The 115343-nt window shown below is 44.9% G+C and carries 97 protein-coding genes (2 of these 97 only partly in view); 65 read left to right on the top strand and 32 right to left on the bottom strand.

Going from position 1 to position 115343, the window contains the following annotated elements; translation table 11 throughout:
* Positions 1-1943 carry the 3' portion of an efflux RND transporter permease subunit gene (locus OAG1_RS19730; protein ID WP_016401944.1) on the top strand. It extends 1129 nt beyond the left edge of the window, so only the last 1943 of its 3072 coding nucleotides appear in the window; its start codon lies beyond the left edge, outside the window; the stop codon is at positions 1941-1943.
* A gap of 69 nt (positions 1944-2012) precedes the next feature.
* Here the strand turns inward: OAG1_RS19730 and OAG1_RS19725 are convergent, their stop codons facing one another.
* Both OAG1_RS19725 and tcdA read right to left on the bottom strand, forming a co-directional pair.
* On the bottom strand, positions 2013-3647 hold the full coding sequence (locus tag OAG1_RS19725) for a methyl-accepting chemotaxis protein (protein ID WP_338622441.1): 1635 nt from the start codon (positions 3645-3647) through the stop codon (positions 2013-2015).
* Between the two features lie 101 nt (positions 3648-3748).
* Positions 3749-4531: a tRNA cyclic N6-threonylcarbamoyladenosine(37) synthase TcdA gene (tcdA, locus tag OAG1_RS19720; RefSeq protein ID WP_338622440.1), complete on the bottom strand. Its 783-nt coding sequence runs from the start codon at positions 4529-4531 to the stop codon at positions 3749-3751.
* A gap of 417 nt (positions 4532-4948) precedes the next feature.
* Between tcdA and OAG1_RS19715 the strand changes: the two genes are divergently transcribed.
* Positions 4949-5476 carry a DUF4136 domain-containing protein gene (locus OAG1_RS19715; protein WP_016401941.1) on the top strand — a complete coding sequence of 176 codons (528 nt, stop codon included), beginning with the start codon at positions 4949-4951 and terminating at the stop codon, positions 5474-5476.
* A 43-nt stretch (positions 5477-5519) separates the two neighbouring features.
* On the opposite strand, the gene OAG1_RS19710 is transcribed toward OAG1_RS19715, so the two are convergent.
* A complete protein-coding gene (locus OAG1_RS19710; RefSeq protein ID WP_338626449.1) occupies positions 5520-6926 on the bottom strand; it encodes a sensor domain-containing diguanylate cyclase in 1407 nt (468 codons plus the stop codon).
* Between the two features lie 172 nt (positions 6927-7098).
* Between OAG1_RS19710 and OAG1_RS19705 the strand changes: the two genes are divergently transcribed.
* Complete coding sequence (locus OAG1_RS19705; RefSeq protein WP_338622439.1) at positions 7099-8133, top strand: acyltransferase family protein; 1035 nt, start codon at positions 7099-7101, stop codon at positions 8131-8133.
* 40 nt (positions 8134-8173) lie between these two features.
* Here OAG1_RS19705 and OAG1_RS19700 read toward each other — a convergent pair whose 3' ends face one another.
* On the bottom strand, positions 8174-9457 hold the full coding sequence (locus OAG1_RS19700; RefSeq protein WP_338622438.1) for a hypothetical protein: 1284 nt from the start codon (positions 9455-9457) through the stop codon (positions 8174-8176).
* A 205-nt stretch (positions 9458-9662) separates the two neighbouring features.
* Here OAG1_RS19700 and OAG1_RS19695 point away from each other — a divergent pair, with 205 nt between their 5' ends.
* Positions 9663-10760 (top strand): DNA alkylation repair protein, encoded by a 1098-nt coding sequence (locus OAG1_RS19695; protein ID WP_338626448.1) that lies wholly within the window; start codon positions 9663-9665, stop codon positions 10758-10760.
* 71 nt (positions 10761-10831) lie between these two features.
* On the opposite strand, the gene OAG1_RS19690 is transcribed toward OAG1_RS19695, so the two are convergent.
* Positions 10832-14209: a DUF5060 domain-containing protein gene (locus OAG1_RS19690; RefSeq protein ID WP_338622437.1), complete on the bottom strand. Its 3378-nt coding sequence runs from the start codon at positions 14207-14209 to the stop codon at positions 10832-10834.
* 292 nt (positions 14210-14501) lie between these two features.
* Positions 14502-15260 (bottom strand): transporter substrate-binding domain-containing protein, encoded by a 759-nt coding sequence (locus OAG1_RS19685; RefSeq protein ID WP_338622436.1) that lies wholly within the window; start codon positions 15258-15260, stop codon positions 14502-14504.
* Positions 15261-15614: 354 nt separating this feature from the next.
* Between OAG1_RS19685 and OAG1_RS19680 the strand changes: the two genes are divergently transcribed.
* Positions 15615-16577 carry a choice-of-anchor A family protein gene (locus tag OAG1_RS19680; RefSeq protein WP_338622435.1) on the top strand — a complete coding sequence of 321 codons (963 nt, stop codon included), beginning with the start codon at positions 15615-15617 and terminating at the stop codon, positions 16575-16577.
* A 272-nt stretch (positions 16578-16849) separates the two neighbouring features.
* Positions 16850-17317, top strand: a complete 468-nt coding sequence (locus tag OAG1_RS19675) for a carbohydrate-binding protein (RefSeq protein ID WP_016401933.1) — start codon at positions 16850-16852, stop codon at positions 17315-17317.
* 70 nt (positions 17318-17387) lie between these two features.
* Here the strand turns inward: OAG1_RS19675 and OAG1_RS19670 are convergent, their stop codons facing one another.
* Positions 17388-18422, bottom strand: a complete 1035-nt coding sequence (locus tag OAG1_RS19670) for a hypothetical protein (protein WP_338622434.1) — start codon at positions 18420-18422, stop codon at positions 17388-17390.
* A 294-nt stretch (positions 18423-18716) separates the two neighbouring features.
* On the opposite strand from OAG1_RS19670, the gene OAG1_RS19665 reads away from it, so the two are divergent.
* Entirely contained in the window at positions 18717-19271 is a 555-nt protein-coding gene (locus OAG1_RS19665; RefSeq protein ID WP_338622433.1) for a cytochrome P460 family protein, read from the top strand.
* A 5-nt stretch (positions 19272-19276) separates the two neighbouring features.
* Here the strand turns inward: OAG1_RS19665 and OAG1_RS19660 are convergent, their stop codons facing one another.
* Positions 19277-21187, bottom strand: a complete 1911-nt coding sequence (locus OAG1_RS19660) for a diguanylate cyclase (RefSeq protein ID WP_338622432.1) — start codon at positions 21185-21187, stop codon at positions 19277-19279.
* Positions 21188-21523: 336 nt separating this feature from the next.
* Here OAG1_RS19660 and OAG1_RS19655 point away from each other — a divergent pair, with 336 nt between their 5' ends.
* Entirely contained in the window at positions 21524-21937 is a 414-nt protein-coding gene (locus OAG1_RS19655) for a glycine zipper 2TM domain-containing protein (protein ID WP_338622431.1), read from the top strand.
* A gap of 233 nt (positions 21938-22170) precedes the next feature.
* Here the strand turns inward: OAG1_RS19655 and OAG1_RS19650 are convergent, their stop codons facing one another.
* Complete coding sequence (locus OAG1_RS19650) at positions 22171-23565, bottom strand: SLC13 family permease (protein WP_338622430.1); 1395 nt, start codon at positions 23563-23565, stop codon at positions 22171-22173.
* Between the two features lie 97 nt (positions 23566-23662).
* Here OAG1_RS19650 and OAG1_RS19645 point away from each other — a divergent pair, with 97 nt between their 5' ends.
* Positions 23663-24463 carry a helix-turn-helix transcriptional regulator gene (locus OAG1_RS19645; RefSeq protein WP_338622429.1) on the top strand — a complete coding sequence of 267 codons (801 nt, stop codon included), beginning with the start codon at positions 23663-23665 and terminating at the stop codon, positions 24461-24463.
* Positions 24464-24620: 157 nt separating this feature from the next.
* On the opposite strand, the gene OAG1_RS19640 is transcribed toward OAG1_RS19645, so the two are convergent.
* Complete coding sequence (locus OAG1_RS19640; RefSeq protein ID WP_338622428.1) at positions 24621-26147, bottom strand: P-loop NTPase fold protein; 1527 nt, start codon at positions 26145-26147, stop codon at positions 24621-24623.
* Between the two features lie 483 nt (positions 26148-26630).
* The gene (ilvC, locus tag OAG1_RS19635; RefSeq protein WP_016401927.1) at positions 26631-28112 is read right to left on the bottom strand and encodes a ketol-acid reductoisomerase; all 1482 of its coding nucleotides are present in this window, start codon (positions 28110-28112) and stop codon (positions 26631-26633) included.
* 214 nt (positions 28113-28326) lie between these two features.
* Between ilvC and ilvY the strand changes: the two genes are divergently transcribed.
* The 10 genes from ilvY (at position 28327) to OAG1_RS19585 (ending at position 35500) form a co-directional block, all read left to right on the top strand.
* Positions 28327-29208, top strand: coding sequence for an HTH-type transcriptional activator IlvY (gene ilvY, locus OAG1_RS19630; protein ID WP_220720040.1), 882 nt, complete (start codon positions 28327-28329; stop codon positions 29206-29208).
* Between the two features lie 10 nt (positions 29209-29218).
* Entirely contained in the window at positions 29219-29692 is a 474-nt protein-coding gene (gene ybaK, locus OAG1_RS19625; protein WP_016401925.1) for a Cys-tRNA(Pro) deacylase, read from the top strand.
* A gap of 28 nt (positions 29693-29720) precedes the next feature.
* Positions 29721-30458: a transporter substrate-binding domain-containing protein gene (locus OAG1_RS19620; protein ID WP_338622427.1), complete on the top strand. Its 738-nt coding sequence runs from the start codon at positions 29721-29723 to the stop codon at positions 30456-30458.
* Between the two features lie 68 nt (positions 30459-30526).
* The gene (locus tag OAG1_RS19615) at positions 30527-30781 is read left to right on the top strand and encodes an accessory factor UbiK family protein (RefSeq protein ID WP_016401923.1); all 255 of its coding nucleotides are present in this window, start codon (positions 30527-30529) and stop codon (positions 30779-30781) included.
* A gap of 458 nt (positions 30782-31239) precedes the next feature.
* A complete protein-coding gene (locus OAG1_RS19610) occupies positions 31240-31950 on the top strand; it encodes a hypothetical protein (protein ID WP_338622426.1) in 711 nt (236 codons plus the stop codon).
* A gap of 76 nt (positions 31951-32026) precedes the next feature.
* The gene (locus OAG1_RS19605) at positions 32027-32578 is read left to right on the top strand and encodes a carbohydrate binding domain-containing protein (RefSeq protein ID WP_152783183.1); all 552 of its coding nucleotides are present in this window, start codon (positions 32027-32029) and stop codon (positions 32576-32578) included.
* Positions 32579-32619: 41 nt separating this feature from the next.
* Entirely contained in the window at positions 32620-33129 is a 510-nt protein-coding gene (locus tag OAG1_RS19600; RefSeq protein WP_016401920.1) for a carbohydrate binding domain-containing protein, read from the top strand.
* Between the two features lie 429 nt (positions 33130-33558).
* Positions 33559-34311, top strand: coding sequence for a hypothetical protein (locus tag OAG1_RS19595; RefSeq protein ID WP_152783187.1), 753 nt, complete (start codon positions 33559-33561; stop codon positions 34309-34311).
* A gap of 108 nt (positions 34312-34419) precedes the next feature.
* Positions 34420-34959 carry a carbohydrate binding domain-containing protein gene (locus tag OAG1_RS19590; protein WP_338622425.1) on the top strand — a complete coding sequence of 180 codons (540 nt, stop codon included), beginning with the start codon at positions 34420-34422 and terminating at the stop codon, positions 34957-34959.
* Positions 34960-34990: 31 nt separating this feature from the next.
* Complete coding sequence (locus OAG1_RS19585) at positions 34991-35500, top strand: carbohydrate binding domain-containing protein (protein ID WP_338622424.1); 510 nt, start codon at positions 34991-34993, stop codon at positions 35498-35500.
* A 160-nt stretch (positions 35501-35660) separates the two neighbouring features.
* On the opposite strand, the gene OAG1_RS19580 is transcribed toward OAG1_RS19585, so the two are convergent.
* Positions 35661-37340, bottom strand: coding sequence for a PKD domain-containing protein (locus OAG1_RS19580; protein ID WP_338622423.1), 1680 nt, complete (start codon positions 37338-37340; stop codon positions 35661-35663).
* A gap of 469 nt (positions 37341-37809) precedes the next feature.
* Between OAG1_RS19580 and OAG1_RS19575 the strand changes: the two genes are divergently transcribed.
* The 6 genes from OAG1_RS19575 (at position 37810) to OAG1_RS19550 (ending at position 45762) form a co-directional block, all read left to right on the top strand.
* Positions 37810-39891 (top strand): glycoside hydrolase family 52 protein, encoded by a 2082-nt coding sequence (locus tag OAG1_RS19575; RefSeq protein WP_338622422.1) that lies wholly within the window; start codon positions 37810-37812, stop codon positions 39889-39891.
* Positions 39892-40002: 111 nt separating this feature from the next.
* On the top strand, positions 40003-41106 hold the full coding sequence (locus OAG1_RS19570; protein ID WP_338622421.1) for a helix-turn-helix domain-containing protein: 1104 nt from the start codon (positions 40003-40005) through the stop codon (positions 41104-41106).
* Positions 41107-41425: 319 nt separating this feature from the next.
* Complete coding sequence (ugpC, locus tag OAG1_RS19565; protein WP_016401913.1) at positions 41426-42529, top strand: sn-glycerol-3-phosphate ABC transporter ATP-binding protein UgpC; 1104 nt, start codon at positions 41426-41428, stop codon at positions 42527-42529.
* A gap of 86 nt (positions 42530-42615) precedes the next feature.
* On the top strand, positions 42616-43875 hold the full coding sequence (locus OAG1_RS19560; protein ID WP_016401912.1) for an extracellular solute-binding protein: 1260 nt from the start codon (positions 42616-42618) through the stop codon (positions 43873-43875).
* Between the two features lie 54 nt (positions 43876-43929).
* Complete coding sequence (locus OAG1_RS19555) at positions 43930-44922, top strand: sugar ABC transporter permease (protein ID WP_152783200.1); 993 nt, start codon at positions 43930-43932, stop codon at positions 44920-44922.
* A gap of 9 nt (positions 44923-44931) precedes the next feature.
* The gene (locus OAG1_RS19550; protein ID WP_016401909.1) at positions 44932-45762 is read left to right on the top strand and encodes a carbohydrate ABC transporter permease; all 831 of its coding nucleotides are present in this window, start codon (positions 44932-44934) and stop codon (positions 45760-45762) included.
* A gap of 64 nt (positions 45763-45826) precedes the next feature.
* Here OAG1_RS19550 and OAG1_RS19545 read toward each other — a convergent pair whose 3' ends face one another.
* The gene (locus OAG1_RS19545; RefSeq protein WP_040307223.1) at positions 45827-46066 is read right to left on the bottom strand and encodes a GlsB/YeaQ/YmgE family stress response membrane protein; all 240 of its coding nucleotides are present in this window, start codon (positions 46064-46066) and stop codon (positions 45827-45829) included.
* 194 nt (positions 46067-46260) lie between these two features.
* On the opposite strand from OAG1_RS19545, the gene OAG1_RS19540 reads away from it, so the two are divergent.
* Both OAG1_RS19540 and OAG1_RS19535 read left to right on the top strand, forming a co-directional pair.
* On the top strand, positions 46261-46872 hold the full coding sequence (locus OAG1_RS19540; protein ID WP_338622420.1) for a GNAT family protein: 612 nt from the start codon (positions 46261-46263) through the stop codon (positions 46870-46872).
* Positions 46873-46887: 15 nt separating this feature from the next.
* Positions 46888-47514, top strand: a complete 627-nt coding sequence (locus OAG1_RS19535; RefSeq protein WP_338622419.1) for a DUF1349 domain-containing protein — start codon at positions 46888-46890, stop codon at positions 47512-47514.
* 56 nt (positions 47515-47570) lie between these two features.
* Here OAG1_RS19535 and OAG1_RS19530 read toward each other — a convergent pair whose 3' ends face one another.
* Positions 47571-48584: a LacI family DNA-binding transcriptional regulator gene (locus OAG1_RS19530; RefSeq protein WP_338622418.1), complete on the bottom strand. Its 1014-nt coding sequence runs from the start codon at positions 48582-48584 to the stop codon at positions 47571-47573.
* 249 nt (positions 48585-48833) lie between these two features.
* Between OAG1_RS19530 and OAG1_RS19525 the strand changes: the two genes are divergently transcribed.
* The 4 genes from OAG1_RS19525 (at position 48834) to OAG1_RS19510 (ending at position 52515) form a co-directional block, all read left to right on the top strand.
* Positions 48834-50180, top strand: a complete 1347-nt coding sequence (locus tag OAG1_RS19525; protein WP_152783206.1) for a 3-deoxy-7-phosphoheptulonate synthase class II — start codon at positions 48834-48836, stop codon at positions 50178-50180.
* Positions 50181-50306: 126 nt separating this feature from the next.
* Positions 50307-51200, top strand: coding sequence for a DMT family transporter (locus tag OAG1_RS19520; RefSeq protein ID WP_338622417.1), 894 nt, complete (start codon positions 50307-50309; stop codon positions 51198-51200).
* Between the two features lie 194 nt (positions 51201-51394).
* Positions 51395-51925, top strand: coding sequence for a hypothetical protein (locus OAG1_RS19515; protein WP_338622416.1), 531 nt, complete (start codon positions 51395-51397; stop codon positions 51923-51925).
* A gap of 44 nt (positions 51926-51969) precedes the next feature.
* Entirely contained in the window at positions 51970-52515 is a 546-nt protein-coding gene (locus OAG1_RS19510) for a hypothetical protein (protein WP_338622415.1), read from the top strand.
* Here OAG1_RS19510 and OAG1_RS19505 read toward each other — a convergent pair.
* Positions 52512-53123: a LysE/ArgO family amino acid transporter gene (locus OAG1_RS19505; protein WP_152783214.1), complete on the bottom strand. Its 612-nt coding sequence runs from the start codon at positions 53121-53123 to the stop codon at positions 52512-52514. The genes OAG1_RS19510 and OAG1_RS19505 overlap by 4 nt on opposite strands.
* Before the next feature lie 91 nt (positions 53124-53214).
* Between OAG1_RS19505 and OAG1_RS19500 the strand changes: the two genes are divergently transcribed.
* The 7 genes from OAG1_RS19500 (at position 53215) to OAG1_RS19470 (ending at position 61541) form a co-directional block, all read left to right on the top strand.
* Positions 53215-54117 carry a LysR family transcriptional regulator ArgP gene (locus OAG1_RS19500; protein WP_338622414.1) on the top strand — a complete coding sequence of 301 codons (903 nt, stop codon included), beginning with the start codon at positions 53215-53217 and terminating at the stop codon, positions 54115-54117.
* A gap of 35 nt (positions 54118-54152) precedes the next feature.
* The gene (locus tag OAG1_RS19495) at positions 54153-55298 is read left to right on the top strand and encodes a glycerate kinase (RefSeq protein ID WP_152783218.1); all 1146 of its coding nucleotides are present in this window, start codon (positions 54153-54155) and stop codon (positions 55296-55298) included.
* A 51-nt stretch (positions 55299-55349) separates the two neighbouring features.
* Entirely contained in the window at positions 55350-57329 is a 1980-nt protein-coding gene (locus tag OAG1_RS19490) for a DNA topoisomerase III (RefSeq protein ID WP_338622413.1), read from the top strand.
* 12 nt (positions 57330-57341) lie between these two features.
* The gene (locus tag OAG1_RS19485; protein WP_338622412.1) at positions 57342-58133 is read left to right on the top strand and encodes a pentapeptide repeat-containing protein; all 792 of its coding nucleotides are present in this window, start codon (positions 57342-57344) and stop codon (positions 58131-58133) included.
* A gap of 526 nt (positions 58134-58659) precedes the next feature.
* Complete coding sequence (locus OAG1_RS19480) at positions 58660-59646, top strand: TRAP transporter substrate-binding protein (protein WP_221075067.1); 987 nt, start codon at positions 58660-58662, stop codon at positions 59644-59646.
* 72 nt (positions 59647-59718) lie between these two features.
* A complete protein-coding gene (locus OAG1_RS19475) occupies positions 59719-60246 on the top strand; it encodes a TRAP transporter small permease (RefSeq protein ID WP_338622411.1) in 528 nt (175 codons plus the stop codon).
* Positions 60247-60257: 11 nt separating this feature from the next.
* Positions 60258-61541, top strand: a complete 1284-nt coding sequence (locus OAG1_RS19470) for a TRAP transporter large permease (protein ID WP_338622410.1) — start codon at positions 60258-60260, stop codon at positions 61539-61541.
* A 68-nt stretch (positions 61542-61609) separates the two neighbouring features.
* Here the strand turns inward: OAG1_RS19470 and OAG1_RS19465 are convergent, their stop codons facing one another.
* Positions 61610-63175 carry an AbgT family transporter gene (locus tag OAG1_RS19465; protein WP_016402344.1) on the bottom strand — a complete coding sequence of 522 codons (1566 nt, stop codon included), beginning with the start codon at positions 63173-63175 and terminating at the stop codon, positions 61610-61612.
* A 363-nt stretch (positions 63176-63538) separates the two neighbouring features.
* Here OAG1_RS19465 and OAG1_RS19460 point away from each other — a divergent pair, with 363 nt between their 5' ends.
* Both OAG1_RS19460 and OAG1_RS19455 read left to right on the top strand, forming a co-directional pair.
* Positions 63539-63958, top strand: coding sequence for a 2TM domain-containing protein (locus OAG1_RS19460; protein WP_338622409.1), 420 nt, complete (start codon positions 63539-63541; stop codon positions 63956-63958).
* A 202-nt stretch (positions 63959-64160) separates the two neighbouring features.
* Positions 64161-65291 carry a GGDEF domain-containing protein gene (locus OAG1_RS19455; protein WP_152783228.1) on the top strand — a complete coding sequence of 377 codons (1131 nt, stop codon included), beginning with the start codon at positions 64161-64163 and terminating at the stop codon, positions 65289-65291.
* Positions 65292-65294: 3 nt separating this feature from the next.
* On the opposite strand, the gene OAG1_RS19450 is transcribed toward OAG1_RS19455, so the two are convergent.
* Positions 65295-66662, bottom strand: a complete 1368-nt coding sequence (locus tag OAG1_RS19450) for an alpha/beta hydrolase (protein ID WP_338622408.1) — start codon at positions 66660-66662, stop codon at positions 65295-65297.
* Positions 66663-66730: 68 nt separating this feature from the next.
* Positions 66731-67480: a helix-turn-helix transcriptional regulator gene (locus tag OAG1_RS19445; RefSeq protein ID WP_016402340.1), complete on the bottom strand. Its 750-nt coding sequence runs from the start codon at positions 67478-67480 to the stop codon at positions 66731-66733.
* A 113-nt stretch (positions 67481-67593) separates the two neighbouring features.
* Here OAG1_RS19445 and OAG1_RS19440 point away from each other — a divergent pair, with 113 nt between their 5' ends.
* From OAG1_RS19440 to OAG1_RS19420, 5 genes are all read left to right on the top strand, one after another.
* The gene (locus OAG1_RS19440) at positions 67594-67899 is read left to right on the top strand and encodes a hypothetical protein (protein ID WP_338622407.1); all 306 of its coding nucleotides are present in this window, start codon (positions 67594-67596) and stop codon (positions 67897-67899) included.
* Positions 67900-67934: 35 nt separating this feature from the next.
* Entirely contained in the window at positions 67935-68315 is a 381-nt protein-coding gene (locus tag OAG1_RS19435; protein ID WP_221075058.1) for a hypothetical protein, read from the top strand.
* Positions 68316-68344: 29 nt separating this feature from the next.
* Entirely contained in the window at positions 68345-69151 is an 807-nt protein-coding gene (locus OAG1_RS19430) for a DUF2145 domain-containing protein (protein ID WP_338622406.1), read from the top strand.
* A 126-nt stretch (positions 69152-69277) separates the two neighbouring features.
* Entirely contained in the window at positions 69278-69727 is a 450-nt protein-coding gene (gene yiaA, locus OAG1_RS19425; RefSeq protein ID WP_040307316.1) for an inner membrane protein YiaA, read from the top strand.
* Between the two features lie 148 nt (positions 69728-69875).
* Positions 69876-70403, top strand: coding sequence for a DinB family protein (locus tag OAG1_RS19420; RefSeq protein ID WP_338622405.1), 528 nt, complete (start codon positions 69876-69878; stop codon positions 70401-70403).
* A 61-nt stretch (positions 70404-70464) separates the two neighbouring features.
* On the opposite strand, the gene OAG1_RS19415 is transcribed toward OAG1_RS19420, so the two are convergent.
* Positions 70465-72684 (bottom strand): glycoside hydrolase family 3 N-terminal domain-containing protein, encoded by a 2220-nt coding sequence (locus OAG1_RS19415; protein ID WP_338622404.1) that lies wholly within the window; start codon positions 72682-72684, stop codon positions 70465-70467.
* 542 nt (positions 72685-73226) lie between these two features.
* On the opposite strand from OAG1_RS19415, the gene OAG1_RS19410 reads away from it, so the two are divergent.
* A complete protein-coding gene (locus OAG1_RS19410) occupies positions 73227-74588 on the top strand; it encodes a DUF4397 domain-containing protein (RefSeq protein WP_338622403.1) in 1362 nt (453 codons plus the stop codon).
* A 72-nt stretch (positions 74589-74660) separates the two neighbouring features.
* On the opposite strand, the gene OAG1_RS19405 is transcribed toward OAG1_RS19410, so the two are convergent.
* Positions 74661-74930 (bottom strand): hypothetical protein, encoded by a 270-nt coding sequence (locus OAG1_RS19405; protein WP_338622402.1) that lies wholly within the window; start codon positions 74928-74930, stop codon positions 74661-74663.
* Between the two features lie 57 nt (positions 74931-74987).
* Here OAG1_RS19405 and OAG1_RS19400 point away from each other — a divergent pair, with 57 nt between their 5' ends.
* The 5 genes from OAG1_RS19400 (at position 74988) to OAG1_RS19380 (ending at position 80142) form a co-directional block, all read left to right on the top strand.
* A complete protein-coding gene (locus tag OAG1_RS19400; RefSeq protein WP_338622401.1) occupies positions 74988-75530 on the top strand; it encodes a DUF1993 domain-containing protein in 543 nt (180 codons plus the stop codon).
* Between the two features lie 157 nt (positions 75531-75687).
* Positions 75688-76125, top strand: a complete 438-nt coding sequence (locus OAG1_RS19395) for a GNAT family N-acetyltransferase (protein WP_016402329.1) — start codon at positions 75688-75690, stop codon at positions 76123-76125.
* 373 nt (positions 76126-76498) lie between these two features.
* Positions 76499-76903: a GNAT family N-acetyltransferase gene (locus tag OAG1_RS19390; RefSeq protein ID WP_338622400.1), complete on the top strand. Its 405-nt coding sequence runs from the start codon at positions 76499-76501 to the stop codon at positions 76901-76903.
* 86 nt (positions 76904-76989) lie between these two features.
* Entirely contained in the window at positions 76990-77454 is a 465-nt protein-coding gene (locus OAG1_RS19385; protein ID WP_338622399.1) for a GNAT family N-acetyltransferase, read from the top strand.
* 438 nt (positions 77455-77892) lie between these two features.
* Positions 77893-80142: a multiheme c-type cytochrome gene (locus tag OAG1_RS19380; protein ID WP_338622398.1), complete on the top strand. Its 2250-nt coding sequence runs from the start codon at positions 77893-77895 to the stop codon at positions 80140-80142.
* Between the two features lie 50 nt (positions 80143-80192).
* Here the strand turns inward: OAG1_RS19380 and OAG1_RS19375 are convergent, their stop codons facing one another.
* A complete protein-coding gene (locus OAG1_RS19375; protein ID WP_338622397.1) occupies positions 80193-81890 on the bottom strand; it encodes a hypothetical protein in 1698 nt (565 codons plus the stop codon).
* Positions 81891-82260: 370 nt separating this feature from the next.
* On the opposite strand from OAG1_RS19375, the gene OAG1_RS19370 reads away from it, so the two are divergent.
* Complete coding sequence (locus tag OAG1_RS19370) at positions 82261-84675, top strand: TIM-barrel domain-containing protein (RefSeq protein WP_338622396.1); 2415 nt, start codon at positions 82261-82263, stop codon at positions 84673-84675.
* Between the two features lie 62 nt (positions 84676-84737).
* On the opposite strand, the gene OAG1_RS19365 is transcribed toward OAG1_RS19370, so the two are convergent.
* A complete protein-coding gene (locus tag OAG1_RS19365; RefSeq protein WP_338622395.1) occupies positions 84738-86366 on the bottom strand; it encodes an alpha-amylase family glycosyl hydrolase in 1629 nt (542 codons plus the stop codon).
* 267 nt (positions 86367-86633) lie between these two features.
* Here OAG1_RS19365 and rlmF point away from each other — a divergent pair, with 267 nt between their 5' ends.
* Together rlmF and OAG1_RS19355 are read left to right on the top strand one after the other, a co-directional pair.
* Complete coding sequence (gene rlmF / locus OAG1_RS19360) at positions 86634-87593, top strand: 23S rRNA (adenine(1618)-N(6))-methyltransferase RlmF (protein ID WP_338622394.1); 960 nt, start codon at positions 86634-86636, stop codon at positions 87591-87593.
* A gap of 80 nt (positions 87594-87673) precedes the next feature.
* Entirely contained in the window at positions 87674-88558 is an 885-nt protein-coding gene (locus OAG1_RS19355) for a PA4780 family RIO1-like protein kinase (RefSeq protein WP_016402320.1), read from the top strand.
* Positions 88559-88582: 24 nt separating this feature from the next.
* Here OAG1_RS19355 and OAG1_RS19350 read toward each other — a convergent pair whose 3' ends face one another.
* From OAG1_RS19350 to ilvG, 5 genes are all read right to left on the bottom strand, one after another.
* Positions 88583-89320 (bottom strand): hypothetical protein, encoded by a 738-nt coding sequence (locus OAG1_RS19350; RefSeq protein WP_016402319.1) that lies wholly within the window; start codon positions 89318-89320, stop codon positions 88583-88585.
* A 120-nt stretch (positions 89321-89440) separates the two neighbouring features.
* Positions 89441-90976 carry a threonine ammonia-lyase, biosynthetic gene (gene ilvA, locus OAG1_RS19345; RefSeq protein ID WP_338622393.1) on the bottom strand — a complete coding sequence of 512 codons (1536 nt, stop codon included), beginning with the start codon at positions 90974-90976 and terminating at the stop codon, positions 89441-89443.
* An 80-nt stretch (positions 90977-91056) separates the two neighbouring features.
* A complete protein-coding gene (gene ilvD, locus OAG1_RS19340; protein ID WP_338622392.1) occupies positions 91057-92904 on the bottom strand; it encodes a dihydroxy-acid dehydratase in 1848 nt (615 codons plus the stop codon).
* A 37-nt stretch (positions 92905-92941) separates the two neighbouring features.
* The gene (gene ilvM, locus OAG1_RS19335; protein WP_016402316.1) at positions 92942-93214 is read right to left on the bottom strand and encodes an acetolactate synthase 2 small subunit; all 273 of its coding nucleotides are present in this window, start codon (positions 93212-93214) and stop codon (positions 92942-92944) included.
* A complete protein-coding gene (gene ilvG / locus OAG1_RS19330) occupies positions 93214-94872 on the bottom strand; it encodes an acetolactate synthase 2 catalytic subunit (RefSeq protein ID WP_338622391.1) in 1659 nt (552 codons plus the stop codon). The genes ilvM and ilvG overlap by 1 nt, the downstream gene beginning before the upstream one ends.
* Before the next feature lie 507 nt (positions 94873-95379).
* Here ilvG and OAG1_RS19325 point away from each other — a divergent pair.
* A complete protein-coding gene (locus OAG1_RS19325; protein WP_338622390.1) occupies positions 95380-95826 on the top strand; it encodes a DUF192 domain-containing protein in 447 nt (148 codons plus the stop codon).
* Positions 95827-95894: 68 nt separating this feature from the next.
* Positions 95895-96455, top strand: a complete 561-nt coding sequence (locus OAG1_RS19320) for a sugar O-acetyltransferase (protein ID WP_152783266.1) — start codon at positions 95895-95897, stop codon at positions 96453-96455.
* 27 nt (positions 96456-96482) lie between these two features.
* On the opposite strand, the gene ald is transcribed toward OAG1_RS19320, so the two are convergent.
* The 3 genes from ald to OAG1_RS19305 all read right to left on the bottom strand — a co-directional run bounded on the left by ald (position 96483) and on the right by OAG1_RS19305 (position 100127).
* A complete protein-coding gene (gene ald / locus OAG1_RS19315) occupies positions 96483-97604 on the bottom strand; it encodes an alanine dehydrogenase (protein ID WP_338622389.1) in 1122 nt (373 codons plus the stop codon).
* Positions 97605-97644: 40 nt separating this feature from the next.
* Positions 97645-98406: an SDR family NAD(P)-dependent oxidoreductase gene (locus tag OAG1_RS19310; protein ID WP_338622388.1), complete on the bottom strand. Its 762-nt coding sequence runs from the start codon at positions 98404-98406 to the stop codon at positions 97645-97647.
* Positions 98407-98630: 224 nt separating this feature from the next.
* Positions 98631-100127: a PLP-dependent aminotransferase family protein gene (locus OAG1_RS19305; RefSeq protein WP_338622387.1), complete on the bottom strand. Its 1497-nt coding sequence runs from the start codon at positions 100125-100127 to the stop codon at positions 98631-98633.
* Between the two features lie 206 nt (positions 100128-100333).
* Here OAG1_RS19305 and tauA point away from each other — a divergent pair, with 206 nt between their 5' ends.
* From tauA to OAG1_RS19290, 3 genes are read left to right on the top strand one after another with little or no spacing between them, the layout of a single operon-like run.
* Positions 100334-101341, top strand: a complete 1008-nt coding sequence (gene tauA / locus OAG1_RS19300) for a taurine ABC transporter substrate-binding protein (protein ID WP_040307302.1) — start codon at positions 100334-100336, stop codon at positions 101339-101341.
* A gap of 32 nt (positions 101342-101373) precedes the next feature.
* Positions 101374-102213 carry a taurine ABC transporter ATP-binding protein gene (locus OAG1_RS19295; protein WP_016402307.1) on the top strand — a complete coding sequence of 280 codons (840 nt, stop codon included), beginning with the start codon at positions 101374-101376 and terminating at the stop codon, positions 102211-102213.
* A gap of 9 nt (positions 102214-102222) precedes the next feature.
* Complete coding sequence (locus OAG1_RS19290; RefSeq protein ID WP_338622386.1) at positions 102223-103170, top strand: ABC transporter permease subunit; 948 nt, start codon at positions 102223-102225, stop codon at positions 103168-103170.
* A gap of 78 nt (positions 103171-103248) precedes the next feature.
* On the opposite strand, the gene OAG1_RS19285 is transcribed toward OAG1_RS19290, so the two are convergent.
* Together OAG1_RS19285 and OAG1_RS19280 are read right to left on the bottom strand one after the other, a co-directional pair.
* Positions 103249-103752 (bottom strand): hypothetical protein, encoded by a 504-nt coding sequence (locus tag OAG1_RS19285; protein WP_016402305.1) that lies wholly within the window; start codon positions 103750-103752, stop codon positions 103249-103251.
* Positions 103753-103915: 163 nt separating this feature from the next.
* Complete coding sequence (locus OAG1_RS19280; protein WP_338622385.1) at positions 103916-104653, bottom strand: sulfite exporter TauE/SafE family protein; 738 nt, start codon at positions 104651-104653, stop codon at positions 103916-103918.
* A gap of 223 nt (positions 104654-104876) precedes the next feature.
* On the opposite strand from OAG1_RS19280, the gene OAG1_RS19275 reads away from it, so the two are divergent.
* The 6 genes from OAG1_RS19275 to recB all read left to right on the top strand — a co-directional run.
* Positions 104877-106247, top strand: coding sequence for an aminotransferase class III-fold pyridoxal phosphate-dependent enzyme (locus OAG1_RS19275; RefSeq protein ID WP_016402302.1), 1371 nt, complete (start codon positions 104877-104879; stop codon positions 106245-106247).
* 154 nt (positions 106248-106401) lie between these two features.
* Positions 106402-106815: a CBS domain-containing protein gene (locus OAG1_RS19270; protein ID WP_152783284.1), complete on the top strand. Its 414-nt coding sequence runs from the start codon at positions 106402-106404 to the stop codon at positions 106813-106815.
* Positions 106816-106896: 81 nt separating this feature from the next.
* The gene (locus tag OAG1_RS19265) at positions 106897-108411 is read left to right on the top strand and encodes a YifB family Mg chelatase-like AAA ATPase (protein WP_338622384.1); all 1515 of its coding nucleotides are present in this window, start codon (positions 106897-106899) and stop codon (positions 108409-108411) included.
* Between the two features lie 461 nt (positions 108412-108872).
* Positions 108873-109268 (top strand): hypothetical protein, encoded by a 396-nt coding sequence (locus OAG1_RS19260; protein WP_016402299.1) that lies wholly within the window; start codon positions 108873-108875, stop codon positions 109266-109268.
* 110 nt (positions 109269-109378) lie between these two features.
* A complete protein-coding gene (recC, locus tag OAG1_RS19255; protein WP_338622383.1) occupies positions 109379-112741 on the top strand; it encodes an exodeoxyribonuclease V subunit gamma in 3363 nt (1120 codons plus the stop codon).
* Positions 112734-115343: the 5' portion of an exodeoxyribonuclease V subunit beta gene (gene recB, locus OAG1_RS19250; protein ID WP_338622382.1), read on the top strand. It continues 1107 nt past the right edge of the window; the window shows 2610 of its 3717 coding nt (coding positions 1-2610); the start codon lies at positions 112734-112736; the stop codon falls past the right edge of the window. Before recC ends, recB begins: the two co-directional genes overlap by 8 nt.

Below are 115343 nucleotides of genomic sequence, written 5' to 3'. Positions count from 1 at the left end.
CCTTAGGTTTCTCGCTAAACCTATTAACCTTGTTGGCGATGGTGCTGGCAATTGGTTTGGTGGTGGACGATGCCATTGTAGTGGTGGAAAACGTTGACCGGCATATTCGCCAAGGGATGAAACCCTTTGATGCTGCCATTGTTGGTACCCGCGAAATTGCCTTGCCGGTAATTTCGATGACCATTACCTTAGCAGCAGTGTACTCGCCGATCGCCATGGTCGAAGGGTTAACCGGCGTATTGTTTGCCGAGTTTGCCCTTACCCTTGCGGGCGCGGTTGTGGTATCGGGTTTTGTTGCCTTAACCTTATCGCCAGTGATGTGTTCGGTACTGCTTAAACACAACCCTAATCCGGGCCGTTTTGAAGTAGGCGTTCATAAATTCTTAGATAGTTTAGATAGCGGCTACGACAAACTTGTTGGCGGGGTATTAAAGTACCGCCCTGTGGTGGTGATTTTCGCCATTATTGTGATGGGCTCTTTGTACCCGCTACTGAAGATTATTCCTACTGAACTTGCACCTGCCGAAGATAAAGGCGCTGCAATGATTATGGCGAATGGTCCGGCTGGGGCAAACATTGACTACATGGATCAATACACCACCGAAGTGGGTCGGCGCGGCATGGCCTTAGACGATATTGCCAGCGCATTTACCTTAGCGGGTATACCTAGTGCGACCCAGGGTTTAGGTTTCTTGAACACCACTTTGTGGGAAGATCGCACCATGAGCCAAGATGAGCTGGTTAAAGCTATTCAAGCCGAAACCGCCGACATCGCTGGTGTATCGGTCGCTTCATTCCCCTTGCCAGTTCTGCCCGGTGCAAGTGGTGGTTTCCCGGTGCAGTTTGTATTGCAAGGTACCGGTGATTACCGCACTTTGGTGAGCCTAGCGCAGGAGCTACAACAAGCTGCTATGCAAAGTGGTTACTTTGTATTTACCGACTTAGACACCAAGTTCCAAACGGCAACCTTAGACATTAAAGTTAACCGTGATAAAGCCGGTGCCTATGGGGTGAAAATGGCAGACATTGCCAGCACATTAGGCACTTTAATGGGCGATGGTTACATCAACCATATTAACTATGATGGTCGCTCTTACGAGGTGATTCCTCAGGTTAAGCGCGAAGACCGTTTAAGCCCTGAGGCAATTGGTCAGTTCTATGTGAAAACCGTTGATGGTAGCCCGGTACCCTTGGTTAACTTGATTGAATGGGATTTAACCGGCCAGCCAAGTTCGCTATTGCAAATGAACCAAACCAACTCGGTAACCTTAAACGGTGCTTTAATGCCAGGCCAAACTATGGGTGATGCGCTTAAGTTCTTAGAGCAAAAATCTGCTGAGATTTTACCTAAGGGTTATGGCTTTGAGTACAAAGGTGAATCTCGTCAGTTTGTGCAAGAAGGTTCGGCCTTGTATGCCACCTTTGGTTTAGCCTTGGCGATTATCTTCTTGGTATTGGCTGCGCAGTTTGAAAGCATACGCGACCCAATTGTGATTATGGTGTCGGTACCGCTAGCGATTTGTGGTGCCTTGCTGATGATGGGCTGGGGCTTAGCCTCACTCAATATTTATACCCAGATTGGTATGATTACCTTAGTCGGTTTGATTACCAAACACGGTATTTTGATGTGTGAAGTGGCTAAAGAGCGTCAAATCTTGAAAGGTGAAGATAAGATCACCGCGATTCGTCATGCTGCCCGAATTCGTTTGCGTGCAATTTTGATGACCACCATCTCTATGGTTGCGGGCTTGGTACCATTGCTACTCGCTGTTGGTCCAGGTGCAGCAGCACGCTTTGATATTGGTATGGTTATTTGTGCGGGTCTATCTATTGGTACAATATTTACATTGTTTGTATTACCAGTGATTTACTCTTACCTAGGTGCAAACCATAAACCTGTTCCTAGTGTTGATCACTTGGTAGGTGATACGGTAGCCGACTAAGCCAATACTGTAGCTAGTAAAAAGCCCAAGCAATTGCTTGGGCTTTTTTATAATCGCGATACAAATGGCTTAATAAACAAAGCGTTTAAGTTGCTGATTAAAGTCATCGGCTAATTGATTAAGCTGAGCACTAATTTGATTAGACTCATCCACTTGCTGAGAGTTTTGCGCGGCAACATCGGCAATGCGCTCGATCAGTGAAGCAATCTCGCCAGCAACAGTGGTTTGCTCTTTTGCGGCAGAGGCAATGTGTAAGTTCATTTCATTAATGCTGCCAATAGAGGTAACAATTTCTGATAGCAGGCTTTCTGCTGTTTCTACTTGTTCTACAACTTCGTCGGTTCGGCTTTGGCTTTGCTCCATGGCTGTTACTGCATTGTTAGCGCCACCTTGGATCTTCTCGAGAATGTTTTGAATTTCGCTAGTACTTTGTTGGGTTTTTTGCGCCAAAGTTCTTACTTCATCAGCTACCACAGCAAAGCCTCGGCCTTGTTCACCGGCACGCGCTGCCTCAATCGCGGCATTTAACGCCAGCAAGTTAGTTTGTTCGGCAATGCCTTTAATCACATCCAATACTGCGCCAACATTATTGGTATCGGCGGCTAAATCTTTAACCACTTCTCCAGCATGGCTAATATCAGCAACTTGAGTATTGATGCTGGTGATAACCTGCTTCATCGCTTCGGCGCCATTGTGTGCGGTTAAGTCGGTATTGTGGGTGGTATCGGCGGTATTGGCTGCATTTTGCGATACCTCGTTGGCCGAGTGCGACATCTCCTGAATGGCAGTGGCCACTAAATCAGAGCTTTCACGTTGTTGGTGAGTTCCTTTCGCGAGATCTTCTGACATGTTGTTTAACATGTTAGATGAGTTATGCAGTTGTTCACCCGATTGGCTTAAATCAGACACGGTGCTGAGTAAAAACTGCTGCAATTTGCGGGTGGCATTGGCCAGCTTGCCTAACTCATCGCCACGCTCTAGCTGCACGGTAATATTGAGTTTGCCATTGGCTAGCACATCTATGTCTTCTACTAGAGAGTTAATGGGCGTAATGCATTGGCGCTCCATAAATAAGAAGCTAACAAGAATCACTAGTAGGCCACTAATACCAATGATGATGAAGCTGATATTACTCACCTGGTGGGCGCGCACAGTGTTTAGTTCGACCTGCTCGGCGGTTATCGATTTAAGTTGGTCGCTAAGCTGCGCCATGGATTTAGAGGGGGCCCTATCAATGCCTTTTACCGCTTTATCACCAACTTTAAAATCAAAGCCTGCTGCTTCATATTCGGCTTTGCCTTTAGCGTAAGCGGTGCCGAGTTGTTTATGTGAAGCTAAAAATTCTTCTGCAAGTTTTGCCAGTTCTGGGTAGTTGGCTTGTCTTAGCTCTGTGACCAGTTTGCCAACCTGTTGCTGAACCTCTTTTTGCTTATCTTGGAAGCGATCCCAATACTTTTTATTTTGCTCTGGGTCGTGACCACGCAGAAGCACGTTTTTCCATTCTTGGATCTGAGTTTTAAAGGCGATGTGGGACAGCAGAGCCACTTCTTCAAGATGTACTTCATTGTGGGTGAGTTTATCAAAGCTGTTTGCGGTTTCTCTTAGGTGCAGCGCAGTGTATATGGCTACCGCCATAAGCAGCACTAACGAAGCAACAAGAACCGACAGTATTTTGAAGCGTAGGCTGGTTTTATCCCAAGACATTTTTGCTCTCCTTTGCTATTGAATTAAGCATAGAACAGCAAGCTCAAAAAACGAGGTAATCCTTTATTTTTTTAAGGCTTAGTGAATATTTATTAGACGCTTTAGTTACTTTTAACGGCGAGTTTTTTCAGCACTCGAGACACGGCTGCAAAGGCAAAACTCGCGGTGAGGTGAGTGACCGCACCAAAGCCACTGCTGCAATCCATACGCATAGTACCGCCCGCATCGGGTTTAGCCATACAGGTTTCACCATCACTGCTTGGGTAAATGAGTTGCTCGGTAGAATATACGCAATCTACCCCAAACTTACGTTTTGGGTTTTTGCTGAAGTTGTAGAATCTACGCAGCTCGTTGCGGACTTTAGCTGCTAGAGGATCTTGAATGGTTTTGGCCAAATCTGTAATTTGGATTTGCGTAGGATCTATTTGCCCGCCTGCACCACCTACCGTTATGAGTTTGATTTTGTTGCGTTTACAGTACGCAATTAAGGCTGATTTAGCTTTTACGCTATCAATGGCATCAATCACATAGTCAAAGTCTTTGGTGATGTATTCGCTAAGGTTATCTTTAGTGACAAAATCTTCAATTTCTAGGCATTGGCACTCTGGGTTGATCTGCAAAATACGCTGACGCATTACCTCGGTTTTTGACTGACCAACAGTGTTAGCAATAGCATGGATCTGACGATTGGTATTCGTGGTGCAGATGTCATCGAGATCTATCAGGGTGATTTTACCAATGCCACTTCTAGCTAAAGCTTCTGCTGCCCACGAGCCAACGCCACCAATGCCAATTACACATACGTGAGATTGTTGGAAGGTGTTGAGCGCCGAGCGACCATAAAGGCGCGCAATGCCGCCAAAGCGTTGTTCAAATTGAGACATGATAAACCACTATAAAAATAACGGTGGCGATTATAGCAAAGCCTTGGTACTTGGTTAAGCATTAGGGTCTGTTGATCTTTGCTGATGGTTTTTACAGCAATTAATTAGCCATTTAGGCAAGGCAGTGAGTGTGCAGTTAAGTGGGCTTAATAATCACTCGCTAACGCTGAATAAATGGCTAAGAAATGCTGCCCGAAGGGTTCGGATAAGCGAACTTTACTCTTTGTTAAGCACTTCTTGCTTAGCCCACTAGGCTTCTAAGTGCTCGCCGCGATTAAAGCCCGCTTATCTCGAACAAAATTTCAACACCAAAGATCAACAGCTCCTAGTCACAGCAATAATGGGTGGGGTAAATTGGCGTACTTGTGTTAGATTTAAGGTATTGAAATTTGTGCTTATAAGCACTTGGAGTGAACTATGTTTCGAATTTTTGCGATTGCGTGTTTGTCATTTATGGCCGCCGCATGCACGGTAAAACCAGCACTAGATTACAATGTTGATCAAGACTTCTCTCAATTCAAAGATTTTGCCTTTGTGCCAATGCCAGAAGATGCAGTGGCAACTATTGATGGTCAACGAATTGAACGTGAATTAACCGCCCAATTGCAGGCTAAAGGTATACCTGCGGTAGCGGTTGAAGAAGCCGATATGCTGGTCGACTACCGGGTCGATATAGCAACGGAGTTAGAATCCTACGGTGGTTCGTTCTCAGTGGGCGTAGGCCGCAAACACGGCGCAATTGGCGTAAGCTCGCCTGATCGCTATAAAGAACGTAAGTACGGTAAGTTAGTTGTAGAGTTTTTTGACCCCGCAACTAATGCCTTGGTGTGGCGCTCAATTTCACAAAGCCAGCTGCGTGAGACCATGGGGCCAGAAAGTCGCGCTGAGTTCATCAATAAACAAGTAGCATTGATGTTAGAAAACTACCCACCAAAAGCTAAATAATAGATTCAACTACCCGCTAAATAGCTTATTTAGCGGGTAAGCTTTATTCCGCCAATACACTTCTATTTCGGCCATTTTGCTTGGCGCGATACATCGCTTTATCGGCGCGATCGACCAATAGGCTGGCAAGGATCTCATGGGTTTTTATTTGGGCAATGCCACAGCTAATGCTCATGGTAAGTAAGTTGCCATCAATATCGAGTTCGCTTTGATTCACGCCTAAACGAATCTTTTCAGCTACTTCTAGTGCCGCTAACGCATCGCAGTTAGGCAGTAAAACAATAAATTCTTCACCGCCCCAACGGCATAATATGTCTGATTGGCGTATATATTGGCGGGTTATTTCGGCCACTTTTTTTAAGGCTTTATCACCGACTAAGTGGCCATACTTATCGTTTACTTGCTTAAAGTGGTCGATGTCGAAAATGATGATGGAACAGGGGCTATTGGCCCGGTGTTGAATATCTATAACTTGCTCTAAGCGACCTTCAAAGGTTTGACGATTATAGATACCGGTTAATTTGTCGGTGGATGCCAGCGTTTCTAAGCGGCGTTGATAGCGGCCTAGGGTAAAGTTAGCCACAATTAACATGCAAACCGTAACTAACAGGCTAATGCTTAAGTTTATCCAAAGCGTGTGTTTTAGATCTTGAATCGCTGGCACATCTTGCTGTTCAACAATTAGGTACCAGTTAAACTCTGGGATATAGCGAGCATTCAAATAGTGTTGTTGACCGTCTTCGCTAAAGCGATAGCTGTTTTTGGCCGCGCTAAGCAACGAAGCCGCTTGAGAGGCTAAACCTTTACGCAAACTAATATTGCGGGGGCCTTGGAAGTTAGCTCCACTTAAGGTGACATTGCCTAAGGCATCGATGAAATAAACGCTGCGTTGATAGCGTGTTTGGTAGACTTGAATAAGCTCTTTTACAAACTCGATGTTAAGCCCAACTCCGGTTACGCCAATCAACTTTTCTTCAAAATCGAATACCTTGTAGTTAACAAAGACCGTGGTTCTGCTTTGGTCTGCGGTGTCGTAATCGATGTTGATTTCGTACTCTTGGGAAGGCGGTAATTGGCTGACGCGATAAAACCAAGCATCATCTGGTTCATCACTGGATATGGTCTTGATGATGCCAGAGGGGTGATAATAACGGCCACTGTGGCTAGAGACAAAAAAGCTAGTAATGGTTTGGTAGCGCTGTTGAATGTTATCCAGATAACGAATGATTGGCTGGGCGTCTTTTTCGCCGGAAATCGCCCAATCACGAACAAAAGTATCTTGCGCCATCAAAGATGAAATAAAGATTGGTTGTAATAAGTCTCGTTGAATTTCCGAATAAACGGTATCGCTAGTTAAAGGCAGGTGATTAGATTCAATTTGGTCTCTTAGTGAGTTATGTGCAACTTGGTAGCTTAACCATGAGGTTAGCCAAAAGGCACACAACAGCATAAAAGATAAGCCGAAAACAAACTTTCGTTTGTCATTCCATGGGCTATAAATTGGCACCTGCACTCCTTGCAAACTGGCCTTTATTCAAGATCTTAGTGTAAAGTTAATGTAAGGCTTAGGCAACCAAACTGCTGCTGGTCTTCTCATTAATAATAAAAAGGTTAATATTGCTATGGCTAATAATCAAGTGGCTAAGCCGTCGCTGTTCTATATAGAGTGTTTACGCTTTATCGCTGCCATAGCAGTAGTGGGTATTCACGTACTTGGCCCTTATCGCGAATTGGTGCCCGAACTGGCTTGGCACGAGTGGCTTCCAGCCATTTCTCTTAATGCTATTAGCCGCTGGGCAGTGCCTATTTTTATCATGATTAGTGGCGCTTTGCTGATGTCGGATCAGCGGCCATTTAATGCAGCCCATTATTTACCAAGGCGACTTGCCAAGGTGCTTTTACCATTTTTAGCTTGGACGGTTATTTATGCCTTTGTTGGTGGTTATCAAGAAGGGGCTTGGTCTTGGGAGGCAACCGCGACTTTGTTGGAGCATTCGCCTAACGAGCATACTTGGTATCACCTATGGTTCTTTTACGACTTCATCCCTCTCTATTTCGTGATTCCCTTGCTTGCTCCCTTACTCTATAAGATGGAAAAACAACGTATTTTGCTGCTACTAGCGGCTTGGTTAGTGCTTACTTTAATGCACTGGCTTAAGGTAGAAACGCCACTTCGCCAAAACATTATTTTGTATAGCGGTTACCTAGTAATGGGATGGTATTTGTTTAATAACGACCAGCAAGCCCACTTGAAGTTTTGGTTGGCAACCGGTGGAGCGATGCTGGCATTTAATGTATTAGGCAGTGCCTTTTATATTTGGCAGCAGGGGGAATACAGTAGCGTATTTATGGGCTATAAAAGCTTGAACACTGCGGTAATCGCCATGAGCTTATTTGTATTGATAAAAGCTTATGCTGAGCGGATACCTCAAGGAGCACGTCCTTTCATTAAAACAATTTCTAAGTACAGCTTTGGGATTTATTTAGTCCATCCTTTGTTTTTAATTCCGGTGCGTAATCCCGACTATGGCATTTATCAGTGGTTTGGCCACTCTAGCATTGCGCTCGTTGTAATTAGCGCTGCTGCTTTGGGGCTCGCCTTTGTGTTGAGTTGGTTGCTGACTCGCTCGTCGCTAACCCGCTGGTTGGTGCCTTAATGTAAAAATAGAAGTCAGCCAGGGGCTGACTTCGCTCAGTTTACCGTTGTAATTCGAACCAGTCTTTTTGTTCTAATTTTTGTGTACTTTTCCGCATTAATGAACTTGGTGTCTGTGCTATCCATTGGTCTATTAGTTGGTGGTACTCACTTTCAAAATCTTGGTAAGTTAAGGCGCTTCCGTCAGGGCGTTTTGCATAAGCATTGAAAGCATTTCTAAAGTCCGGGTTAGGTTGATTTATTCTGTCGTATTGATATTCAGGATATTCAGCGTAATCAACAACATGATACACACCGTTATCTGCAATATGTTTGAGCACGTTAATGATAAATCCCGGAGACGTTGCTTCTAAGTAGGATACTGCAATGTTGTAGTGGCCGTAGGCCACCGCACCTAATGTGCTTTCCCACTTATCGTCTAAGGGGTCACGCTGGTTGTGGCTCGATGGGCTAGCAATATGGCCCATGGCATACTCAGCACTACCTTCTAAAAACCAACGATCTACTTGGCTTAAGTAAGTTAGGTATTGGTGTTGTAGAGTATGCATAAGTTCGTGTGTAACTATGTAAGCTGAGCTAGGTCTTGAGTCGTTGGTTCTCGCTGTATAGCCTACTAAGTTTCCTGTTGCCCATAAGTTACTGTTATTAAAGGCAGTGTTTAAGCAAACCAACGATTTTCCGGGTAAGGTTTGCCCAAAGCTGGTGGAGAGTTCACTGGGCAAATAGTGCGCTTGGACTAAAGCAATTAAGTTGTTGATTTGTTCTGGGTTTAAATGGCGAATTTGTTGATATAGATAATGACGTTTGGAAGTGCCGGTAGTTAAGTCTTGATAAAATGTAGGGAGCTCATCGCCTGTAACTTGCATGAACAGTGTTTCTCCACCCCCTTCATTTAAGCGTTCATACAAGTAATCTGTAGCAACTAAGTATGTTTCTAAACTAAATGGGTAACGCTGTTGAAAAGCAATTAAATCAACCCCCATTTGCCTTTTCAGCTCCTGCAATCCAAATTCAGTCCAAGTGGCAAAGCGTTCAAATAGCTCTTTACTTGTCCCGCTATTACCAAATACCAATACGTTTTCTGTTTCATAGTAAGCATCGTAGTTTCGACAAACACTGCTGTCATACATTGAAATTGAGTTGGTTGGGTAAATAAAGCCGCTGGTTTTTTTTGATTTTTGTTCGCCAAATATCTCAGGAAATTCTGGTATCGGTTCTTCTACTTGATCCGATTGGGAGCTAGCCGAGCCACCGCCGCCACAAGCTATCACCGACAGAGATAGCAGCGCTATTGTAAGCATTTGCTTAGAGGGTAATAATTCCATTTAAAGCCTTCTAGTTTGAGATGAGTTACTTTTTGTTCAATGTATTCTTTTCTATCTTATATAAATACTTGGCTACGCCTTAATTGTGATTTGTATCAATAGTGGTTTTGTTAATTAGTTTTAAATACTTACTGATTTATTGAAATCAACGAAGAATCGTTTATACCTGCTGAAGAATAATCTTGGGGAGAATAGAGTGGAACTAATGAAAAATGGTTTAGCCGAACCCGCAGTGCAACGTATTGCTCAAGGAATAGCGACAGTTTATCCGCAGTTTGACCGTGAACAATTTGTTGATTTAGCTCTTGATGGTTTGAAGGCCTTAGAGCTAAAGCAGCGGGTTATGCATTTGATTGCGGTATTACAACAAACTCTGCCAGAAGACTTCACCGAAACGGCTAAGATACTGGTTGCGCTTCCTGAGCATTGGGATCGTGGTGACCCAGACGACAGCTTACGTGGTTTTGCTATTTGGCCAGTAACCGATTTTGTGGCAGTGGCAGGAATAGAGCATCCTCAGCAGGCCTTTAAGGCTTTGGCTGCATTAAGCCCATTATTTAGTGCGGAATTTGCTATTCGCCCATTCATTGAAAAGTATCCTGAGCAAAGTTGGGAGCAGTTACTTGCTTGGACAACCAGTGATGATGAACACTTGCGACGCTTAGCGAGCGAAGGTTGTAGGCCGCGCCTCCCTTGGGGAGCACAACTGAAAGAGTTGATCGCGGATCCTGCACCAATTTTACCAATCCTCGAAGCGCTTAAAAATGATAGTAGTTTGTATGTTCGTCGTTCAGTGGCAAATAATCTAAATGACATCGCTAAAGACCATCCAGAGTTAGTTTTGGATCTTTGCCAAGTGTGGCAAAAAGGTGCAAATGCCGATCTACAGTGGTTAATAAAACATGCTACGCGTAGTTTGGTAAAACAAGGTCATCCTAAAAGCTTTCCATTACTGGGTTATACCGCTGATCCTCAGCTAAAACTTGAAGAATTTGCAGTATTAGATCAGCAAGTGACAATGGGTGACTCACTCACTTTTGCGTTAGCGCTGCGGGCTGAACAAATGCAGCAAAAGTTTGTGTTAGATTACGCTGTGCACTTTATGAAAGCTAACGGTAAAACCGCCAGCAAAGTCTTTAAATTAAAGAACCTTAGCTTAAACAAAGGAGAGATGTTTGCGATAGAAAAGAGCCATTCTTTCAAAGCTATCTCTACTCGCAAATACTACCCTGGTGAGCACTTTGTGGCTTTGCATGTGAACGGACAAGAAATTGACCGTTTAGCTTTTACATTAAAAGAGTAAATACTTACTGGCGCGCAGGCTAGCTGAGGTTGATATGAAAAAGGGTTAGCTAAGCTAACCCTTGTTGGTTTTTATTGTGCTGTTAGCTCAAGTAAACGCCAGCGCCCACGAGCATAATCTGGCTGCCCGTTGCTAGAGATTACTTCACCATTAGACGTGGAGTTGAACTCAATTTGAATCACATCTCCTTGAGTTAAAGAAATATTGCTCCAAGTATGTTTAGTGGCTTGATAGTTATTGGCTGATTTAGGATTAGTGTACTCAGCTAATTGCTGGCCATTTACCACTAAGCGGTAGCTGCTTTCACCATCATTTTCAGTCAATGTAGTAATGGTAATATCGTAGTTTCCACTTTCGTTATTAAAGGTATAGCGGGCCGCTGCGTACTTGTCTTTATAGGCACCTGCATTTACCGCTAGCGCATTATTAGCATTGTCTTTATAAGCTGGAACAAAACCGCTCACTTGTGAAATATCAAAGCTATTAATATCTAAGCTAATTTTGCTTGTTGGCGGCAGGTTCGGTGTATTACCGCCTTGACCATCTTCGTTTAGCTCTCGGTTTGTAATAAGCACAACCCAGTCTTGGTTTGTTTGGCTAGGCGCAGTGCCAATGTTGAGTTTTGCACCACCGGTCAGGCTTAAACCTTTGCTTAATACACCACTGCGAGGGTTGTACCAATATACTTGGTAAACGTGGTTATTGTTTAGCTGAATATCGGTAGTTCCGCCGTTACGCAGGTTAACAATGTAGTTGTGTTGTAGGTCGGATAGTACCCAATCGTTAGTGCTTGACGTCGCACCGTTATCTACTTGAAGATCTTGCAGGTTTAAGCCCAACTGCTGTTGCAAGATATTGCTAAAGAAGTAATTAACATGGCCAGTTTGTTGCCATAGTTGGTCAAACTCGCGTAAGTCTTCTACCGCTAAGTCATAAGCGTGAGTACCATCATTTTTTAAGTACCAAGAGAAACCCGCACCGCCCGACATAACACTTGCCCACATCCAGTAAATACGCTGGCGAGAACTTACATCTTGATAAGGTTTAGGTGCATGGCTACCCGAGGCTTCGGTATAGGTAACGTACCATTGCTTACCGGCAGCAGCGGATTTGTTTAGCCAACTAATCGTTTCGCCATATACCGAATTACGCGTGGCTGTAGCGCTCGCATTCTCGGGAATGCTGCCATATTGAATGGTTGGGCCGCCGAAGCTAGCGTGACCTAACATATCATCGTAACGATCGTGTTGGCCTGGGTAAGTATGTAGGGTAATGCCATGATTATAAGGGTCGAGATTTTGAATATAATCCGAGTAAGATTTTAACGCTGCAATTGAAGTGGCATCTTGCTCTTCACCCAGGTTCCATTGAACTGCAGGGTGGTGAGCAAAGCGTGATATTAACTCTCGGTAATATAGCTTACGCTCTAAACCTAGAGTGGCATTGTTTAGTAAGGTTTCGTTTTCAGTTTCTTGAGTCATCATATGCAGCATTAGACCTTGCTTGGTCATATGTGCAAATACGCGCTCCCATTGATCTAACTTACTTACGTCAAAGGTGCGTTTGTTGTTGCCATTTTCTTGGTAAACCAACCAAGGATGAGCGTCACAACCGTCACCTTTCACCGTGTTAAGCATCATATAGGCGCTGTTTACCTTGCGTGAACCCAGGTAATTAACTAGGCCAATTAAGCCTTTGCCTTTGCCGCCGGCCCAACTAGGGTCACCGCTTTGCCAGTCACTTTCATGCTCAGAAAACTGGTGCAAAATGCCCTTACAAGAGCCGCCGCTGCCTTTTACGGTATTGTCAAAGTCAGCATAACCTAATAGGTTTTCTGGGCTACCTAAGCCGGCTTCAATGTAGATATTGCCTGTACCAGCAAAGCGTTGGTAACGTTCGCCGTCTAAGTGTTGCAATAAACCTTGGCTGCGTAAGTCTTGGCTATCGGCGGTAGACGCTGCAACGGAGAACTGTCCTTGTTGCCCATCAATATCAGCAATTGCCTGACCAGCATTGAGCTGATCGCTTACAGCGATATTAGTACCTTTGCGAAAAGATACTTGGTAGTTCCAATCCCCCGTGCTTGGTGGCATAAAGTAAGCGCGCCAAACATCACCTTGGCCAGCGCCAGAATCTGCTGCGTTGCCGTTGGCTGCAAAGTGCCCAGGTACAACGAAGCGTTGATTGCCTTGGCTAAAGGTCACGTTAAAACGATGATTAGTGAAGGTAGCGTCGTTACCTTCATCAGCAAAATAGCCTTTACAGGTAAGCTCTACGCGATGCCATTGTTGGTTTTGGTCGCTAACTTCACAGGTTTTTGCTGTGGTAGTTGCGAGCGTTTCTGGCAGTTCTAAATCTTGAGCTTCGCCATTAGCTACAGAGCTATGACGAAAAACGATGCGGTCTACTTTAAAAAACTTAGAACGCCCCGACAGAGTAAAGGTATATTCTTCACCTGCTTTCAGATTGTATATCGCATTATGCTTAGCGTGGTTTTTATCTAAACGTTTACCTGATGCCCACACAAACTGCTGATCGGCACCACCATAAAACTTAGTATCTGAGCTTAAAATGTCTTTAGTGGCATTACCTTCGCCAGCAACGGCTTCATAGTTACCATCTAGTCGCACATAACCGTCGTTGGCTACATCACTGCGGTTGTCTATGGTCTCTCTTGCCACGTACATATGTAGGTGATAAGTGCCGGTTTGCGCTGCGGTAAAGGTATACTCTAAAGGTGAATTTACCGGGCCTGAAATATAGCTATTGCCGTTAAATTCTAAGTAGCCGTTACCGGTATAACCAGCGAGATCAGATTTTTGTTGCCACTCGCCCAACTCTGACTGAGTATTTTCAGCCTCAATAACAATTAGGCCGTTTAGCTCTTGGTATTGGGTGTTTACCGAAGGAGTACTGCCGCCGTTGTCACCGCCATTGTTGCCTCCATTGTCACCGCCATTGTCACCGCCAGTGTCGCCCCCATTGTCACCACCGTTACTATCCATTTCCCGGCATACTTCGCTGCCACATTGGCAGTAACTTTGGTTGCTGCGAGAATTTACACAGTCGTTGGCAATGTTACCGTAGGTGTTTTTACATTGGGCGGTAGTATCACATTCGTCGCCATATTCGGGTTCTGACGGCGCAGTAGGCTGAAGATCGGCACATATCCCGTCTTCACACATACAATAGCTTTGGTTACTGCGCGAGTTAACGCAGTCATATGCGGTTTCACCATAAAGGCTTTTACATTCAGAAGTTAAATTACATTCATCGCCTTTTACCGCTGTAAGTTGTATAGAGGCAGGCTGAGCGCTGAAGCTATCTAGCAATTGATTTAAGTTGATGCCTTGGCTGCCTGTTCCGGCATTGGCAAATAAAGAAAAGACAAGGCATAAAAAGCCTACTAAATCCTTGGTCTTTCTCGCTTTGTGTTTATGTTGTTTCACTGGATTTTCCTTGTGTTTGTTTGATCAACAAAGTGCAAAGAAGGCTTATCTTTATCAGTGATAAACCAGTCGTCTGGTCTGTAACGTTTGTACTTAGCGTTGAGTATTTAAATTGATTAACTTTTTATAATGTTTTTTGTCAGCGAGGATTTGAGCAATTAATTATCAATATGTAAAGTTGTAATTAATTGTTTTAATTGATTTTTTTAATCAATTTTAATCTCATATTATTTAAGGGCTGAGAATGAGGGTTTAAGCTGTTGCTCATTAGCGACAGCTGACAGAGAAAGGACTATTTTAAGAAGCCATGGGTGATCATTGGGTAACGATTGGCTATTTGTTGGTATTGGCCGTTGTTAACTATTGTTGCTAAACCACGATTAAATGATTTAAGCAGCTTAGCGGCGCCTTCAGTTTTACGCGATATGAGCAAATGCACGCTACTGCTCATTACATCATTATTAGATATACACAAAACTGCCCGCTGTTGAGGACTTAAGTAACGGTTTATAAGGGTAGTTGCGGCGACTCTATCAATTAAAAATGCATCGATGCGTTTGGCAAACAGCTTTTTTAGGTTTTGTAAGTCTGAATTCACCTCTTCGATTTCATATAGGCCTTTGTCACCATTTAGCCAAAAATCTTCGGTATAGGTGTAACCTCGCACGGCGCCTACGACTTTGCCTTTTAAGCTGGCTAGGCTGGTGAACTCCCCAGTTGAATTTAAGCTAACTAATACGCTTCCACCGTACCAAAGTGGCTCGGAGTGAAAGAAATGCTCTTGACGTTCAGATTTAATCGCCCAATAAGAAGTGGCTACATAACTACCTACTCGGCTGGAGTTTAATGCGCGTTGCCAGGGCAAATAACGAAAATTCACCTCTGTTTCTACGGCAGCAAACGAGGCTTTAACAATGGCATTTATTAAACCTTCATCATCGCGGTATTGAGAGGTGAAGGGTGGATGCTCACCGCTGGCTATAGTGATGCTTTCAGCAGCGCTCTGGTTACTGATTATCACTAGGCTTAAACAGAAAAGGGTACGGAACAAATAAATAATGGTAACTCTCTATTGGTAATAAACACAGCTGAGTAAAAAAGCTAAAGCGTATATTAAGCGTAGTTCTCGCCTAGCTTTAAGCAAGGTTTCCAGCAGAGTATCGTTGCTCGCTAGACTGCTTTTCCAATCTTGTCGAATTTTTTTACAACTAAACTCTTATTGTATTGTTTAATAATATATACACATGAATAAAGCCATGAAAATTAACGCTTTTAGTTAGTTGGCCTAATTCCTGCTTCTAAGCTGTCAGTTTTAATAGTTTGTATTTCTAAGTATTTGAAAAATATAAACTTGGTCAAATAGTTATCAGTTTTCGGTCGTTACCGTAGTAGTAGGAAATGTTTTATGTATTTTGCAAAGTTAAGTCGATTTACGCTTGTGACCTTTTCATTGGCCTTGTCTGTTGCTTCTCAAGCCAGCGTATTAAGTGACTACAACTTAATTCTTACCGGTGATTACAACTACCAAGGTGGAGAAGTAGAAGGTCGCACTCTTCTTGGCGGTAATCTAAATGCTTCAGGTCATTCGCCTACTTTTGCAACCCGAGAAACCACGGTTATTAATAAAGACACCGTGACTGTTGTGGGTGACGTTAACGCTACCAATATTAACCTTAATGCTGGCAGCTTAAGTTATGGCGGCAGCTACAATGTAAATGGCAATGTTAACCTTAACGGTGGCGGCTCAGCAGTTCAAAGCATCAGCGCTAAAAATCAACTGGATATGCAGGCTACTTTTGCTGCCGTAGAAGCGGAGCTAAGAGCAGACTCTGCTTACTTCGCCGGCCTAACCAGTAACGCAGTACTAAGTGGCAGCCATTTGTCCTACGCCGGTAGCGATAGCGTGGCGGTGTTTGATGTTGATTTTTCTAGTATCTTCGCTCAAAACAATTCTTTGTCTTTAGATGCTGGTTTAGCTGAAACAGTGATCATTAACGTATCTGGTAGCATTGTAGATATTGCTGGTGGGGTAAACCTTACCGGGAACGGCTTTGCCATTGATGCGGGTTTAGGTAACCTTGGCGCAGAGAATATTTTGTGGAACTTCTATGAAGCGGAATCAATCAACTTCAATAACTTAGCAACTGTAGGTTCGGTGCTAGCCTTAGACGCTGATATTACAGGTGGTGCAGTATTTGACGGAAGTGTAGCTGCCAAGAGTTATACAGGTGGCAGAGAGTTTCATAGCCATGGTTTTGATTGGACTCCCCCGCAAGTACCCGCAGTGGTAAGCGAAAGCTCAAGCTTTATGCTATTTATTTTGGGCTTAGCTTTAGTCATCGTGTCGCGTCGTCGTAGTCGCATCTAAGTTCCTCTCGATTAAATCTGATTGAAAGCCTCAAGTTTACTTGGGGCTTTTTTGATCCCGCTAAGCTGTTCTGTTTTTTTATAAGCGTTAACTAAATCACCCACTAGTGTGAGCGTTCACATAATCTCTGCTAAATAAATTTAACTGATGAAATAAATGCGAGTAGTTTTGGCCTTAGGCCGAATTTTGAACATCCGCTTAGCGCAGTATCAAGCCATATCGATATTTGGTCGTAGAACATAATTTGATAGAGATAATGAGGGAGCAAATCAATGAGCGTATTACCTAAGCATATTAAAAATCTACTGCTGACATCAGCCCTGGTTGCCATGGCTAGCCTAAGTACAGCGGCTAATGCGGCGATTAAAGTAAAAGCCGAAAACTTTAGCCAACAGCAAGGGGTACAAACAGAACCTACGGCCGATGCCGATGGCGGAAACAATGTTGGTTATATTGAAAATGGTGATTGGGTGGAATACGCCATCGATGTTCCAGCTGCTGGCGAATACACGTTTTCTGCGCGAGTAGCCAGTGATACTAATGGCGGGCGCTTTGTTGTGCTGGCTAATAACGCTGAAAAAGCCACGGTAAAAGTAAAAGGAACTGGTGGCTGGCAAAACTGGGTTACCCTAGAAAATACCCTTAATTTAGAAGCTGGTGCGCAAACCTTACGCTTTAACTTTAAAGGTTCATCAGGCTATTTGTTTAACATTAACTGGTTTGAGTTAAGCGCTAAATAACTAGCAGCTAGGTAAATCAGTGATGATAGAGCCTCGCCCTAGAGCGAGGCTTTTTTGTGCTTACGATGTATTAATACAGCAATGTTGCTTGGTAAGCGCCGGTGAGGCTATTAAAGGTGATTCTGGTAGAGCCTGCGCTGTTTACCTTTAGGTTGGCGCCATTTAAGTCGACAATACCATCGTTATTGTTGTCTCCAAAGTTACGTGACCAGTCATCGTAGACGTCAAACTTAAAGTCGGTGGTACCATCAAAATACACCACTATAGACCATGTGTAGTCGTCGATTAAGGTCATCGGAATCGAATTCCAGCCGCTCGGTTGACCACGAAAATATACCTGTGGGTAACGCTGTAACAGCAGGCCCTGGCCAATTTGTTCCCCGGTATCAAACAGTCGGTAATTTTTGCCGTAGTAGTTATCAATATGGATATTTTGTCCATCGTTATACTCTAAATAAAACTCAAGGTGTCGGTAGTATTCGATGTACTGTTGGCCACTCCATACGCCGCTAAGGCCATGTTGGTCGGCCACAAAGTGACTTAAGCTTAGCGCTCGGCGGTAACTGGTTTTCCAGTTGTTGTCAGAGTAAACCATGGTCACTTTATCTTGCTCGCTATGTGATTTTGCGCGCGCTGTAACAGAGATTAAGCTGCTGGCTCGGTAGGCGTCATCAAGTGCTATTGCTTGATGACTGAGGTTTGTTTGCAGGTAGTCGTTAAACTGGTAGTTCTGTTGCTGGTTGTTGTCCCAGTAGGTTTGCCCATTTACCTGATACTTAATGGCAAATTGGGTCGCGGCAACCGATCCGGCGAGTGGCAGCCTAAATGCAAAGTTTTCGTAGCCGCTATGGCTTGCTCCCACATAAAAGGCCGGGTGATCTAACCACTCTCCGTTGGATGATTGGTAATGCAGCCAAACCTGTTTATTGGGGCCAATGTTTTTTACCTCAATTGCGCCCTCTAATTCGGCGCTATCAAAGCCATTTTCGAAGTATGGGGTGAAGTGAGCATGCTTTAGTCTTACTTCTTCGGCGGCTTGCGCTGCGAAGCTGAAAACCGAGAGCAAAACCCAACCAGCTATCACTTTTAGTGATTTATTTTTCATATTGCCTTCCTTGGATTGTTTTTGAGATGAACTCGCCATTAATACTGCTGCGAGCACGTTGAATATAGCAATGGCTAACAGGCTTGCTGGTTAAATCATCATTAACTAATCATTCTTCTCGTACTTTGGTACGAATGCGCTGGTGAGGGTTTTATCTGGCCCCGTTGTTTTGGGGCTGCTTAATTCAGTCCTGTAAGTAAAACTTAAAGCTGATAATTACAGCTTCTTTAGTAGGTGTGGAATAGTAGCGCCATCGTTAAGCGTTGTGGTGTTGGTCACTGCCGAGGAATAAGCATGTTTAAATATATAGTTAGTGGGCTGTTGGGTTTGAGTATTAGTTTTAGCGGAATGGCTAATGCCAATAGTTATGCATTAAATCAGGTATACGCTGAGTTAGTTGGTACGCAGGGTGAGATTGCTTTTCCAGCTGATTTTCAGCGTAACCTGGTTCATTTAGGTACAACGGCGGTAATGAGTGAATCCATGCGTGTGCAAAATTTGAATGGTATTTATACTCAAGCAGCGGCTGTTGAAGCATATAACAGTACCGGGAAATGGCCCGATGGCACCTTATTTGTGAAAGACGTGAAGTTAGTCAGTAGTGAGCGTTTAACCACTGGTTTGGTATATCACCAGCAAGCTAACGATGTATTTTTTGTCATGATAAAAGATACGCAAGGCCGTTTTGCTAATAACCCTCATTGGGGTGAAGGTTGGGGGTGGGCGATGTTTGACGCGACACCAACGGTAAACGTGAGCGAAAGTCGCGCTCAATGCCAAGCTTGTCATGCTCCACGTCGTGATAATGATTGGCTGTATACCGATCAATATCCTGCGTTACTAAACTAGCAGGTTTATCGGTTGTTTTGAACTTGTTCAGCAAGCTCTTGTGGAGCGGTCGTCACTCTATTTCGTCCTTGGCTTTTAGCTTCATATAAGGCTAAATCTGCTCGATGCACTAAGTGGTTGGTGGCTTCGTCACAGAGGTATTGAGCCACGCCAAAACTGGCAGTGATTTGCTTATCAGGTAAAAACAATTTGGTTGCGATAGCGGCGCGTAGTTTTTCTGCCAATTTGTATGCGCCTTCAAGATCGGTAAGTGGGCAGACAACCAAAAACTCCTCGCCTCCCCAGCGGCCAACTTCATCTATTTGCCGAACTGTTTCTTTTAGGCTCGCGGCAACATCTATCAACACCTTGTCACCAGCTTGGTGGCCATAAATGTCATTGATTTGTTTGAAGTGGTCTATATCGATGATGATTATGGCAAATTCTTCATCTGCTCGCTTATAGCGTTGAGCTTGTTGCTCTAACAGTTGATCGAGCTTTCTTCTGTTGTGAGTCTCGGTAAGGCTATCGGTGCTGCTTAAGGCTTCCATGGCTTTGTGCAAAGTAATGTCGTGAGAGATTTGAGTAAAGGCGTAAATCTCACCGTGGCTATCTTTTCTTGGTGTTATCACGGTATCTATCCAAAGGGTTTTTCCTGAACTGGTTTGGTTTTTTAGCTCTCCCTGCCAAGGTTTGCCAGCTAATATGGTGTCCCAAAGATCTCGATGTACTTTGGTTGAAGTACTAGGGTGACGAATTGCCGCGTGAGTTTTGCCAATCATCGATTTTCTGTCCACTTCAAAGGCTTTGGCTGCGGCGCTACTAAACTCGGTGATAACTCCTTTAGAGTTTGTGGTACTAGACATAATGTGTTGGTCTAACAGTTTGCGGCTAGCACGTAGCGCATGCAGAGTGTCAACCAGCTTGGTTTGCAAATTAGTCGGGTAGATTGAGACCAGCCAAGCCAAAGGTAAAGCTATCACCAATATAATCAACGTACTGGTTAACACCGCATAACGGCTGTTTTTATAGAGTTCTTCAAGCGCATGTTGTTTAGGTTGTTTAAGCACCCACAAACCCTGTTGGTTGTTAAAGCTGTCTTCTAAATCCATACGATAGCTGTGTTTGGCTGCCATCAAGGCAGGGCTTAGTTCGCCAATTAGCTCTGGGTATACTTCGCTTAACGCTCCACGCTCGGGAAAATAAGCGCTCCAAGATTTGCTAGGGTCGGGATGACTTAAAAGCTCACCTTGAGCGTCGATTAGGCTAACCAAAAAAACCGACGAATATTTTAAGGCTTCGATGAGTGGGCCGGCGTCAATATTCAAGATGATGATGCCGCGAAACATCTGGTTTACGTAAACCGGTGTGGCTACACGCATAGTTGGTTGAAGAGGGCGCTGTAGTTCACCGTTTTCGAAATTTAGGTCTACATGAGAGTGCCAAATCTCGCCTTCCAGCAGCGCCTTAGTTTCTTGAAAGTAATAGCGCTGAGATTTGTCTTGTAATTGATCATCTAGCACCAGTTGAAAGTCGCGACTTTGCGGGGAGTGATTAACTCTTACTTGCTCATGACCAAGCTGGTCGATATAACGCAGTTGCAATAGCTCTGGTCGCGCCTTGGCTAAGGCTATGAATAGCTGGCGCAGTTTAAGGCGGGGAAGTGTGGTTGCTTGGTTAGCGGTTAATACCGCGTCCAAGGCATCACTTGAGCTAATAGCGATTAGGGTATTTTCAAAGCTAGAGATAATGTCTTCAATGGCTTCTCTGGTATGTAAATCTTCCAGTTGCTCGCGCTCATCCAGCAGTGATGAGATGGCTAGTTTTTGGTAATGCCAGCCAACCAACGATGAGAAAAATGTTATTAACAAACTAAAGAGAACAAACACCAAAGCAATGCGTAGATGAATTGTTTTCCGTTTGGATAATAGTCGCACTAATGGTGTCTCGCTATTAAATAGCCTTACTTTAGGTATAACCAATAAACCCATAATTTCTATGTGTCATACAGAATTTGTGACAGTGATTACTGAGTTAGGGTCAACTGGGTTTTAGTAACAAAACGCGTACTTATAAAGGCTAGGTAATCGCTGTGCAATCAAATAGAACTTGCCTTTGCTGAAACGGAAAAAGTGGCTAAACCACTAGGCTTATTGGCCGTAAAAACTAGCCTGCTATTGTTTTGAGCTTAGGTGAGCTAAATATGATTATTGTTTGCCTTTCTTGGTTTTTGGCTTGGGTATAATCGGCAAAAAAACGAGATTCTTAACACCATGAAAAACTTAATCTTATCGCTTCTTTGCTGCTTTGTTCTTGCAGGTTGTGCCTCTGAGCCGATTACCGTATTACGCACCTCTTACGGGGAAGTGATTAGCGAACAAACGGTTTCTAAAACTAAATCTAGCGGTTTAGCGACAGTTGGTGGTGCAGCCATTGGTGGTTTGTTAGGCAACCAAGTTGGCGACGGGCGCGGTAACACTGTGGCCACTGTTGCTGGCGCGGTAGCTGGTGGCGCTGCTGGGCACCAAGTATCAAAAACCGAAGAGTTGCATTATCAATATGTTGTTCATATGGACGACGGTGAAAAATTCATTTTGGAAACCAAAACTAAACGCCAGCCAATTGGCGCGAAAGTAGTGGTGGAGAATTTGTCGAATGGGCGAGAGCGGATTAATGTTTTACCCTAATCATTAGTGCGCTTTAAACCAGTAGCTATTACTAGCAAACCGCGATCCAAAAAAGAGGTAACGCATGTTTGGTTCTTCGTAAGTGTGGTTTTTTCTTTACCTAGTAAGTCGTTGACGCGTAAATGTCTGCTTGGCTAACTCCTCACAAGGGCTATCGTTTTAGATGATAACCCTTGATGCTCAGTTAGCTAGATAGGCTTACTAAGCACCTAGTACTATATCTAAAACAGGCTTTAAGCAATCCATCCTAAGGCTAGCCACCACAAGTAATCCAGTGGAACCAAAATAAGTAAAGTAATGATGGTGAGTGGGACCGTTACTTTTACCAATGCGCTTAAACCCTCGTTGGCCAATTGCATAGCCACAATTAACGGCGCAGCCTGATAGGGAAAAATGACCGTAGAAAAACCAATCACTTGAGTCATTAATACCGCCGAAATGCTAAAGCCGCTAACTTCTGCAAAGTTGGCTGCCATAGGGGCTAATACCGTAGGCACTCCGGGAACGGTGGTTACTAAACCAGTAAAAGTAGCAATCAGTGACAGCGCCATAAAGTGTAAAAACGAGCTTTCACTGGATGCTGGTAGTAAGTAACTAAAACTTTGCCCTAGGTGCTCGCCTAAGCCTGAGTGGTTTACTAATGCCCCCAAACCTAAGGCTGCAGCAATAAATACTAAGGTGCCAAAATCTACCGAGCTATTAAACAATTTTGGGCTAACAACTCCCCAGCGAGGCGTAAGCAAAATAACCGCCGTGCATAAACCTACCCATGCAGGGTTAATGCCGTGAACAGAGTCGGTAATCCAGAACAATAAGGTTATCCCTAACAGCACCGCAACGCGTATCTGTTGTTTACTATCGAAGTTATGCTCCGATTTCAGCAAATCTAATGACGGGCTGGTTGAGATGCTTGCTGGAAATATACGCAACACCAACGCCACAATTAGCAAGGACTTTACAAGCCCAAGAATAGGGAAATGAAGCAGTAAGTAGTCGGTATAGTTAAAACCAATATCAAATAGCGTTTCCGATGAGCCTGCTAAGATCATGTTAGGAATATTAGAAGGTAAAATTGCAAAGCTAGGCATGTTACAGGCGAGTGCTAAAGCGGTAGCAATGCCTCGGCGGCCATTGCTGCCTTGAGCAAAGCCTACATGTTCTGCAAGCGCCATTCCTATAGGAATCAGCACCACCGCTCGGCCAACCGAGGAAGGCATAACAAAACCCAATAAGGCAGCACTAAAAACTAAGCCAGCGATTAGCAGTGTATAACTTGACATTATGTGAGGCGCAATGCTTAAAGCTAGTTTATTACCCAAGCCTGAGCTTGTAATGGCAGCGCCAATTACAAAACCAGAAACCACTAACCATACTGCGGTAGAGCCAAAGCCCGAAAACAAAATGTCTGGTGGCAGCAGTTTAAAGGTCGTGGTTAAAGCAAAAAATAGTAGGCCGGCGAGAAAGGGAGGCAAAGCACCTGTGCTCCATAGGGCCAGTGTAACGATTACCACCGCTGCGCTATAAGAAAACTTATCGGTGTATCCTGCAAAGGGGAATAGCATAATCCAAAGCGCAGCAGCAAAAGCTAACAGCAGAGCTGCTCGTTTAACACTGAAATTACTGTCCATTTATCTTTTCCAGTTAACGAGTAAGAAATAAAACTTGAACTTAATGTGTTCAGGTTTCTAAGATAGCTAATTTGATCTGTCGTTTTAAGTGAGTAATGTGACAAAATCTATTCCTGAAGCGACAATGTTGCTGCCAAGTGAATGTGCCTTCACGTTAGATGCCAGTAAGCCAGTATTAACGCATGCTAGGAGTATGTTTGCTGAGGCTGCGCTAGTGCCACACTCCCACCCTCGCGGGCAGTTATTATGGGCTGTAGAAGGCGTATTGCGTGTTACTAGTGCACAAGCTGTTTGGGTTGTGCCCTCTACACATTCTGTATGGATTCCTGGCGGGGTAAGCCATCAAGTGAGTTGTGAGACCGCTGCAACAACATGTAACCTATTTATCGACCCTTCTTACCCAGTTCGCAAGCATGAACAACAAGGGGCTATGTTGAGTATGAGCCCTTTAATGCGGGAAATCGTGTTGCGCCTAACACAAGAGCCGCAGTTAATGGATCAGCAAAGCACCCAGCGATTAGGTTTGGTTGCAATCGATGAGTTAGAACACTTACAAGCCTTTGAAGTAAGGCTGCCATCAGGTAACGATCCACGCTTGGTGAAACTAATTAGTTACATGGTTCAACATCCCAATCAAGCTCCTTCACTGGTTACCCTTGCTAATCAAGTTGGCGCAAGCGTGCGAACCATAGAGCGACTCTTTAAGGCCGAAACAGGCATGACCTTTCGCCAGTGGCGCAGTCGTTTTCGTTTAATGAACTCTTTAGAGTTACTTAGCAAAGGGGAAAGTAGCACCGCAGTCGCCCATTCTTTGGGGTACAAAAGTGTCAGTAGTTTTGTGAAGGTATTTCGACAAGAGTTTGGTAGAACGCCACAGAGTTTCATTAATAAGCGCTAGCTGTTTATTTTGGCTGAGAATTTCTTTTTAGACCTTGCATTGTTCATCAAGCAACGCGCCTGCGCAACTCGCTTCGCTCAAACAGTGCTCGGCTAAATCGCTGATTGGCTGCGCTACTCGGCGAAGATGATGGGGATTGAAACATTTGATTATTGTGCTATTCAAAACTGGTAGCTAACTCTACCCAGTCTTTGTACTTTGAATGACTAGCCTCTAAATCTGTAAACTCACAGGCAGCAACAGTTATCGGATCTAATTGTGACGTCCTATTTCGGTTTATTTTCGAGAAGATCTGACTATGGTGGTTTTTTAAACTGCTTGGGTCATGAATTGCTTCTAATTGCTTTGAAAGCAACATGGAGTAATTGATTTCATAGTTACCGTGTTTAAAATTAACGGGGTGTTGAAGATTACCTTGTTGAACCATAAGGTTGCCGGGTTCTATTTTTATGTTGAGCAAGGACCTCAGCTGATTTTTCCCTAAGTATTCATTGATAATTTGCAAGTCATAGTAAGATTTTGCTCCCCCGTTAGGTACTTTTTTAGTCATTACACATTCATAATAGTCGTAATGATTGTCATGAATAATCATCAGTGAGCAAAGAAGTAGTAAGTCGATTTTTTCTTCATTAAGGTTCACTAGGATCGCGAGAATTTTATCTACTAGCTGTTCAGTTTCTCGTAGCGACAAAGTGTAGATATCTGATATGGACGCTAATAACTCGAAAAAATACCCTTTATCGTTATCTAGTTGAGGCCAAATTTTTGGAAAGAACTCATCTATTTGTTCTTCGCTTAAATATGAAAGATGATTTGCTATAAACTCTAGGCGAGGTTGTTCTTTTAGCGTGCAGCGGCGTTTGAAAAAGCGCCCTAGGTAGACATTGGCGTCAAAGTCATTCCCATAAACAGCTTTAACAGCATGTTGCAGTTGCTCGGTGTCGGTTGCTACTACAAAGATTACGTTTGGCATGTCGAAGAAGTGTTTGATTACCTCTAACATTTCTACTGCGTAGGAAGGGCGGCAACGGTCTAACTCATCTACAAAAATAAAAGTAGGGTTTTGTTTACCTGAACAGCCTTTCGCAGAACCAATAAAAGCAGTGATGCTTTTTTTAAAGTCTTCAATACTTTTAAGTTTTTGTTCGTGGTCTTTAAACATAGCCGCGACAACTTTACCGGTGGCTTCTGCAAACTCATCGCTCTTGCACGGATCTTCTTCAGAATCTTTTTCTAGTATTTCATCGACGTTTATACCACTAACTTTTTTGATTACAGCCTTGGTTATCTCTGGCGCGGCATGTTTGCAAAAGCCCCACGCTTTACTCCCTATCTTTCTAATCGCTTGCTCGTCTTTATCTTGTGATTGGTCACGAAGTTGAGCAGTAATTGACGACACAACTGTCATCATTGGGTCATCAGAAAAATCTTGTTTCCAGGCGTCTATGTAAACCGTTGGGTGGTGTTCTTCTATAGAAGCTTGCCAACGTTTTAGGAAGTAGGTTTTACCTGTTCCCCAGCTAGAGTTGAGGTTGAGTACATAGCCACTTTTAGCTTGGGCAATTAAGAAGTTCGTGAGGAAATTTGCATAAGTTGCACGATTAAGTTTGTCGGCAGAAAACTCTCCATCATTTTCCTTTGTTAAAGGGGTACTCCAATCAAAGCTATATTTTTTATCTGCCACTTAACTCACTCCGTAAACTCTTATTGAGTAAAGTTATCATAAGTTTAAGGTGTTTATATTGTTGTTAGGTATTGTCTGAGGGGCTGCTCTCAGATCCTCCATTATCGCTGAGTAGCGCAAGTGGCCAAGTGATGAAGTCGAAACCTGTTTGAGCGCAGCGAGTTTTTCGACGCACTTGGGTACGAGCAACGCAAGGAGAAGATAATGCAGGGCGAGTTTTCTTTTTGCTTCGTTGAGCTTCACTCGCTCAAAGCTTAATGACGTCGCCGCAGGCGAAAGCTCTGCTTTTAGATTGCAACTCAGGTTACACATCGTGGCGTATTGGTCGTGCGGGTTTCGCCTTAGCTGCAGATAGGCTGAATGGCGCTGAGCGCGAAAGCTTTTAGCTAATGCCAATTAATACAAAACAAAAAAGCCCTGAGCATTGCTCAGGGCTTTCTAATTCCACCATTAGCTAATCGTCATTAGCCAAAAGCGAGAAGATTAACCACCTACGGCGATTTTCTTCATGTCAGTCATGTAGCCGCGTAGTTTCTTACCTACTACTTCTACAGGGTGATTACGTAGTGCTTCGTTTACTTCGATTAGGCGAGCGTTATCAACGCCGTTGCTTTGCTCTTCAAAACCTTTACCGATGTACTCTAGGCTGATGTTGTTCACGGTGTCGCGCAATAGTGGCACAGCAGCGTGAGAGAATAGGTAACAACCGTATTCTGCAGTATCAGAGATTACTACGTTCATTTCGTATAAACGCTTACGGGCAATGGTGTTAGCAATTAGTGGAGTCTCGTGTAGTGACTCGTAGTAAGCACTTTCTTCGATGATGCCTGCAGCAACCATCGTTTCGAATGCTAGTTCAACACCGGCTTTAACTAGTGCAACTAAGATGATGCCTTTGTCGAAGAATTCTTGTTCAGTGATTTCTACGTCAGATACTGGTGCGTTTTCAAAACCGCTTTCGCCAGTTTCTTCACGCCACTTAAGCAAGTTAACGTCGTCGTTGGCCCAGTCTTTCATCATGGTTGATGAGAACTCACCTTCAATGATGTCGTCCATGTGCTTTTCAAACAATGGGCGCATTAGGTCTTTAAGTTCGTCGGCTAGGTCGAAACATTTGATTTTAGCTGGGTTAGATAGGCGATCTACCATGTTGGTAATGCCACCGTGCTTAAGGGCTTCGGTTACTGTTTCCCAACCAAACTGGATAAGTTTAGCGGCGTAACCTGGCTCAATGCCTTCGGCAACCATTTTGTCGTAACCTAAGATAGCACCAGTTTGTAGCACACCACAAAGGATGGTTTGCTCACCCATAAGGTCAGATTTAACTTCAGCTACGAAAGAAGACTCTAGTACACCAGCGCGGTCACCACCGGTTGCAGAAGCGTAAGCTTTAGCAATAGCAAGGCCGTTACCTTGAGGGTCGTTTTCTGGGTGAACAGCGATTAGGGTTGGAACACCAAAACCACGTTTGTATTCTTCACGTACTTCAGTACCTGGACACTTAGGTGCAACCATTACTACGGTAATGTCTTCACGTACTTGCATGCCTTCTTCAACAATGTTGAAGCCGTGCGAGTATGCTAGGGTAGAACCTTGCTTCATAAGTGGCATTACAGTTTCAACAACGTTGCTGTGCTGCTTGTCTGGAGTTAGGTTAAGAACCATATCCGCTTGTGGGATAAGCTCTTCGTAAGTACCTACTTTAAAACCGTTGTCGGTAGCTTGAACAAAAGAAGCACGCTTCTCTTTAATAGCAGCATCGCGTAAAGCGTAAGAAATGTTTAGGCCAGAATCACGCATGTTTAGACCTTGGTTTAGGCCTTGAGCACCACAACCAACAACTACGATGTTCCAGTCTTTAATAAAGTTACAACCATCAGCAAATTCGCTGCGATCCATAAAACGACATTTACCTAATTGCTCTAGCTTTTGGCGTAGGCTTAGGGTGTTGAAATAATTAGCCATGTTCGACTCCGTAAAAATAGCGTTAATCAAATGATGATGGTTTTGTTGTGTTTACGAGATCCCGATGCACTTCTTTTATGAGCGCGTTTCTTTATACCTGTCTCGTGATGGGCTCAATATAAACCGAAAGGTGCATTGCGTAAAATGATGATTTTGGGATATTGTATTGCAGAAAGTGAAATAGTGATTTTCTGAGTTAGTTAAGGAGTATGCCGTGGATGTTCGAAGCGTAGAGCTGTTTTTACATTTAAGCCACAGCTTGCACTTTGCTAAAACTAGCCAGTCTATGCATGTGAGTGCGTCTACCTTAAGCCGTGTGATTCAGCGGCTTGAGGATGAATTAGGCAGTGCCTTGTTTACTCGCGATAAACGTAGTGTGCACCTCACGCAAGCGGGGCAGCGTTTTCGTAGCTTTGCCGAAAATTGGTTAGAGCAATGGCGTATGTTGCAAATGGATTTATCTTTGCAATCTAGCGAGCTGGCTGGTGAACTCACCTTATATTGTTCGGTTACTGCCAGTTATAGCCACTTGCCAGACATTTTAGATAAGTACCGTTTATCTTGCCCAAATGCCGATATTAAGTTGGCCACGGGTGATGTTGCTATGGCGGTAGATAAGGTAGCCAATGGTGAGGTCGATATTGCTATTGCGGCGCGACCCGAGCAGCTACCCTTAAACATGGCCTTTGCCAGTATTAGTAAGATTCCTTTATCGATTATTGGTCCTACCGTGTCGTGCAATGTGCGTAAGTTGTTAGAGCGTAACCCTATTCCTTGGGATCAAGTGCCCTTTATTTTACCGGAGCATGGCCCAGCACGAGCACGTATTGATCATTGGTTTAAGGCAATGCGTATAACGCCTAATGTGTATGCCAAGGTTGCTGGTCATGAAGCGATTGTGAGCATGGTGGCCTTGGGCAGTGGAGTGGGTATTGCACCAGAGGTAGTGGTAGATAACAGCCCAGTTCGCGAGCGTATTCAAAGTATTGCAGTAGGGGTAGAGCTTGAACCTTTTGATTTGGGGATCTGTATGTTATCAAGAAGGTTGCACGAGCCGCTGATGCAGCGATTTTGGCAAATAGCCGCACGAAACTAAGGTAGTAGCGATGACTCCCGCAGTACAACAACTTAAAAAAGCTAAACAAGATTTTCAGTTGCTGGAATACAAGAGTGACCCGCAGCAAGCCAATTTTGGCCAAGCCAGCGCCGAAAAGTTGGGTTTAGCCGAAGAGCTGGTATTTAAAACCTTAGTGGCCTGTGATGACAGCAACCCCAAAAACATGGTGGTGGCGATAGTTCCGGTAAGCGGCCAACTTGATTTAAAGGCGCTGGCGAAAGCAGCTAGCATTAAGAAGATGCGCATGGCAGAAGTGCCAATTGCCGAGCGAACCACGGGTTACGTTAAAGGAGGCATTAGCCCCTTTGGTCAAAAAAAGCGATTGCCTACGTTTATTGATAGTAGTGCCGAGCAATTTGCTGAAGTAGTGGTAAGTGCTGGTAAGCGAGGGCTGTCTTTGCAACTTAAAGCCAGTGTATTGCAAACCGTGTTGGGAGCGCAGTTTGCTAAACTTAGCCAATAACAGGCGATATAACTATTTAAGGGTTTGGATGCGGCTACTGTGTTGCTTACTACTGTTAGTGAATTGGAATGTGTTGGCCGCAGATCTTGCTCCTGCCAAGTTTTCGACCAGTTTAGTAAAGCCTTGGGGCTACAAAAGCACTGATTTACATGAACAGGGCCTGTTAGTTCAGTTTACCCGTGCGCTTGCCAGCGAAGCTGAGCTTCCCTTTAATAATGTTATGCGGCCCTACCCAAGAGTAATTAAAGAAATTAAATCTGGCACCGCCGACTTTGCGGTAATGTTTGCTAGCCCTAAGGCTGAACAAATTGCCGTGGATTTAGGTCAAGTGGTTACAGTGAAAGTGGTTGCTATTGCCAATGCCGGAGAGCAGCCAATTAATAACATTAAACAGCTAAATGGCAAAAAGGTGGGGGTGATTCGTGGCGCTGCCTATGGCCCTGATATTGACGACAACCCCAATATTGAACGAGTTAGCTTTAATGATACTGCGCAAGGTATTCAGATGTTATTACTGGAGCGTATAGACGTAATGGTAGCCACCAATTACTCGATCAATCATTCTTTGCAAGAGCTCTACATTGAGCCAGAACGCATTACTCCGGTGTATCACCTTGCTACTCGTTACGGCAATTTGTACTGGTCACGGGCGTCTAATCAAATGGAGCAAGCTAAGCGTTTGCAAACAGCTCTTAGTCGCCTGCGAGAGCAAGGCGTACTCGATGATATATTTGCTATAAATGCAGTGCTGGCTAAACAGAACTAATAGTCAGCTTGCTAGCTTGAGCCAATAAAACAGCTTCTATACAATGAGGCCAAATAAAGGAGATAACCATGATTAACCCGGCCAAAATTGAAGAGATTGCTAAGCAAGTTAGCGATATGGTGCCGCCAGGATTGAAAAATGCCGGCGATGAGTTTGAGCGTAAAGTAAAGCAAGTGATTCAAGCAAAGTTGAGTCAACTTGATGTGGTTAATCGCGAAGACTTTGATGTGCAGACTCAGGTGTTATTACGTACTCGTGAAAAACTAACTGCATTGGAGCAAAAGGTCGCGGAAATGGAAGAAAAACTTAACGCTAAAGATTAAATAGCGATTTTTAAGTCTTTGATAAAGCAGAACTATTAGTTCTGCTTTTTTGTTTCTTGATTTTGTTTTGGGCTTATGAAAATTCTTTCACACTATGAAAGTTGCGAAATATACCCTCTAGAATACTGTGATTTTTAGTAAATGCGTTGTGAATTTATATGCTTACTTTATTCAAGGTTTTTGATGATTAAATATCAAACATGTTAATGAAATCGCTTACATGAGTGAATTAAAGCTTTTTAAAAACAGCATGTTATGTTTTCAGTAATAGCTTTGCAATTTGATTCATTATTTTTAGTTATTTGTTGATGTAATCATCGATATTGAATTTTATGTCGTGTTAGCGCTTACATTGTGATCATTATCGTTTTTTTGGCTGCTGGCCAACCCTAGGATAATTTCCATAGGCAACAAGGAACACGGACCTACTGCCTTATCAAATTCACAGGGAGATGAGCATGAGCAAAAACGCAATTTTTAAAATCACGATGTTAGCTGGCGCAGTAGCATTAGCCGGTTGTACCGATTCAATTGAAGATCCAGTAGACCCGCCAGTAGAGCCACCAGAAGGTGATGTCTTAGTAGTTATCGATGATGGCGCTACAGCATCTGGCATGGGCCTACTTGTTGGCCATGCTCCTGCTTACAGCAAAAATGCTTTAGCAAAAGATGAAACTTATACAGATGACGGATTCTCTGTTGCCCCAGCAGCTAATGGTGATGAATATGTTTGGGAAGTAACCACAAACAGTTCTCACGGTGAGTCATACTTTATTGTTGGTGGAGATACGCCAATGGATATGACCGAATACGCTAACGGCGTGCTGTTATTCGACATGTCTGTAACTAACGCAACAGCGACTGGTAGCACTAGCCACCAAATTGTAATGCAAACTAACGGCGGAGCAACCGACTACTTAGACCGTAATGTATTTTTCTTTGGCCAAGATCTACTAGCGACTGAAGAATCTGCAGGTTGGAAAACCTTTGCCGTTAAGCTGAGCTGTTTTAATCCTGATGATGCCGGTAACTTCGACATTACTAACGTTCACGAAATCTTTCGTTTAGACATTCGAAATGAAGCAGTAACTTATGAACTAGGCACAGTGAAGTACGAAGCTGATGAAACAATGATCCCAGACGGTGCCGTTGAGTGGACTTGTAGTTAATCACAGCTAGATTGAGCGCGCACAGTATTTTTACCGTGCGCGTTTTATGGATATATGGCTCATAAGGAATATGAAAATGAAAGGTTTTTATGTTTTTTTCACTGTCCTTGCTAGTTGTTTTTTAGTGGCGTGTGCCAATACAGAAAACTCCGGGAGCGGCAGCGAAGATGATCAATTCGCAATTCCAATGATGGTCACCTATACCCTTAACAATGGTAAAGGCTGGGACAAAGTAAGTGCCGGTTTGCAAGGTTGGGGAGATGGTGTTGCTGATTTCAGTTTAGCGAATGAACAAGCCAATATTAGAGTTAAAAAGAAAGCGAGTAATCCTTGGCATATTCAAATAAAGCGTCCCGTGGCTTTATTAGAAGATATGAAATATGAGTTAAGTGTTGAGGCTTCTGCCAGTGAGCCAAGCAATATGGTGATTGCTGTTCAACAAAACTACGGTGAGTACATTACTTATTTCTATCGTACGGAATTGGTTGGCACCGATAGCAAACTGTATACCTACGAATTCACCATGCCCAATGACGAGAGGAAGGGAACTTTTTCTATTATGTTTGGCGAGGCTGACCGTGGGGTGAGCTACAGCCTAAGTAATATCAAACTGAATTCCACCTACTAGTCATTTTTATTAGACAGCTTTTTACAGTACAGGAATAAATCATGACATTACTTAAATCCTTAGCATTAGCAGCCGGTTTGTTTACCGTTGCAACAGGTGTAACAGCAGCAAGCTTAGATATTAGCTTGGATAGTGGAAATCGATGGGACCAGGTTAATGCTGGTGACGACGGATGGGGTGATGGCTCTGGTGCTTTTAGTTTTAATGGTGAAACCGCTACGGTAACCGTTAATGATAAAGCCAGTAACCCTTGGCATATTCAACTTAAGCGCCCAAGAGTGAAATTAGAGAAAGGCCAAACTTATAATATTACTGCTGAAGTAACCGCTACTGAGAAAAGCCCATTAACTATTATTGTGCAAAAAGACTCCGGCGATTATGCAACTTATTACGCAGAAGATTTATCAGTAAGCCCTAATGCTCAAACATTTGATTTAACTTTTAAAGCGCCTAAAAGTGATTCAAAAGCGGCCTTTGCATTTTTTGTAGGTGGCGGAAAACCTGGTGTAACTTATAGCTTTAAAAATATTCGCCTAAAGAGTGCGAATTAGTTTTTAACAAAACTGCGGGCACCTTGCTAATAATCCCAAAAGCAAACTCCGACAACTTAAGTAACAGCTGGATTAGCTACATGCTGTTGCTTAGCTCGCAACTTTGTTTACTCCCCGCACCTTCTGCGGGGTTTTTTTATGAAACAGCTTTAGTCACCCAATAACAAAGGCTTACAGCTTTCTTTGCAGCCTGATTTTATTGGTTATTGGTAAGGTTAACATCACTCCTATAAGTACTTGTTGAGTTTATTGCTCGACATTTTTTTGGATTATTTGACCCGCTTTGTATTATTTTATGATTCTTTATGAATCCCTTTTCATATAGCGTTTAGGCTGTTTTTTATTTTATTTTCCTCGTTAACATGGCTCCCGCTGGCTCAATTGGTGAATTCACTAATTGACCTTTAACTATTTCAAAGGGAAATGAATATGAGTAAAAAAACAGTTTTTAAAGTAGCTATGTTAGCGGGTGCTGTTGCATTGGCTGGTTGTACGGATGCTATTGAAGAAACACCAGTGGCGCCACCAGTAGATGAGACGCCGGTAGAGCCACCTGTAAGTGAAGCTTTAGTCATTCTTAATGATGGAACAGCAGCCACCAACTTCTCTGTTATGGTTGGCTCAAACTCAGATTCCTATAACCGCCAAGTATTGGCACGTGGTGAAGGCTACCCTAAAACGGATTCTTTACAGGTAACTGCAAAAGAAACTGGCGGCGTTGCAACTTGGCAAGTTGATACCTTCTCGGCTGGCGAAGATGGCCCAGCGGAAGTGTACTTTATTGTGGGTAGCGCAGAGAACCAGCTAGATCTTAGCGAATACCAAAATGGGTTGTTGTTAATTGACCTGTCGGTATTGGTGGCTACCACTAGCGAAACTTCTCACCAGATCTTCATGCAAACCAATACTGATGCCGGCGAAGACTACAAAAATCGTCAAGCCTTTTACTTTAGCCAAGCGCAATTAGCCGACCTTGAAGCCGACGGCTGGACAACTGTAGCGGTACCTATGAGCTGTTTCTCGATACAGGACGCCACCGGTGCATTTGATATTACAAAGGTGAACGATTTAATGAGCTTTGATATTCGTGGTAACGAGAGTGTTAGCTACGAAATTGGAAAAGTGGCTTTTGAGAAAACAGTAACAGTGCCAGCTGGCGCGGTTGAGTGGTCTTGTGAGTAACTAATTACTAGTTAACCACGCGAGCTAAAGTGGTCTTGTGAGTAACTAATTGCTAGTTAACCACGCGAGCTAAAGTGCTAGCGTGGTTTAACAAAGAGGAATATGAAGATGAAAGGTTTTTATGTTTTTATTGCTGTTGTTAGCGCTGTATTTTTAGCGGCTTGTGCAAGTACCACCTCAGAGCCAGAGGCACAAATTTCTCCGTCAATCATGGTGACTTACACCCTCAATGATGGCAAAGACTGGGAGAAAATAAGCGCAGGCCTGCAAGGTTGGGGAGATGGTGTTGCAGATTTTAGTCTCGCTAATGAACAGGCCAATGTTCGAATAAAGAAACAAGCCAGTAATCTTTGGCATATTCAGCTTAAACGCCCTTTGTATTTGTTTGAAGATACTACGTACGAAATCTCTGTGGAGGCTTCGGCCAGTGAACCTAGCAACCTTAGTTTTACGGTACAGCAAGATGGCGGGGAGTACACAACTTACTTCCAACGCACTGAATTAGTTGGTGTAGAGAAGAAACTATATAGCTATGAATTCACCATGCCTAACGACGAGAAACATGCTGCTTTTGCGATTATGTTTGGCGAAGGACTGCCGGGTGTGAGTTATAGCCTTAACAACATTAAGTTTAATTCAACTTATTAGAGCGTTGGGCACCCAACTTAAGGAACCAATTATGAATTTTCTAAAGCCTTTTATTTTAGCGTTTGGCTTGGTAACCGTGGCCACATCGGGCTACGCCGCAAGCTTAGACATTGCCCTAGATGGAGGTAAACGTTGGGAGCCAGTAAATGCCGGTACCGATGGTTGGGGCGATGGCTCTGGCCGTTTTAATTTTAGCGGCAATAGCGTGATTATTACCATAGAAGATAAAGCCAGTAACCCTTGGCAGATCCAATTAAAGCGTCCGAGAGTAAACCTGACAAAAGGGCAGGTTTATCAAATAGTGGCTGAAGTAAGCGCAAGCAAGCAAAGCCCACTGACTATCATGTTGCAAAAAGATTCGGGTGATTACGCAACATATTTTGCCGAAGTTGTTGCAGTAAATAAAACACCCAAACAAATTGATATTAGTTTTACCGCCGACCACTCTGATCCTAAAACGGCTTTTGCGTTTTTTGTTGGAGGAGCAGAGCCGGGCGTGAGTTATACGTTTAAGAACATTCGTTTAACGAGTGTGAATTAAGTTTGAACAAGCTGTAGGCGCCTTGCTCATAATCCCATAGCAAACTCCGACAACAACAATCGCTGTTAGTGTGACTCTATCAGTGGTTCAGCCTACAACTTTGTTTCCTCCCCGCCTCCTTCCTGCGGGGAGTTTTTTCTATTAGCGTTTGGTCATTTTTTTAGTTAGAGCTTACCGCTATGGTACGGGTAAAACTGTCTTGGTCGTTGGATTGATCCGTGACGGTTAAAGCCACTTGGTAACTGCCTTCAGCAAACACATGCGAAGGATTAGCCAAGTTTGAGCTGCTGCCATCGCCAAAGTCCCAATGCCAACTCACTACCTCACTGGTGCTGCGGCTATTGTCGCTAAACTGAATGCCTTCCTCATTTGCTTGATAGCGATAGTGGCTTAATACACCTTCATCAAACAGTTTTATCTTCACTGTTTTAAAGGCTTGATTCACATCATCAGCAGCATAACCTGCCGCTAGTGCTTGTTGCTTGATACAGTGGGCGGCGCTTTCAAGGCTTAAGTTTGGTTGCCAGCAATGTTTAGCAGCATTCACATAAACTTGGTAAGTTGGCGCAATTCCCCACTTATTTGCCAGAAGGTAGAAGGGGTAACTTAGCATGCCAATACGCAGGTAGTAGTTGTCTCCTGCATCCTCATAATCTAGATAACTGGCAATAGCACCACCTTCTGTTTCGATTTGATCTAACTGGCGGGTATAACCGGCTGATTCTTCACCATGAACCCATACATCATCACCGCCGCTAAAGGCATGTTTCACCATGACTCCAGATATGTCGGCAAAGGCTTCATGCACTGTTTGCGCGTCTACGCTAATGTTCTGCTCAAATCCATCAAGCGGGCTAATTCTATTTAACACCCCGTGGGCTACTTCATGGGCGATATGATCGAGAGTGGCTAAATTTAGAAACAGAGGAACTCCATCGCTAAAGTTGGCGTAAGCGCCATCCCAAAAAATATACTGGGAGGATTGGCTACCGTAATGCACTCTAATGCGCAATTTGTCTGCCAAAGGCGGTTCTTTGAGTTGCTCTAAGAATACCTTGTAGACAACTGTGCCGTAAAACATGGCGTCATTAATGGCCGAGTAAGTCCATATGCCTTGGTCATCGGCCAAGGGTTTGTGAGTATTAACCGGATTGTCGCTGCACAAAAACTCATAGGCCGGGTAGGCTTGTTCGTTGGCTGTGAGTGCTGTTGGTTCGCCATCGTGGGCGCGAGGGTCGGTTTGATTTTGCATATCAATCACACTGACTAAGCCATTATCAAAAATACATACTCCGCCTTGATGATCAATGCGTTGTACGGCAATGTATGGGCGATCGTCGCCATATTGCCAAGGGGTTAAGTAGCTCCCTCCTGGCCCGGATAATAGTGCATTACCTTTAAAGTCATGAAATTGAACAAGTGTGCCTTGCTCAGACAGACCTTGAGCATTAGCTGGGTGCAATACTAGCGCGCTGGTATTTGCTGGAATACTGCTTTGTGGTGGTAGTGCAATAGAATAGGGATTATTCGCGCTGCTTTTAAACCATGCTTCACCAGTGGCTTGTCCATTTTCGTCGGCCCAATAAACCCACACCGAATCTGCAGCTGCATTAGGATTTTCAGTTTGCTGGTTTAACGTGATGGCTATAGTACCGCTTAACAAACCTGTATCCGGATGAGTATCAAGGATATAGGCATTATTAATAATGTTTTGTGGCACTTGAGCCACAGGCTCTGGGGCCGTAGCTTCGCTCCCTCCACCGCCACAAGCAGTGAGTACTATGGCGCTTAGCAGGCTAACAGCAATTTTTATCGATAAGTATTTGTTGAATAGGGGCATTGGCGCAGAATCCTTTTTAGCCTGTTGATGCGTCCGAGCAAGGTTAAGGTCTTCAATATACAGTACTGATAGAAATTTGATTATGGCTTCAGAGGCTTTATTGTAAGGCTTTGTCAGCTGTGCTTAGCAATCTCTAGCTACTATTTAACACCTTATTTCTGGGCTACAGTGAAGTCGCTTGCGGCGTTTGTTTTGCCACATGCCTTTACGTTTTTTCAATCTGCTATTTCCTTATGTCATAAAGCCCCAGCTTTTTATGACAGAACTCAAATCTTGCCGCTTATTTCTTTGAATCACTTATCTAGCTTGGGTAGATTAAATCTCATGAAAGCGCTTACACTGTTTTGGAGCTCTGTTAGCGCTAACAGTTTTGAATAATCTTGGTCGCTAAAATGCGTGGATTTCGCTAATTATTTAAAGTAATTGGTGAGGTTTAGCTTGCCGGCGCCTTAATTCCTTGGGAGTTATTATGGAACAAAATCAGCAGTTTTTTCATGCACACCACTCGCCTATGGGCGCGTTAGCGAGTTTTACAGTAGGGGAGTTTGGCGAGCATGGAGGAATGGGGCTGGAGTTAGGTGCGCCTTTTGCCGGTAACGTGTTTGTGGGTTATCAAGACGGTGAAGGTGTAGTTAACGCGTTTCCATTTTATAAAGGCGCCAACGATCAAAGTGAACGCTATGTGCAAAAGGATGACACTTCTAGCTTAACGGAACGCTTGTTTGACGATATCCAGCGTGATTATGCTTGGGCTAGCGATACTTTTGCCGCACCTGGTATTTCTTTTAAGGTGTTGAGTCCGTTTTTTGAAGTGCCTGATCCTAGCTTGGCAGAACACAAAAAGCTTAAGCAAGCTAGCTGTCCTGCAGTATATGTTGAGCTGAGTTTTAATAATGCTTCCGATAAAGACTGGACCGGTTTTTTTGCCTTGCAAGGTGACGAGTTACGTTGGAACAAACTATTAGATGGCGATGCCAATGGCATGGCAGGGGTAACTTGCCGTGACAGCATCGGTATTGCTACACAAAGCCCGGACGCACGTGCTTTTAGCCACTTTTCTGTGCAAAGTGCCTTGAGCAAAATGGGAAATAATGACTGCTTTATGTTGGGCCCCACTGCTGGGGTAATGATTGACGTGAAAGCCGGTGAAACAGTTACGCTGCGTTTAGCGCTAGGCTTTTACTTGGGCGGAAATGTTACTTTTAACCGCGCTATGCAATATTACTACACCCAGCATTTTACGGGCTTAACTGATGTGCTTGCTTACGGCCTAGAGCACTTTGACAGCTATGCAGCTATCGCTGAAGCGTCAGACAAGCAGCTGCGTGCGAGCAAACTCAATGACCACCAACAGTTTTTATTAGCGCATGCTACCCGCAGTTATTACGGCTCTACTCAGTGGTTATTTGATGGCACCGAACCAGTTTGGGTGGTTAATGAAGGCGAGTATTTGATGATGAATACTCTCGATCTAACCGTTGATATGCTGTTTTTTGAGATGCAGCAAAACCCGTGGACCGTGAAAAACACCTTAGAGCAATTCCTTAAGCAATATAGTTTTTATGACGAGATCTTCGACCCGGCTAACCCAGAGCAAAACCACAAGGGCGGTATCTCATTCACTCACGACATGGGTGTATCGAATAACTGGAGTCCAAAAGGCCATAGTTCTTATGAGGTCGCTGGTTTAGATCGTGCGTGCTTTAGTCATATGACCTATGAGCAGCTAACCAACTGGGTATTGTGTTGTGGAGTTTATTTAAGCAAAACCAATGACCAAGACTTTGCCACTGAGCAGCGCGGTACTTTAATTGATTGTTTGCAGTCTTTGCTTAATCGTGACCACCCAGATGCTGAGCAGCGTGATGGCATCATGAGCTTTGAGTCAGCTCGCACCGAGCAAGGCGGCGAGATTACCACCTACGATTCACTCGACCACAGTTTAGGCCAAGCGCGTGGCAATATTTACCTAGCAGGTAAGAGTTGGGCGGCGTATCTAGCCATTGCTAAAGTGTTGCAAGATCTGGGTGAAAGTGAGCAAGCAGAGATTGCTCTCGCCGCCGCTAAACGTTGCGCCGATAAGTTAAGCAACAGCTTTGATACGCAACTAGGCTATATTCCTGCAGTGCTTGATGGTCATTCCACCAGTGCGATTATTCCAGCTATTGAAGCCCTGGTTTACCCTTATGAGATGGGTTTGTTAGAGGCTGTGTCAGAACAAGGCCCTTATGGGGAATACATTAAAGTACTTAAAACTCATCTAAAATACATATTAAACGATGAACATTGTTTGTACCCTGATGGTGCATGGAAGCTCTCATCAACCGCAGATAATTCTTGGGTAAGTAAAATTTATTTAAACCAATACGTTGCGCGTAAAGTATTAAACATTGACCTAGCCAATAGCGTGGAAGCTGATGCAGCTCACCAACGTTGGCAAACACTAGGTGCAAGCAAACACGCATGTTGCGATCAGTTCAGTTCGGGTAAGCCAATTGGTAGTTTGTATTATCCGCGCTGTGTGACCAACATCCTATGGTTGAACGAATAATTAGTACCACTGCAAATATTCTTGGCTTAGCGCTAGCCGCTAAGCCAAGTTACAGGTACTAATACTCTTATACTGGTATTGGCCGCTAGTGTGGAGCAAAGGAGCCTTTAAATGCGTAAAGATAACGCTGTATTGTTATTATTGGATGTTAAACATCCCTATGACCGAGAGATATTGCAGGGCATTACGCATAACCCTAGTCCTATGGCTCGTTGGATGCAGCCTGAAGTAATGACTATTTCAGAAGCCAATTTGGTGAAACTTGATCGCTTTTGTGGGGTGATTGCCGATTTTGATAAGCCCGGAGTGGCTGCTTTTTGTGAAAAACTTTCACTGCCCTTAGTGGCTATTTCTGGTTCTCGTTTAAGCCTTCCTTCTCAAGCTCATTTAGCAAGAGTGAGCCCCGATAGCTTCGCCATTGTAGAACTCATCGTACAATCGTTTTTGGCTAAAGGTATTCGTCGTGTTGGCTTCTTTAGCGGGGTGCCAGCATTTACCGCTCCTTGGGTAAAAGAGCGTAAATTTGCGCTAGCCAAAATCGCCCTTAAATATCGCCTCGAATATGTAGAGTTAACCGTTCCTGAATTGGTGACGCCAGAGAGCACGGTAGGTGTGGTAGCGGCTTCTGATACTCAGGCCAGGCAGTTTGCCAGCCTATGCAACGATCAAAACATCAGTGTACCCGAGCACTATTCGTTAATTGGTATTGATGCAGACCCTACTGAAAGCGCTTTATCACCCATTTCATTATGCTCTGCGGTATTGCCGATTCGACAAATAGGTGAACAGGCCTTAGCGGTGCTGCAAGAACAAATCGAAGGTAAGCCAGCGCGTGAAGTTTTGGTACCCGCTACTGAGTTAGTAAGTGGCGCTTCTGCCGATAACGTTACCCAAACCGATCCCTTGATCACTAAGGCCTTATTCTTTTTGAATAGCAACTTTCACCGCCGAATCAAAGTGGAGCAAGTTGTCGACTATTGTGCGGTATCTCGCAAAACTCTTGAAACAAGATTCAAACAGGTTCTTGGTAAAACGGTACACCAGCAATTACACCAAGTACGTATGGAATTTGCTAAGCAGCAGCTGACTTCAACCTCTTCTTCAGTGGATGCCATCGCCGATGCCGCGGGCTTCTCTAACCAGCACTATTTATATTATTTGTTTCGGCAGGAGATGGAGATGACACCCAACCAATACAGACAAAAGTTTGCGTGATACCCCTCTGACATAGTTTTTCACACTATGAAAGCCTTTCTTAAGACAAATAATTGAGTTTTTTTTGGTGGCTGTTTCCCGCCAGTTCTGCGGTTTTAGCCAGTAAATATTATGTTTTATAGTTTAATTGTTGCTATTTGTCATGATACTGGCTTTTTTTATGACAGGCCTCAAATCTTAACCTTTATTCGTTTGAAGACCTTTTCAGGCTTAGCTAAAGTTGATTCCAAGAAAGCGCTTACATGGGATTTGAAACGGAGCGAATCTGTTGGCTCATATTAACGCCTCTCCACATTAAAACTTATGGAAATGAAACATCATGGCAGCAGTTACATTTAATAATTTGAAAAAACGTTTTGGTAAAACGGAAGTAGTGAAAAGCTTCGACTTGCACATTAATGATGGCGAGTTTGTGGTTTTGCTTGGCCCTTCTGGTTGCGGTAAATCAACAACGCTAAGAATGTTGGCTGGCTTGGAAGATATTTCAGACGGTGAGATTTTCATCGCCGATGAATTAGTTAACGACCTACACCCAATGGAACGTAACATCGCCATGGTGTTCCAAAGCTATGCGCTATACCCACACATGAGCGTTGAGCAAAACATTGCCTTTGGTTTGAAAATGACCGGCGTAGCAAAAGATGAGATTGCTAAGCGTGTTAAATACGCGGCAGACATGTTGGAGCTAACACCATTGCTGCAACGTAAGCCAAAAGAGTTATCTGGTGGTCAGCGTCAGCGTGTGGCAATGGGCCGCGCAATGGTACGTACTCCAGAAGTATTCTTATTCGATGAGCCTTTATCTAACCTAGATGCCAAACTTCGTGGCTCTATGCGTGCTGAGATTAAAACCCTGCACGACAAGCTAGGCACAACTACTCTCTATGTAACCCACGACCAAGTAGAAGCTATGACCTTGGCCGATCGCATCGTGATTCTTAAAGACGGTTACATTGAGCAAGTCGGTACACCAAAACAAATCTTTGAAGAGCCAGCTAACAAGTTTGTGGCTTCATTCATTGGTGCACCAGAAATGAATATGATCCCAGCAACTATTAAAAAAGCTGGCACAGTATCAAGCTTGGTATTCTCTGACCAACACATCGACTTACCTGCGATGTACAGCGAAGACAACCAAGTATGTACCTTGGGCATTCGTCCAAGTGACCTGTATCTACATCAACGTTCTATTGAATCAGAAACAATTGGTAGCGTGAAAGCTGATGTTATCGGCGTCGAGCTTCTTGGTTCTACCTACCACGTGCAGTGTGAGCTGGATGGTGCACGTTTTATTGCTGAAGTGGCAATTGCTGATGATGTAAACGCTGATATGGACGATAAAGTGGAGTTGTTCTTCGATATCTCGCGGATCCACTTGTTTAACAATGAAACCGGAAAGGCAATCTTGCCAAAAATGAACTAGTTACTCCCAGCGCTTGTAAAAGCGTAGGCGCACTAGCCAATTGCGACATTGAATAATAATAAAGTTCATGTACTTAGGAGAATAGGATGTTTAATAAAAAGAAACTTGGAACAGTAGCGTTAGCCCTAGGCACCACGCTGGCGTTAACCGCAACGTCAGCATGGGCAAAAACTACCCTAACAGTTGCTTCATTCCCAAGCTTTGACCAAGCGGTAAACTCAGCAATTCCGCTATACAAGAAGCTTCACCCAGAAGTAGAAATTAAATTAGTTTCACTTGCATATGGTGACCACCACAATGCAATGACTACTGCTCTTGCGACTGGCGGTAACCTGCCTGACGTAATGGGTATTGAATATGGCTACATTGGCCGCTTTGCAGCTTCTGGTGGCTTAGAAGATCTGCGTGCCGCTCCTTACAGCGCAGAGCAATACGAAAAACTATTCTCTAAGTTCACTGTTCCACTAGCTACCGGTGGTAGTGGTACTTTGGCTGCTATCCCAGCCGATATTGGCCCGGGTGCATTGTTCTACCGTGAAGATATCTTAGAAAAAGCAGGTGTAACGAAAGCAGACCTAACTAAAGATTGGGACTCTTACATTGCAGCTGGTAAGAAAATTAAAGAAGCAACAGGTTCTTACCTTGTTTCAAGTGCGACAGATATCAAAGACATCGTAATTCGCAGTGGCCTAAAAGACGGCCAAGGCATCTACTTTGATGCAGATAACTCTATCACTGTTGAGTCAGACCGCTTTAAAGAAGCATTCCGTTTAGCGAAAGCGGTTCGTGAAGCAGGTATCGATGCTCAAGTAGGCGCATGGAGCTCTGAGTGGACCGAAGGTCTACGTCGCGGCACTATCGCTTCGCAAATGATGGGTGCTTGGTTAGGCGGTCACTTAAACGGTTGGATTGCACCAGAAAGTAAAGGCTTATGGCGCTCTTCTCACCTACCTGCAGGCGCATACGCTAGCTGGGGTGGTTCATTCTACGGTATTCCTAAGAAAGCTAAAAACAAAGAAGCAGCTTGGGAATTCATTAAGTTCATGACTATGAACAAAGAAATGCAAATTGCTGCATTCCGTGATTTAGACGCTTTCCCTGCTCTTATTGAAGCTCAAAACGATGATTTTGTTAATCAACCAATTGAGTACTTAGGCGGCCAAGTGGCTCGCGTAGAGTGGAAAGAAGCTGCTGACCGTATTCCAGCAATGGACGTACACAAGCATGATCCAGTTGCTGAGCAAATCATTAATGATGCTTTAGAAGCTGTACTAGAGCGTGACGCTGACATCGACACTGTGTTAGCTGACGCTGCGAAACAAATCAAACGTCGCGCTAGACGTTAATATTAACACTGAGGGAGCTCGCCTCCCTCTCTTTCTTTTTGTCGGGAGTTAAAGATGTCTTCTGTCGAGTCTGCCGTAAGACCACCAGTAGTTAAAATTAGAAAGCGGACCCTAAAGCAGCGACTAAATGCTAGTGGCTATAAGTGGGCTCCTTACGTATTTGTCAGTCCATTTTTTGTTATTTTTGCTGTGTTTGGGTTATTTCCCTTACTGTTTTCTTTATTTCTATCGTTTCATTACTGGGAGCCGGCAGCTGGTTTAGCCGCCATGGAATGGGTAGGTATCGAGAACTTTACCTTTACCTTAACCGATGATTGGTTCCAAACATCTGTTTACAACACGATTTGGATAGCCTTGGCTGCGGGTATTCCCCAGCACGTAGTAGCTATACCACTGGCTTATTTTTTACATACCAGCTTTAAACGCAGCCGTAACACGGTAGTGGGTATGTACTTCTTACCTTTCATTACCTCGTCGGTGGCGATTTCTTTGGTATTCACTACCTTGTTCTCGCGTGACTTCGGCATGATTAACATGCTGTTCACTTCGGCAGGTAACTGGACAGTAGGCGACATTCAACCTTTGGCTTGGTTATTCCCAACCGCCAATATTGACTGGAACCGACCTGAATATACTAAAACGATGATTGCTTTCGTAGTGTTCTGGCGCTACGTGGGGTGGAACACGGTATTGTACTTATCTGCAATGCAAACCATTCCAAAAGATTTATACGAAGCGGCAACAGTAGATGGTGCTAAACGTTGGCAGCAATTCTGGTACATCACTGTACCTATGCTTAAGCCGATGATGTTCTTCGCAGTAACCTTAACCATTATTGGTAACCTGCAGTTGTTTGAAGAACCATTCATTATTACTGGCGGTACCGGTGGTATTGAGCAAGCAGGTAAAACAGCTGCAATGCACATGTACATTACCGCGTTCGTAGAGGGTGACTTTGGTACTGCATCAGCTATCTCTTGGATTCTGTTTGCTCTGATTGCCTTCCTCACCTGGGGTAACAATAAATTGCTCGGTGAGAAGAAGTAGGACCGAATTATGAATAAATTAACTAAAAGCCATATCATTGCTTATTTCATCGTGGGGATGGGCTCAATCATCATGTTGGCCCCGTTCTACTTCATGTTTGTATTTGCAACGCATACCAACTCATCGATTCTATCGGTGCCACCCCCAGTGTGGTTTGGTGGAGAGTTCATTAACAACGTAGGTATTTTGTTAGACGCATTGCCGTACTTTTGGCACAACATTGGTTTGAGTTTCTACGTAGCGTTAATTACTACTATATTGAACTTATTCTTCTGTTCGTTGGCGGGTTATGCATTTGCGATGTTTGAGTTCAAAGGCCGTAACTTAATGTTCATTTTGATTATGGGCACCATGTTATTACCTCCATTCTTGGGCATGATTCCAACCGCTTTGATTATGTCTAAGCTGGAATGGATGAACCAACCACGTGCGCTTTACATTCCAATGGCTTGTGGTGCAATGGGTATCTTTATGATGCGTCAGTTCATCTCAAGTGCGATTCCAAAAGAGCTTATTGAAGCGGCTCGTATGGATGGTTGTAACGAGTTTGCTATTTACTGGCGTGTAGTGGTTCCGCTTATTACACCAGCCTTTGGTACGCTTGGTCTTATTACCTTTATTGGTCAGTGGAACAACTTCATGGGCCCATTGGTTGTAATGAACGACATGAAGATGTTTACCGTGCCGCTAGCACTACGTGCGCTGCAAGGTACAGGTCAGGTACCTTGGGGTGCAATTTGTGCCGGTGCCGCGATTGCGGTAGTGCCATTAATGATCTTGTTTGTGATGACTTCTCGTAAGTTGATCGACGGCCTAACAGCAGGTGCTGTGAAAGGTTAATCAAGTCTTAAGTAACAAAAAAAGCCAGCTTATTAGCTGGCTTTTTTGTTTCATTTTTTGCGGCTTATTTTTTCACAATACTCACGATGTAGAGCAATATAACTGCGCCCACTACTGCGGTAATCAGCGAACCCAACATACTGGTACTGCCAAAGCCCAGTAAACCAAAGACAAAGCCCCCAATTACCGAACCAACAATACCCACTACAATATTGCCCACTACACCAAAGCCGCCGCCTTTCATAATATTGCCGGCTAACCAACCCGCTACCGCGCCAATCAGTAACCAAATAATGATGCCCATAATGATCCTTAGTTTGTTGTGAAAGTTTGCTTGTTGCAGCCAACAATAGAGAGTAACGGTGCTGCAATCACTACGCTTAAGTGTAGTCAAAACAACAGCGCCTGTAGTTTGATTTTTAACCACACTTTTTGCTTTCTATTCATCTGCTTGCGTATTAATCTGAGCTGTACTAAATAGCCAATTTGGAATGCGCGATGAGCCAACAGTCTTACTTAATCGAAACCGAGTTAGCCAGTGATGATGTATTGCTTAGCCCTTTGTTACCAAGTCATCGAGATGCCTTACTCAGCGCCGAGGCCGATGGCAATTTGAGTAAGCTGTGGTATACCAGCGTGCCTAACGCCAGCAACATTGATGCGTATTTAGATAGTGCTTTGTTGCAAAAGCAGCAAGGTGTGGCTTTGCCCTTTGTAGTGCTGGATAAACACTCAAATAAATTGATTGGTGCAACCCGTTTTTGCAATGCCGATGTGGTGAATAAAGGCTTGGAAATTGGCTATACCTGGTACGCTAAAAGTTACCAGCGTTCGGCGGTAAATACTCAATGTAAGTTGCTGCTGTTAGGCTACGCATTTGAGCAGCTTGATTCGATTGCAGTAGAATTTAGAACCCACTGGCATAACCAAGCATCGCGCGCGGCGATTGCCCGTTTAGGTGCGAAACAAGATGGCGTTTTGCGTAACCATAGTGTGGATGATCAAGGGTGTTATCGTGACACGGTGGTGTTTTCAATTACTAATCATGAGTGGCCTACGGTTAAGCGAAGCTTACAACACAAGCTAGCGCGCTATTCGCCAAGGGCCTAAGCCAGCAGGAGTGAAATGATGAAAGACTTTTCACAAGGGCAATGGATTAACCGCCCTAAGCAATTTGTTTTAGACGAAACCCAGTTAGTGATCGAAACTGAAGCCAATACCGATTTCTGGCAGCGCTCCTATTATGGTTTTCGCAATGACAATGCACCGGCACTATTGATTGAGCGAGCAGACAACTTTAGCCTGAGCGTGAAGGTAAGCTTTAATTATCAAGCTCAGTTTGACCAAGCTGGGGTGATTATTTACCTCAACGACGAGAACTGGTTTAAAGCTTCTATTGAGTATGAAACAGCTAACTTATCGCGGCTGGGATCGGTGGTCACTAACTTAGGTTATTCCGATTGGGCCACGACAGACATCGCTACTCCACAACACATTTGGTATCGCTTAAGCCGTCGTGGACCAGACTTTTTAATTGAGTACGCTAAAGACGGAGTTAACTATCAGCAAATGCGGATTTTTCATTTGCATCAACTTGGGGCTACCTCAGCGGAGCAAAGCGAACCGCCGGCTGCTGCAACTTGTTCGGTCAAGTTTGGTTTGTATGCTTGTAGCCCGTTAAATTCTTCGTTTAAGGCTCAATTTGAACAACTTAGTTTGGGCGCGTGTATATGGCGAGCACACAAAACGTAGCCGCCGTTTGCCAATGAAACAGCCTTAGTTAAGCACTAAGGCCTTCGCTAAAGATCTTAAGATTTAACTGGCGCTGTGCTTTGGCGTTGCACCAAGTGAGTTGGCAATAACACTTGTGCTTGCTCGGGTGCTTGCTCTTTCATTTGCTGCATCAATAAACTTACTGATTTTTCGCCCAGTTCTAGGCAGTCTTGCGCAACAGTGGTAAGCGGTGGATTGTAAAACTCACTGTCTTCGTGGTTATCAAAGCCCACTACTGATATATCTTCTGGCACTTTAATGTGGCGCTCATTGAGGGCGCGTAACACACCTAAACACATCTCATCATTAGCTACCAGTAACGCTGTAAAATCGTGGCCAGCATCTAGCAAATTTATCGTAGCTTGATAACCGCTACGAGCATTCCATTTACCATGAATGGTATGTACTGGTTTAAGCCCGGCATTTTCTAAGGTGTTGAACCAACCTGTTTCACGCCAATGAGCCACACAGGTGTCTTCGGCACCGTTTATTAGGGCAATCTTAGTATGGCCTAAATCGATAAGGTGCTGCGCAGCGAGGCTAGCCCCGCCAACTTGATCATGAGATACCTGCAAGGCTTCGCTGGTTTTATCAAAGTCGATGAAGATGCAAGGGGGCAAATTACCGCGTTCTAGAATCTGTTTGATCATCGTGTGGGTCACCGAAGTATTGATGATCAACCCATCAACCTGTTGACCAAGCAGTTCGTCGATAGCTTGGTTGCAAGCATCTGGATTTAGCTCATTCATGGTTGAGATTGATAAGGTGAAACCTTGCTTCGCTGCTTCTTTACGAATGCCTTCTGCAATTTTAGAAATAGCGTGTAAGGAGATATCAATTGAGACAAATCCTAAGGTGAGAGACTTGCGACGCGCCAATTGTTGAGCCATGCGATTTGGCAAGTAGCCAGAGTCGGCAATGGCTTTCTCAACTTTAATACGTGTCTTTTCAGCAACTTTGGGTGACTTTCTCACCACGCGAGCTACCGTTTGATGAGATACGCCTGCTACTTTGGCTACGTCTTTTAAGGTTGCTGATGCTTGTTTCATAGGTTTCATAGAAGTGGTTATCTTGTTGATCATGCTAACAAATATGCCGTGCCCTCCCTATGGGCCAAAGCGTAGATTTGTATGAAAATGTGAGCTGTTTCAGTTGTTTTTTTTTGTTGTTATTTACGTTTTATTGTTGCGCTGAAGTAATAAAAAATTAAGCTCGCATAAAAAAACTAAAATTAGCGCTTTTCATGCGCTCTAGAATGCCTATTATGGGAGTTTTTAGAGCACTCTCGGGAACGCAACATGACGCAATGGACACCCTCAAGCTGGAGAGACAAACCAGTAAAACAATTACCTACTTACCCTGATCAAGAAAAGCTTCAACAAACCGAGAAGTATTTGGCTGATCAGCCGCCGCTAGTTTTTGCTGGTGAAGCACGCGCTTTACGTGAAGACTTAGCCAAAGTAGCCAAGGGTGAAGCATTTTTACTACAAGGTGGTGATTGTGCTGAGAGTTTTGATGAGTTCCGTACCAGTCATATTCGCGATACCTTTAAAGCGCTAATGCAAATGGCAGTGGTGTTAACCTTTGGTGGTCAAAAACCAGTGGTTAAAATTGGCCGTATTGCTGGCCAGTTTGCTAAGCCGCGTAGTGAAGACATGGAAACCATTAATGGTGAAAGCTGGCCTTCTTACCGTGGTGACATCATCAACGCCATCGACTTCAACGAGAAAAGTCGTGTGCCTGATCCGCAGCGTATGATCGAAGCTTACAACCAATCAACTTCAACCTTGAACTTGCTACGTGCCTTTGCTCAAGGTGGTTTAGCCGATTTAAACCAAGTACATAAATGGAACTTGGACTTTATTAAGAAAAGCCCACTAGGTGAGCGTTACGAAGCTTTAGCTGGCAGCATTGAAGAGTCACTGGCCTTTATGAGCGCCTGTGGTATTAACCCAGCTACCGCGCCTCAGTTGCGTGAAACCAACTTGTACACTTCGCACGAAGCTTTGTTGCTTCCTTACGAGCAAGCTTTAACACGTTGTGACAGCCTTACTGGTAAGTGGTACGACTGTTCGGCGCACATGTTATGGATTGGTGATCGTACTCGTCAAATCGACCATGCTCACATCGAGTTCTTACGTGGCGTAGAAAATGCGATTGGCCTCAAAGCCGGTCCTACTACTGACCCAGAAGAGCTATTACGCATTATCGATATTATTAACCCGAATAACGAAGCAGGTCGTTTGAACTTAATCGTACGTATGGGCGCAGATAAAGTGGCAGACCACTTACCTGCATTAATTCAAGCGGTTGAGCGCGAAGGTAAAAACGTGGTGTGGAGCTCAGATCCAATGCACGGCAATACCATTAAAGCGCCAAATGGTTACAAAACGCGCCGCGTAGATGACGTACTACGTGAAGTTCAGCAGTTCTTCCAAATTCATAAAGCCGAAGGCACCTACGCGGGTGGTGTTCACTTTGAAATGACTGGCCGCAACGTGACCGAATGTGTCGGTGGTGCTTTCCAGATCACTGAACATGATTTAGCCCAGCGTTACCACACCTACTGTGACCCACGCTTAAATGCAGACCAAGCTTTGGAATTGGCATTCTTAATTGCTGACCATATTAAAGCCGCTCGCTAAGCTGTTTGCTTACTTGCTAAAAGCCACCCTTGGGTGGCTTTTTTTTTGTTGTGAGCAATTATCGGGTCGCTTGTTAATTTAGTTTGTTGCACACTGCATTTTTGATTTAAGGATTAGGGAAGCTAAATGGAACTAGCCAGTGTTATTCGCTTGTTGTTGCTCTCGGCGATTTGGGGAAGTTCGTTTTTGTTTATGCGTATTGCTGCGCCAGTGCTTGGCCCCGCCATGCTGATTGAGTTGCGGGTGGGTTTTGCGGCATTGTTTCTATTGGTTGTGGGCTATTTCTTAAAAAAGAAACTGCAGCTTATACAGCACTGGCGGCACTACTTCATCTTGGGCTTTTTCAACTCCGCCCTGCCATTTTTATTGCTGGCCTATGCAGCGCAAACTTTGTCGGCTTCTTTGCTGTCTATTCTTAATGCCACCGCACCAATATGGGGGGCTATAATTTCTGCTTTATGGCTGCGCCAAGCGTTACCGGTGAAAAAGGTCTGTGGCTTACTGATTGGTGTAGTGGGCGTCGCTATTTTAGTGGGGTTTGATAATGCCAGCCTCGAGCCTGGCGCTAAATTGGCTATTGCTGCGTCTATTGGCGCGGCAGTGTGTTATGGCATTGCCAGTAGTTATGCACACTCGGCGAAATCGGTTGAGCCTTTTGCCAATGCGCATGGTGGCATGTGGGCGTCAACCATTTTGGTATTGCCCACCTTGTTGTTTTTTCCGGTCGTTGAAACACCAAGCAGTTCTTTGTTGTTGTCGGTAGTGTTTTTAGGTGTGGTGTGTAGCGGGGTGGCTTACTTACTCTACTATCGCTTAATTAGTGATGTTGGTGCATCGTCGGCGTTAACGGTTACTTTCTTAATTCCTATTTTTGGCATTTTCTGGGGCAGTGTGTTTTTGCAAGAAAGCATTGGTTGGAGCACAGTCGTGGGCACCATGGTTATTCTGTTGGGGACCGCCTTAGTCACCGGCTTTTCACCTCGACAAGTGTTTGCCGCGCGTAAATCAAAAATGCGCTAAGTAACAGGCCCTAGTAATAAATCAAAGCCCTAACCATACTTAAGCTCAAGCGAAGGTAAGAAATGCAAACCGCTTAAAGCAGGTCTTAGTTGATAGGTTCTAAGTAACAAGGCCGCTAAGCAACTAAGCGGGCAGCTAGCAGAGGTGCTTGTTGTATCTTAGCGTGAGCTTCTTAGTGGCGAAGGGAAAGGGTTATGGCTTGGTCAATCACACGTACGCAAGTGTTAGTTTCTATTGGATTGCTATTCAATGTGGTGGCTGCGCTAATGACCAATTTTTATATCGACCGAGTCAGCCAAGACGCCCACAAATTGGTACAGCAACAAACCGCCAACGATAACCTAATTAGACAAACTTGGTTGCAAATAGATGCTTTAGAACGCAAACGTGAGCTTATTTTAAGTTTACTCACCAGTGCTGCTCACAATCAGCAAACCATTCCGTCCCAAGTTCAAGCTTTGCTGCAAAACGATTTAAAATATTGGTTAGATATGGCGTCGTTGTCTCCTCTTGATCTAGAGAATCTTCCACTCTTAGATGACCAGATCGCTAAAGCCCAAGATCAACAACGTAATCGAATTGATAATTGGTATTTGCAAAATCTCGATTTGATGGATGATTACACCGAGCAAATGGGCTGGATCTCTAGCCTACGTAACTTAGCTTTGTTTCTGCAAATTATTGGCTTGGCGCTAATTTTAGCCAGAGACTTAAGTAGGCATTGATACCAATCACACTAACTCGTTAATAGCAGTAAAGGAGTGACGCCATGGCCGATGTAGGGCATCAAGAACAGCTAGATACTATCGATAGAATTAGCGTGAGCCTCTATCGTGTTGGTTGGTTATTACTGTGTTTTAGTTTTGCTGCTGCGGCCTATAAAGCCTTGGTGCTTAGTGTGATGTGGCAGCCCTTGTGGTTATTGGCTGCAGCCATTGCATTACAAGCCTTTAATTTACACTTATATAGCAAAGCTATTCGTTATTTGGTGCAAGGGGCTGCGTGGCTGGGGCTATGGTTAGCAATGGCATTTTACCTGTGGCATTGGCCGGTGCTTTCTCATGCCGCGCTGGCTTGTTTCTACTTGGTGGTAGGTGCCTTGGCATTTAAAGAGAGCTTTTGTTTTCAATTAGGCTGGCTACGTTGGTTGGGCGGCTTGTTAATTGTTGACTACCTATTGCGTTTTGGCCCTTGGTTAAGCTTGCGTGGTTTGTTGTTATTGAGCATTGCAGCGTTGGCTATCTATATTGCTTACCAGAAATGTCGCCAGCCAATGCACTACGACATTGGCAAGCGGGAGAACTATCAAATTTAGCCAAATACAAACTTGAGCAAGTAAATGGCTAAACCAAACATCATTAAACCAATTAAGCTGTCAATAACTTGCTGGGCGCGCGGCTTGGCTAACCAAGGGGCTAATTTAGCTCCTAATAGTGCTAAACCAAAGAACCACAAAAATGAAGCACTCACTCCGCCGGCGACAAACATAGGCCGCTGTTCCACGCTAATGTTAGCGGCAAATCCACCCAAGATTACGATTGTATCGATGTAGACATGGGGGTTTAAAAAGGTAAAGGCGCAGCAGGCCAGAATAATCGCTTTTACTTCATGTTTAGCTTCACCTTGCTCCAAGCTGCTTTCACCCCGCCAAGCGCGTTGTAAACACTGAAAGCCATACATCATCATAAAGCCAGCGCCTAGTATGCTAATGGTGTACAACAACCAAGGGTAGGCGCTAAACAGTTTGGCGCCGCCCCACACCCCTAAACACATGAAAAACACATCGGCCAATGAGCAAAAGCTTGCCACTAACAAGTGATGGCGACGACGAATGCCTTGGTTTAATACAAACGCATTTTGCATGCCGATGGGCATGATCAGAGTTGCCATTAAGCTAAGGCCGGTGAAGTAAGTCGCAATCATTAGTTAAGCTCGTCAAAAACAATGGCAGGACTATAACCATAAGATCTGCTTTAATATATCTAATAATTTTAATGCTAGATAAGTTTTACTAATGAAGCTGAGTGATATTGATTATAAGTTGTTAAAAGCCTTGGACTCGGTGTTAAGTGAGCAGAGTTTTGAACGAGCCGCTCAACGTTTGCATCTTACTCAGTCGGCTATTTCTCAGCGGATTAAAGCGCTAGAGAGCCAAGTGGGCCAACCTTTGTTAATTCGCTCTCAGCCGCTTATGCCTACAGAGTTAGGCCAGCAATTGTTGGGGCATTATCAGCGCGTAGTACAGCTAGAAACTGAGCTAGTTAATCAGCTTAATGTAGATGAAACTCGGGTGCAGGCTTTGCCCTTAGCGGTTAATGCCGACAGCCTTGCTAGCTGGCTAATTCCGGCACTTACACCTACCTTGCAACAGCAACGAGTAGAGATGAATTTATACGTTGAGGATGAATCGCGCACTTGGCAACGCATGCGCAGTGGTGAGGTGTTAGCCTGTGTCACTAGTCATGCAACACCTGTTGCTGGTAGTGATAGTCACTTCTTGGGCTACATGGAATATTTGTGTGTGGCTACACCTGATTTTGTGCAGCGATTTTTTCCAAAGGGAGTGAACAGAGACAGCTTAAGCCATGCACCGGGCATGTCGTTTGACCAGCACGATGATATGCATATTCAATTTTTGTTAGAGCATTTTTCTTTAAGCCCAGGGCAGTACCCTTGCCACACAGTACGCTCTTCTGAAGCCTTTATGGAGCTGGCTTTAGCCAGTGGTGCCTATAGCCTTAACTCAAGATTGCAAGTGGCTAAACATCTGGATGATGGAAGTTTAATTAACCTTACACCTAGCCTACAAGTTAGGGTGCCGTTGTACTGGCATCACTGGCAATTAGCAGGTAAGTTAATGAAACAACTGAGTGAGCAGATCCGCAGTTATACCCAAGATTGTCTGCCCCAGCAGTAACTTGCAGCCAGCCTATAGATTGAAAAGGAAAGCCGATGAAGATAGTAATTGCGCCCGATTCATTTAAAGAAAGCCTAAGCGCCATGGAAGCGGCCGAGATGATAGAACAAGGCTTCCAGCAAGTATTTCCCGATGCCGAATATTGCAAGGTGCCTTTGGCCGATGGTGGCGAAGGTACCGTGCAAGCCATGGTGGATGCCACCAATGGGCAAATCATGCCAGTGTTGGCCGCCGGGCCACGTGGTAATCAAGTTGAAGCTTTTTTTGGTGTATTAGGTGACAAGCAAACCGCGGTAATTGAAATGGCCGCAGCCTCAGGTTTGCACCTTGTTGAACCGGCCTTGCGAGATCCGCGTAAAACCTCTAGCTATGGAACTGGCGAGCTGATTAGCGCCGCCTTAGATGCTGGGGCAAGTAAGCTAATTATTGGTTTGGGTGGCAGTGCAACTAACGATGCTGGTGTAGGTATGTTGCAAGCCTTAGGCGCGCAGTTCTATGACAAATTCAACAAGCCCTTAAAACGTGGTGGTGCCGAGTTAATTGATTTAGAAAGCATTGATATCTCGGGCTTAGATCCTCGCTTAGCCGATGTAGACATTGAAGTAGCCTGTGATGTAGACAATCCACTGTGTGGCGAACACGGTGCTAGTGCGGTGTTTGGCCCACAAAAGGGCGCAAGCCCCGAGATGATTCGCCAGCTTGATGCCGCTTTAGGCCGCTTTTCTTCGGTAGTATTTAGCCAATTTGGTATTGATATTATGCATGTTGCTGGCAGTGGCGCTGCTGGTGGTATGGGCGCAGCCTTACTGGCATTTATGCAGGCTGAATTACGCCCCGGTGTGCAAATTGTTACCGAAGCCGTGGACTTAGCGGCTAGTTTAGAAGGGGCGGATTTATTGATCACCGGTGAAGGGCGAATTGATAGCCAAACCATTGCCGGTAAAACCCCCTATGGCGCAGCGCAAATAGCCATGCAGTTTGAGGTGCCGGTGATTGCTTTAGCGGGGGCGATGCTGCCCGGTTATGAAGTGGTGCATGAACACGGAATTGATGCGGTATTTTCGGTAGTGCCGGGGCCTTGCGATCTTTCTCAAGCATTAAGCGAAGCCGAGCAAAACCTATTTGTCTCTGCTAAAAATGTGGCTGCTACCCTCAAACTTAGCCAACAAATGCTTGGCTAAGTGTTAAAAGTGACTACAATAACTGTATAAAATCACAGTTGTTGTAGTCCATTGCGTTTATATATTGCCGAAAAACCCAGCCTTGCTCGCGCCATCGCCGCGGTATTGCCTAAACCTCAACAAAAGCATAATGGCTATATTCAGCTGGCCAATGGCGATTGCGTTACTTGGTGCATTGGTCACTTGTTGGAGCAAGCCGAACCAGAACATTACGACGCCAAATTTAAGCAATGGCGCTTAGAACACTTACCTATTTTCCCCGACAAATGGCAGTGGAAAGCCAAATCTAAAACCGCTTCGCAGCTTAAAGCGATTAAAAGCTTAGTGAAACAAGCCAGCAGTATTGTACATGCAGGTGATCCAGACCGTGAAGGCCAATTACTGGTGGATTTAGTGATTGAACACAGCAAAGCCAAAGTGGCACTTAAACAGCAATGCCAGCGCTTGTTGATTAGTGATTTAAACCCAGCGGCAGTAAGTCGCGCCTTAAAACAGCTAAAATCCAATCAAGAGTTCTCAGCACTTTCTACCTCTGCATTGGCCCGCTCGCGCGCCGATTGGTTATATGGCATTAACCTAACTCGCGCCTATACCCTAAAAGGCCAGCAGCAAGGTTACTCAGGAGTTCTGTCGGTTGGGCGAGTACAAACCCCTATTTTGGGTTTAGTGGTACGGCGTGACCAAGAGATCGCCGAATTTGTTAGTCGCCCCTATTACCAAGTAGAAGCCCATCTGCACACCGAGCAAGCAGAAGCTTTTACCGCGCTGTGGCAACCTAGTGAAGCTTGCGAACCTTATCAAGATGATGAAGGGCGGGTGCTTAGCCGGCCTTTAGCAGAGCATGTGGTTAAACGAGTGAATCAGCAAGCGGGCTTGGTGCAATCACTTAAACAGCAAGATAAACAACAAGCGCCACTGCTGCCTTACAATTTATCCAGTTTGCAAATTGATGCAGCCAAACGTTTTGCTTATAGCGCCAAACAGGTTTTGGATATATGTCAGGGTTTGTACGAACGACATAACTTAATTACTTACCCTCGCTCCGACAGCCGTTATTTACCCAAACAGCATCATGCAGAAGCGCCTAAGGTGGTAGCTGCTATTCAGGCTAATAGTCAGCACTTAGAAAAGGCCTGTGTAGACGCCGATTTAACTAAACGCAGCAAGGCTTGGAATGATGCTAAAGTTGATGCCCACCATGCGATTATTCCTACCGAAAAACGTTATGCAGTGGCGAAATTAGGTGAGGCCGAACGCAATGTGTATGAGCTGATTGCCCGCCAATATCTACTGCAATTTTATCCGCATTATCAGTACGCCCATACCGAGGCCAATATTGTTATTGCCGATGGGCACTTTAAAGCCACCGCTAACCAGATTAAAGAGCTAGGTTGGAAGGCATTGTTTCCGCAGAAAAAGTCGGCAGAAGACATGGCTACTCTGCCGCCGCTAAAGCAAGGGCAAGTGCTGCAGTGTGTGGATGCTAAAGTACTAGATAAACAAACCCAGCCTCCAAAAGCCTTTACCGATGCCACCTTGCTAGCCGCTATGACCGGTATTGCTAAATACGTGCAAAATCCCAGCTTAAAAGCGGTGTTAAAAGATACCGATGGCTTAGGCACCGAAGCTACGCGAGCAGGCATTCTTGAACTGTTATTTAAGCGTGGCTTTTTACTGCGTCAAGCCAAACAAATTCACGCCAGTGACAGTGGCAAGGCATTAATCAATGCGCTCCCTGCGTTGTGCACTTGGCCAGACATGACCGCCCACTGGGAAACCCAGCTTAATGCCATTAGTCAAAAAGCCCAAAGTTACCAAGGTTTTATGCAAGGCATGCAAGGCCAGCTGAGCCAATTGGTTGAGCAGAGTGCCAGTGTTAACGCACAGGCTTTTGCGGGTTTGGCTAAACCTGCAGGCAATAAAGCTTATCGAAAAAAGCGAACTAACAATAAAGGCGGCAGCCGAAGCTATACCAAGCGCGCAGGAAGTTCAGCCAAAAAGACCTCACGCAAAGCTAAGCCTGCAGCATAAGGAAGCATCGCTATGACAGAACCTACCACCCTGTTGGCAGCCAAACAGCCTGTCGAATATCTGTTCGAGCCAAGTGATAACGAGGGCTTAGTTGAGCATCGTCAATTCTGTGAATTAGACTGGAGCATGCTTGAGCAAGCTAACCTTAGCTTTAGCCAGTGTATTTTTGTGGATTGCGATTTTAGTGAAGCGAATTTAACCGAGCTGAGTTTAGAACGTTGCCAGCTGTTTAATTGTAATTTTAGTGGGGCGGTTTTAACTGCAAGCCGATTTATTAACTGCAGCTTATACGACCGAAAACGCCAGCGCGCTTGTGACTTTAGTGGTGCAGACCTTTGCCAAGCCGAGTTTAAGGCCTGCGATATTTCTACTGCTAACTTTAGCCGAGCAGAGTTATTTGATGTTGTGATTGAGCACTGTCATGCGCAAGGCTGCCGCTTTGAGTTTGCCGACTTCTCCAAGGCCGTGAGCAGAAAAGTAGTATTTAGTGCTGCCAATCTTAGCCATAGCAACTTTAGTTTGAGCGATTTTGAAGGGGTTAACTTAGCTAAGTGTGATTTACATGGCTGTAACTTGAGTGAAGCGGTGTTAAACCGAGTAAACCTTGAGGGCGCCAATCTTAGCGCTAGCATATTTTCGCCAAGCACGTATCAAGGTTTACAGTTGTTTCAAGCTGATTTACGTGATGCTGATATTGCCGGTATTGATATACGCCAGGTAGATTTGTCTGGGGTAAAGATTTTTAGCTGGCAAATGGAGGCCTTAATAGAAAGTTTAGGGATGGTGGTGTATCCCGATAACTAGCCGATTAAATTTCTTTACATCATAAAGTAATACTAATCTGTGGCGTGGCTCTTAGTTTAGCTATTACTCTTCTACTCCTTTCGTCTATTTGATGTGTTGTTCGCATTTACTTTATAAATATTTGCTATCCAGCTTGTCTAAAATCTAATCATTAGCAATATTGTATTACCAGGGTCTGTTGTTCTTTGGTGTTGAAATTTTGTTCGAGATAAGCGGGCTTTAATCGCGGCGAGCACTTAGAAGCCTAGTGGGCTAAGTAAGAAGTGCTTAACAAAGAGTAAAGTTCGCTTATTCGAACCCTTCGGGCAGCATTTCTTAGCCATTTATTCAGCGTTAGCGAGTGATTATTAAGCCCACTTAACTGCACACTCACTGCCTTGCCTAAATGGCTAATAAATTGCTGCAAAAACCATCAGCAAAGATCAACAGACCCTAGTGATTGGCATTGCCAATCTATGCGGCTCGCTCAGCTGTTCCAAGGTTTGGATTGTGCGCGCGTGAATTATGGATGATTTGGAGACGGGACATGAAACAGCGTAACAAAGCGTTACTTTCGGCTAGTTTACTAAGTTTGGCACTAGGCTTAAGTGTTAGCGCACAGGCTACAGAGTGGAAAGGCTGGAATATTCACAAGGCGGGTTACCCAAACACCGTGGGCATGGATAAATTTGCTGAGTTGGTCGAGCAGAAATCCAACGGCGATTTTAGTATTAAAATGTACCATGCTGGCGTATTAGGCAATCAACCCGACGCTATTGAACAAGTGCGCATTGGCGGCTTAGAAATTGGCAACTTTAGCCTTGGCCCTATTGGCCCGATAGTGAAAGAGGCTAATGTATTATCGCTACCTTTTGTATTTGACGATGTCGCCCATATGCACAAAGCGATGGACGGTGCAGTAGGCGATCAAATTAATGCCGCTATGGAGAAAAAAGGCTTAATTAGCTTAGCTTGGTACGACGCAGGAGCGCGCTCGTTTTATAACTCCAAAAAACCGATTACTCAACCTGCAGATATTACCGGCATGAAAGTGCGGGTGATGAACAATGATTTGTATTCTGGCATGGTGTCGGCGCTAGGTGGCAACCCTTCTCCAATTGCTTATGCAGAAGTGTATCAGTCGCTTAAAACCGGTGTTGTTGATGGTGCCGAAAATGGATGGCCTGAATATGAATCGATGGGACATTTTGAAGTGGCCGGTTACTACTCGTTATCACAACATCTAATTATTCCCCAGTGCCTATGTGTAAATGCCAGTGCATTCCGACGTCTGCCAGAGGCGCAGCAGCAAATGTTAATAGAAGCAGCGCAAGAGTCTGCTCAAGTGCAGCGAGATTTGTGGGCGCAACGCGAAGCATTTAGCCGAGACAAGGTCGTTAAAGCTGGCGTTAAGCTAAACGAAATTAGCGAAAAAGAACCTTTCCAATTAGCGATGCAACCAGTGTATGACAAGTATTTGGGTGAGAACCCAGAGCTTAAACCTTTGGTTATGTTGATTAAAAACACTAAGTAATCGAGTTCTCGTCGCCACCTTTAATCAGTGATTTGATTGAGGGTGGTGCTTTTTTGTTATTTAGAGGTGCTTATGTTTGAGCAAGCTGATGCGCTTAAGCGCTCGCGCTACGATCGGTTTCTTGATTACTTAAGCCAGCTTAGCTTGTTAGTGGCAGGGATTGCTTTAGTGGTGCTAACACTAACTTTTGGCTGGTTGGTGTTTGGCCGATATGTGCTTAACTCCACACCCACTTGGGTAGAGCAACTATCGCTGTTGCTGGTGGTGCTGATTGCATTTTTAGGAGCCTCGGTTGGTATTCATAAAAACACTCACTTGGGCGTGTCTTTTTTTTACGACCGCAGCCCCTTTTGGTTGCAGCAGCTATTCCAGCTAATTTCGCAACTTTCTCTGGCCATATTTGGCTGCGTAATGATGGTAAACAGTTATCAACTAATGCTGTTTAAGTGGGGTTCTGACATCCCCTTGCTGGGTGTGCCTGAAGGGATTAGAGCAATTCCCATTATGCTGTGTGGCGGCTTGGTGTTGCTCTATTCAATTGGTCATCTCATTCATTTATTTCATCGGGTAAAAGCGGCCCTTATGCGCTTGCGGTACTAAAGGATTAGGTTATGGGTTTAGTTATTTTGATGGCTGTGTTTGTAATTGGGGTGATTATTGGCACGCCAGTGGCGTTTGCTTTAGGCATTGCTGCGGTCTCTGCTTTTGCTTACGAAGGATTACCGCTGCTAATTGCGTTTCAGCGGATTACCGCTGGCATTAGCGTGTTTTCTTTAATGGCTATCCCGTTTTTTATTTTTGCTGGTGAATTGATGTTTCATGGCGGTATTGCCATGCGCTTAGTGCGTTTTGCGTCTTCGGCGGTTGGAGCGGTGCGTGGCGGCTTAGGTGTAGTGAATGTTATGTCTTCAATGTTATTTGGCGGCATTTCGGGTTCGGCGGTGGCCGATATCTCTGCATTAGGCTCGATCCTCATTCCAGTAATGAAGAAGAAAGGTTACGACGAAGACTATGCAGTGAATGTAACGGTAACGTCTTCGATTGCCGGCATTATGATCCCGCCTAGCCACAATATGATTTTGTATGCAGTGGCAGCCGGCGGTGGTATTTCTATCTCCCAGCTGTTTTTAGCCGGCGTCGTGCCTGGCGTATTAATGTGTGTATGTTTAGCAATTACCGCTTATATCGTTGCGGTAAAACGCGGCTATTCAGCGGAAAAATTCCCCGGTTTTGTGGTGCTGTTTACTCACTTTGTCGTGGCCTTACCGGGTTTGCTTACTGCAGTAATTATTGTGGGCGGGGTATTGTCGGGCGTATTTACGGTGACTGAATCTGGCGCCTTTGGCACTATTTACGCGCTGGTGGTTACAGTAGTGGTTTATCGTCAACTTACCTGGGACAAGTTTAAAACGGCGGTGGTTAACTCGGTGAAAACCACCTCGATGGTGATGGTGCTAATTGCCTGCGCAGCAGCCTTTGCTTACATGCTTACTTACTTCCAAGTGCCGAGCAAAATGATTGATTTTCTTAGTGGTATTTCCGATAACCCGATAGTGATCATTTTGCTGATTAACCTGATGTTATTGCTGTTAGGTATGGTGATGGACATGGCAGCGTTGATATTGATTTGTACGCCAATATTTTTGCCTGTGGCGCAATCATTAGGTATCGACCCTTTGCAGTTTGGCATGATTTTAATGATGAACTTAGGGCTAGGTTTATGCACGCCACCGGTAGGCGCATGTTTATTTGTGGGCTGCGCGGTGGGTAAGGTGCCGATGGAATCAGCAGTAAAATCGATATGGCCGTTTTACATCGCTATTTTGGTCGCCTTAGTGCTCACTACATTTGTTCCGCAAGTCTCCTTAGCCTTGCCAATGTGGTTAGCGGGGTAAGGTTAAAGCAGCATAAAAAAACGCGCCTATGGGCGCGTTTTTAGTTTCAAATAGTGAATTACTTACTGCTACAGAGGTGCTGGGTATACGTAGCTTGCGCCAAGACCCAGTGGTAAACCTAGTGCCCAATAAGCCAGTAGGAATATCGTCCAGAAAATGGCCAGAGCAATAGAGTATGGCAGCATGGTAGCTACTAAAGTACCGATGCCGGTGCCTTTTACGTATTTCTGACAGTACACCACTACTAACGGGAAGTAAGGCATTAATGGAGTGATGATGTTAGAGCTAGAATCACCCACGCGGTAAGCGGCCTGCACTAAGTCTGGTGAGATGTTCATTTGCATTAGCATTGGCACTAGAACTGGCGAAATTAATGCCCATTTAGCTGATGAAGAACCCACTGCTAAGTTAATTAACACCACCAACACAATCATGCCTACAATGGTTGCGGGCGCGCCCATACCAATGGCTTGCAGGAAGTTAGCACCTTTTACCGCCATAAGTACGCCAATGTTAGATTGACCAAAAGCCCATACAAACATCGAGCAGAAGAAGGCCATAACAATGTAGTGGCCCATGGTTTCCATGGTTTTAGACATGGCTGCCACTACGTCATCAGAATTTTTGAAGCTACCGTTTAAGTAGCCAAATACCACGCCTGGAATCACAAAGAAGATGAAGATAAGTGGCACGATGATTTGCATCATTGGTGCGCTAAAGCTGGTGAGCGAGCCGTCTGCGTCACGTAAGCTAGAGCCTTCTCCCCATGCCGCTGCAACCAATAAGCCGATTAAGGCTAACATTACTAAGCTTGCTACACGAAACGCGAAGGTTTCTTGCTTGCTGGTAGAATGCATGTCAGAAGCTACGTCTAAATCGTCGGCTATCGGGCTATTTTTTTGTAGCCGAGGCTCTACGATTTTATCGGTGATGTACCAAATGGTAGCCACAATAGGTAAACAAGAAGCAGAAGCAAAGAACCAGTTATTTAGCGGGTTAACCATCATGTCTGGATCAGACAGTTGCGCCGAGCTTTGGGTAAAGCTTTGTAGTAAAGGATCTAAACCAGAAGGGATAAAGTTTGCACAAAAACCGCCAGATACACCGGCAAAGGCAGCAGTGATACCTGCAATAGGGTGGCGACCCATAGCGTGGAAAATTACCCCCGCTAAAGGAATAACTACCACGTAACCTGCATCGGTAGCCACGCTAGAAATAACGCCAATCAATACTACTGCGGGAGTAATCATTTTGGCTGGCGTTACTTTTAACATCGCTTTTAAGGCTGCGTTAATGTAGCCGGAGCGCTCTGCAACACCTACACCTAATACTGCTACGAGCACTACGCCCAATGGCGCAAAACCGGTGAAGATTTTAACCATGTTGGTCATCCAAGTGGTAAGCCACTCGGCGCTAAGCAGGTTGTTAATGACGATGGTTTCGCTACTGCGAGGATCAATTTCGCTGAAACTTAGATAAGATAGGCCGGCGGAAAGCAGCCATACAAAAAACATCAATCCAAGGAATAGCATTGCTGGATCAGGCAATTTATTACCTACACGCTCAATAGTGTCTAAGAAGCGTGCGATACCGCCCTTATTTGGGGCTGGCTCACTGGTAGTGGTAGAACTCATATATACCTCTAGGTTTTTCTAAACTCTCCGGTTTAGTTAGTTTCGTTGTGGTTAATCACCTAAAGTGACCAAAAAATAAACTTATCAAACCAGCATAGTGAATGAAGCTTCCCTTTGCTTTGATTTGAGTTAATAAATCCTATTTTATACAAAATTGCAGTTTAATGCTTTGTTTAACTTGTTTTTGTTGTTTTTTTGTCTTGGTTTATCCTGCTGGGTGACTGTAGACAGTCGCTATTTTTAGTGTCGCTTATCTTTGAATATAACCTTCTATCGGCGATTTAAACACTCGGTCGCAAAACATCGATAGCCACAAGTTGGCGCGTTATGTTTACTTAAAGTTACATGGGCTAGGATACCAGCATGAACAATAGTTATTCGCCGCAACAGTTAGAACAAATTATTGCTTTGGCCTTACGCCAGCAACAAGACCAGCAAAACTTTGTTAGTGAGTCTGAACTATTTGATATTGCTGAGCAATCTGGATTGGATGCCAAACAAACCGAAGCTGCGCTCAAGTTGTGGCAACAACAGCAGCAACTGCGACGCGCACAATGGAAAAAACTGTTAGCCTTTAAAATCCATGCGGGGAGTTATATTTCGATTAGCTGCATGTTGTTTTTGATTGATTGGCTAACCGGAGGACCATGGTGGTTTTTTTGGCCAATGTTAGGCATGGGCATTGGTTTATTTAGTCATGGCTTAGGCTTTTTAAAAGTATGGCGAAAACTTGCTCAACCCACTCAGGTAGCAGGATTATCGTTTAAAAGGTGTCGCTTTTAAGCGACGCTGCAGCGAAAAAATGAGGGTTTATAACCAAATTTGATATTTTTTCTCATTTATTGACTAGATTGTGTTCAGCCTAGTCGGTGTTTCAGTTAAGCTCCGGAATCAATTTACCAGTGGTAAGGTTTTACCAAATTTAAAGTTCAATTGTTGCTACAGTTTGAAGCAAGGGAAAAATTGAGCTATCGGAGTCAAGAGATTGTTAGAGAAACTCAAAAAGTCAGATTTGTTGCAGCCTTATAGCAAAGACAAATATCAACAGCAGCAAGAGCTGGCATTACCACAAAGCTTACGCTTGGCTTATGTGGTTAGTGCAGTGTATTTAATTTTGGGGATTTCTCACCTTCTGGTTATAGATGAGCCGACTCAGCGTTGGATTTTAGCGAGTATGGCGTTGGTCTCTAGCTTGCTTATTTATGTTAGTACTCGCTATTTACCCAAGATTATTAACCCAGCTACTACCGCGATGCATTTGGTTGTAGTGGCATTAATGCTGGCCAACTCCTTAACCCATATGGCACTCACTGAGGACATTATTCAAAGTAGTACCTTGATGTTAGTCGTTGTTGCAACCGGCGGCTTTATGATAGAACGCACCCTGTTGTTACTGGCCCTGTTGGTGGCTGCCGCTGGCTGGTCTACCTTGGTTGTGCAGATGGACCAAGACACTAACACGGTAGTGCATTTTGCCTTTGGTTTGGGCATGAGCTCGATTGTCGCGCTGATTTTGTTTAGTCACCGTGTTGGTGTATTCAACCAATTGATAAATCAACGTAGACAGCTAAAACATATTGCCGAGGTTGATCAGCTAAGTTTGTGTTTACGTCGTCACGCCTTTGATGAAAAAGCTGAAGCCTTGTTAGCTCAAAGTGGCCAGCGCGCCTTTTCGGTTTTGTATTGCGATTTAGATTATTTTAAGTTGCTTAACGACAGTATGGGCCATGCGATGGGAGACCAAGCCTTACGCCGCTTTGGTGAATTATTGAACACCTTGGCGAAACCCCATCAACTCGTTGTAGGGCGCATGGGAGGCGAAGAGTTTGTATTGGCAGGCTGTATGAGCGAGGAGCAGGCTAGCAATTTAGCGCAACAAATTGTGCAACACCTGGAGGACCTGCATATTGCCCATCCAGAATCATTAAGTTCTATGTACCTTACTTGTAGCGTGGGCGTTGCCAGCTCGGCAATTGATCATGACTTTTCATCCTTGTGTAAGTACGCCGATAAAGCCTTATACATTGCCAAGCGAAGTGGCCGCAATCAATATCAGCTGCACAATCACTACCAGCTTCCGGAAGGAATGAAAATGCCCGCAGACGTGCAGGCATAGCGCTTATTGCATGAATTGCTCAATACTGCGAAGCATTTGCTGATAATAAGGGTTGTAGCTCAAACGCTGTAAATGTGGGGTTTGCGCTAAGTTATGCTCGGTTTTTTCACCTTTCACCACGCTCTTAGATTGCTTGCATTGCTGGTAGCTAGGTAAATCGGCTAAGTAATGGCTGCAATTGCGGTAGTGACCATTTTCCCCATAATGTGGGTTACTGGGTGCATTAATAGTGGCCGTGTGCGCAACGTCTTTTACTGCTGAGCAAGAGGCCGTTGTGCAACTCGGAAACTCTATCATTACCTGACTGTTTAGCGCTTCTGGAATACTGCTTTGTTCCCCATAATAAACTAGGTGATTGGCAGATTTAGCCGCGCCAGTTTGTTTGCTTTGCCATTGACCTAATAGTTCTAGAGTGGCAGCGGTGCTAATGGTTTGGTCGTGTTCGCTGGCAACAACTAGCAAGGGAATATCTGGCAGTGTATCGGCTTTAGCCAAGCGTTTGTTCATGCGTTTCATTAAGCCATGAACTTGAGCACCAGCGTTGTAGGGAAAAGACTCGTACTTAGCAAAATCAATGTCCCCTTCTTTATCTAACCATGTGCTTAACCAGCTAACATATTTTGCCATCCACGCTACGCCGCTGCTGGCTTGGGAGGCAGGAGACCACAACATCACACCTTTAATGGCTGGTTTATTGTCTGGCTGTTCCAAAAGGTGGTTAAGAATTAGCGCTCCGCCGGTAGAGAACCCGCCTAGATAAACCTGCTGATAATCTTTTGCGGTGCGCTCAATGGCATAATCAGCCGCTTGCTGCCATTGCTTATAAGTAACGTTAACTAAATCTGAAGGCGCGGTGCCATGGCCAGGAAGTAGTAGTGTTCTTACATCGTAACCTTGTTGGTAAAAATGCCAGGCTAAATCGTGAAAATGATATGGAGAATCGGTTAAGCCGTGAATGAGCAACACGGCTTTGCTGTTATCGGTGTGGCTAAGTTCAAAGGGGGCAATAAGCTGTACCACTTTTGGCATGCCTAACCACTGTTGTTGCTTGGCGAGTAACTGATAGCTTTGGCTAGATAGCGGGCAGCTCATCATTGCCCGTGGATTACGTTGAGCAATCAGGTTCTGGGCATAATCTAAATAGGCTTGGTAGCTTTGATCTTGAGAATAAGAAAAGGTAGCGGTTTTACTGGGAAGAGCTTGGCGATAGGGAGCTTGTTCAATGTATTGCTCAATTAACTCCTGCTGAGAGTTAATGTTTACACAGTTTTCTGTGGAGTCTTGCGCCATGCTCAACGAGCTAATGCCAAAGCTTACAACCCCTAGCAATAAACTAGCGGGTTTACGAAAAAGGTGGGTTAAACAAAGCATTACTCATCCTTAAAATTGTGGTTCACTTATCGCGATATAGATTAATAGTGTATGCCTAAGCTTTTGGCTTAACTAGCGTTTTTGTTGTCACGGGCGAGCTTTTCAAAGATTGAAATTTCCCATGGCCGCAGCGCTAATAACATACCGGTATGGCGGCGTTTATCTAAGGGTAACGAAGCATCTTGCTGGTTAAGCGTAGCGGCTTCTTTAGTTAGTTGATTAAGTTTGCGTAAAATAATCTCAATAGAGCTTTGTGAATAGTGGCCACGTAGGTAAAAGCGGAAGCTATCGTCGCCGTTAAAGCGTGAATTCATAAACTCGGCCAGTACAATTTGTTCCATGAAGCGCTCTAACGGGCCATTCGGCAGCCAGCGAAAATCCTGAGCGATAAGTAGCTTATAGGCATTGTTTGGTAGCAGTTGGATCATTTTAAGTTTATCCAAGCGCGCCATTAAACGAATGCATTCATGTTCGCTTAAGTCATAGCGCTGAATTATCTCATCGAAGGTCCAAGAATCTCTTACACATACCGCCACCAAAAACAGTTTATGGTCGTCGATAAGCTCTTGTTCTTGTTCACGTGTTAAATGGGTAAGTTTCTCTTTTTCTTGGTCTGCCAGTAGAAACAAGTCAATCAGGTTAAGTTCAACAATGTGGCACATTTCCTCTAAACGCTCCAAAGAGAAACTATTGGTAGAGAACATACGCTTTACGTTGGCTTCACTCATATTTAAGCGCTGAGCAACGTCTTTATAGGTTAAACCTTGTTGGCGAAAAACTTGTTTAAGGGTGTCGCGGATCTGCTTTAACTGGCTCATGGTATACAAATACTATACTTAGTGTTTATTCATAATAAACATAATACAGCGCCGTTTACACTGAATTTCCTGGACTTTATGGTTAATGCGAACTTAACCAGCAGGGAATTATTATGAAATTATGGAAATCAGCTTTTATCACCTCTATCGCCCTTACTAGCTTAAATGCTGTAGCTGTTGGGTCTCTCGAAAACTTAAGTCAATCTGCAAAATATTCTGCACTGGCAGCTTCAGTTGGGGCAGCTGGTAGTGGTCAAGTTGCGGTTAGCGCGATAGCTACTCCGATTATGTTGGTAAGTGGTGGCGTAGCAGAAGTAAGCCGCGGTGTGGCCAGTGGTACGCAACATATTGCTGAAGAAGCTAATGTGCCAGTGCCTTTTGAAATTGGCGACGAAGTTATTGTTGGCGCTGCCCACTAATCTGCTCTTAGTTATTACTACAAAGGAATTATCAAATGAAATTATGGAAATCAGTTTTTATCACCTCTATTGCCCTTACTAGCTTAAATGTTGTCGCTACCGAGTCGGGCCAGAACTTTAATCAATCAGCCAAGCATTCGGCCTTAGCCGGTTCCACAGGGCTAAAAGGCAGTGGTCAAGTAGCCGTGAGTGCTGCCACTACGCCGGTAATGTTAGTTGGTGGCTTAAGTACAAATGTTGGTAGCCAAGTTGGTAAAAGTGCCGCAGAGAGTGGTCCCGTTGGCGCTTCCGTAGCGGTTCCTGCAGCATCGGTTGCGGTGGTAGGGAGCACTGCAACAGTGAGTGCGGCAGGTATAGCAGAGAAGGCAGGAGCGCCTGTACCTTTTGAAATCGGCGACATCATCGTTATTCAATAAGCCAAGATAATAAACATAGGGATATATTCATGAAAACTATAAAGAAACTAATTATTGCCACAGTTTTTACCGTAACGAGTGCTGCCACTTACGCTGGCAGCGCGCCAGCGGAAGATGCCAAGCATCAGCCAGAAGCCATTGCTAAGTTTTCTAAAGAAGTAGAAAAATATGCAGCTAAACATCGAGCCAACGTATTCATTATTGGCCGAGTAGGTCGCCCGCAGGAAGATTTACCCAAAGGCGTGCAATTTACTCACACCGCCTTGGCCGTGTACTCAAACATTACACTCGACTCTGGCGAGACCACCAAAGGTTATGCAATTTATAACTTGTACCAAAACCAAGGGGATCTAGGCCACAGTAGCTTGGTCACCGATTATCCGGTGGACTTTTTCTGGGGAGCCCACAGCTTAAAAGCTGGCATTATTATTCCAAATAAAGAAGTACAAGCTGGCTTATTAGCGCTAGTAAACAATGGTGGTAATCATGTGGTACACAACCCAAATTACTCAGTATTGGCGAACCCATTTGACGGACAGTTTCAAAATTGTACTGAACACACCTTGGATATGTTGAATGCCAGCATATTTGATACCACTGACCGAGAAGAGCTGAAGTGGTTGGCAAAATCAGACTTTAACCCACAGCCGATTAAGGTAAACCGTTTTAAGTTATTTATGGGTGGTTTGTTTTTAGACGAAGTGACCACCAAAGATCACGATGGTACGCCGCAAACAGCCACTTTTACTAGCATTGCGCGCTACTTAGATGAGAAGAAATTATTGGAGCACTCGGTAGTCCTTTATCAGCATGATGCTTATAAGCCTTTACTGTAATTGATTGACCAAGATCTTAATAAATTCAATATGAGAACGAATATGAACCAAGTAGAAAAAGAATTAGGTTATATTAATCAATTGGATAGTAATTCTGCACCGTTAAACTTTAGGAATAATAACGATATGAAATCGCAATCTTTACCAAAACCAACCTCCGCCTTTATTGGTGCCTCTTGGGCCGCGTTGATGCTAGGTGCAGGCGCTTACCTTATTGGCTTGTGGAATGCCGACATGCAGCTAAACGAAAAAGGGTACTACTTTACCTTGTTGTTATTTGGGCTGTTTTCATCGGTGTCTTTACAGAAATCGGTACGTGACAAGCTAGAAGGCATTAAAGTAACTGCGATTTACTACGGCCTAAGCTGGTTCTCATTAGCTGCAGCTGTTGCGCTATTAAGTATTGGCCTATTCAACGCAACGTTAGCCTTAAGTGAAAAGGGCTTCTATGCCATGGCTTACGCCTTATGTTTGTTTGCCGCCATTGCGGTACAAAAGAATACCCGCGACATGGCTTATTTTGCAGACGACGAACCAAGCAAAGCGCTTGAAGCTGAGTTAGAAGAGGAACACTAGTTTTGAGTGACTGTTTTTAGGCGCTGTTTATCAAACCTTGAATTTGATGAACAGCGCCTAAGTCAGCATTATAGGCTTATGGACAACATTCACTGCGAATCACGAGTAAAAGCTATTGTTTGCTTAGCTGCCATTTAAAGGAATAACAATGAGCACTGCTTTTGCGCTAATGGCGCAATACAATCAAGTAATGAATCGCCAACTATATGCTTGCGCTGCTCAACTTAACGAGCAGCAACTAAAGCAAGATAGAAAAGCATTTTTTGGCTCTATCTTTGCCACGCTAAACCATATTTTAGTGGGCGACACCTTGTGGTTACAGCGTTTTGCTATGCATCCCAAAGGGTTTAGTAGTTTAGCGGACATAGCAGCATTACCTCGCCCTAAAGCCTTAAATGAAATTATCTATGAAGACTTCGCCAGCTTAGAGCAAGCACGGGTTGCCATGGACATGGCGATAATAACTTTTGCAGAGCAACTAAGCCCCGAGTATTTACAGCAGGCATTAAGCTACACAAATAGCAAAGGTGAGGCACAGAAAAAGCCTTTTGAGTTGTTGGTATTGCACTTTTTTAATCATCAAACCCATCACCGTGGTCAAGTCTCAACCTTGCTCAGTCAATGTGGAATCGACCTAGGCATGACAGATTTACTATTGCAGATTCCAGATGCATAAAAGCCTCTCAAGCTAGCTTAAGAGGCTTTGTATTGAAGGCGTTGCGTTAACTGGCTTTGATTTACGCTACTTTAAAGTCGGCTGAGAGCAAATCTTCTGCTTTAGACGAAGGCCCAACAAATACTTTAAATGCACCAGGCTCTACCACTTTTTGTAGTTGCGCGTTGATTAAGGCTAAATCAGCAAAGGGCACGCTAAATTCCACTCGTTGTGTTTCTCCTGGTGCTAACTCTACTCGCTCAAAACCACGTAGCTGTAACACAGGAACAGTGACCGAAGCGGCGCAGTCATGAATATATAACTGCGCAATTTCTACACCTGAGCGTTGGCTAATATTGCTGATGTTTACCGACACTTTTAATGCCTCTCCTTGGCTTAGCTCGTTGTTGGCCGCTAAGCAAGGTGTACTAACGGCGAGATCGCTATAGCTAAACTCACTGTAGCTAATGCCTTCACCAAAACTAAATAGAGGCAATAAAGGCATATCAATATAACGTTCTTGATTATCGGTGCGCTCCGATAAACGGGCGTGCCAGCCTTCATATTTGTTGTAGTAAACAGGCGATTGACCCACATGTTGCGGGAAGCTAATGGTGAGTTTACCGCTAGGGTTTAGTTCGCCAAATAGCAGTTCGCTAAGCGCTTGGCCGCCTTTCGCGCCAGGGTTAAAGGCACAAACAATGGCATCGGCGTGTTGTTTTACCCAGCCAATGGTGAGTGGTTTAGAGGCCATAAATACAACAACTAGCGGTTTGCCAGTGGCTTTAAGGGCTTCTAGCATCGCTTGTTGCTGACCACTTAAATCTAGATCGGCGCGGTCGTGAAATTCGCCATGCTGGCTAAGTGTATCGCCAACACAGGCAACGATGATGTCGCTGTTGTTGGCAGCGTTTACTGCACTGCTTATTTCTTCAAACTCAGCTTCGGCTGGTGCTGCACCGCGTACGTAGCTTAGTTCGCAACGTCCTGAATCAGCAGCGGCTTGTAAACCTTGGCGTAAGGTTATGGCGTCTTTTTGGTGGTAACTATCATCGGCTGCGCCCGCTTGCATAGAGCCAAATGACCAATCACCCAGCTGTGCCACAACATCATCGGCGTTGGCGCCACATAATAAAATCTTAGGTTTAGAAGCATCTGATAGCGGTAAAATGCCGTTGTTTTGTAATAGGATTAGCGATTGGCGGCTGGCTTCTAGTGCTGCTTGCCAGTGATCGGCATTACCTAATATTTGTTCTTTCTTACTTAGGTCGGTGTAGCGGAAGTCTTCAAACAAACCTAGTTCAAACTTGTATTTAAGAATACGTGATACTGCGTCGTCGATTAAGGCTATATCTAGCTCGCCATCTTTCACTAAGTCGATGGTATGTTGATAAAATGACGGCGTGGTCATGATCATGTCATTACCCGACTCAACCGCGATCTTTGCAGCATGGCGTAAGTCTTCTGCTACGCGTTGTTTGTCGTGTAGTGAACCAATGTTATCCCAATCGGTAACAATAAAGCCGTCCATTCCCCACTGGTTTTTAGGCACTTCGCGCAGTAACCAACTGTTGGCACTACAAGGTACGCCATCGATTGCTTGGTAACCCACCATTAATGTGGCAACTTTGGCTTCTTTTACCGCTTTTTCAAAGGGCGGTAGGAATAATGAAAGCAGTTTACGAGGAGAGACTTCGGCCTCATAAGCGTCTCGGCCACCGGTAGCTTCGCCATAGGCAACATAGTGTTTGGCACAAGCCAAGATGGTATCCTGTGAAGCTAAGTTATCACCTTGGTAACCATACACGGCAGCAGCGGCAAGCTCTCCAATTAACCATGGATCTTCACCAAAGGTTTCATTTATGCGGCCCCAGCGGCTATCACGGCCTACACATAATACTGGTGAAAAGGTCCAATGTAGGCCACAGGCGCGGGTTTCAATTGCGGTAATACGCGCCATGCTTTGGCTTAGTTGTTTACTCCAAGCACAAGACAAGGCTAATTGCGTTGGAAATACCGTGCCGTTGTTCTCAAAACAATGGCCATGAATAGCATCAATACCAAAAATAAGCGGAATACCAAGGCGAGTTTTGGCGGCACGCTGTTGTAGCTCTTCAACCATTGTGCCGGTGCAGTGCAAATAGCTGCCCACATTCCAGTTCTCAAGTTTGTCGAGGTTTTCTGGCATGTTGGCGGGCAATTGCAGCATTTGGCCCACCTTTTCTTCCACGCTCATTAGCGACAACAGGTTTTCTACTCGCTCGGCTACGCTGAGCGAAGGATTGGTATACGGCTGCGACATGCGGCTGTTCCTCTAGTTAACTTCAATTTGTTGGTTACTCAGAATTTTAGTGAGTGGTTTAGCGTCACAGCTTGCTGAGTATTCATTCTATGCAGCCTATAGTAGTTAAATTGGTGGCTTATTCACCTTAAAGTAAGCGGTTTCATGAAAGTTGCTTGAGCTTTTGAGGGCTAGCTAACATTCGAAGATATCCAGAGCAATATTTCATGAACCCAACAATAAATTAGATAAGTAAATACTAAGTTTGCTTAGGCGGAATAAATCGAGGAAATGAGAATGATTGCTTAAGTATTTTGTTGAATCAAACAATAAAAATATAACATTTTTGTTACAAATTTGCTTTGTGCTTTTTGAGAAGAGGATTATTTTTAAATTTAATTATTTCAATGCGTTATGGTTTACTTTGTTTGCTTGTTTTTCATTCTGTCACATCTAAGTTCTTTGTCGCCGATAAACAATCCGCGGTTTTTCTTGTGATCTTATTTTATTTCCTTGGCGTTTCAATGGCTGATACCACTACAGAGATACTTAAGGAAAAGAACATGAAACTTGCCAAATCAGGTCTACTACTCAGCTCCGCTGTATTACTCGCAGCCTGCGGTAGTGATGACGACCACGTTGAAACCCCAATGTCCTCAGTTCGCGTAACCCATGCAAGCGCAGACGCGCCGTTGGTAGAAGTTAAAGCCAATGACGAAACCTTTGCTGGATTAAGCATGGTGGATTACCGTCAAGGCAGTGCTTGGGTGCCGGTAGCATCAGGCAGTTATGATATTAGCGTTGACGCCATTTTGCCTGGTGATAATGCTGAAGTGATAGCTGCAAACTTAGAGTTCTCTCCGGATATGCAATACGACATTATTGCGCTCAACTATGCGGCTTCAATTGAGCCAGTAGTGCTAAGCCGCAGCAGTGACGCGGTGGATGCAGCTAGCGTGCGCCTTGATGTATTACATGGTCACCCAGATGTGGGTGGGGTGGATATCTATTTAACCACTGCAGCTGATATTACGAGCGAAGCAGCGGCAATTACTAACTTAGAATTTAAAGTTGATAGCGCAGATTTACCGGTAACCGTTCCAGCCGATACCTACCGAATTCGCATTACTGGAACCGGCAGCAAAACCGTGGTTTTTGATAGCGGCGAAGTGGCGTTAGCTGGTGGCAGCGATTTAATGTTAACAGCAGTGCCTAACAGCGACATGGGCTCAGTATCGCCAGTAAATGTGTTGTTGGCCGATGGCAGTGCCGTATCGGTAGTGCGTGATATGGCAGAAACCAGCCATGTACGAGTGGTGCATGCAGTAGATGATGCGCCGATGGTTGATGTATTGGCGAGCGGCGCTCCTGTAACTGGCTTTACCGGAATTGCTTTTAACGAAACACCATTTCGCAGCGGTGATTTAGCTGCAGCTAGCTATGATCTGAGTGTTGCCGCCAGCGCAGACAACAGCTTAGTGGTTATTGATGCCCCAGGAGTGATGTTGGATGCGGGAGCCGAAACCAGTATTTATGCTGTAGGCAAATTAAACTCGATTACTGACAGCACCATTGAACCACTGGTTATTAGTGAAGATTTACGCTCGGTAGCGCTTTACTCTAAGGTTCGCGTAGTGCATGCAAGCCCAACTGCGGGTGACTTAGGCCCAGTTGATATTCATGCTTCTGCCGATGGCAACTTTAGCGCAGACACCGTAGTGTTAGCTGGGGTTAACTTTAAAGATAATGCGGTACTTAATGTTGCTGGCGGCACCTATACCTTCGCCGTTATTTTAGCCAGTGATACGACTTACAGCCCAGCAATTGAAACCATGGCCACTATTGAGAACGGCGGTGTTTACACAGCAGTAGCCACCGATGACTTTAGTGATTTAGTGCTAAACGTAGATACTATGGCACCATAACAATATAGTTGTTGAGTAACAAAAAAAAGGGCCGTAAGGCCCTTTTCTGTTTTGGCTGGTATGGCAACGCGACTATTTAACTCGAGTGATCGTTACCAATTGAGTGTGCTGAGGTACTTCTATTAAAGCACCGCGCTTTAGTTTTTCTATCTGGTTTACGTGATGTTCGGAAAAGCCACGTTGTTGCCAGTTTCTCCCCACTAAGTCTGATTCACTGAGCGGATAAATATCTTGATGGCTTAAGCTATCGTGACGCGAAATAATCCATACTCGCTGTTGCTCTACAGTGAGGCTTGCTAGTACGTTTTTCACCTTATTCCAAACCAACAATGCGAGTTTCACCTTGATTAATCATTTCTAAACCCGTTATAACATAGGCTTAGTTTAAGGACGAACAGCATGACAGATCCCAAAACCAATAAGCTTTATCAATTATCGGTACCACTGTTTTTACACTATTTAAATCAGCTCGATGAATTACTTAGTGATATGCAGTTATTTGCCGAGGAACAGGGCCTAAGCGAAGCACAATTATTGGCCGCCAAACTTGCCGACGACATGTTTCCATTGGGGCAACAGGTTAGCACCGCCATTGGTTTTAGTCTGCGTTGTTGCTTACCTTTAGCGGGCCAAGATATCGAAAACTTTAGCCCAGAGGTTATTTCTTATCAGAGTTTGCAGCAGCAATTGCACAGCAGTGTAAGGTGTTTGCAGCAGTTAAAGTCTGAACAATTTGAGCAAAGTACGCCGAGCAATATTTCTACTCAGGCTGGGTTTGCTAAATTATCGCTAAGCCCAAGTGAATACCTGCAACAATATATGCTGCCAAATTTCTTTTTTCACTACACGATGAGCTATGCGATTTTACGTCAGCAGGGCATGCCTTTAAGTAAGCAGAATTTTGATGGCTATCATCAATACCCTGCAGGTTTTAGCTTTTAAAACAGTCACTTCAAAAAATTATGAGTGATTTAGTAATTGACTAATGATTATTTCGTAAAGCGCAAGAAATACGCCTTAAAACCTTGTGTTAGCGTAATACAATCGGTAGATTATTTGAGATAAAGGCGCGCAAGAACAATCAGGGGGACATTCGTCAATGCATCCAGATTATTTTATAAGTACTAACCAAGCAGAGTTAGATATCTCGCTGATTCATAGTGTATTAACTAAGTCTTACTGGGCTAAAGGTATCCCTCGCGCTACGGTTGAGCAATCCATCGATAATTCATTGTGTTTTGCTGTTTATAACTATCAAAAACAGCAAGTTGGTTTTGCTCGGGTGATTAGCGATTACAGCACCTTCGCCTATTTAGCCGATATTTTTGTCCTAGAAGAACACCAGGGTAAGGGTTTGGCTAAGGCACTAATGCATCGCATTATGGCCCATCCTAGGCTACAGGGGATTCGCCGCTTTAAGTTAGCGACCCAAGACGCACATGGCCTTTATCAGCAGTTTGGCTTTACCGAGTTAGCCCATCCAGAAATACATATGGAGCGCTGGCAGCCAAACTTCTATTTGCTTCCTCAAAGCTAACAAATCTTATGTTGAAGTCGCCTGTTGCCGCGACTTGCCTTCAATATCTACTTTACGCTGCTTTCTGCAGCGTTTTTGTTCCTTACTACAGCCTTTAAGCTATCGAAGCTAGTTGCATTAAACCGATGTTAAACGGCAGCAGGGTACAAATCTAAATCACATTTTTAGCATAAGTGAGTATCTGGTCTATCTTGCTTATCTTTCTCTTACATGCCCTAAAGCCTTACGTTGTAAGTGTTTAGAATGAATGTTACTAAATTGTTACAAATGCCGATGGCAAAGTTACCAAACGTTACCCTGAGGGGCTTGAGGCTTGGCTTATTGCTGACTAAATTTACGCCAATCAATGTGGGTTAATCAGGGAAGGCTGAGCATGCAACAGGGATACTATGTTGGTACTAACAAAGAACAGCTCGATTTAGCACTTATTCATGAGGTGTTGGTGAGCTCTTACTGGGCAAAGGGAATATCTAAAGGAGCTGTTAAAACGTCGATTGATAATTCCATGTGTTTTGCCGCTTTTGACCTTAAACAGCAGCAAGTAGCTTTTGCCAGAGTTGTCTCTGACTACTCAACCGTTGCTTATTTAGCCGACATCTTTGTATTGGAGGATCATAGAGGCAAAGGCTTAGCCAAAGCCATGATGCACCGGATTATGGCTCACCCTAAATTACAAAATGTACGCCGATTCAAACTCGCAACTAAAGATGCACATGAGCTATATCGTGGTTTTGGATTTAACCAAATTTCAGATCCAAACCTCTATATGGAACGCTAAACAGCAGCGCCTTACTGTTAATTGGATTGAATTTTAAGCCTATATATTCAATGCTAATGGCTTGTTGAGTTATTAGGAAATAGTCAGTGGATATACGCTTAAACGATGTAACAGGCGAGCAAGTTATTGCATTGCTAGAAGAGCACCACCAAGACATGTTGCGCCACTCTCCAATAGAGAGTGTTCATGCATTGGATGTGAGCGGTTTGCAGGCCGAGGGCGTGAAATTTTGGTGTGCTTGGTTGGGCGATGAGCTAGCAGGGTGTGGCGCCTTAAAGCACCTTGACGCTAAGCATGCAGAGTTAAAATCTATGCGCACTGCCAGTAAACATTTGCGTAAAGGCGTGGCTGCTGGGTTACTAAAACATATTCTCAAAGACGCCCAAGAAAGTGGTTATCAGCAACTGAGTTTAGAAACTGGCTCTATGGCCGCGTTTGCTCCAGCGTGGGCTCTTTACCTGTCTTTTGGTTTTGAGTTTTGCGGCCCTTTTGCCAACTACCAACTTGATCCTTACAGTAAGTTTATGAGCAAAAGCTTGGCGTCCATCTAGGGTCTGTTGATCTTTGCTGATGGTTTTTACAGCAATTTATTAGCCATTTAGGCAAGGCAGTGAGTGTGAAGTTAAGTGGGCTTAATAATCACTCGCTAACGCTGAATAAATGGCTAAGAAATGCTGCCCGAAGGGTTCAGATAAGCGAACTTTACTCTTCGTTGAACGCTTTTCACTTAGCCCACTAGGTTTCAAAGTGTTCGCCGCGATTAAAGCCCGCTTATCTTGAATAAAATTTCAACACCAAAGATCAACAGGCCCTAGCCTTAAGCCTCTTTAAGTTATTTGTGGTTTGGCCCTTCTCTGTGAGGTCATTTGTTCAAGACTTGCTACACTTTTAGTTATACCTTGCTAGATATTTGATTTGATAAGTAATTTTAGCTTGGTACTAGCAAAGTTTAATGACTGGATAATCCATAGTTTTGGAGAAGGGTAGGCATGAGGCAGGGGCTGTTAGGGCTTGTATTTGTTTGGCTAGGTGTAAGCTTATGTATATCGGCGGCTGAATATGTCGGAACCAATAACTGTATAGAGTGTCATCAAACGCAATATCAACAATGGCAGGGCTCTCATCATGACATGGCAATGCGCCATGCCGATGAGCAATCGATACTAGGCGACTTCGCTAATGCCAGCCTAGAGTTTGCAGGTAAAACCAACCGCTTCTTTCGTAAAGGCGCTGAATATTGGGTCAATATTGAGGGGCCTAACGGTGATTTTTCCGATTACCAAATAACTTACACCTTTGGCTTTGAACCGCTGCAGCAATACATGGTGGAATTTGCCGATGGTCGAGTGCAGCTCATTCCCTTTGCTTGGGACTCTAGAAGCAAGCAACAAGGTGGCCAGCGTTGGTTTCACCTATATCCCAATCAACAAAAAACGGATGAATTTTATTGGACCAATACCGGACAAAACTGGAACTATATGTGTGCAGACTGTCATTCAACTAATTTGCAAAAGGGCTACGACGGCAGCAGCAATACCTACAATACCACTTGGTTTGAAATCAACGTTGGCTGCGAAGCTTGCCACGGCCCCGCCAGCGACCACATCAAGTGGACTCAAAGTGACAATAAGCAAGCTGCACTAGCCAGTGTAGGCCAGTACAGTGGCTTTTCTCGTACTCTCCAAGTGGCAGTAAGTGAATGGACTTACCAAGCTGGTGAATCTACTTTGAGCGCTGCCGGCCACCAACAAAGCCAGCAACTTAAAGTCTGCGCGCAGTGCCATAGTCGCCGTTTACAAATAAGCGAAAGCAATGATCACGTGGCGGGATCTTTGCTCGATCGCTATCAGCCCAGCTTGATAAGCGCCGAGCTCTATCATGATGATGGCCAAATATACGATGAAGTGTATGTTTGGGGCTCATTTCAGCAGTCAAAAATGAAGCATGCTGGAGTAAGCTGCAGCAATTGCCATAATGTGCATTCTGGGCAATTGAAAATGGAAGAACCTGCACTGTGCGCGCAGTGCCATGTAGCTTCTGAATACAGTGCAGAGAAGCATAGTTTTCACCCTGAGGGTAGCGAAGCTGCCATGTGCAGCTCTTGTCATATGCCTGCCACTACTTACATGCAGGTAGACCCACGGCGAGACCATAGTTGGCAAGTCCCGCGCCCCGATCTGAGTCAGGCGATTGGCACCCCAAATGTATGTACTTCTTGCCACCAAGATAAAGACAATAGTTGGGCGCTACAATGGCAGCGGCAATGGTTTCCTAAATCAAACTACTTAGATAATAATCATTTCTCTGAAGCATTTTTTGCTGCAGACCAAGGTTTACCCTCTGCCGAACAAGCCTTGGCTTACGTGGCGCAAAACCCCTTAGAAAGCAGCATTATTCGCGCCTCTGCTCTAGAGCGACTGGCGCAGTTTCCTGGCCGTAATAGTGTGATTGCCACTGCAAAAGCTGTTAGCAGCGAGCAAGAGCTGATTCGTTTAGGGGCGGTAAGTAGCGCTCGGCATTACCCTATAGCAGAACGCTGGCGCTTATTGTCTCCTCTACTGGATGACTCAACCCTAGCAGTAAGAAGTGAGACTGCTGCCAGCTTGGTGAAAGGCTGGGCAAGTTTAACTGAGCAGCAGCAACAGCAATTAAAGCCAGCACTTAAGGAATACCAAGAGGTTCAGTTAGTCAATGCCGACCGTGCTTTTGCACTGAACAACCTAGCCGGTGTTTATCTTGCTACTGGCGAGTTTAATGAGGCGGAAGCTAGCTATTTACAAGCAATTAAAATAGAGCCTTATTTTGCCAACAGCTACGTTAATTTAGCCGATTTATATCGCCATTTAGGCGATGAAACGGCCGCATTTAATGTACTTAAGCAAGGGCGTTTAGCCCAGCCTGCCAGTGCTGCTATCCCCTATAGCACTGGTTTAAGTTTATTGAGGCAAAAAAAGGCGCAGCTAGCGGTGAGCTATTTTGCACAAGCCACAGAGCTAGAGCCAAGTAATGCTCATTATTGGTATGTTTACGGCTTATCCTTAGAAGCTTTTGATTTGGTCAAAGCGCAGCAAGTATTAAACAAAGCCTACGATACCGGACGTAATCCGCAGCATTTATTTGCCTTGTGCGAAATGAAGGTAAGGCATAAAGATAGAAAGGCACAGCTATGTATTTTGCAGTTACAAGCGGTGGTACCAGCAGAAGTCGTGCAGCGCTTGAAGCGGCAATTAAATCAATAATTTATGTGGTAAGAAAAAGGCGCTCTAAAGCGCCTTTTGGATAAAACTATCTAATTAGTTTTTCGAAATGTTGTGATGAAGCTTTTTTGGCCTTGCACAAATGCGCTAGATGTTAATACACCTTGGTCCCAGTTTTTGCCAGCGGCAACATACGTCCACTGCTCAATTTTAGGGTTTTGGCATAATTGTCCTTCAACGATTTCGTCGTCATCACACCAGCGAACAGAAGAGTTTAGTTGAGCAAGAGTTGCTTTGGTTTGTTGGCCCTCATTAACGCCAAACCACCAAAATGCCATGTTAGCTAGCTCTGCGTAAGACACGGTTTCATCCATATCTTCCAAGGTACATTCGCCACCTTGTTGAGTATGTAACTCTTTACCTACAACATGAATCTCACTTTCACCAAACTGGTAGTTAACTTGACCAGTTAAGCTACAGCCTGCGATGTTGGTTTCGGCTAACCAAGTACCACTAAAATCGATATAGCGCTCGCCATTGTCTACGTTGGGATTAACCAAGTAGCTGTATGAGGTAGATGTGCTTTTTCTTAGTTGATTACCGCTACCGTCAAGGGTCACTTCAATGGTTTGATCTGTGTAAATCCCTGTCGCAGTGTCGTAGCTGGTGCTAAAGGTTTGTTGTTTAAGCTCACCATCGTCCTCAAATTCGCTTTCGCCTAAAGTGCTTAAGTTTGCTTGGCTACAGTTTTGTTCGTTCATACACGCAAATAAGCCACCAAAATTAGCCACTTCTGCGTAATCTATAGCTTCATCGTCGTGGTTAACTTGGCTTGGATCTTTAACCACTAATTGGAAACCCGGTTCAATCGCAAAGTCTTCGGCAGAGTATGTGTTTGAATCAGCATTAAAACACTCTGGAGTATTGTTGTTCACGGTGAATTCACCGCCGTTTAACTCACAGGCAATGAATTCTTTGGCCCACTGCGAGCTATAACGTTGATCAGAAGAGCCTGCTTTAAGTACCAAAGAGTCTTCGGCTAGATGCAGCACCTCGGAGCTTATACCAAAGCTCGCATTTTTGAATGCCTCATCAGGAATTGTTCTATCCATGTGAACATTCTGAAATACCGTTGAGTTATTGCCGTACTGGCCGGTCATAACTACTTCAGATAAACGTAAGTACTCGCCACTGCCCTTACTAAACGCATCAATCACGTCACTGTCGCCGCGCTCAATGCCATCTAGTGACTCGCTTAAATGCGCTGCTGCTTCTTGTTCTGATACCCACTCGCTAGCGCTTACTTCTTCTAGCAACGCATCTGCAGAATCTAGGTTGTTTAGCTTCACTTGCTTGAGCGCAATTAAGGTATTGCTGTCGGCTGCTGGCTTTGCAATATCTTCTGGAATAACAATGCTGCCAGTACTCGCATCATCTAATGATTGCAGTATTCGCGCTAAGTTCATTGCAGAACCAGTATCGGCGGTTACTTCAAAGGGAGAAACAACGCTACGATAAGAGCTGTTACCGATGAACATGCCGTTCTCGCCGCCCAAATAAAACGACACTACATCGTCGGGTTTAACCTCAAAGGTACCTTCAGCGTTGGTGTAGCCACTTAATCCACTGGGCGCCGCTTTATAGAATAATCCTTCTACGGCGGCGTCAATAAAAGTGCCGCTTACAGGGTCTGTACTTGGTGGGGTTTCATTGCCGCTTTCACTTCCACCGCAAGCGCTTAACACTAACGATACTAAGGCTGTGCTACCTAGTACTGCGAATTTGTTCATAATGCTTTCAATCCTTTACATTTTTATGACAGCTATTGCTGTTATTTTGAGAGGGGAATGTGTTTTATTTAGCTCTTAAAGTAAAACTATATTTTTATCAACAAGCTCTATAAAAGATGGTAGAGATGTAAAGTTTTAGATTATTCACTCTATTAGTTTTTCGCTGCTGAAATATTATGCTGTTTGGTGTGAATTTTTTTGGCTTGCCGAAGGCGTCAGTGATGAAGGTTCTCAAGGCTGTTTTTGATGGTAATTAAAGTCCTTGATTTGCTAAGTCACATTTTTACAAGATGCTGATTAATTAAGTTATTAATGAATTTGTTTACTGGTAAGGTTTGCTAGTTATTAGGCCTTTATTGAAGGAACAAATATGAAGACGGGCTTACACCTTTCGGCGAAACTAGCTGCTGCTTTTGTGTTGTCGATAACTAGTGCTATTTCTCAGGCTGCAGAGGCGGTTTGGCAAAGTAAAGTGTTAGATGAGCACACTGTTATTCTCTCGGTTGGCGATGCCACACTTAGCCAGTTTGAGCCAAGCTTAATGTTAGCGGCTTCGAAAATCGATACCCAGACTTTATCAGCTATTATCGATCCCGCTTCCAGCCCTTGGTACAAAATCTCTCCTGAGCAAAACGGTCGCTGTTTATCTTTAAGTGACGCTGCGCATTCTAAACAAACACTTAGTCATTTATGTATCGAGTCGCTAAAGAGTGGTCGCTGGAAGTTAAGCTTAAGTGAAGGCGGTATTCAACAGATTTACGGCCTTGGGCAGCAGCACAATACTCAAGGTAATGCCGACGGCGATTGGGTAGGCCGAAAGCGTATTCCGGGCAACCGCATGGGCAATGCCATGGTGTATCAGGGTGAAGGTGCGGTAGGCAATACCCAAATTCCGATTATGTATTTATTGGGCGAGGGCAAACAAAACTTAGCCTTGTTTTTTGATCACGTTCAGCCCTTGGTATTTGATTTCACAAAAGCGCCATATTCTATCCAAGGCAAGGGTAAGCGAGCGCGAATCATCCTGATTGCCGGTGAAAACCTAGCTGATTTACGCTCTCGTTATTTAGCGTTGACCGGCAAGCCGCCGGTTCCGCCAAAAGCTATGTTTGGCTTGTGGTTGTCGGAATACGGTTTTGATAATTGGCAAGAACTAGACAGTAAACTCGCTAGCTTACATAAAGCACAATTTCCGCTATCGGGTGTAGTGCTCGACCTGCAGTGGTTTGGCGGTATTAAACAAAACTCTAAACATACTCAAATGGGCTCACTTACTTGGGATGAGAAAAACTTCCCTAATCATCAGCAAAAAATAGCTGAATTAAAGCAGCGCGGTATCGGCGTAATGGCTATTGAAGAGCCTTATATTGGTGGTGAGCTTAATGAGTACTATTCACTGGCTCACGCAGGCGCATTAGCCCGCAGTTGCGCGCCGCCTTGCATGGAGCCCGCTTATATAAAAGATAATCCATGGTGGGGTAAAGGCGGCATGCTGGACTTCTCCAGTGAGAAAGGCGCAGCCTTCTGGCATGACTATCGCCGTGAGGCACTAATTGATGATGGCGTGATCGCCCATTGGACCGATTTAGGTGAACCCGAGCTCTACCACCGTAAAGCTTGGTATGCCGGGGTGAATATTGATGGCGAACTAAAGCATGACCATCAAAGTGTACATAATTTGTATAACCTGTTGTGGAGTCGCAGTATTTATCAAGGTTATCAACGCAACCAGCGCCAGCAGCGCCCGTTCATCATGAGCCGCTCTGGTACAGCTGGCAGCCAAGCTTATGGCGTAGCGATGTGGTCGGGCGATATAGGGGTTAATTTAGCTAACTTACGTAGCCACTTTAATGCGCAAATGCACATGAGTTTGTCGGGTATCGATTACTTTGGTTCAGACATTGGCGGCTTTCATGGCACCCCTTGGGATGAGCAATATACTCAATGGTTTGCTGCGGCCTTATTCACTGATTTACCGGTAAGACCACACACCCAAAACCTGTGTAACTGCAAAGAAACTGCGCCAGATAGAATTGGCGATACCGTCAGCAACTTGTTTAATGTTAAACAGCGTTATGCCTTAAATCCATACTATTACACCCTTGCACACAGAGCGTGGGGCGAAGGAAAAGCCGTTGTTGCCCCTTTAGTTTATGCTTATCAAGAAGACCCGCAAGCAAGAACTAATGGGTCGATGAAGTTGATTGGGGATGCACTATTGGTAGCCTTGGAAGCGAAGGATAAGGCTAAACAAAGCTCGGTTTATCTACCCAAAGGACAATGGTTTGATTACCGCAACAAGCTAATGCTTAACAGTAACGGTGAGCAGTTGAAGCAGCCTTTGTATATTGATGAAATATACCGCTTACCGTTGTTTGTTAAAGCGGGTCATATAGTGCCGCGACAAGTTGAGGATGAAGCAACGCTAGATTTGCTGGTGGTGCTGGATGATAGTGGCCAAGCCAAAGGCCAGTTAATTGAAGATGACGGTGTAACTATCGCCTATCAACAGCAAGCAATTCAGGAAACTCAGTTTAGTGCTGAACTTACTGATAGCTTACGAGTGCGCATTCACCCAGCCAAAGGGCAGTATCAAGATGCTCCAAGTGTAAAGTCTTATCAGCTAGAGTTAGCTAACCTAGTTAAAACTAAAACAATAAAGGCCGCTTATTTTAATGATCAGGCTATTGAGTTAGGCAAGCAAACCGCAAGTGGTTTTCTATTGCCCGCTCAGCAAGTAGATGTTCGCCAAGGCGGCGAATGGTTGCTTGAGTTTAATGAGTAATTGGTGGCGCTAAAAAGATAATGAGGGCCTGTCAGTCTGTAACTGTCAGGCCCTTATTGGTTTTAGTATTGGTAAATACGAATTTCTTGGGCCGCAAGGCTTAGGTTGAGTTGGCCAGATGAGGTTGTGCTCACAGCGTTACTACCAAAGTTTGCCAATGGGCTTAACAGTGTTGAGGCTTGTCCAACTGGAATAACCGGCGTTTGCGCACTATCACTGTAGTTAAGCACCACTAATACATTTGAATCCGCTAGGCTTCGGCTATAAGCCAGTACTTCACCATCAAGCAGCACTTCTATATCTCCCTCGCGTAAAGCAGGAGTGTTTTTGCGTAATTGAATCAGTGTTTTGTAATGGTGGTAGATAGAGTTGTCATCTGCCATTTGGCTAGCAGCATTATAAGCCGCTGTATTGTGGGCATGCGCGCGGTAAGGTGTACCAGTGGTAAACCCGCCTTCTGCAGTCCAACTCATTGGTGCTCGCAGTAAGTAGTCACCACCACTATTGGCGGTGTGGCCCATGCCCACTTCTTCCCCGTAATAAACAAAAGGTTGTCCCGGTAGTGTAAGCAAGGTAGCAGCGGCTAAGCGGTATTTAGCCTCGTTTCCAGCAAACTGCTCAAATACTCGTGTACCAGCGAAATAGTCATGGTTTGCTAATAGCAGTCCCATGCTACTAAGCCTACCCTGTTGTAGCCAATCCACTATGTATGTGCCTGAAGTCGAGCCGGCATTAACGCTTCGCATGATGTCCATATTCAAATAAAACGAAAACGCTGAGCCACAAAAATCTGATTGTGCTGCAGCTAAAGAATCACTTGAATCTTCACAAATCATAAATCGATTGCTGTAGTCTTCCATCACCAACTGTTGAATACCGTACATAATGGCGGCATTTTCTGGTTGTCCAGACCACTGATTCGGACCATTTTCAACTAAGTGAGTCATTGCATCGAAGCGAAAACCGTCCATGCCAGCATTTAGCCAATAACGTAAGTTGTTGTAGTGGAAATCGACAACTTCTTGGTTTCCAAAGTTGTAGTCAGGCATATTGGATTGGAAGATACCGTAGTAGTATCCGTATGTACCTTGGTGCCAAGAAGGGTCTCCTGACCAGTTGGTCCAGCCAGGATTACTTGACTCCCACATATACCAATCGCGTTTGCCGCCAGCATTGTTATCTGAATCGATAAATACTGGATTGTCGCCTGAACTGTGATTGATGAGGTAGTCGGCAATTACACCAATGCCTCGAGCATGGGCTTGTGCTAAAAACTCATCAAAGTCTTCTCGGGTCCCGTAGTCGCTCTCGATGCTACGGTAATCTACTACCTCGTAACCGTGATCTTTATCAGAGCTTTCGCTAAAGGGCATTAACCAAATGCCTTCAACGCCTAAGTCTGCAATGTAATCCAGTTGGGAGGTAAGACCTTTAAAGTCTCCAATCCCATCGCCATCGGAGTCTTTGTAACTGCGTACAAAGATCTCCATAAAAACCGCGCCTTTATACCAGTCTGCGGCTAATGCTGGTTGATCGTCCACGGCCACCGAGCTCATGTCCAAAAGGCTTTCAGCTTTGGCTTCTCCAACGGGGATTTCTTTAGGGGTTATTGCTTCTGAGCTAGAGTCACAGCCATTTAAGCTCGCCAATATCGCAAGCGACAGCGCACTGCTTATCAAGTGTTTGTTCATTTTACTTTCCTTGTAACTTGCTTAACACAAAGCTTATGCAGCGCGACTATAGCCGTGGTGATCTGATTATTGCCACCTTCTTTGCACAGCTTTATAAATAATCAATTAAGTACTAATTGATTATGATATTTTCTATTATATTGATTTATATATCACTTATTTAAGTCACACTTTTGTCAATAATGCTTTATTCAATGAGATGCAGCCTTTAGCCCCACTTCGCTTTATAATGCTATTTGTCTAGAACTTATTGGTTACAACAAGCGAATGCGCGCAAAAAAAACGACCTCTCCGGGAGAGAAAAGCCAACTTCACCCGCGTAACAAACACCGACAGCGTTACGATTTCCCGGCGCTTATTGCGTCATGTCCCGAGTTAAAACGCTTTGTGGCCAAAAACCAATATGGAGATGCATCGGTAGATTTTTTTGACCCAGAAGCGGTGCGCTGTTTAAACAAGGCACTGTTACAGCATTTTTATGGGGTGAAAGGTTGGGAAATTCCAAAACACAATTTGTGTCCGCCCATTCCGGGGCGTGTCGATTACATTCATTACTTGGCCGATTTACTGGCTAATTCTTTAGGTGGCAGCCTATCTAAAAACAGCCCAGTGCGTTGTATTGATGTAGGAGTGGGAGCGAATTGTGTTTACCCTTTGGTTGGGGTTAGCGAATATGCTTGGTCATTTGTGGGCAGTGACATCGAAGCAGCATCTTTACAATCAGCAGAGCGTATTTTAGCGGCTAATCCGCATTTACAGGCAAATATCACGCTGCGTTTACAAGGTGATAAAAAAGCGATATTTAAAGGCATTGTGCAAGCGAACGAGCGTTTTGAGCTCAGCATGTGTAACCCGCCGTTTCACCGCTCGGCTGCAGATGCCCAAAAGGGCAGCCAAAGAAAACAAACTAATCTAAAGGCTAATGCTAAAAACAAATCAAAGCTAAACTTTGGTGGTCAAAGCAATGAATTGTGGTGCCCTGGTGGAGAGTTGAGTTTTATTAAAAACATGGTGGCAGAGAGCCAGCAGTTTTCGCAACAAGTGCTGTGGTTTACCAGCTTAGTATCAAAAGAGGTAAACTTGAGGGCGATATACCAATCGCTTAAACAAGCAAAAGTGAGCCAATATGAAACCATTAAAATGGGTCAAGGCAACAAGGTGAGTCGCTTTGTTGCGTGGTCTTATCATTCGCCAGCACAACAGAAGCAATGGCTAGCCTCTTTATAACATAGAGTTTGATTTATGTTTTGCTAAGTAGCTTGGCAAATATGCCTATATAAACGATCGATTTTCAATAAATGAGATAAATGAAAACGCCTAAAAGAATCCAGCCTTTAGTTGATGACGGCTTAGTTGATGAAGTGAAAAGCCAGCTAATGAGCGGCAAAGAAGCGTCGGTTTACGTGGTGCGCTGTGGCGACGAGATCCGCTGTGCAAAAGTGTATAAAGAGGCTAGCCAGCGCAGCTTTAAGCAAGCGGTGGTGTATCGCGAAGGGCGTAAAGTTCGCAATAGCCGCAGGGCCCGGGCGATGGAAAAAGGCTCGGGCTTTGGTCGTGAGCAACAAGAAAAAGTGTGGCAAAGCGCCGAAGTAGATGCTTTGTATAAGCTCGCGGCTGCTGGGGTGAGAGTGCCAGAGCCCTATGGCTGTTTTGATGGCGTATTGCTTATGGAGCTTGTCACCGATGATGAAGGCTATGTGGCACCGCGCTTAAACGACGTGATGATGAGTGAAGAGCAAGCGCTTGAAGATCATCAGCTAGTCATCTCTTACATCGTGAAGATGTTATGTGTGGGGCTTATTCATGGCGATTTGTCGGAGTTTAATGTGTTGGTGGACGCCTATGGCCCTGTGATTATTGACTTGCCCCAAGCAGTAGATGCCGCCGCCAACAACAATGCTGAATGGATGCTGACCCGTGACATTAACAACATGCGCGATTACTACAGCCAATTCGCGCCAGCCTTGGCCAATACTGAATACGCCAAAGAGATGTGGAGCTTGTTTGAGAAAGGAGAGCTGACTGCTGACACCGAGCTTAGCGGCAAGTTTGTAGAACAAGATACTGTGGCCGATATTGCAGCTATTATGCAAGAAATAGATGCCGCCCGAGAAGAAGAGCTAGCCCGCAAAGAGAGACTAAAAGAAGCCCAACAAGGCGTTGATGAAACTAAGTTTAACTGGGCAGATTAGCGTTTCTACCCAGTTATTCAGGGTTTAAATATTTACCTGTGCGCTGGTTTGAAATTCTAACAAGGTATTGGCTGGAATTTGTACCGCACCACCGCGAGTAATGATGGCTAAACCAGCCCCTACTTTGGCGCCGTCTTTGGCGCCATCACTACCATTAATTAACCCACCAATGGCTGCGCCGCCAGCGGCTTTTTTCACGGTGTTTTTGCCTTGGGCATCACCCAAGCCATTAAAAGCATTGGTTTGAATAGCAACGCGTTGGCCATTAACGGTAATGTCGGTTAAGGCAATTGTTAGGCTAGATTTTCCGGCCAAACGACCCGCTTGTTCACTCTGCAATACTTTGCCATAAACGGGGCTACCTGCTTTGGCGATTAGCTGGCCGTTAATTGCTAAGTCGCTTTCTAAGCTTGCGCTAAAGCGATGGCCAGAGGCGTGTTCACGGGTGCTAATTGCACTGTCTAAGCTGATCATCAGCGGGGTGCCAGCAGGAATGCTGCTAACAGCTTGAGTGGTTTCGGCTGAGCTGGTGTCGGTTTTAATGTCAGTATGAGTATTGGCAAAGGAAAGCTGCAGATCTTTCACATCGGCGGTGTTAAAGGTCATGGTATTGCCAGCCACTTCAAACTGAAGTTCTTGGCTATTTCGCTGCAGCAGTGTGCCTTCTAAGATGCTGCCATTGTTTAACGTGAGGGTGTCGGCAGAAAGGTTAAAACTCGCAAGCGTGATAAGTGCGGCGATTGCAGTAGATGATTTAGCCATAAACCTGAGTCTCCAGTGGTTTGCTGAAAAACAAAGTTTTTAGCAAACCTTCTGTAGTAACGCTTATAGCTGGATAACTTAGTTCAATATTTAGAAGTAATTGATCTATTCAGTCTATGCTCAGTCATGTGCCAGAAAGAATTGATAAGCGGTGTTATCGCTTTCGTCACGATAATCAAAGCCTAACTGCTCTAGGTGTTTACCAAAGGCTTGCTGGTCGCTTTCTTGTAACTCAAACCCGGCTAATACCCGACCATAGGCCGAACCATGGTTGCGGTAATGGAACAAGGTTATATTCCAATGGGGGCCAAGGGTGCGCAAAAACTTAAGCAGTGCGCCAGGTTGTTCTGGGAACTCAAAACTGTAGAGCTTTTCATTGAGCTGGGTGCCAGGTCGCCCACCTACCATATAACGCACGTGTTGCTTAGCAAGCTCGTCGTCACTTAAGTTAGCCACTTGATAACCGCTGCTATCCAGCTTATCTAACAGCGCTGGTAGCTCCTTATCGCTATTGCTCACCTTAATGCCAACAAATATGCTGGCTTGTTGCTCGCTGGCATAACGATAGTTGAACTCAGTGATGACTCGCCCGCCCAAGTGTTCAACAAACTCTAAATAAGCGCCTTGGCGCTCGGGAATGCGTACCGCTAATACTGCTTCTTTTTTCTCACCAAGCTCGGTGCGCTCAGACACATAACGCAGGTTATGAAAGTTCATGTTAGCGCCAGATAGCACAGCAGCTAAGCGCTCACCTTCTAGTTTGTGCTGCTGAGCGTAGGCTTTTAAGCCAGCCAGAGCCAGTGCACCAGAGGGCTCAGAAATGGCGCGGGTATCTTCAAAAATGTCTTTTACTGCCGCGCATATTTCATCGGAGTTTACGGTTATTACATCGTCGAGGTATTGCTGGCACAGCCGAAAGGTTTCGCTGCCAATTAATTTAACCGCTACGCCGTCGGCAAATAGTCCAACCCGTTCTAAGGGAGTGGGTTTACCAGCAGCTAAGGCGGCTTTTAAACAAGCAGAATCTTCGGCTTCTACGCCTATCACTTTTACATGAGGCATCAGCTGTTTAATGTATACCGCCACCCCAGCGGCAATACCGCCGCCACCTACCGGCACAAATACCGCATTTAGGTGCATGTCTTGTTCAAGTAGCTCTTTGCCAATAGTGCCTTGGCCGGCTATCACGTCTACATCATCGAAAGGAGGGATCAATGTGTAACCGTGTTCTTCAACCAGTTGTTTGCAGTATTGGTAGGCTTCATCGAAGCTGTCGCCTACCAAACGTACATCAGCGCCCATGGCGCGCACCGAATCCACTTTAATATCGGGAGTGGTGGTGGGCATTACGATCACCGCGGCAATGTTAAGTCGCTGTGCCGACATAGCCACGCCTTGCGCGTGATTACCAGCCGATGCTGCAACCACTCCGCGCTCACGCTGCTGTTGATTGAGCTGGGCGATTTTATTGTAGGCGCCGCGTAATTTAAACGAATGCACACTTTGTCGGTCTTCGCGTTTCAGCAAAATATTATTGCCACTGCGCTGCGACAGCTTAGGCATACCCTGTAGTGGGGTAACTTGAGCAATTTCGTAGACTGGCGAGAGCAATATACGGCGAAGATATTCGTTAGCACTAGGCAAGTGTTGCATCATAAATTACCTATACATGTTGGCGACAACATAAAAAAATAAGCCCGGCGAACCGGGCTGTTTATACAAGCAAGACGCGCGGTTTAATCTAGCTTGCTTTTATCGCGTACCGCACCTTTGTCGGCGCTGGTGGCGAAGTGGGCGTACATTTTCAGCGAGGTGCTTACTTCACGCACTCGGCCAATTGGGCTCCAAGCATCGCTGCCTTTGGCTTCCATGGCGGCGCGACGTTTAGCCAGTTCTTCATCACTCACTTCTAACACAATGCTACGCTGAGGAATGTTGATATCAATAATATCGCCTTGCTCAACTAAGCCAACCACACCGCCGCTCGCAGCTTCTGGTGAAATATGGCCAATGGATAAACCAGAGGTACCGCCAGAGAAGCGGCCATCGGTAATCAAGGCACATTTCTTACCTAAGCCCATCGATTTTAAGTAAGAGGTTGGGTAAAGCATCTCTTGCATGCCTGGGCCGCCTTTAGGGCCTTCGTAGCGAATTAATACTACTTCGCCAGCTTGTACGGTGCCGTCTAAAATGCCGGCAACTGCGTCGTCTTGGCTTTCAAAAATACGGGCAGGGCCTTTAAATACTAGGTTATCGTCGTCTACGCCGGCAGTTTTAACAATACAGCCGTCTTGCGCTAGGTTACCTTTTAGTACTGCAAGGCCACCTTCTAAACTAAAGGCGTTGTCTAAACTGCGAATACAACCTTCGGCGCGATCGTCGTCTAGGTCATCCCAGCGGCAATCTTGGCTAAAGGCTTTAGTGGTGCGAATACCTGCAGGGCCAGCGCGGTAAAATTCTTTTACTGCCTGATCTTGGGTTTGCATGATGTCCCACTTGGCTAAGGTATCAGCCAAGGTTCCGCCCATTACATTCGGTTCGTTACGGTTTAGTAAACCTGCACGGTCTAATTCACCCAAAATACCCATGATGCCGCCTGCGCGGTGTACATCTTCCATGTGGTATTTGTTAGTAGATGGCGCCACTTTACATAGTTGAGGAACCTTACGAGAAAGCTCATCCATGTGGTCCATATTGTAATCTACGCCAGCTTCTTGGGCTGCTGCCAAAAGGTGTAATACGGTGTTAGTAGAACCGCCCATGGCGATATCTAGGGTCATGGCGTTTTCAAAGGATTTGTGTGTTGCGATTGAACGCGGCAATACACTTTCGTCATCTTGCTGGTAGTAACGGTTACACAAATCAACAATGCGCTTACCGGCGTTTACAAACAGTTTTTCACGATCCGCGTGAGTCGCTAGCATTGAACCATTACCTGGCTGGGCTAAACCTAGCGCTTCGGTTAAACAGTTCATTGAGTTTGCGGTAAACATACCAGAACATGAACCACAGGTTGGGCAGGCACTACGTTCTACTTTGTCGCTGTCTTCATCGGATACGTTTTTGTCGGCGCCCATTACCATGGCGTCAACTAAGTCGAGCTTAATGATTTGGTCGCTAAGTTTGGTTTTACCGGCTTCCATTGGGCCGCCAGAAACAAAGATAACTGGAATGTTTAAGCGCATCGACGCCATTAGCATTCCCGGGGTGATTTTGTCACAGTTAGAAATACACACCATGGCGTCGGCACAGTGGGCGTTTACCATGTACTCAACGGAGTCTGCAATTAGGTCGCGTGAAGGTAGGCTGTAAAGCATGCCGCCGTGGCCCATGGCAATACCATCATCTACAGCGATGGTATTAAATTCTTTAGCAACACCGCCTGCGTCTTCAATAGAGCGTGCAACCAATTGACCAAGATCTTTTAGGTGAACGTGGCCCGGTACAAATTGGGTGAATGAGTTCACCACTGCGATAATTGGCTTGCCAAAATCTTCTTCTTTGGTTCCTGTTGCTCGCCAAAGGGCGCGCGCTCCAGCCATATTACGGCCTTCGGTGGTGGTGGCACTTCGCAGTTTAGGCATTGCGGTTTACTCCGTTAATCTGTGTTTGCTATTTGTTTTAGGCAATGGCCGCTTTTGGCGAAGCCACTGCTTGTAATTGGGTTAATTGCACTTGCTCAACGTCAAACAATTTCACTAATTGATTAGTAAGATGCTCTATTGGACGCTCGCTCGTCACACTAAGTTCAATACGGTATCCAGACTGCTCTTGGTCATTGAACTGCTCAATTTGCATAGATTGTACTAAAAAACCGCGGTGACGTGTCACTCGTAATACGCGTTCTAGTACATCTGCTTGCTGGCGAGTAGAAATGGTTAGTGAATGTTGCATTAGCAGTCCTCCATCATTTTGTCGTTGGCCACACCGGGTGGCACTAATGGCCATACGTTTTCTTCAGCATCAATTAATACATGCAGTAGGTAAGGGCCTTTGCTATCTAGCATCCGTTGCAAGGCTGCGTGTACATCAACTTTGTTGCCAATGGTTTCGCCGGGAATATCAAAAGCCGAGGCCATTTTTACAAAGTCGGGGTTGTCATCAAGAATCGTTTCACTAAAGCGGCCATCAAAAAACAAATTTTGCCACTGGCGAACCATGCCTAAGCGGTTATTGTCGATTAACAGCATTTTTACCGGCAGCTTAGCGCGTTTAATGGTGGTGAGTTCTTGTACATTCATCATGAATGAACCATCACCAGAGACGTTAATAACGGTGTCGTTAGGGCGCGCAAACTGCGCGCCAATGGCTGCGGGTAAACCAAAGCCCATAGTGCCTAGGCCTGCACTTGATAAATGATTCTCTGGGCCATCAAACTGCATATGTTGGGCTACCCACATTTGGTGTTGGCCAACATCACAAGCTACCACGGTGTTTTTATCCACCATCTTGCTTAAGTCACTAAGCATAGCAGGCGCAAAAATATGCCCGCCTGGGTGATCATAACGCCAAGCAAAATCATGTTTCCGTTGTGCCACTTTTTCTTGCCAGATATCAATCTCGGTTTGGCAATGCAGCTTAGGTAGGGTTAGCTTTAAGTCGCTGTCTAGTGCAACATCTGGGGTGCGGCGTTTACCAAATTCGCTGGCATCAGCATCTAGGTGAATCACTTTGGCATTTGGTGCAAATTCATCAAGCTTGCCGGTAACGCGGTCATCAAAGCGCGCGCCAATCACCACTAATAGGTCAGTTTCTTGAACACTTAGGTTGGCTGCTTTAGTGCCGTGCATACCTAACATGCCTAAGTAGTAAGGTTGTTCTTCGGTGATCGCCCCAATCCCTTTTAGCGTGCTCACACTTGGGATTTTGCTGTAGTTTAAAAACTCACGTAACTCAGTCACAGCATTGGCCATGCCTACGCCGCCACCCACATATACAATAGGTTGTTTGGCGCTAGCGATGAGTTGTTTGGCTTGGCTTATTAGTTCTGCCGCGGGTTCTACAGGAGCGCTGGCAGCAGCCAAGTAAGCGAGGCTTTCTTCAACTTCGGCTAATTGCACATCTTTAGGCACATCTATAAGCACTGGGCCTGGGCGGCCGCTGGTGGCAATCTCAAAAGCTTGTTCTATGGTGCGTTTAAGCTCTTTAACGTCGGTCACCATAAAGCTATGTTTGGTGACTGATAACGACATGCCTAATACGTCTACTTCTTGGAAGGCGTCAGTACCGATTACTGGCTGGGCTACTTGTCCAGTAATCGCGATAAGTGGAATGGAGTCTAGCTGCGCTTCGGCAAGGCCTGTGACGAGGTTGGTTGCGCCAGGTCCAGAAGTGGCGATACACACACCAACTTTAATGCCCGAAGTTGCTCCTGCGCGGGCATAACCCACCGCTGCCATTGCCGCACCTTGCTCGTGGCGAGTAAGCATGTGCTTTACACCACCGTCGTAGAGAGCGTCGTATAAAGGCATAATTGCCCCGCCAGGATAACCAAATACTTGTTCAACGCCCTGTTGTTTCAGAGTCGCTACAATTTGTTGCGCACCATTCATTACTACTTCCTTTCCACCGTTAACAAAAAACCCCCGAGCTTTGCAGCGCGGGGGTTTGATGTTGTGTGCTTGTTTCAGTTACAACAACGCATCCCCGCGAGGTGATAGAATAATCACCACAAGGACGACGCTAATAATTAGAGCAACTGAAAGAGACATATTTAAAACTTTCCTAAAGCATTGGCTAACAAGTATCACAGGATAAAATGTGATTCAAGTCCACTTTGGCTACTAATTGTTCTGCCTGTGGTACGTTTAATAAACAATTTAAGGTTTCTTAATCTGTATTTTCTTTATCGGTTGGTTGTATGTTCTGTTTTATTTGTTTTGAGTGGTGATAAATTTTGCATATGCAGCAGATTGTTCATTGCTCATTTGGCTAAAATTATTGCACTTTTTTTCGTTGATTTGCGTTTAAGCAAGGTAAAGTGATGGCTTGCTTAGTGAGTTGTATATCTGACACGGTTTTACTTAGCGCCGTTTTAGTCATCTGGGAATCCTGTAACTTTGAATGTATCCGTTTATAAATACGTCCTATTGGTTTTACTGGTAGTCACAAAAAATGTGGGGGCTGCAACGCCAAGTGAGGAATTTCCAGCGGTAGCGCTGGAGGTCAATCAACAGCACTACACGGTAGAATATGCCTACAGTGACCAACAACGCGCCTTGGGTTTAATGCATCGGCTGCACTTGTGTAACGATTGCGGCATGTTGTTTAATTTTCAGCGCAACAAACAAGCTCAAATGTGGATGAGAAATACTTTGATCCCTTTAGACGTCGCTTTTATCCGCAAAGATGGCTCTATTAGCGAAATCACTCAGATGCAAGCGAATGATGACAAACTAACTAAATCGCGCTTTCAAGTGATGTACGCATGGGAGATGAATCAAGGCTGGTTTGCTAAAAATGCAATCCAAGTCGGAGATAAAGTAGTGATTAAACCTGTAGAATAACTTACTGAAAATAAAACATTTCGCTGCAGTTTTTTCCTAGTGGCGGCCAGTTTCTCGAAGAGGTAAGCATGACAGAAAAAGAAAAGATGTTAGCTGGAGAGTTGTATTTGGCCTTTGACGGAGAGTTGGTTGAAGAGCGTAACCAAGCTAAGTCTCTATGTTACGAACTCAATTTGTTACACCCCGAAGAAGACTTACGCGCTGAGGTTTTAGCCGAGCTGTTGCCAAACAGTCTCGATCCTTGGATAGAGCCAGATTTTTTCTGCGACTACGGCTATAACATCACCACCGGTAAGAATTTTTACGCTAACCATAACTGTGTGATTCTTGATGGTGCGCCTGTCACCATCGGTGATGACGTGATGCTGGCTCCTGCTGTGAATATTTCTACTGCGACTCACCCGTTAAACGTTAAGCAGCGCACCGAGGGTTTAGAGCGAGCTTTACCTGTAACTATTGGTGACCGCGTTTGGATTGGTATGGGCGCGAATATTTTACCTGGCGTAAGCATTGGTGATAACGCGGTAATTGCCGCTGGTGCCTTGGTAAACAAAGATGTGGCGGCTAATACAGTGGTAGCCGGCGTGCCGGCTAAATACGTGAGAGATATTCCCGAGGACCAAGACTAGCTAACCTGAGTTAGCTAGTCGCTTTTTCTATGCGGCTTTAATTGCACTTAGTGCTTCGATGTATTGTTTTGCTTGGCTCTCGCCAACGCTTTGGTTGGTGAGTTTGCCATGAATTACATTTAAGCCGTTTAACAAGTGCGGGTTAGCTAATAATGCCTGTTTGTAACCTTGATTTGCGAGCTGCAATACAAAAGGTAAGGTGGCGTTATTGAGGGCAAATGTTGAGGTTCGCGCGACTGCGCCAGGCATGTTGGCAACACAATAGTGCACTACGTCATCAACAATGAAGGTGGGATCGGCGTGAGTGGTTGCTACCGATGTTTCAAAACAGCCGCCTTGGTCAATGGCCACGTCAACAATGGCACTTCCTGGCTTCATACCGCTGATCATTGCTCTAGTAACTAACTTGGGCGCTGCAGCACCTGGAATTAATACGCCGCCAATCACTAAGTCGGCATCAGCAACATATTTTTCTAGATTGTATTGGTTAGAGAATACTGTTTTAACGCGGCTAGAAAACTGAGCGTCAATTTGGCGTAGCGTATCAATGTTATTGTCTAACACGGCTACGTCAGCGTACATGCCAACCGCCATTTGGGCCGCATTTCGGCCTACTACGCCGCCGCCAATAATTACTACTTTTGCTGGCTCTACACCACTTACACCACCTAGCAGCATGCCACGTCCAAGGTTAGATTTTTCTAAACAATGAGCGCCAGCTTGAATTGCCATACGGCCTGCAACTTCAGACATAGGCGCTAATAGCGGCAATGCCCCGGTATTAGAGGTGACTGTTTCATAGGCAACACAGACTGCGCCGCTGTCAATCAGATCATCTGTTTGCGGGACATCAGGTGCCAGATGTAAATAAGTGAATAGTAGTTGGTCTTCTTTTAGCATCGCGCGTTCTTGAGCCAGAGGCTCTTTTACTTTCACGATCATCTCGCTGCCAGCAAACACGTCTTGTGCGCTGCCAACAATGTTTGCGCCAGCTTTTTGGTAGGCAGCATCGTCGATGTTAATGCCTAAACCTGCACCAGCTTGAATGTTAACTTTATGGCCGCGGGCGGTAAGCTCTTGAACTGAGGCTGGCACTAAGCCAACGCGATATTCATGGTTTTTGATTTCTGAAGGTACGCCAATAATCATAATAATCTCCTAGCGATTTAAGTTTTAAATGAAAAAGTAATTAGTTAGCTTGTTTAACAACATTGAAATTGTTCCAAGCTTGCGTGCTGGGCATGACTTCTAAGCTATTAATGTTGATGTGAGCTGGTTGCTCCACTAACCAATAAATAATGTTGGCAATGTCTTCTGGTTGTAGGGCATTGCTATTACCGTATAGCTGCTGATACTTTTCTTGGTCACCACCAAAACGCACCAAGCTAAATTCACTCTCTGATAAACCAGGTTCTAAGCTGGTAACCCGCACGCCGCTGCCCACTAAGTCACAACGTAGATTTCTAGAGAACTGGGCGACAAAGGCCTTTGAGGCGCCATATACATGACTGCCAGGGTAAGGCCAATTAGAAGCTATCGAGGCTAAGTTCACTACCGAGGCAACCGCTTGCTGAGTCAGAATGGGCAATAAGGCATGGGTAACATTAACCAGCCCGGTGACATTGGTATCAATCATGGTGTGCCAATCAGCAAGGCTGGCCTTATCACAAGGGTCGGTGCCTAGGGCTAATCCGGCATTGTTAATTAGCGCTGTTACTTGTTTAAAGTCTTCGGGCAATGCTGCTACTAACTGGGCTACTTGTTGGCTATCGCGCACATCAAGGCTGGCATAGTGCACTTGGCATTGTTGGCCGAGATCATCGGCTAGTTGGGCTAAACGCTCTATGCGCCTGCCGGTTAAAATAAGTTTGTAACCGTGCTGAGCAAACAACTTAGCACTGGCAAGGCCAAACCCCGATGTTGCGCCAGTAATGAATACGCAATTGCTCATAAATAACTCCTTGTTAAACCAACTAAATTTTTGACGGCTGGTTAGAGTCATAGCCTCTAACAGCGGAATGAAATTAGATTAACCAAGGGAGGTTGTGGGCGAGTAGTGCCAGAAATATGAACCGAAGGGACCAGATTAAATTTGGGGTTTTAGCTAAACGTACAAACCACTCTAGCGTTGAAGAATATCTGCGCTAGAGCAGTTTGTTGCTCAGTATTATTGGTTTAGGCGTGTAAGGCTTCGCTAGGACTATGCTGTGAAAGTTGGCTAACTAAGTTACCTAACAGGGCGAGTCCGGCATTTATCTTTTCTTCTGCAATCGCCGAGAACCCCAAGCGGATGTAGTTTTTAGGTGCTTGTTGTTCGGCAAACAAGGTATCCCCCGATTCTACTAATATTCCTTGTTTGGCCGCTTGCGTCACCAGTTCACTACTGCATACATGTTTAGGCAGTTCTATCCAAAAACAAAAACTACCTGGCGTTGCGTTAATCACGCATTGATGGAGGTGGCGCTGTAAACCCTGTTGCATGAGCAGCCATTTTTGTTCATACACATGGCGCATTCTACGAACATGGCTATCGTAATAACCTTGGGCAATAAACAGCGCTGCGGTGCGTTGGTTGTTGGCTGGAGGGTGGCGGTAAATAAGTCGGCGCAGTGCGCGTAGTTCGGCAATTAGCTGCTTGTTTGCTACCAAATAACCAATGCGTAAACCTGGTGATAGCGATTTCGACAGGCTGCCGATGTAAATAACCCGGCCATGTTGGTCAATGCTTTTTAGTGCTGGCAATGGCTGCTCATGAAAATTCACTTCGCTTTCATAGTCGTCTTCTATCAATACAAAGTCGTCCGTAGCGGCTTGTTCGAGCAGTTGTTTGCGTCGCTCAATAGGCATGGTTACGGTAGTTGGGTATTGATGGCTGGGCGTTACACATACATAGTCACAATCGCTAAGTTGCTGGCCGAGTATTAGGCCCTGTTGATCAAGCTCTAATGGCTCTGGTTTAGAGCCACATTGGGTGAATATGTGCCTTAAGTCAGCATAGCCGGGGTTTTCTACCCCTACTTTTACTCCCTGTCCCGCGAGCAAGGAAGCCAGTAGGTACAAAGAATTTTGGGTACCCATGGTAATTAGCACTTCGTCGTTACTGGCTGTAATGCCGCGTTTAGACAAAATCTGCTGGCGAATCTGCGTGACCAATTCTGGATCATCTACATCAACATAATCTTCGATCCAATGATGCACACTATTGCGGTTTTGGGCGATGCGAGAACATTCTCGCCATTGATAAATGGGGAAGTGACTTGGCTCAATTTGGCCATAAATGAAGGGATAAGCATAATTTATCCAATCTTTATCTTTGTTTAAGGTGCTAAATGATGCCGGGGCGCTGCGTAAACGATGGGGCCAATTTGGCTGGTTTTGGTCCAGATGAGGGCGAGTTTGCACCAACTTGAGAGTTGGTTCTTGGTCCAATTCAGGGTTTACAAAAAAGCCGCTGCGTTCTCTGGCAATTAAGTAACCATCGTCCACCATGCTTTCGTAAACCAATACCACTGTGTTACGCGACACTTTAAGCAGTTGCGCCATTTTGCGGCTCGAGGGCAGGGCCCTTGTGCCAAAGTAGTCGTGCTGAATCAGCTCTACTAACTTTTCTCTAATCTGTTGTTGTAAGCCTCTACCTGCTTGTAACTCAATATTCATCATGCAGTCATTCATGCCCATATCCTTACAAAAAGTAGGTGAAGATTTTGCATATCTTCTATTCCCCATGTTTGGAAATAGCAATTTATTAGCCAACATGGCTTTTTATTTGTTGCTTTGCGCTGGACCAGCAATTCAAAAAAATTGGCCCTATAGCTCGTTTTTCGCACGCAGTAACTTAAAACAACACGCTAAGTGTCGGGTTCAACAAGGAGTTAACGATGAAACAATTGAAGATGAAAACTGCGATAGCAGCTTTGGCGGGACTAATGATTAGCACGGCGGTTACCGCAAAAGAGGTCACCATTGGATACCAAGGAATGTTCAATCCATGGAAGCACGCTATTAACGAGAAATTGGTAGAAAAAGAAACGGGCTACACCATCAAATGGCGTCGCTTTGATTCTGGCGCTAAAGCAATGACCGCGATGGCCTCTGGCGCTTTAGATTTAGCCTCGGCGGGCTCTAGCCCAATTGCCAGTGCAGTAAGCCGCGGCGTAGACATCGAATTGGTATGGATTTTAGAAAACATTGCCGATGCAGAAGCACTGGTAGTGCGTGATGGCTCGGGGATCAGTTCTCCAGCCGACTTAAAAGGTAAGCGCATTGCGGTGCCGTTTGTATCCACTACGCACTTCCATGCCTTATTTGCACTTGAGCAATTTGGCTTAACCGAGAAAGATGTTCGCTTAATCAACATGCAGCCTAACTCTATAGCCGCAGCATGGCAGCGCGGAGACATCGACGGCGCGTTTATTTGGGATCCAGCACTGGGCAAAATTAAGCAAAGTGGCAAGGTGTTGATCACTTCGGCCACCTTAAGCGCTTGGGGTAAACCTACTTTTGATGGCTTAGTTGCGAACAAAGAATTTGCTGCTGCTAACCCTGATTTTGTGAGCAAAATGCTTAAAGTAGTGATTGATTTAGACGAAGACTACCGCAGCAACAAAGCAAGCTTTGATGCCAGCAATCCAATTGCCCAGTCTATTGCTAAAGTGAGTGGCGGTGACGTAAACACGGTAGCTGAAGTGCTCGACCTTTATGAGTTCCCCGATGTAACTACGCAGCTATCATGCAGCTGGTTGGGTTGTGGCGCAGAAGGCGGAGCCAGCCAATCACTTAAATCCACTTCAGAGTTCTTGAAAGAGCAGAAGAAGATCAACGACTTAATGCCAGATTACAGCAAGTTTGTTAACCCTGCTTATGCAGCGGCAGCCGCTGAAATGTAACTGGCTAACAGCCTAAACCAGGAGACTTAACAATGAATACTCTCGAAATTCATGACGTATCGGTAGTCTATCCTGCAGCTCAAGGTGGTGACCCAGTCACCGCCTTATCTGAGGTGAACTTGAACATTGAACAGGGCGATTTTGTGGTTGCCTTAGGTGCTTCAGGATGCGGAAAAACCACATTATTAAACTTGATTGCCGGGTTTATCGCGCCCACCAAAGGGTATCTCACTTTAGGCTCTAGCCCTATTGAAGGTTATCCCAGAGTAGCTTGTGGTTTAGATATTGGCGATGAAATTGTTGGCCCTGGTGCCGATCGCGGCGTGGTGTTCCAAAAACATGCGCTACTGCCGTGGTTAAACGTAATCGAAAACACCGAGTTTGGCTTAAAGCTGCAAGGTGTAGACAAACAAGAGCGCCGAGAGCGCGCGGCCAGTTACTTAAAACTGGTGGGCCTTGAAGATTTTCACCAACACAAGGTTTACCAATTATCTGGTGGTATGCAGCAGCGGGTTGGTATTGCCCGAGCGCTTACTAACAACCCTGAAATGCTGTTACTTGATGAACCCTTAGGTGCCTTGGATGCGCTTACTCGTGAATCCCTGCAAGAACTCTTGCTGGATGTATGGCGCGAAACCAACAAAATGATGTTTTTTATCACCCACAGTGTGGATGAAGCTTTGTTGTTAGCTACTCGCCTCATTGTGATGTCGCCGCGACCAGGGCGGATCACGCATGAATTTAAGATTGATTTTAACCAGCAGTTTTTAGACTGCCGAGACGCTAGAAAAGTGAAATCGAGTGAAGCCTTTATTGCTATGCGCGAGCAAGTGTTAGCAATTATTCATGGCGACGAAGCGGCGGCAGCCTAAGGACAAATTATGACGACCAATACCATGAGTGCCTCATCTCTAACTCCGCCCATCAGCCCCGATGAGAAGGCTGGTGGCGCAGCAGCACATAAAAAAGAGCTGACCCCTTTTGCCAAAAAAGTGGTTAGTACCACCAAACAATTAACCGCGCAAAAAGCCGTTCAAAGTGGTGAATATTTTGGTACGCCTGGTGCTGGTGATAGCAAACTAATTGCACTGTGCTCTACCGTATTTTTCTTGGGTTTATGGGCACTGGTAACCGAAGCTGGCATGATTAAACCGATGTTCTTACCATCGCCTTTTGATGTGCTGGCTCGCCTTTGGGACATTTTTATTGATGGTTTTGCTGGCGCCACCTTGTTTGAACACCTTGGTGCAAGTTTAGGCCGCATTTTTGGTGCGTTTGCTTTGGCCTGTGCCATCGGTATCCCGCTTGGTATCGCTATTGGCTGTAGCAGAGTGATGCGTGGCATATTTGACCCTATAATCGAATTTTATCGCCCGCTGCCTCCTCTAGCCTACCTGCCATTAGTGATTATTTGGCTGGGTATTGATGAAGAGAGCAAAGTGACCTTAATCTTTCTAGCCATGCTGGCGCCAATTGTATTGAGTGCCCGTGCGGGAGTGAGCTCGGTGCGGATTGAGCAAATTCAAGTAGCTTATTCAATGGGAGCAAGTCGCTGGCAGGTGGTATCTCAAGTGATTACCAAAGGCGCGTTGCCCGATGTATTAACCGGTATGCGCATTGCTATTGGCTTTGGCTGGACAACCCTGGTAGCTGCAGAAATGGTGGCCGCGGAGCGAGGCATAGGGTTTATGGTGCTAAATGCGTCTGAGTTTTTGGTTACCGATGTGGTTATTGCCGGCATCGTGGTGATAGGCATAATCGCTTATTGCTTTGATTTGTTTATGCGGTTCTTAGAAAGCAAATTGGTACCTTGGAAAGGATGCAACTAAGCGCAACAAGTTCTACCTTTGCATGTTGTTTGCCCGGCTAATGTCGGGCTTTTTTAGTTGGTATATATTAGACAATCTTCAAGATTCTTGTTTTTCATAGCGTCTGTTAAAAAGCTGCTTTATATACTCGATTTTTAAGATACTGCTTGGGGGAAATGTCTCTTGGATTCTTTTAATTAGCTGTTTCTTCGCTCCTAGTACCACTACATCTTGACACTCAACGTCAATGTATATCGCACACCAATCTTTTTGAGTAGGGTAAAAAAACATACCAGCGTAAGCCAATTGCCATTGCTCCTTATCAGAAAGCATCAAGCTTTTGGCTGAATATTGCTCTGTCCAATTAGGTTCTTCAAAGTCTGCAAACATAGTTAAGTGAAAGTGGAGCTCATCTTCTGCATTACTCTTATCTAATGTGCTTAATACCTCTATTCCTTGAAAGCAGTTATCTTCATCTATAAGAAATTGTGGAGATACCAATAGGTAGTCCCAGCCATTAACAAACACTTTGTGAAAGCTATCCAAGCTCTTCGCTTGGCTTAGATCAAACCAACTATCAGGATCTTCGTTTTCATTTCCCACAATATAAGCTCCAATAAATAGCGATGTTTATATTAACCGGCATTTTCGCGGATGGACATTGGAGAGTGAAATATAGCTTCTGATAGGAAATTGGTAGCTTTACTTTTTAAGATGGTTCGGGTTATAGCTGCGGAAGAGGTAATGGAGTTTACAATTCATTCAATTAATAAACCCTACCTAATGAAGCGTTGATTCCCAGCAACGCCGCAGTAATCATCACGGGTAAGGCGATGTGCTTAAATGAACGTGGCGGCCAACGATTAAACAAGTATTGGCCTAAGCGCACCGCTAACATAGTGGGAATAAGTAGAACGGCAATATGGCTCAAAGACTGCCAGCTAAAAATTCCAGTTGCTAGCAATCCGCCCACCGATAGCAATTCACTCACGATAAAAAATAGGATCATGGTGGCACGTTGTTGCTGCGGGTTGAGCGGGCTAGAAAGCATGTAAGCGACTACCATAGGCCCTCCAACCGAGGCACTGGCTGTGCCAGCTCCTGAGAGAAAGCCAAATAGCCCTGGGGCTAAAGGTTTATCCATGTGAGGTAGGCGCATATTGCAGGCGAGGAATAAAGAAAACAGCAATATGAACAAGCATATCGCTAGCTTAAGCAATTCTGCTGGTAGCAAAAGGAGTAGTCCTAGGCCTAAGGGAATACCTATTAAGGAGCCCGCAATTAACTTTTTGAGTATTGGGTAGTTGGCTTGTTGGCGGGCTTGTTTCCATAGGTTTACGCTACACAGTAAATCCAAGCTTAAGATAACCGGTACACTTTGCTGTGGCGTAAAAAACAGGTTCATACCAATCACCGCAATGGCAGCAAAACCAAAACCACTAAAGCCTCTTACCAAGGCCGCCAACATCACTATGGGTACCATTACGGCCATGTTATCAAGCATTTAGTTATCTCTTAAACCTGAGTAAATGGCTAATATGGCAGGCTGTTACATTAAGGCTATAGGGCCAATTAGCAGTATATATAGCGCCACTTGGCACTGAGTTTTGTCCTCGGGTTTATCTGGCTCCATGGATTTGAATTGCTGGTCCTAAGCACCCGTTTTACCCTGAGTTAATGTCGTAAGCATGCTTTGCAATATTGAATTAGCTTAAGGGAGTAGAGGCATGTCGATAGAAAATACGGCGGTAATTGAGCAAGATCGTAAGCATGTTTGGCATCATCTTAACCAACACAGTGTGTTAAAAAGCCAAGACCCAATGGTTATGGTAAAAGGCGAAGGCTCACGAGTGTGGGACGCCAAGGGTAACAGTTACTTAGATGCCTCATCGGGCGGAGTATGGTGTGTTAACGTTGGTTACGGGCGTAGCTCAATTGCAGAAGCCGTGAGCAAACAACTTACAGAGCTTAACTTTTTTGCCAGTACTGCGGGTACCGTTCCAGCAGCTGAATTTGCCGAAAAGCTACTCGCCAAAATGCCCGGTATGAGCCGCGTTTATTATGCAAGCTCTGGTTCTGAAGCAAATGAAAAAGCCTTTAAAATTGTTCGCCAAATCGCTCATCTAAAATATGGCGGAAAGAAACACAAAATTTTGTATCGCGAGCGGGACTATCATGGTTCTACCATCGCTGCTTTAAGTGCAACGGGCCAAGAGGAGCGCCGTAAGCAATATGGCCCCTTTGCGCCTGGCTTTGTAGAGTTTCCACATTGTTGTGAATATCGTAGCCAATTTGGCGATGTTAGTGATTATGGAGTGAGAGCGGCTAAAGAGTTAGAGAAGGTCATTCTGCAAGAAGGGCCAGATACAGTAGGAGCCGTGATCTTAGAGCCCATTACCGCAGGCGGCGGAGTGATTACACCACCCGAAGGTTACTGGCCTACCATCATGGAGATTTGTAAGAAATATGACGTACTGCTGCACATCGACGAAGTGGTTTGTGGCCTAGGCAGAACCGGCGAATGGTTTGGTTACCAACACTATGGCATTAAGCCCGACATTGTCACGCTAGCCAAAGGTGTTGCCTCTAGTTACGCCGCCATTTCTTGCACAGTAACAACCGAAGAAGTATTTAATGAATTTATGGCTGATAGCAGTGACCGTGAAGCCTATTTTAGAGACATTAGCACCTTTGCCGGCTGTACTGCTGGGCCAGCTGCGGCATTAGAGAACTTACGCATTCTTGAGCAAGAAGAACTGGTGCATAACAGCAAGATGATGGGCGATTATTTGCTAGAAGGGCTAATAGGTTTGCAAGCCAAGCACCCTATCATTGGTGATGTACGAGGCAAAGGTTTGTTGTTAGGTATAGAGCTGGTTAGTGACCAAGACGCCAAAACGCCAGTGGATGAAAGTGTCGCGGTTAAGGTAGCGGGAATGTGTATGGCTAAGGGCCTAATTATTGGTAGAACTAACCGCTCATTTGCTAGCTTAAACAATACCTTGTGCTTGTGTCCGGTGCTAACTTTGAGCAAACAAGAAGCAGACTTTATTGTTACTACCATCGATGAAGTATTGGCCCAGCTCGAAGCCAGTTAAGCGCAAATATAGTGGGTTTGAAAGCAGCGTTATTCGCTGCTTTTTTTGCGCCAAAATCCCTACCTATCAATCTAATAGTTATAAGCCATTTCTTATCTGTCTTGGCTTGTATTACATTTGAGCTGTAACCTTAAAGGCCCTTGAAGGAGGTCTTATGCAACAGCTTAATGTTAGACACTACATGCGTGCTCAATTCTTGAGTTTTACCGAAGAGCAAAGCATTAACGAGGCCAGCGAATTGCTGACTAATTCACACCAGCTTGGTGCCCCAGTGGTTGACGCTAAAGGCGCATTAATTGGTTGGTTATCGGAGCTAGACTGCGTAACTCAAATGCTGCAAGCCGGATACTATTGCGACCAAAGTGCTTTGGTTAAAGACATTATGCGCAGTGAAGTACTTAGTGTTGGCCCAAATGAGAATGTACTCGACTTGGCAAAAACCATGACCGATAACAAACCAAAAAGTTACCCAGTATTAGAAAACGGCAAACTGATTGGCTTAATCGAGCGCAAAGCGGTATTAGCGGCGCTTCATCAGCAACAACAGCAGTGCTTTAGCGTACAGTAATAAACCTATTTTCAGTCACTTAATAACAACTTTGGCAAAAGCCTACTAGTATGTAAGTTGTTATTAAGCGCTGGAGAGCAAATGGGTTTAGCGATAGTTAAAACGTGTACCTTAGTGGGCATGGAAGCCTTAAATGTTACTGTAGAAGTGCATTTAGCCAATGGTTTGCCCGCTTTTAGCATTGTAGGTTTACCAGAAACCTCGGTTAAAGAAGCTAAAGATAGAGTTCGTAGCGCCATTCTCAATAGTGGCTTTTCCTTTCCAGCAAAACGCATTACCGTAAATCTAGCGCCTGCAGATGTTCCTAAAAGTGGAGGTCGCTTTGATCTGCCAATTGCTATTGGTATTTTAGCTGCTGCTGGTGATGTTCCTCTAGCGTGTTTGAATGACATGGCGTTTTGCGGTGAGCTGGCTTTATCAGGAGCAATTCGTCCAGTAAGCGGAGCAATTGCCACCGCCTTATCGATAAGCCATCAGGGTTTAACCTTGGTGACTAGTGAGCAAGATGCCGACGCAGCGGTAAGAGTACCAGATGCTAAAGTACATGGCAGCGCCAGCTTGCAGCAGTTAAGTGCAGGTATCAATGGCCAAAGCGCTTTTAACTTGAAGGACTCTCAAGTTATTGAGCCGCAGTTTAACGAAAGCCTCTTAGATATGAGCGAAGTGCAAGGCCAGCATTTGGCTAAACGCGCGCTAGAGCTGGCAGCTGCAGGTGCACATAATCTGATAATGATGGGTCCTCCCGGTACCGGTAAAACTATGTTGGCGAGTCGCTTACCGGGCATATTACCTAGCTTAACCGAGCAACAAGCCATAGAGGTGGCGGCAATAAATTCGGTAAGCGCTCAGCAACGAGAGCTAGAGCAATGGTACATTCCGCCTTTTCGTAGCCCGCATCATAGCGCCTCAATGGTAGCGCTGGTGGGCGGTGGTTCAAACCCTAAGCCCGGCGAAATAACCTTAGCCCATCATGGTGTGCTTTTTTTAGATGAGCTTCCTGAGTTTGCTCGCAGTACTTTAGACGCTTTGCGCCAGCCGCTAGAGTCTGGCGAGGTGCATATTTCTCGTGCTGCTTTGCAGGTGCGCTTTCCTTCACGTTTCCAGTTGGTGGCGGCGATGAACCCTTCACCTTGTGGCTACTATCAAGGTCAGCAGTTACGCAGTAATCCCGACCAAATTTTAAAATATCTTGGCAAGCTATCGGGGCCATTTTTAGACCGCTTTGATTTAAGTGTTGAGGTATCTGAGTTACCCAAAGGCAGCTTAACTCAGCATGCTCAGGGGGAGTCTAGTGCCCAGATAAAACAGCGGGTGATTAACGCGCGCAAGCTGCAGTTGGAGCGTAGTGGTAAGTTAAATAGCCAACTCTCTGGTAAAGAGCTTCACCAGCATGCCAGTTTAAGCCTTGAAAATAGTGAATTTTTAGAAAGCAGTATTAGCCAATTAGGTTTATCTGCTCGCGCATTTCATCGCGTTTGGCGCTTAGCCAGAACCATTGCCGATCTTAAGCAACAAAAAGATATTCAACGCAATGACATTGTGGAAGCACTAAGCTATCGAGCAATGGATCGCTTACTTAAGCGTTTGTCTGCCTAGTGTTTATATTTTGTCGAGTTTCCCCTTCTCTATTGATTAATAAATCACTCACCAGATTACGAATTATCTCAGTGCTCGCGGGGCTTCGCTGGCATTTTGCCTTAGCGTAAACAATTAGCTACAACAAAATGGCTCAATAATTGTATAGCTGTTAGTGTTCAAATTATTGACACTTTATTAGAATAACTTGAAGATAACGTTTTCATAAGCTTATGTTTTTCAAGTACAATATAGGATATAAACACAGAGTTATAGATAGCGCTCACTAGGAAGGGCGCCGCTTAGCGCTTGATTAGAGCAATAAAAAAAACATAAAAATAAAGGCAGTGAGGTCAGAAACATGACTTTCACCGAAAAAATGTCAAACAGGCGTTTACAAGGGTGAAGCTGCTACTTAAAGTGCACGTGAATAAGCCGTATGCAAAGAGCTTATCGCGCTTCAAAAGAAGGAAGGAAATACTATGATGAAATGGATGGTGATTGGCATTTCTCTATTGTTTGGTACTGCAAATGCGCAGGATGTTAGAATTTGGCTACAGTCGGGTAGCGAATCGCAATGGATGCAAATGCAAGATTTACAGATCCAAAACTCCGATGGCAGTCTACAACAACGCATTGTTGCCTTAGATAGCAAAGGAAAACCGCTGTTTATGCCACTGAGTGAGTTGGCGTTTATTCAAGCCGATAACAAATATTATTATGTTTCAAATGAGTACGTAGCTGTTACTCATAGCGGTGCTAAATTTAAACTTCCTAGCGGTGACGAAGCCGACAATATGTTTGTTGCACGCAACGGTTACGGCGGTTACACCAGTTTCGACTATTCTGCGTTGCGTCGCATTATCTTCTCTAAGTAGCTAGCTGTTCAGCTAACTGCTGCCATCCAGTGAAAATCGTTTAAGCAACACTTTTTTAAGCATTTTTTTCTGGCACAATAAAGGCTGCTTCGTTCAAGGGAACAGCCTTCTTGTTATATCTTTATCAAAGTAATCACCTCAGTTCATTAAGGGAAATGTTGAGCTCAGTAATGAGTTTACAGACTCCTGATAGTCCGTTTACTCAGCAACAGATTTTGGTACAAAGCCCTGGCATGGCGCAGTGGTTAAAACTGCAGCTAGCCGAACAACAAGGCATTGTGGCAAATGTGGCGTTTCCGCTGCCTGCTAGCTTTATTTGGCAAATGTTTCATTTAGTTCTGCAAGATGTTCCCGAGCAAAGTCCCTTTAATAAAGAAGCCATGAGTTGGCGATTAATGCGCTTGTTGCCGCAACGTTTGCAAGAACCTGCATTTAGCGCCTTAAAACACTATCTGTTGGGTGAGCAAGATAGTGAGGACATTGACAGTCGTAAGCTTTGGCAACTGGCACAAAAAATTGCTGACATTTACGACCAATACTTGGTGTATCGCAGCGAATGGACCAGTGCATGGGAAGCCGGTGATGACTTAAACGAGGTGAGCGAAAGCCAGCCTTGGCAGCCTATTTTGTGGCGTGACTTGGTCGACGACACGGTTAGCGCTATGGACTCCCCTTATCACCGGGGCAACTTATATATCGACTTTGTTGAACAGTTGCGAGTGGCCAGTGCCGTGCCTGAAGGTTTGCCCGAGCAGGTGTTTATTTTTGGTATTTCGGCTTTACCGCCTGCTTATGTTGAAGCTTTAGATGCCTTAGCCTTACATACTGACATCCACTTGTTTTTAACTAACCCTTCAAAAGAGTATTGGGGGGATATAAAAGATGTTCGTACAGTACTTAAAGAGCAGTCCGAGTTACTTAGTGTCGGTAACCCTTTGTTATCTTCTATGGGGAAATTAGGCCGTGACTATATTGATATGCTGCATATGCTTGAAAAAAATGATTTCACTTCATTTGACGACAATTTTCCAGAGAATAATGCACACCCGATTCCTCCGATATTGAAATTAATACAAGACGACATCTTGTATTTACGTGACCCCATTAACTATACATATTTTGATAGTAGTGAAAAGAAACGTCCAGTAGCTTTAAATGATACCAGTATTCAGCTGCATCTTTGCCATAGCCCTCGCCGAGAGCTAGAAGTATTGCACGATCAACTCTTGGCGATGTTTGAGCAAGACCCAGAACTAAACCCCCGCGATATTATTGTAATGGTGCCCGATGTAAATCGTTATGGGCCAATGATTCAGGCAGTGTTTGGCAGCACCAGTGCTGAAACGCGCTTGCCTTTTGCTATTTCAGATCGCAGTGCCACTCAAGAAAATCCAGTGTTGTTAAGCTTTTTGGAGCTATTGGCGCTACCACAAAAACGTAAGTCTGCAGCAGAGCTCTTAGCGTTATTGGAAGTACCAGCGATTATGCGTCGTTTTGAATTGGCAGAAGACGAACTTAAGTCGCTGCGCCAATGGGTGAGAGAAGCAGGGGTGCGTTGGGGGCTAGATGGCAGCGACCGCAGCCGCTGGCAGGCCCCAGAAGATGAAACTCACTCTTGGCTATTTGGCCTTAAGAGGATGTTGCTGGGTTATGCGATGCCCAGTGATGCGGGTTTACATCAAGGGGTGCTAGCCTATGATGAGGTGCAAGGGAAAATTGCCTTAGCAGTGGGCAAGTTAGCAGACTTTATAGACCAACTAATGTTGCTAGAACAACAGTTGTTGAGTGCGGTTAACGCCGAGCAATGGCGACTGCGTTTGCAAGATCTGCTCAGCAATATTTACAGCTTTGATAGTGATGACGAAACCGAGCAATTGCGCCTGCATAAGCTATTTGAAACCCTCGTAGAGCAATGTAGCAGTAGCGGTTTTATGGAGCTTATCAGCCCTGAACTTATTTTGGATTATTGTCGCAATCAGCTAAATGCCCAGCGTGGTAGTCAGCGCTTTTTGGCGGGGCAAATTAACTTTTGTACCTTACTGCCAATGCGCGCCATACCATTTAAAGTGGTGTGTTTATTGGGCATGAATGACAGTGAGTATCCGCGCTCGGTGCCTAGCATGGGCTTTGATTTAATGGCGCAAAATCCTGCTAAACGTGGCGACCGTAGCCGCCGAGATGACGACCGTTATTTGTTCTTAGAAGCATTGCTGGCCGCTCAAGATACTTTATATGTCTCTTATATTGCCCATAGTGCCAAAGATAACAGTGAACAAACGCCGTCGGTGTTGGTAGCAGAGCTATGTGATTACATTGGCCAAAGCTGCGTGCTACAAGGTGATGAACAACTAAATGTGGATCAATCAGCCAAGCGTTTGTTAACGCATCTTAGTTGTGAGCATCCCTTGCAACCCTTCTCGAGCGAGTATTATCAAAGCCAAAGCGATAAGTTTAGTTATGCGCAGCGTTGGGTGCCGGCTGTAGCAGCCCAGCAACAAAGCAAAGCGCCCGAGCCTATAGAAGAAGCGCTGATCAATGAAGGTTACATAGCGGATATTGAAATGGACGAGTTGCTTGCCTTTAGTCGCTCGCCCATCGCTTATTTTTATCAGCGGCGCTTAAAAGTGAGTTTTCCGCGCTTAAGTGAGCAATTAGAAGAAACCGAACCCTTTTTAGTAGAAGGGTTAGCGGGTTTCTCTATGAAGCAATATTTACTCGAACAGCAACTAAACAACGCAGATAAAAAGCAGCAATTTGCGCTGTTACATGCTGCCGGTAGCTTGCCGCATGGTGGTTTTGGAGAGGTATCGTTTGAGCAGCAATGGCAAGATCTTGAACCTTTGGCCGATGCCCTATTTCCCTTACTCGCGGGAGGATTAGTTAAGCGCCAGCAACTAGCCCTAGATCTAGAGTATTCGCTTGAGGATGGTTTGCAGCAGTGTCGTTTATCGGCTTGGTTAAAGCACCAATATGGGCAAGGTTTAGTGAGTTATCGACCGGGCAGTATTCGGGGTAAAGATTTGCTTGCTGCTTGGCTGTGGCACTTAGTGTTTCACGCTAGTTTACCAGAGCAAGCGCTCAGCTCTTATGTGCTTGGTCGTAAAGGGGCTTGGCAGCTTTCGCCAATAAGTGCAGAACAAGCAAAAGAGTATTTAGCGCTTTGGCTAAGCCACTTACAACAAGGTTTACACCAGCCGATATTGCTACCTATCGAAAGCGCTTGGCAGTGGATAAGCCAATGTAAAGACAAGAAAACCGGCAGTATTGAGTACAGCGAGGCCAATCTAGACAAAGCAAGGCGCGCGGCACGCAATCAGTTTAACGGAGGGCCGTTTGCTCAGGCAGAAGGCGCAGATCCTTATATTCAAGCTCAGCTAAATGATTTAGAAGCTATCTGGCCGCAGTTCGAAGCCAGCGCTCAAGCCTTGCTTGGCCCTTTGTTAGCTCATCTAGAGGAGTTTGCTGGTGTCTAATCTAAACCAAGCTGCTCAGCAGAGCAGCACGACCAATAATAACTTAGATGTTTTCACCTTTCCCTTAAATGGCTCTAGGCTCATTGAAGCCAGTGCCGGTACCGGTAAAACCTACACCATTGGTGCTTTGGTACTGCGTTTATTGCTAGGGCATTATCGTCAACCAGAGCAAGCTTTTAGCCAAGCTGGAGAGCGCATACCGCTCACTATTGAACAGATATTGGTGGTTACTTTTACCGAAGCGGCTACGCAGGAGCTACGAGGACGAATTCGCGAGAAAATTCATCAAGCGCGGATTGCTTTTTTACGAGGCCAAAGCGATGACTTCATTATTGGTCAGCTGCTCGATGAGGTTAACGACCACCCGCAGGCGGCGCAGCGTTTGTTGTTGGCAGAGCAGAACATGGACCAGGCCGCGGTGTTTACCATTCATGGTTTTTGCCAACGCATGTTGAAGCAACATGCTTTCGAATCGGGCTTGCCTTTTGAGATGGAGTTTCTTACCAACGAAATTCATCTTCGTTTGCAAGCGGTGCAAGACTGTTGGCGTCAGCGCTTTTATCCCTTATCGGTGCCCTTAGTGGGGCGAATAGTACAATGCTGGGCTAGCCCTTACGACTTACATCAAGAACTGGGCGGCTTGTTAAATCAAAGCCATTTTGAGCTACAAGGAGTGCCGCAAGAGCAAGATTTAGAACGCTTTTTTGCGCAACAAATTAGTCGCATTGATATCTTTAAACAGCTTTGGAAAGCGGCAGCGGCAGAGATTGCCGAACTTATTGCAACTGCGCCATTAAATGGCAATAAGTTTCGTAAAGCTTCGGTCGAAAAATGGTTGGGTTTAATTAACCAGTTTGCAGACGCCGCGACCGACAGTGACTTTTTAAGCAAACCATTGCGCGAGGCTTTGGCTAAGTTCACGCCAGAGAATCTAGCCAATGGCGTAAAAGCTAAAGGTACGCCGCCACAGCACCCGGCGTTTAACGCGATAGAAACCTTGTTTGCAGAAGAACAAAACATCAAAAATTTGCTGTTAGCCCAGTTGTTGCCGCAAATCCGTCAGCGTTTTAGTGAACTCAAGCAACAACAGCAGTTGTTAAGTTTTGATGATTTATTGGCGGGTTTGGCCAAGGCGCTAAATACCCCTCAGGGAGAGGCTCTAGCCAAGCAAATCGCCGAGCTTTACCCGGTTGCGATGATTGATGAGTTCCAAGATACCGACCCTCAGCAATATCAGATTTTTTCTCAGCTGTATATTGATAGGCCAGATACCGCATTAATGCTAATTGGTGACCCTAAACAGGCGATTTATGGTTTTCGCGGCGCCGACATTTTCACTTATATGCAAGCGCGCAACAAGGTTACCGCACGTTACAATCTGCCAACCAATTGGCGTTCTACTGGCGCGATGGTGACCGCATGCAATAAGTTGTTTGAGTGCCATTCGCGGCCATTTATTTTTGACGATGCCATTGAATTCATCCCAGTGAATGCGGCTAAAGCAGAGCTGAGTGGTTTAGTTATAAACGGCGAGCCACAGGCAGCCATGCAGTTTTTGTATCAGCAAAACGCAGAATTTGTGCGCGGCGAAGATTATCTTGTTGGTCAGGCTCAACAGTGTGCCCAGCAAATACAGGCTTTGTTAGAAGCCGGTCAACAAGGACGTGCAACTCTGGGTGATAGCGGTAAAACGGTGCAAGCGGGCGATATCGCGGTGTTAGTGCGCACTCGCCGTGAAGGCGAAAAAGTGGCCGCAGCATTGGCTAAACAAAACATTGCCAGTGTCAGCTTGTCTAACCGCGATAGTGTGTTTGAAAGCCCCGAAGCCTATCAATTTTATTTGCAGTTATTAGCCTGCCAAGAACCGCATAACGATCGAAAACTGCGCGCAGCTTTAGCCTGTAAGATTCTAGGTTTAGGCTTAAGCGAGTTGGACCAGCTAAATACCGACGAGCGCAGCTGGCAACGTTATTCCCAAGAGTACAGCGAGTACCAACAGCTTTGGTATAAGCAAGGCGTACTGGCAATGTTTTATTCTTGGATGAGCCAACGTGGCATTAGCGAGCGCTGGATCAGCCAAAACGACAACTATGGTGAGCGCTTACTTACCAACTTGATGCATTTAGCTGAGCTACTGCAAAACCAGAGCGCCGAGTTAGATGGTGAAGCTGCGTTAATGCGCTGGTTTGCCGAACAACTACTCGAGCCCGATGGCAATGCCGACGACCAACAACTGCGCTTAGAAAGTGATGCGAACTTGGTGCAAATTGTCACTATTCACAAAAGTAAGGGCTTGGAATATCCGATTGTGATGTTGCCGTTTATTTTGGGTTATCGCGAAGCGAGCGAAGCGCTTTATCACGAAGGCGAGCGCTTTATTCTCGATTTAAATGGCAGTGAGCAAGCTATGGAGGCTGCCAGCCAAGAGCGTTTGGCCGAAGACTTGCGCTTGCTTTATGTGGCGGTGACTCGGGCGGTGTATTGCTGTTATTTAGGTGTGGCAGATCTGAAAAAAGGTAACGCCAAAAAAGGTGATACCGACGTGCATCAAAGTGCACTAGGCTACTTGTTGCAACAAAATCAGCCACAACCTGCTGGCGCG

Origin of the sequence: Agarivorans sp. OAG1, assembly GCF_037076485.1 — a bacterium.
Lineage (GTDB): Bacteria > Pseudomonadota > Gammaproteobacteria > Enterobacterales > Celerinatantimonadaceae > Agarivorans > Agarivorans albus.
This window is presented reverse-complemented; position numbering and strand designations above follow the sequence as displayed.

Bases quoted from the DNA above. Each gene is read 5' to 3' on its own strand.
- OAG1_RS19725 (WP_338622441.1), bottom strand. From the start codon at position 3,647: ATGTCTTGGGATAAAACCAGCCTACGCTTCAAAATACTGTCGGTTCTT.
- tcdA (WP_338622440.1), bottom strand. From the start codon at position 4,531: ATGTCTCAATTTGAACAACGCTTTGGCGGCATTGCGCGCCTTTATGGT.
- OAG1_RS19715 (WP_016401941.1), top strand. From the start codon at position 4,949: ATGTTTCGAATTTTTGCGATTGCGTGTTTGTCATTTATGGCCGCCGCA.
- OAG1_RS19710 (WP_338626449.1), bottom strand. From the start codon at position 6,926: ATGCTGTTGTGTGCCTTTTGGCTAACCTCATGGTTAAGCTACCAAGTT.
- OAG1_RS19705 (WP_338622439.1), top strand. From the start codon at position 7,099: ATGGCTAATAATCAAGTGGCTAAGCCGTCGCTGTTCTATATAGAGTGT.
- OAG1_RS19700 (WP_338622438.1), bottom strand. From the start codon at position 9,457: ATGGAATTATTACCCTCTAAGCAAATGCTTACAATAGCGCTGCTATCT.
- OAG1_RS19695 (WP_338626448.1), top strand. From the start codon at position 9,663: ATGAAAAATGGTTTAGCCGAACCCGCAGTGCAACGTATTGCTCAAGGA.
- OAG1_RS19680 (WP_338622435.1), top strand. From the start codon at position 15,615: ATGTATTTTGCAAAGTTAAGTCGATTTACGCTTGTGACCTTTTCATTG.
- OAG1_RS19675 (WP_016401933.1), top strand. From the start codon at position 16,850: ATGAGCGTATTACCTAAGCATATTAAAAATCTACTGCTGACATCAGCC.
- OAG1_RS19670 (WP_338622434.1), bottom strand. From the start codon at position 18,422: ATGAAAAATAAATCACTAAAAGTGATAGCTGGTTGGGTTTTGCTCTCG.
- OAG1_RS19665 (WP_338622433.1), top strand. From the start codon at position 18,717: ATGTTTAAATATATAGTTAGTGGGCTGTTGGGTTTGAGTATTAGTTTT.
- OAG1_RS19655 (WP_338622431.1), top strand. From the start codon at position 21,524: ATGAAAAACTTAATCTTATCGCTTCTTTGCTGCTTTGTTCTTGCAGGT.
- OAG1_RS19650 (WP_338622430.1), bottom strand. From the start codon at position 23,565: ATGGACAGTAATTTCAGTGTTAAACGAGCAGCTCTGCTGTTAGCTTTT.
- ilvC (WP_016401927.1), bottom strand. From the start codon at position 28,112: ATGGCTAATTATTTCAACACCCTAAGCCTACGCCAAAAGCTAGAGCAA.
- ybaK (WP_016401925.1), top strand. From the start codon at position 29,219: ATGACTCCCGCAGTACAACAACTTAAAAAAGCTAAACAAGATTTTCAG.
- OAG1_RS19620 (WP_338622427.1), top strand. From the start codon at position 29,721: ATGCGGCTACTGTGTTGCTTACTACTGTTAGTGAATTGGAATGTGTTG.
- OAG1_RS19615 (WP_016401923.1), top strand. From the start codon at position 30,527: ATGATTAACCCGGCCAAAATTGAAGAGATTGCTAAGCAAGTTAGCGAT.
- OAG1_RS19610 (WP_338622426.1), top strand. From the start codon at position 31,240: ATGAGCAAAAACGCAATTTTTAAAATCACGATGTTAGCTGGCGCAGTA.
- OAG1_RS19605 (WP_152783183.1), top strand. From the start codon at position 32,027: ATGAAAGGTTTTTATGTTTTTTTCACTGTCCTTGCTAGTTGTTTTTTA.
- OAG1_RS19600 (WP_016401920.1), top strand. From the start codon at position 32,620: ATGACATTACTTAAATCCTTAGCATTAGCAGCCGGTTTGTTTACCGTT.
- OAG1_RS19595 (WP_152783187.1), top strand. From the start codon at position 33,559: ATGAGTAAAAAAACAGTTTTTAAAGTAGCTATGTTAGCGGGTGCTGTT.
- OAG1_RS19590 (WP_338622425.1), top strand. From the start codon at position 34,420: ATGAAAGGTTTTTATGTTTTTATTGCTGTTGTTAGCGCTGTATTTTTA.
- OAG1_RS19585 (WP_338622424.1), top strand. From the start codon at position 34,991: ATGAATTTTCTAAAGCCTTTTATTTTAGCGTTTGGCTTGGTAACCGTG.
- OAG1_RS19580 (WP_338622423.1), bottom strand. From the start codon at position 37,340: ATGCCCCTATTCAACAAATACTTATCGATAAAAATTGCTGTTAGCCTG.
- OAG1_RS19575 (WP_338622422.1), top strand. From the start codon at position 37,810: ATGGAACAAAATCAGCAGTTTTTTCATGCACACCACTCGCCTATGGGC.
- OAG1_RS19570 (WP_338622421.1), top strand. From the start codon at position 40,003: ATGCGTAAAGATAACGCTGTATTGTTATTATTGGATGTTAAACATCCC.
- ugpC (WP_016401913.1), top strand. From the start codon at position 41,426: ATGGCAGCAGTTACATTTAATAATTTGAAAAAACGTTTTGGTAAAACG.
- OAG1_RS19560 (WP_016401912.1), top strand. From the start codon at position 42,616: ATGTTTAATAAAAAGAAACTTGGAACAGTAGCGTTAGCCCTAGGCACC.
- OAG1_RS19555 (WP_152783200.1), top strand. From the start codon at position 43,930: ATGTCTTCTGTCGAGTCTGCCGTAAGACCACCAGTAGTTAAAATTAGA.
- OAG1_RS19550 (WP_016401909.1), top strand. From the start codon at position 44,932: ATGAATAAATTAACTAAAAGCCATATCATTGCTTATTTCATCGTGGGG.
- OAG1_RS19545 (WP_040307223.1), bottom strand. From the start codon at position 46,066: ATGGGCATCATTATTTGGTTACTGATTGGCGCGGTAGCGGGTTGGTTA.
- OAG1_RS19540 (WP_338622420.1), top strand. From the start codon at position 46,261: ATGAGCCAACAGTCTTACTTAATCGAAACCGAGTTAGCCAGTGATGAT.
- OAG1_RS19535 (WP_338622419.1), top strand. From the start codon at position 46,888: ATGATGAAAGACTTTTCACAAGGGCAATGGATTAACCGCCCTAAGCAA.
- OAG1_RS19530 (WP_338622418.1), bottom strand. From the start codon at position 48,584: ATGAAACAAGCATCAGCAACCTTAAAAGACGTAGCCAAAGTAGCAGGC.
- OAG1_RS19525 (WP_152783206.1), top strand. From the start codon at position 48,834: ATGACGCAATGGACACCCTCAAGCTGGAGAGACAAACCAGTAAAACAA.
- OAG1_RS19520 (WP_338622417.1), top strand. From the start codon at position 50,307: ATGGAACTAGCCAGTGTTATTCGCTTGTTGTTGCTCTCGGCGATTTGG.
- OAG1_RS19515 (WP_338622416.1), top strand. From the start codon at position 51,395: ATGGCTTGGTCAATCACACGTACGCAAGTGTTAGTTTCTATTGGATTG.
- OAG1_RS19510 (WP_338622415.1), top strand. From the start codon at position 51,970: ATGGCCGATGTAGGGCATCAAGAACAGCTAGATACTATCGATAGAATT.
- OAG1_RS19505 (WP_152783214.1), bottom strand. From the start codon at position 53,123: ATGATTGCGACTTACTTCACCGGCCTTAGCTTAATGGCAACTCTGATC.
- OAG1_RS19500 (WP_338622414.1), top strand. From the start codon at position 53,215: ATGAAGCTGAGTGATATTGATTATAAGTTGTTAAAAGCCTTGGACTCG.
- OAG1_RS19495 (WP_152783218.1), top strand. From the start codon at position 54,153: ATGAAGATAGTAATTGCGCCCGATTCATTTAAAGAAAGCCTAAGCGCC.
- OAG1_RS19485 (WP_338622412.1), top strand. From the start codon at position 57,342: ATGACAGAACCTACCACCCTGTTGGCAGCCAAACAGCCTGTCGAATAT.
- OAG1_RS19480 (WP_221075067.1), top strand. From the start codon at position 58,660: ATGAAACAGCGTAACAAAGCGTTACTTTCGGCTAGTTTACTAAGTTTG.
- OAG1_RS19475 (WP_338622411.1), top strand. From the start codon at position 59,719: ATGTTTGAGCAAGCTGATGCGCTTAAGCGCTCGCGCTACGATCGGTTT.
- OAG1_RS19470 (WP_338622410.1), top strand. From the start codon at position 60,258: ATGGGTTTAGTTATTTTGATGGCTGTGTTTGTAATTGGGGTGATTATT.
- OAG1_RS19465 (WP_016402344.1), bottom strand. From the start codon at position 63,175: ATGAGTTCTACCACTACCAGTGAGCCAGCCCCAAATAAGGGCGGTATC.
- OAG1_RS19460 (WP_338622409.1), top strand. From the start codon at position 63,539: ATGAACAATAGTTATTCGCCGCAACAGTTAGAACAAATTATTGCTTTG.
- OAG1_RS19450 (WP_338622408.1), bottom strand. From the start codon at position 66,662: ATGCTTTGTTTAACCCACCTTTTTCGTAAACCCGCTAGTTTATTGCTA.
- OAG1_RS19445 (WP_016402340.1), bottom strand. From the start codon at position 67,480: ATGAGCCAGTTAAAGCAGATCCGCGACACCCTTAAACAAGTTTTTCGC.
- OAG1_RS19440 (WP_338622407.1), top strand. From the start codon at position 67,594: ATGAAATTATGGAAATCAGCTTTTATCACCTCTATCGCCCTTACTAGC.
- OAG1_RS19435 (WP_221075058.1), top strand. From the start codon at position 67,935: ATGAAATTATGGAAATCAGTTTTTATCACCTCTATTGCCCTTACTAGC.
- OAG1_RS19430 (WP_338622406.1), top strand. From the start codon at position 68,345: ATGAAAACTATAAAGAAACTAATTATTGCCACAGTTTTTACCGTAACG.
- yiaA (WP_040307316.1), top strand. From the start codon at position 69,278: ATGAAATCGCAATCTTTACCAAAACCAACCTCCGCCTTTATTGGTGCC.
- OAG1_RS19420 (WP_338622405.1), top strand. From the start codon at position 69,876: ATGAGCACTGCTTTTGCGCTAATGGCGCAATACAATCAAGTAATGAAT.
- OAG1_RS19415 (WP_338622404.1), bottom strand. From the start codon at position 72,684: ATGTCGCAGCCGTATACCAATCCTTCGCTCAGCGTAGCCGAGCGAGTA.
- OAG1_RS19410 (WP_338622403.1), top strand. From the start codon at position 73,227: ATGAAACTTGCCAAATCAGGTCTACTACTCAGCTCCGCTGTATTACTC.
- OAG1_RS19400 (WP_338622401.1), top strand. From the start codon at position 74,988: ATGACAGATCCCAAAACCAATAAGCTTTATCAATTATCGGTACCACTG.
- OAG1_RS19395 (WP_016402329.1), top strand. From the start codon at position 75,688: ATGCATCCAGATTATTTTATAAGTACTAACCAAGCAGAGTTAGATATC.
- OAG1_RS19390 (WP_338622400.1), top strand. From the start codon at position 76,499: ATGCAACAGGGATACTATGTTGGTACTAACAAAGAACAGCTCGATTTA.
- OAG1_RS19380 (WP_338622398.1), top strand. From the start codon at position 77,893: ATGAGGCAGGGGCTGTTAGGGCTTGTATTTGTTTGGCTAGGTGTAAGC.
- OAG1_RS19375 (WP_338622397.1), bottom strand. From the start codon at position 81,890: ATGAACAAATTCGCAGTACTAGGTAGCACAGCCTTAGTATCGTTAGTG.
- OAG1_RS19370 (WP_338622396.1), top strand. From the start codon at position 82,261: ATGAAGACGGGCTTACACCTTTCGGCGAAACTAGCTGCTGCTTTTGTG.
- OAG1_RS19365 (WP_338622395.1), bottom strand. From the start codon at position 86,366: ATGAACAAACACTTGATAAGCAGTGCGCTGTCGCTTGCGATATTGGCG.
- rlmF (WP_338622394.1), top strand. From the start codon at position 86,634: ATGCGCGCAAAAAAAACGACCTCTCCGGGAGAGAAAAGCCAACTTCAC.
- OAG1_RS19355 (WP_016402320.1), top strand. From the start codon at position 87,674: ATGAAAACGCCTAAAAGAATCCAGCCTTTAGTTGATGACGGCTTAGTT.
- OAG1_RS19350 (WP_016402319.1), bottom strand. From the start codon at position 89,320: ATGGCTAAATCATCTACTGCAATCGCCGCACTTATCACGCTTGCGAGT.
- ilvA (WP_338622393.1), bottom strand. From the start codon at position 90,976: ATGATGCAACACTTGCCTAGTGCTAACGAATATCTTCGCCGTATATTG.
- ilvD (WP_338622392.1), bottom strand. From the start codon at position 92,904: ATGCCTAAACTGCGAAGTGCCACCACCACCGAAGGCCGTAATATGGCT.
- ilvM (WP_016402316.1), bottom strand. From the start codon at position 93,214: ATGCAACATTCACTAACCATTTCTACTCGCCAGCAAGCAGATGTACTA.
- ilvG (WP_338622391.1), bottom strand. From the start codon at position 94,872: ATGAATGGTGCGCAACAAATTGTAGCGACTCTGAAACAACAGGGCGTT.
- OAG1_RS19320 (WP_152783266.1), top strand. From the start codon at position 95,895: ATGACAGAAAAAGAAAAGATGTTAGCTGGAGAGTTGTATTTGGCCTTT.
- ald (WP_338622389.1), bottom strand. From the start codon at position 97,604: ATGATTATTGGCGTACCTTCAGAAATCAAAAACCATGAATATCGCGTT.
- OAG1_RS19310 (WP_338622388.1), bottom strand. From the start codon at position 98,406: ATGAGCAATTGCGTATTCATTACTGGCGCAACATCGGGGTTTGGCCTT.
- OAG1_RS19305 (WP_338622387.1), bottom strand. From the start codon at position 100,127: ATGAATGACTGCATGATGAATATTGAGTTACAAGCAGGTAGAGGCTTA.
- tauA (WP_040307302.1), top strand. From the start codon at position 100,334: ATGAAACAATTGAAGATGAAAACTGCGATAGCAGCTTTGGCGGGACTA.
- OAG1_RS19295 (WP_016402307.1), top strand. From the start codon at position 101,374: ATGAATACTCTCGAAATTCATGACGTATCGGTAGTCTATCCTGCAGCT.
- OAG1_RS19290 (WP_338622386.1), top strand. From the start codon at position 102,223: ATGACGACCAATACCATGAGTGCCTCATCTCTAACTCCGCCCATCAGC.
- OAG1_RS19280 (WP_338622385.1), bottom strand. From the start codon at position 104,653: ATGCTTGATAACATGGCCGTAATGGTACCCATAGTGATGTTGGCGGCC.
- OAG1_RS19275 (WP_016402302.1), top strand. From the start codon at position 104,877: ATGTCGATAGAAAATACGGCGGTAATTGAGCAAGATCGTAAGCATGTT.
- OAG1_RS19270 (WP_152783284.1), top strand. From the start codon at position 106,402: ATGCAACAGCTTAATGTTAGACACTACATGCGTGCTCAATTCTTGAGT.
- OAG1_RS19265 (WP_338622384.1), top strand. From the start codon at position 106,897: ATGGGTTTAGCGATAGTTAAAACGTGTACCTTAGTGGGCATGGAAGCC.
- OAG1_RS19260 (WP_016402299.1), top strand. From the start codon at position 108,873: ATGATGAAATGGATGGTGATTGGCATTTCTCTATTGTTTGGTACTGCA.